Origin of the sequence: Marinobacter nitratireducens (genome assembly GCF_000708045.1) — a bacterium.
GTDB classification, from domain to species: Bacteria; Pseudomonadota; Gammaproteobacteria; order Pseudomonadales; family Oleiphilaceae; genus Marinobacter; species Marinobacter nitratireducens.
On record NZ_ANIE01000008.1, the window covers coordinates 1 to 115,343 of the forward strand.

At 57.8% G+C, this 115,343-nt stretch carries 91 protein-coding genes and 1 tRNA gene (1 of these 92 running past the window's edge); 50 read left to right on the forward strand and 42 right to left on the reverse strand.

Going from position 1 to position 115,343, the window contains the following annotated elements:
* Positions 1-180: 180 nt before the first annotated feature.
* Positions 181-1,356, reverse strand: a complete 1,176-nt coding sequence (locus tag D777_RS13555; RefSeq protein WP_036133175.1) for a type III PLP-dependent enzyme — start codon at positions 1,354-1,356, stop codon at positions 181-183.
* 283 nt (positions 1,357-1,639) lie between these two features.
* On the opposite strand from D777_RS13555, the gene D777_RS18265 reads away from it, so the two are divergent.
* Entirely contained in the window at positions 1,640-3,433 is a 1,794-nt protein-coding gene (locus tag D777_RS18265) for a PAS domain S-box protein (RefSeq protein WP_036133177.1), read from the forward strand.
* Here D777_RS18265 and D777_RS13565 read toward each other — a convergent pair.
* On the reverse strand, positions 3,430-4,248 hold the full coding sequence (locus D777_RS13565) for an ATP-grasp domain-containing protein (protein ID WP_036133179.1): 819 nt from the start codon (positions 4,246-4,248) through the stop codon (positions 3,430-3,432). The two genes, D777_RS18265 and D777_RS13565, sit on opposite strands and share 4 nt — an antisense overlap.
* Positions 4,249-4,367: 119 nt before the next feature.
* Here D777_RS13565 and D777_RS13570 point away from each other — a divergent pair, with 119 nt between their 5' ends.
* Positions 4,368-5,213, forward strand: a complete 846-nt coding sequence (locus tag D777_RS13570) for a translation initiation factor eIF-2B (RefSeq protein WP_036133181.1) — start codon at positions 4,368-4,370, stop codon at positions 5,211-5,213.
* On the opposite strand, the gene hrpB is transcribed toward D777_RS13570, so the two are convergent.
* From hrpB to D777_RS13605, 7 genes are all read right to left on the reverse strand, one after another.
* Complete coding sequence (gene hrpB / locus D777_RS13575) at positions 5,167-7,653, reverse strand: ATP-dependent helicase HrpB (protein ID WP_036133400.1); 2,487 nt, start codon at positions 7,651-7,653, stop codon at positions 5,167-5,169. The two genes, D777_RS13570 and hrpB, sit on opposite strands and share 47 nt — an antisense overlap.
* A gap of 350 nt (positions 7,654-8,003) precedes the next feature.
* A complete protein-coding gene (locus D777_RS13580) occupies positions 8,004-9,221 on the reverse strand; it encodes a YbfB/YjiJ family MFS transporter (RefSeq protein ID WP_036133183.1) in 1,218 nt (405 codons plus the stop codon).
* A gap of 81 nt (positions 9,222-9,302) precedes the next feature.
* A complete protein-coding gene (locus D777_RS13585; RefSeq protein WP_036133186.1) occupies positions 9,303-9,968 on the reverse strand; it encodes an SCO family protein in 666 nt (221 codons plus the stop codon).
* Positions 9,969-10,111: 143 nt separating this feature from the next.
* Positions 10,112-11,023 (reverse strand): heme o synthase, encoded by a 912-nt coding sequence (gene cyoE / locus D777_RS13590; protein ID WP_036133188.1) that lies wholly within the window; start codon positions 11,021-11,023, stop codon positions 10,112-10,114.
* A complete protein-coding gene (locus D777_RS13595) occupies positions 11,020-12,123 on the reverse strand; it encodes a COX15/CtaA family protein (RefSeq protein ID WP_051669116.1) in 1,104 nt (367 codons plus the stop codon). Before D777_RS13595 ends, cyoE begins: the two co-directional genes overlap by 4 nt.
* A gap of 7 nt (positions 12,124-12,130) precedes the next feature.
* Positions 12,131-12,775, reverse strand: coding sequence for a hypothetical protein (locus tag D777_RS13600; RefSeq protein ID WP_227501777.1), 645 nt, complete (start codon positions 12,773-12,775; stop codon positions 12,131-12,133).
* Positions 12,756-13,544: an SURF1 family protein gene (locus D777_RS13605; protein WP_227501778.1), complete on the reverse strand. Its 789-nt coding sequence runs from the start codon at positions 13,542-13,544 to the stop codon at positions 12,756-12,758. Before D777_RS13605 ends, D777_RS13600 begins: the two co-directional genes overlap by 20 nt.
* Positions 13,545-13,592: 48 nt before the next feature.
* On the opposite strand from D777_RS13605, the gene D777_RS13610 reads away from it, so the two are divergent.
* The gene (locus D777_RS13610; protein WP_036133192.1) at positions 13,593-13,796 is read left to right on the forward strand and encodes a twin transmembrane helix small protein; all 204 of its coding nucleotides are present in this window, start codon (positions 13,593-13,595) and stop codon (positions 13,794-13,796) included.
* Positions 13,797-13,825: 29 nt separating this feature from the next.
* On the opposite strand, the gene D777_RS13615 is transcribed toward D777_RS13610, so the two are convergent.
* The 3 genes from D777_RS13615 to coxB form a co-directional block, all read right to left on the reverse strand.
* On the reverse strand, positions 13,826-14,713 hold the full coding sequence (locus tag D777_RS13615) for a cytochrome c oxidase subunit 3 (protein ID WP_036133194.1): 888 nt from the start codon (positions 14,711-14,713) through the stop codon (positions 13,826-13,828).
* A 67-nt stretch (positions 14,714-14,780) separates the two neighbouring features.
* A complete protein-coding gene (gene ctaD / locus D777_RS13620; protein WP_036133196.1) occupies positions 14,781-16,364 on the reverse strand; it encodes a cytochrome c oxidase subunit I in 1,584 nt (527 codons plus the stop codon).
* Positions 16,365-16,418: 54 nt separating this feature from the next.
* A complete protein-coding gene (gene coxB / locus D777_RS13625) occupies positions 16,419-17,543 on the reverse strand; it encodes a cytochrome c oxidase subunit II (RefSeq protein ID WP_036133198.1) in 1,125 nt (374 codons plus the stop codon).
* A 263-nt stretch (positions 17,544-17,806) separates the two neighbouring features.
* On the opposite strand from coxB, the gene D777_RS13630 reads away from it, so the two are divergent.
* The 3 genes from D777_RS13630 to D777_RS13640 all read left to right on the forward strand — a co-directional run bounded on the left by D777_RS13630 (position 17,807) and on the right by D777_RS13640 (position 20,407).
* Entirely contained in the window at positions 17,807-19,078 is a 1,272-nt protein-coding gene (locus D777_RS13630) for an MATE family efflux transporter (protein ID WP_081849572.1), read from the forward strand.
* A gap of 194 nt (positions 19,079-19,272) precedes the next feature.
* Positions 19,273-19,926 carry a hypothetical protein gene (locus D777_RS13635; protein WP_036133201.1) on the forward strand — a complete coding sequence of 218 codons (654 nt, stop codon included), beginning with the start codon at positions 19,273-19,275 and terminating at the stop codon, positions 19,924-19,926.
* Positions 19,927-20,020: 94 nt separating this feature from the next.
* Positions 20,021-20,407, forward strand: a complete 387-nt coding sequence (locus tag D777_RS13640; RefSeq protein ID WP_036133203.1) for a DoxX family protein — start codon at positions 20,021-20,023, stop codon at positions 20,405-20,407.
* 5 nt (positions 20,408-20,412) lie between these two features.
* Here the strand turns inward: D777_RS13640 and D777_RS13645 are convergent, their stop codons facing one another.
* Positions 20,413-22,212: a sensor domain-containing diguanylate cyclase gene (locus D777_RS13645; protein ID WP_081849566.1), complete on the reverse strand. Its 1,800-nt coding sequence runs from the start codon at positions 22,210-22,212 to the stop codon at positions 20,413-20,415.
* Positions 22,213-22,373: 161 nt separating this feature from the next.
* Between D777_RS13645 and D777_RS13650 the strand changes: the two genes are divergently transcribed.
* Positions 22,374-22,604: a DUF1653 domain-containing protein gene (locus tag D777_RS13650; RefSeq protein WP_036133205.1), complete on the forward strand. Its 231-nt coding sequence runs from the start codon at positions 22,374-22,376 to the stop codon at positions 22,602-22,604.
* Positions 22,605-22,719: 115 nt separating this feature from the next.
* Entirely contained in the window at positions 22,720-24,042 is a 1,323-nt protein-coding gene (locus D777_RS13655; RefSeq protein WP_036133207.1) for a Na+/H+ antiporter family protein, read from the forward strand.
* 380 nt (positions 24,043-24,422) lie between these two features.
* On the opposite strand, the gene D777_RS13660 is transcribed toward D777_RS13655, so the two are convergent.
* A complete protein-coding gene (locus D777_RS13660; protein ID WP_036133209.1) occupies positions 24,423-24,674 on the reverse strand; it encodes a YheV family putative zinc ribbon protein in 252 nt (83 codons plus the stop codon).
* A 57-nt stretch (positions 24,675-24,731) separates the two neighbouring features.
* Complete coding sequence (prlC, locus tag D777_RS13665) at positions 24,732-26,777, reverse strand: oligopeptidase A (protein WP_036133211.1); 2,046 nt, start codon at positions 26,775-26,777, stop codon at positions 24,732-24,734.
* Between the two features lie 209 nt (positions 26,778-26,986).
* Here prlC and D777_RS13670 point away from each other — a divergent pair, with 209 nt between their 5' ends.
* Entirely contained in the window at positions 26,987-27,529 is a 543-nt protein-coding gene (locus D777_RS13670; RefSeq protein ID WP_036133213.1) for a gamma carbonic anhydrase family protein, read from the forward strand.
* Positions 27,530-27,704: 175 nt separating this feature from the next.
* Positions 27,705-28,151 (forward strand): Hsp20/alpha crystallin family protein, encoded by a 447-nt coding sequence (locus tag D777_RS13675; RefSeq protein WP_036133215.1) that lies wholly within the window; start codon positions 27,705-27,707, stop codon positions 28,149-28,151.
* Positions 28,152-28,184: 33 nt separating this feature from the next.
* Here D777_RS13675 and D777_RS13680 read toward each other — a convergent pair whose 3' ends face one another.
* From D777_RS13680 to D777_RS13715, 8 genes are all read right to left on the reverse strand, one after another.
* Entirely contained in the window at positions 28,185-28,502 is a 318-nt protein-coding gene (locus D777_RS13680; RefSeq protein ID WP_036133217.1) for a PA4642 family protein, read from the reverse strand.
* A gap of 137 nt (positions 28,503-28,639) precedes the next feature.
* Positions 28,640-29,473: an OmpA family protein gene (locus tag D777_RS13685; protein WP_036133219.1), complete on the reverse strand. Its 834-nt coding sequence runs from the start codon at positions 29,471-29,473 to the stop codon at positions 28,640-28,642.
* A 4-nt stretch (positions 29,474-29,477) separates the two neighbouring features.
* Entirely contained in the window at positions 29,478-30,251 is a 774-nt protein-coding gene (locus D777_RS13690) for a motility protein A (RefSeq protein WP_036133220.1), read from the reverse strand.
* An 8-nt stretch (positions 30,252-30,259) separates the two neighbouring features.
* Positions 30,260-31,087, reverse strand: a complete 828-nt coding sequence (gene aroE, locus D777_RS13695; protein WP_036133222.1) for a shikimate dehydrogenase — start codon at positions 31,085-31,087, stop codon at positions 30,260-30,262.
* Positions 31,080-32,006: an oxygen-dependent coproporphyrinogen oxidase gene (gene hemF / locus D777_RS13700; protein ID WP_036133224.1), complete on the reverse strand. Its 927-nt coding sequence runs from the start codon at positions 32,004-32,006 to the stop codon at positions 31,080-31,082. The genes aroE and hemF overlap by 8 nt, the downstream gene beginning before the upstream one ends.
* An 8-nt stretch (positions 32,007-32,014) precedes the next feature.
* The gene (locus D777_RS13705) at positions 32,015-32,587 is read right to left on the reverse strand and encodes an L-threonylcarbamoyladenylate synthase (protein ID WP_036133226.1); all 573 of its coding nucleotides are present in this window, start codon (positions 32,585-32,587) and stop codon (positions 32,015-32,017) included.
* A gap of 41 nt (positions 32,588-32,628) precedes the next feature.
* Complete coding sequence (gene dprA / locus D777_RS13710; protein ID WP_201443378.1) at positions 32,629-33,819, reverse strand: DNA-processing protein DprA; 1,191 nt, start codon at positions 33,817-33,819, stop codon at positions 32,629-32,631.
* A gap of 83 nt (positions 33,820-33,902) precedes the next feature.
* Positions 33,903-34,919 (reverse strand): LysM peptidoglycan-binding domain-containing protein, encoded by a 1,017-nt coding sequence (locus D777_RS13715; RefSeq protein ID WP_036133228.1) that lies wholly within the window; start codon positions 34,917-34,919, stop codon positions 33,903-33,905.
* 414 nt (positions 34,920-35,333) lie between these two features.
* On the opposite strand from D777_RS13715, the gene def reads away from it, so the two are divergent.
* The 7 genes from def (at position 35,334) to gmhB (ending at position 43,379) form a co-directional block, all read left to right on the forward strand.
* Positions 35,334-35,837 (forward strand): peptide deformylase, encoded by a 504-nt coding sequence (gene def, locus D777_RS13720; RefSeq protein WP_036133230.1) that lies wholly within the window; start codon positions 35,334-35,336, stop codon positions 35,835-35,837.
* 87 nt (positions 35,838-35,924) lie between these two features.
* Positions 35,925-36,860, forward strand: a complete 936-nt coding sequence (fmt, locus tag D777_RS13725; RefSeq protein ID WP_036133232.1) for a methionyl-tRNA formyltransferase — start codon at positions 35,925-35,927, stop codon at positions 36,858-36,860.
* Positions 36,860-38,161 carry a 16S rRNA (cytosine(967)-C(5))-methyltransferase RsmB gene (gene rsmB / locus D777_RS13730; RefSeq protein ID WP_036133234.1) on the forward strand — a complete coding sequence of 434 codons (1,302 nt, stop codon included), beginning with the start codon at positions 36,860-36,862 and terminating at the stop codon, positions 38,159-38,161. Before fmt ends, rsmB begins: the two co-directional genes overlap by 1 nt.
* Positions 38,158-39,561: a Trk system potassium transporter TrkA gene (gene trkA, locus D777_RS13735; RefSeq protein WP_036133237.1), complete on the forward strand. Its 1,404-nt coding sequence runs from the start codon at positions 38,158-38,160 to the stop codon at positions 39,559-39,561. Before rsmB ends, trkA begins: the two co-directional genes overlap by 4 nt.
* Before the next feature lie 128 nt (positions 39,562-39,689).
* The gene (gene glyQ / locus D777_RS13740; protein WP_036133239.1) at positions 39,690-40,718 is read left to right on the forward strand and encodes a glycine--tRNA ligase subunit alpha; all 1,029 of its coding nucleotides are present in this window, start codon (positions 39,690-39,692) and stop codon (positions 40,716-40,718) included.
* 2 nt (positions 40,719-40,720) lie between these two features.
* The gene (gene glyS, locus D777_RS13745) at positions 40,721-42,802 is read left to right on the forward strand and encodes a glycine--tRNA ligase subunit beta (RefSeq protein ID WP_036133242.1); all 2,082 of its coding nucleotides are present in this window, start codon (positions 40,721-40,723) and stop codon (positions 42,800-42,802) included.
* A 28-nt stretch (positions 42,803-42,830) separates the two neighbouring features.
* Positions 42,831-43,379, forward strand: coding sequence for a D-glycero-beta-D-manno-heptose 1,7-bisphosphate 7-phosphatase (gene gmhB, locus D777_RS13750; protein ID WP_036133243.1), 549 nt, complete (start codon positions 42,831-42,833; stop codon positions 43,377-43,379).
* A 13-nt stretch (positions 43,380-43,392) separates the two neighbouring features.
* On the opposite strand, the gene D777_RS13755 is transcribed toward gmhB, so the two are convergent.
* A complete protein-coding gene (locus tag D777_RS13755) occupies positions 43,393-44,838 on the reverse strand; it encodes a TrkH family potassium uptake protein (RefSeq protein WP_319802605.1) in 1,446 nt (481 codons plus the stop codon).
* A 218-nt stretch (positions 44,839-45,056) separates the two neighbouring features.
* On the opposite strand from D777_RS13755, the gene D777_RS13760 reads away from it, so the two are divergent.
* Positions 45,057-45,133, forward strand: a tRNA-Pro gene (locus D777_RS13760).
* A gap of 65 nt (positions 45,134-45,198) precedes the next feature.
* Here the strand turns inward: D777_RS13760 and D777_RS13765 are convergent.
* Genes D777_RS13765 through D777_RS13775 form a run of 3 tightly spaced genes read right to left on the reverse strand, consistent with a single transcriptional unit; the run spans position 45,199 to position 50,043 of the window.
* Entirely contained in the window at positions 45,199-46,317 is a 1,119-nt protein-coding gene (locus D777_RS13765) for an ABC transporter permease (protein WP_036133246.1), read from the reverse strand.
* Positions 46,318-46,319: 2 nt separating this feature from the next.
* A complete protein-coding gene (gene rbbA / locus D777_RS13770; RefSeq protein WP_036133248.1) occupies positions 46,320-49,052 on the reverse strand; it encodes a ribosome-associated ATPase/putative transporter RbbA in 2,733 nt (910 codons plus the stop codon).
* Complete coding sequence (locus D777_RS13775; protein WP_036133249.1) at positions 49,045-50,043, reverse strand: HlyD family secretion protein; 999 nt, start codon at positions 50,041-50,043, stop codon at positions 49,045-49,047. The genes rbbA and D777_RS13775 overlap by 8 nt, the downstream gene beginning before the upstream one ends.
* Before the next feature lie 269 nt (positions 50,044-50,312).
* On the opposite strand from D777_RS13775, the gene D777_RS13780 reads away from it, so the two are divergent.
* Together D777_RS13780 and D777_RS13785 are read left to right on the forward strand one after the other, a co-directional pair.
* Complete coding sequence (locus D777_RS13780; protein ID WP_036133251.1) at positions 50,313-51,866, forward strand: methyl-accepting chemotaxis protein; 1,554 nt, start codon at positions 50,313-50,315, stop codon at positions 51,864-51,866.
* A gap of 24 nt (positions 51,867-51,890) precedes the next feature.
* Complete coding sequence (locus D777_RS13785; protein ID WP_036133253.1) at positions 51,891-54,260, forward strand: bifunctional diguanylate cyclase/phosphodiesterase; 2,370 nt, start codon at positions 51,891-51,893, stop codon at positions 54,258-54,260.
* Between the two features lie 13 nt (positions 54,261-54,273).
* Here the strand turns inward: D777_RS13785 and D777_RS13790 are convergent, their stop codons facing one another.
* The 3 genes from D777_RS13790 to D777_RS13800 form a co-directional block, all read right to left on the reverse strand.
* Complete coding sequence (locus D777_RS13790; protein WP_036133255.1) at positions 54,274-54,666, reverse strand: globin; 393 nt, start codon at positions 54,664-54,666, stop codon at positions 54,274-54,276.
* A gap of 126 nt (positions 54,667-54,792) precedes the next feature.
* Entirely contained in the window at positions 54,793-57,030 is a 2,238-nt protein-coding gene (locus tag D777_RS13795; protein WP_036133257.1) for an ATP-dependent DNA helicase, read from the reverse strand.
* Positions 57,027-58,790, reverse strand: a complete 1,764-nt coding sequence (locus tag D777_RS13800; RefSeq protein WP_051669117.1) for a VRR-NUC domain-containing protein — start codon at positions 58,788-58,790, stop codon at positions 57,027-57,029. Before D777_RS13800 ends, D777_RS13795 begins: the two co-directional genes overlap by 4 nt.
* 124 nt (positions 58,791-58,914) lie before the next feature.
* Here D777_RS13800 and recC point away from each other — a divergent pair, with 124 nt between their 5' ends.
* Genes recC through recD form a run of 3 tightly spaced genes read left to right on the forward strand, consistent with a single transcriptional unit; the run spans position 58,915 to position 68,476 of the window.
* Positions 58,915-62,520, forward strand: a complete 3,606-nt coding sequence (recC, locus tag D777_RS13805; RefSeq protein ID WP_036133259.1) for an exodeoxyribonuclease V subunit gamma — start codon at positions 58,915-58,917, stop codon at positions 62,518-62,520.
* Positions 62,517-66,245, forward strand: a complete 3,729-nt coding sequence (recB, locus tag D777_RS13810) for an exodeoxyribonuclease V subunit beta (RefSeq protein ID WP_036133261.1) — start codon at positions 62,517-62,519, stop codon at positions 66,243-66,245. The genes recC and recB overlap by 4 nt, the downstream gene beginning before the upstream one ends.
* Positions 66,242-68,476, forward strand: a complete 2,235-nt coding sequence (gene recD, locus D777_RS13815) for an exodeoxyribonuclease V subunit alpha (protein WP_036133263.1) — start codon at positions 66,242-66,244, stop codon at positions 68,474-68,476. Before recB ends, recD begins: the two co-directional genes overlap by 4 nt.
* 17 nt (positions 68,477-68,493) lie before the next feature.
* Here recD and D777_RS13820 read toward each other — a convergent pair whose 3' ends face one another.
* Complete coding sequence (locus tag D777_RS13820; protein ID WP_036133265.1) at positions 68,494-70,287, reverse strand: ABCB family ABC transporter ATP-binding protein/permease; 1,794 nt, start codon at positions 70,285-70,287, stop codon at positions 68,494-68,496.
* Positions 70,288-70,439: 152 nt separating this feature from the next.
* Between D777_RS13820 and gabT the strand changes: the two genes are divergently transcribed.
* Together gabT and D777_RS13830 are read left to right on the forward strand one after the other, a co-directional pair.
* Positions 70,440-71,717 (forward strand): 4-aminobutyrate--2-oxoglutarate transaminase, encoded by a 1,278-nt coding sequence (gabT, locus tag D777_RS13825; protein ID WP_036133267.1) that lies wholly within the window; start codon positions 70,440-70,442, stop codon positions 71,715-71,717.
* A gap of 100 nt (positions 71,718-71,817) precedes the next feature.
* Positions 71,818-72,582: a VC0807 family protein gene (locus tag D777_RS13830; protein ID WP_036133269.1), complete on the forward strand. Its 765-nt coding sequence runs from the start codon at positions 71,818-71,820 to the stop codon at positions 72,580-72,582.
* Positions 72,583-72,694: 112 nt separating this feature from the next.
* Here the strand turns inward: D777_RS13830 and gyrB are convergent, their stop codons facing one another.
* From gyrB to dnaA, 5 genes are all read right to left on the reverse strand, one after another.
* The gene (gyrB, locus tag D777_RS13835) at positions 72,695-75,109 is read right to left on the reverse strand and encodes a DNA topoisomerase (ATP-hydrolyzing) subunit B (RefSeq protein ID WP_036133272.1); all 2,415 of its coding nucleotides are present in this window, start codon (positions 75,107-75,109) and stop codon (positions 72,695-72,697) included.
* A gap of 77 nt (positions 75,110-75,186) precedes the next feature.
* Positions 75,187-76,314, reverse strand: coding sequence for a DNA replication/repair protein RecF (gene recF / locus D777_RS13840; protein WP_036133274.1), 1,128 nt, complete (start codon positions 76,312-76,314; stop codon positions 75,187-75,189).
* A gap of 130 nt (positions 76,315-76,444) precedes the next feature.
* A complete protein-coding gene (locus D777_RS13845) occupies positions 76,445-77,716 on the reverse strand; it encodes an ABC1 kinase family protein (RefSeq protein WP_036133276.1) in 1,272 nt (423 codons plus the stop codon).
* Between the two features lie 10 nt (positions 77,717-77,726).
* Complete coding sequence (gene dnaN, locus D777_RS13850; protein ID WP_036133278.1) at positions 77,727-78,830, reverse strand: DNA polymerase III subunit beta; 1,104 nt, start codon at positions 78,828-78,830, stop codon at positions 77,727-77,729.
* Positions 78,831-78,885: 55 nt separating this feature from the next.
* On the reverse strand, positions 78,886-80,343 hold the full coding sequence (gene dnaA / locus D777_RS13855) for a chromosomal replication initiator protein DnaA (RefSeq protein WP_036133280.1): 1,458 nt from the start codon (positions 80,341-80,343) through the stop codon (positions 78,886-78,888).
* A 645-nt stretch (positions 80,344-80,988) separates the two neighbouring features.
* On the opposite strand from dnaA, the gene rpmH reads away from it, so the two are divergent.
* The 6 genes from rpmH to D777_RS13875 all read left to right on the forward strand — a co-directional run bounded on the left by rpmH (position 80,989) and on the right by D777_RS13875 (position 85,677).
* Positions 80,989-81,123, forward strand: a complete 135-nt coding sequence (gene rpmH, locus D777_RS17865) for a 50S ribosomal protein L34 (protein WP_081849567.1) — start codon at positions 80,989-80,991, stop codon at positions 81,121-81,123.
* A gap of 14 nt (positions 81,124-81,137) precedes the next feature.
* Entirely contained in the window at positions 81,138-81,533 is a 396-nt protein-coding gene (gene rnpA, locus D777_RS13860; RefSeq protein WP_036133282.1) for a ribonuclease P protein component, read from the forward strand.
* 11 nt (positions 81,534-81,544) lie between these two features.
* A complete protein-coding gene (gene yidD / locus D777_RS17870) occupies positions 81,545-81,838 on the forward strand; it encodes a membrane protein insertion efficiency factor YidD (RefSeq protein ID WP_227501780.1) in 294 nt (97 codons plus the stop codon).
* Between the two features lie 3 nt (positions 81,839-81,841).
* A complete protein-coding gene (yidC, locus tag D777_RS13865; RefSeq protein ID WP_036133284.1) occupies positions 81,842-83,557 on the forward strand; it encodes a membrane protein insertase YidC in 1,716 nt (571 codons plus the stop codon).
* Between the two features lie 73 nt (positions 83,558-83,630).
* Positions 83,631-85,001, forward strand: coding sequence for a tRNA uridine-5-carboxymethylaminomethyl(34) synthesis GTPase MnmE (gene mnmE / locus D777_RS13870; RefSeq protein WP_036133285.1), 1,371 nt, complete (start codon positions 83,631-83,633; stop codon positions 84,999-85,001).
* A 13-nt stretch (positions 85,002-85,014) separates the two neighbouring features.
* On the forward strand, positions 85,015-85,677 hold the full coding sequence (locus tag D777_RS13875) for a DUF2959 domain-containing protein (RefSeq protein ID WP_036133287.1): 663 nt from the start codon (positions 85,015-85,017) through the stop codon (positions 85,675-85,677).
* Between the two features lie 64 nt (positions 85,678-85,741).
* Here the strand turns inward: D777_RS13875 and thpD are convergent, their stop codons facing one another.
* Together thpD and D777_RS13885 are read right to left on the reverse strand one after the other, a co-directional pair.
* Positions 85,742-86,677 carry an ectoine hydroxylase gene (gene thpD / locus D777_RS13880; RefSeq protein WP_036133289.1) on the reverse strand — a complete coding sequence of 312 codons (936 nt, stop codon included), beginning with the start codon at positions 86,675-86,677 and terminating at the stop codon, positions 85,742-85,744.
* 157 nt (positions 86,678-86,834) lie between these two features.
* A complete protein-coding gene (locus D777_RS13885; protein ID WP_036133290.1) occupies positions 86,835-88,655 on the reverse strand; it encodes an acyl-CoA dehydrogenase C-terminal domain-containing protein in 1,821 nt (606 codons plus the stop codon).
* A 321-nt stretch (positions 88,656-88,976) separates the two neighbouring features.
* Here D777_RS13885 and D777_RS13890 point away from each other — a divergent pair, with 321 nt between their 5' ends.
* The 3 genes from D777_RS13890 to D777_RS13900 are packed head-to-tail and all read left to right on the forward strand — an operon-like array spanning position 88,977 to position 93,745.
* On the forward strand, positions 88,977-89,465 hold the full coding sequence (locus D777_RS13890; RefSeq protein ID WP_264673451.1) for a DUF3833 domain-containing protein: 489 nt from the start codon (positions 88,977-88,979) through the stop codon (positions 89,463-89,465).
* A 35-nt stretch (positions 89,466-89,500) separates the two neighbouring features.
* A complete protein-coding gene (locus tag D777_RS13895; RefSeq protein ID WP_036133294.1) occupies positions 89,501-90,595 on the forward strand; it encodes an efflux RND transporter periplasmic adaptor subunit in 1,095 nt (364 codons plus the stop codon).
* A 3-nt stretch (positions 90,596-90,598) separates the two neighbouring features.
* On the forward strand, positions 90,599-93,745 hold the full coding sequence (locus tag D777_RS13900) for an efflux RND transporter permease subunit (protein ID WP_036133296.1): 3,147 nt from the start codon (positions 90,599-90,601) through the stop codon (positions 93,743-93,745).
* Positions 93,746-93,770: 25 nt separating this feature from the next.
* On the opposite strand, the gene D777_RS13905 is transcribed toward D777_RS13900, so the two are convergent.
* The gene (locus D777_RS13905) at positions 93,771-95,045 is read right to left on the reverse strand and encodes a sensor domain-containing phosphodiesterase (RefSeq protein WP_036133299.1); all 1,275 of its coding nucleotides are present in this window, start codon (positions 95,043-95,045) and stop codon (positions 93,771-93,773) included.
* A gap of 220 nt (positions 95,046-95,265) precedes the next feature.
* Here D777_RS13905 and D777_RS13910 point away from each other — a divergent pair, with 220 nt between their 5' ends.
* From D777_RS13910 to glmS, 16 genes are all read left to right on the forward strand, one after another.
* The gene (locus D777_RS13910) at positions 95,266-96,564 is read left to right on the forward strand and encodes an MFS transporter (RefSeq protein WP_036133300.1); all 1,299 of its coding nucleotides are present in this window, start codon (positions 95,266-95,268) and stop codon (positions 96,562-96,564) included.
* A gap of 328 nt (positions 96,565-96,892) precedes the next feature.
* Complete coding sequence (gene mnmG, locus D777_RS13915) at positions 96,893-98,779, forward strand: tRNA uridine-5-carboxymethylaminomethyl(34) synthesis enzyme MnmG (RefSeq protein WP_036133302.1); 1,887 nt, start codon at positions 96,893-96,895, stop codon at positions 98,777-98,779.
* A gap of 7 nt (positions 98,780-98,786) precedes the next feature.
* On the forward strand, positions 98,787-99,431 hold the full coding sequence (gene rsmG, locus D777_RS13920; protein WP_036133304.1) for a 16S rRNA (guanine(527)-N(7))-methyltransferase RsmG: 645 nt from the start codon (positions 98,787-98,789) through the stop codon (positions 99,429-99,431).
* A 19-nt stretch (positions 99,432-99,450) separates the two neighbouring features.
* Positions 99,451-100,245, forward strand: coding sequence for a ParA family protein (locus tag D777_RS13925; RefSeq protein ID WP_036133307.1), 795 nt, complete (start codon positions 99,451-99,453; stop codon positions 100,243-100,245).
* A gap of 51 nt (positions 100,246-100,296) precedes the next feature.
* On the forward strand, positions 100,297-101,172 hold the full coding sequence (locus D777_RS13930; RefSeq protein WP_036133424.1) for a ParB/RepB/Spo0J family partition protein: 876 nt from the start codon (positions 100,297-100,299) through the stop codon (positions 101,170-101,172).
* A 269-nt stretch (positions 101,173-101,441) separates the two neighbouring features.
* Positions 101,442-101,843: a F0F1 ATP synthase subunit I gene (locus D777_RS13935; protein ID WP_036133309.1), complete on the forward strand. Its 402-nt coding sequence runs from the start codon at positions 101,442-101,444 to the stop codon at positions 101,841-101,843.
* A 19-nt stretch (positions 101,844-101,862) separates the two neighbouring features.
* Positions 101,863-102,735, forward strand: coding sequence for a F0F1 ATP synthase subunit A (gene atpB / locus D777_RS13940; RefSeq protein WP_036133312.1), 873 nt, complete (start codon positions 101,863-101,865; stop codon positions 102,733-102,735).
* Between the two features lie 74 nt (positions 102,736-102,809).
* Entirely contained in the window at positions 102,810-103,067 is a 258-nt protein-coding gene (gene atpE / locus D777_RS13945) for a F0F1 ATP synthase subunit C (protein WP_012138088.1), read from the forward strand.
* Positions 103,068-103,134: 67 nt separating this feature from the next.
* Positions 103,135-103,605 carry a F0F1 ATP synthase subunit B gene (locus D777_RS13950; protein ID WP_036133318.1) on the forward strand — a complete coding sequence of 157 codons (471 nt, stop codon included), beginning with the start codon at positions 103,135-103,137 and terminating at the stop codon, positions 103,603-103,605.
* 15 nt (positions 103,606-103,620) lie between these two features.
* Entirely contained in the window at positions 103,621-104,157 is a 537-nt protein-coding gene (locus D777_RS13955; protein ID WP_036133321.1) for a F0F1 ATP synthase subunit delta, read from the forward strand.
* A 28-nt stretch (positions 104,158-104,185) separates the two neighbouring features.
* Positions 104,186-105,730 (forward strand): F0F1 ATP synthase subunit alpha, encoded by a 1,545-nt coding sequence (atpA, locus tag D777_RS13960; protein ID WP_036133323.1) that lies wholly within the window; start codon positions 104,186-104,188, stop codon positions 105,728-105,730.
* A 74-nt stretch (positions 105,731-105,804) separates the two neighbouring features.
* The gene (gene atpG, locus D777_RS13965) at positions 105,805-106,668 is read left to right on the forward strand and encodes a F0F1 ATP synthase subunit gamma (RefSeq protein WP_036133325.1); all 864 of its coding nucleotides are present in this window, start codon (positions 105,805-105,807) and stop codon (positions 106,666-106,668) included.
* 55 nt (positions 106,669-106,723) lie between these two features.
* The gene (atpD, locus tag D777_RS13970; RefSeq protein ID WP_036133326.1) at positions 106,724-108,115 is read left to right on the forward strand and encodes a F0F1 ATP synthase subunit beta; all 1,392 of its coding nucleotides are present in this window, start codon (positions 106,724-106,726) and stop codon (positions 108,113-108,115) included.
* A 47-nt stretch (positions 108,116-108,162) separates the two neighbouring features.
* A complete protein-coding gene (locus D777_RS13975; RefSeq protein WP_036133328.1) occupies positions 108,163-108,585 on the forward strand; it encodes a F0F1 ATP synthase subunit epsilon in 423 nt (140 codons plus the stop codon).
* Positions 108,586-108,723: 138 nt separating this feature from the next.
* Entirely contained in the window at positions 108,724-110,088 is a 1,365-nt protein-coding gene (gene glmU / locus D777_RS13980) for a bifunctional UDP-N-acetylglucosamine diphosphorylase/glucosamine-1-phosphate N-acetyltransferase GlmU (RefSeq protein WP_036133330.1), read from the forward strand.
* Positions 110,089-110,119: 31 nt separating this feature from the next.
* The gene (glmS, locus tag D777_RS13985) at positions 110,120-111,952 is read left to right on the forward strand and encodes a glutamine--fructose-6-phosphate transaminase (isomerizing) (protein WP_036133332.1); all 1,833 of its coding nucleotides are present in this window, start codon (positions 110,120-110,122) and stop codon (positions 111,950-111,952) included.
* A gap of 111 nt (positions 111,953-112,063) precedes the next feature.
* Here the strand turns inward: glmS and D777_RS17705 are convergent, their stop codons facing one another.
* The 3 genes in view from D777_RS17705 to D777_RS14000 are tightly spaced (at most 32 nt apart) and all read right to left on the reverse strand, a layout consistent with a single transcriptional unit that may run on beyond the window.
* The gene (locus tag D777_RS17705) at positions 112,064-112,984 is read right to left on the reverse strand and encodes a helix-turn-helix domain-containing protein (RefSeq protein ID WP_051669118.1); all 921 of its coding nucleotides are present in this window, start codon (positions 112,982-112,984) and stop codon (positions 112,064-112,066) included.
* 32 nt (positions 112,985-113,016) lie between these two features.
* Positions 113,017-114,351: an aminotransferase-like domain-containing protein gene (locus D777_RS13995; protein ID WP_150112652.1), complete on the reverse strand. Its 1,335-nt coding sequence runs from the start codon at positions 114,349-114,351 to the stop codon at positions 113,017-113,019.
* 23 nt (positions 114,352-114,374) lie between these two features.
* Positions 114,375-115,343 carry the 3' portion of a radical SAM protein gene (locus D777_RS14000; protein WP_201443379.1) on the reverse strand. The gene runs 156 nt beyond the window's last position, so the window shows 969 of its 1,125 coding nt (coding positions 157-1,125); its start codon lies off the right edge, out of view; its stop codon occupies positions 114,375-114,377.

The window sequence follows — 115,343 nt, forward strand, 5'->3', positions numbered from 1 at the left end:
AACGAAAAAAGGGCCAGCCCAAAGGTTGACCCTACAAAATTACCCTCTTCAGCGGACTCCCCCACCAATGGCCGCAAGGCCGGGCCGCGGGGGTGTTTTCCGCCGGGAACGATTGTCTGAGCGCAGCGAGTTGTTCGTTCCCAGAGGAAAACACCCCCGCGGCCCGGCCCAACTCCACAGTTACAGGTAATAGTCCTGCAACGGAGGAAACCCATTAAACTCCACCGCACTGTACGTCGTCGTATAAGCCCCGGTAGACAACCAATACATCCGGTCCCCAATGGCCAGATTCAACGGCAACGGATACTTGTGATGCTCGTACATGATGTCCGCGCTGTCGCAGGTTGGCCCGGCAATCACACAGTCCTCGCCCTCACCAGTCTTCTCCGTCCAGATCGGAAACTTGATCGCCTCGTCCAGCGTCTCGATCAGCCCTGAAAACTTACCCACATCCGTAAACACCCATCGGTGCAGCGCCGTGCGGGACTTCCGGGAAATCAGCACCACCTCACTCACCAGCACACCGGCGTTGGAAATCAGCGACCGACCCGGCTCAATAATGATCTCGGGTAGTTCGTCACCAAAATCCTCACGCAGGAAACGGGCGATCTCCTCCGCGTACACACCCAGTTCGTTGGTGCGGGTAACGTAGTTGGCCGGGAATCCACCCCCCATGTTGATCATCTTCAGCTCAATGCCGTCTTCATCCCTCAGGCGCTCAAAAATCACCTTCACCTTGTTCAGGGCTGCATCCCAGGCACCAATCTCACGTTGTTGGGAACCCACGTGAAACGACACCCCGTAAGGCACCAGACCCAGGTCCCGGGCCAGGATCAGCAGGTCCATGGCCATATCGGTCTGGCAGCCAAACTTGCGGGACAGCGGCCAGTCAGCGGTCAGTGTGCCTTCGGTCAGGATACGCACATAGACCTTCGACCCCGGAGCGGCCTTGGCGATATTGCGCAGATCGGCCTCCGAGTCGGTGGCGAACAGGCGCACACCCTTTTCGTAGAAGGTGCGAATATCCTTCGCCTTCTTGATGGTGTTGCCGTAGCTGATACGATCGCCGGTTACCCCCAGAGCCATGACCTTTTCCAGCTCATACACCGACGCAATATCAAAATTGGCGCCCTTGTCCCGCAGCATGGTCAGTATTTTCGGAGCCGGATTAGCCTTCACCGCGTAGTAGACCTTGGCGTATGGAAAGCCTTCTACCAGCTCGTTGTACTGGCGCTCAATCATGTTGGTATCAATGACCACGAACGGCGTTTCCCTGGTATCGGCGAACTCCTTGATACGTTTGAAGGTCTCATCGTCGTAGTAGTCAGCAATGTTGGCGTTAACGGCTTCGGTCATGGATGGTGTTTCCCTCCACAGGGCAAACAGGCATAAAAAAAGGGCACCACAGCATGGCTGCAGGCCCCGTCATTGGCGCGATCATCGGGCTTTTCCCGGATCTCGGATATGCGCATATTTACCGATAAAACGGCGAGTATCTGGCACCTTAAACCTACCAAAAATGTGACATGTAACAAAAAAACACCCGAGACGAATAAAAAACAACCAATTTGGGAATGACTTCGCAGCAAAACCCACTAGGTTTTATGGATGAGATAAAAAAAATATCGCGAGGCTATACATGCTTTTCGGAAACAACCATCTCAAACAGGTTCTTGAACAGGCTCTCGATGCCGTCGTCAGTATTGACGAAAAAAACTGCGTGACTTTTTTTAACACAGCGGCCGAAAAACTCTGGGGATATAACCGCAAGGAAGTCCTCGGTCAGAACGTCAAAATGCTGGTGCCTGCTGACATCCAGAGCAAACATGACGGCTATGTGCAGAAAAACCGCGAGACCGGCCAGGACAAGATCGTCGGTACCAGTCGTGATGTGTTGATGACCCGAAAAGACGGCTCGCAACTGTGGGCCAACCTCGCCCTGAGCAAGGTCGTGCAGGGCCGCTCCATTACCTATACCGCATTTGTCCGGGACATCACCGAGGAACGGGCCAGCCGCGAGATCATCAACCAGACCCTTGAACAGGCGCTCGACGCGGTGGTCACCATCGATGAGAACAACGCCATCACGTTTGCCAACTCCGCTGCCGAAGAGCTTTGGGGCTATGCCCGCGAGGAAATGATCGGCCAGAACGTAAAAATGTTGGTCCCCGCCGATATTCGGGATCGGCACGACGACCTGGTGAACGCAAACCGTAAAACCGGGGTGGACAAGATCGTGGGCACCACCCGGGAAGTGCCCATTTTCCGAAAAGACGGCGACAAGCGCTGGGCGTCACTTTCGCTGTCGAAAATCCGGCTGGACGACCGCATCCTGTATACCGCCTTTCTGAAAGATGTGACCGAGGAGGTGGCCAGAAGAGATGAATTCAGGATGCTGTCCATGGTGGCCAATGAAACCGACAACGCGGTGATCATTACCAATCCGGATAAGCAGATTGTCTACGTTAACCAGGGGTTCACCCAACTGACCGGTTACACGCTGGAGGAGGTGGAAGGAAAGAAGCCAGGTGATCTGCTTCAGGGCCCGCATACCGATCAGTCAACCATTGAACAGATCCGCTACAAGCTTGGTCGCAATGAGCCCTTCTACGACGAGATTCTCAACTACGATCGCAACAACAACCCATACTGGGTCTCACTGGCCATCAACCCGGTATTTAATGACACAGGAACGTTGACCCACTACATCTCGATCCAGGCCAACGTGACGGAAACCAAGGAACAGTCCCTCGAATTTACCCGCCGGTTCGAAGCGATCAGCCAGAGCAACGGCGTTGGTGAATGGGACCTTGATGGGAAACTCACCCACGCCAACTCCTACATGATCGAGCACCTGGGCGACACCAATGAGGACTCCTTGCTGGCCCGTGCCAGGAATCTGCGCGACATCGTCGGGCCGGACATCTTCAACCGGGTGCTACAGGGAGAACAGTTGCAGGGCAGTTTCAGTATTGAGGATCCTCAGGGTAAAGAACACTGGTTCGACTCCACCATTTGTCCAATCGCGGATTTTGAAGGTAACGTCCGCTACATCGTGACCTATGGCATCGACATCAACTCCAAGATGGAGGCATCCAAGGTCACTGATGAGGAAATGGCGCTGGTACTGAGCTCCTCAAACGAGATTTCAAAGATCGTCAGTGTCATCAATGAAATCTCCGGCCAGACCAACCTGCTCGCACTCAATGCCGCCATCGAGGCCGCCCGGGCCGGCGAGGCAGGTCGCGGATTTGCGGTTGTTGCCGATGAAGTCCGCCAGCTGGCGCAGCGTTCAACGCAGTCGGCTGATGAGATCAATCGACTGGTGGCAGAAACAACCCAGCGTGTTGAAGATCTCGCCAGTTCCCTGCGCCGACTGAATGACGTTTCGTCAGATGAGCTGTCAGGCTCTCAGCAAACCGAGGCCTCCTAAGCAACGATTGGCCAGACCGGTGGCGGGCAGGTAGGACCGTTCGGGTCCCGGGGCTGATCCTGATCCCGGAGATAGTCGACAATTGCATCCTGCAAGGTGCGACCGGGCCCCAGGCCCTGATTGCCGAACAGGCGGTTGAACTCCAGCACATAGGGGTAACCGTCAACCAGGGCGATATCGAAGCCGGCATGGTTCACATCCAGTGCCCGGGCCAGGCGGAGCGCAAGATCTGTGGCCGCCGCTGGCACGGGACGGGTGTCGATGCCGCCACCCCGGGCAACATTGTTGTAGAAACCCTGCTCTGCCTGGGTACGCCAATAGGCCGTCAGCACCTGGTCACCAACGATCACTACCCGCACATCGCGGTCGATGGGCAGGTATTCCTGCACATAGAGAACGTCCGTGCGCTCGCAGTAGGTCCGCCAATCCTGCCGGTTTTCGATCAACCAGACACCCTCTCCCATACTGGCCCTGGGAAGCTTGGCGACAAACGGCAAGGGCATGGTTTCCCAGATCAGGTCACGCTCCTGGGGACCGTTAGCCTCAATCAGCGTCCAGGGAACGTGCTCCGGGGCAACGGTCTGGAAAGCCCTGGTCATCTCGACCTTGTCATGGCCAATGCGGTAACTTGCAACACTGGGAAATACCCGGCACTTGAGCCCATAAACCAGCGCATTGAGCTGCCAGTATTCCGGGAATAGCACCCAGTCGGCGTCCTGGAGCTGCTGCTTGTGGCGAAGGAAATGCTCGGGCTTCAGGACCGCTGTATCGGGAAAACCGAGGGTTCGAAAGATGTCGAATGAAACAAGGTTCATGGGCGTGTTTACTGTTCAAATAATCGCCGCATTCTAATCCACTTCCAGCGCTTGGCAAGCCCCTTTTTCGCCTCCGCCACAGGCTGCTAACCTTAATCAGAACACTCGGACCTTTGCCTATGGATGAACCCGCCAAAACGCTGCTATCGGCGCTTAAAAATGATCACCAGAGCGGCGCAACTGCACTGGCGCTGGAAACGCTTCGCCAGCTGGAGCAGTACGTGATCAACTCGGCGCCACCATTGAACCGGCTGGCCAGGCTACTCGAAAACGTTCGGCTTGCCCGTCCCAGCATGGTCGTGATCGGCAACGCCATAGCCCGACTGGAAACGTCGCTTGCCTGCTGCCCCGAAAGCCCACTCACCGCGATTCAACGGATTCAGGGGCAACTCCGGCACGCCACCTCAAAGGTTGTTGAATTAACCACGCCCAGGGTGCCCGAACACGCAGTCATTATGACCCACAGCGCAAGCTCCGTGGCGATGACGCTGTTCCAGACGCTTGCCCGAGAGAACCGGCGATTCTCTGTTATTTGCACCCAAAGCAGTCCCGGCTTTGAAGGCCACGATCTGGCAAAGGCCCTGAACCGGGCGGGCATACCGGTGACCCTGATCAGTGATGCCCAGATGGGATTGTTCATTGGGAAGGCGGATATGGTGATGACCGGCTGTGACTGCTGGCTCAGCGATCACCATTTCATCAACAAGGCGGGCACCCGGCTACTGGCACTGGCGGCGGCGGACGCGGACACCCCGTTCTGGGTGCTCGCGGACAGTTTTCGGGACAGCCCGGAGACCAGCCAGAGCATCACCCTGGAGGAGATGCCAGGGGCAGAGCTCGGGGCGCCGGAAGGGCAATGGATCACGCCGCGAAACGTCTATTTCGAGACCATTCCAGAGCGCCTGGTAACCGGCCGGATCAGCGATCGGGGCGTTTCTTTGTTCCCTGTTGCGGCTCCGCGGTAAAAGGATCTTCCGGCCAGGGGTGCTTCGGGTATCGGCCTCTCATATCCTTACGCACGTCTGGATAAGCATTGCGCCAGAAGCTGGCCAGGTCCGCGGTTACGGCCAGGGGACGTTGAGCGGGCGACAACAGGTGGATAACGACAGGGAGCTCTCCGCCGGCCACCTTTGGTGTCTCGGTCCAGCCAAACAACGCCTGCAACTTGGCAGCCAGTATCGGACCATTCTCCGCACTATAGTCGAGAGACACCTTCTGCCCGGTAGGAATGGTTAAGGTTTCTGGCGCCATTTCGTTGAGCCGTTGCTGTTGCGGGTAATCCAGCAGGCTGTTGAGCGCTGTCATCAGATCCAGCTTCTGCAAGTCCGCCCACCGGCTCACACCCACGAGGAACGGACCCAGCCAGGTCTCCAGTGTCGCCAACAGGGCGCTTTCCCCAACATCCGGCCAGTCTCCGGGGAAGGCATCCGCGAGCAGTCTCACCCTGGCACACCACTGCTTTGCGGCGTCCGTCCAGGGCAGGCTTTGCAGCCCTTTGCGCCTGACCGCATCGAGCAACCCCTGCTGCACCAGTTCCGCAGCGGGTTTGTCCAGCTCCCGTTCGGCGAGTATCAACGCGCCGAGTTTGCGCACCTTCCGGGCTACCACCGTTCCGCGCCGGTCATCCCAGAACGCTTCATCATCCTCAACTATGTGCGTGGGCAGATCCTGCTCCAGATCCCGAAGATCCAGCGAAGCACCCAGATAGATGGTGGCCTCCCGGGCTTTGCCGTCCAGATCCGCGGCAACGATCCAGTCGTGCCTGGCCAGGGGATCGTCCTCGCGAAGCACGGCGCCCCTGCCGTTACTGAGTTGATACCGGGGTATCGCCCCCTTGCGCCTGCGGCCAACCCGGTCAGGGTAAGCAAGTGCCAACAAACGCCCGATTTGTGCATCACCTGGGATCTCGGAATCAGACGCCCCCGGTGAAGTCAGGCGTTTTGCTGACTGGCGGATGGCGCTGAGTCTGGCCCGGTCGACCTTGTCCTGACGGGACTCGCCGCGCAACACCCGCAGCCGTTCGTGCATATCGGCACCGGCACGCGGCCCCAGCAGATCGCGCTCTTCCAGCAAAGCGGCCAGTTCAGCCGCCGCTGTACCCAGCCCCAGATCGCGGCCGCGCAGGACCATGTGCGCCAACCGGGGGTGAATGCCCAGATTCCGCGCCGTCTTGCCATGATCGGTAATCGCGCCATCACCATCGAGCATGTCCAGCCACTGCAACAGCGCCACCGCCTGATTCCAGTGGGCGCCGGGAGGCTGATCCACCCAGGCCACATTTTCCGGGCCCCGCGCGCCCCACTGCGCCAACTCCAGCACCAGCGGTGCAAGGTCCGCCTCCTGAATCTCCGGCGGCGTATACTCCGCCAGCCCGAACTGCTCAGACTCACTCCACAGCCGGTAACACACGCCCGGCTCCACCCGGCCAGCCCGACCTTTGCGCTGCTCCGCCGACGCCTTCGACACCCGGCCAGTCACCAGACGAGTCATACCACTGTTGGCGTCGAACACCGCCCGTCGCTGCTGACCGCCGTCGATCACCACCCGAACGCCCTCGATGGTAAGACTGGTTTCGGCAATGGCCGTTGCCAACACCACTTTGCGAACACCCTCCGGTGGCGGCGAGATCGCCCGGTCCTGTTCATCGGATTTCAGATTTCCGTACAGCGGCGCCACCATCACGTTGCCCGACACCAGGTCGCGAAGCTGACGCTCCACCCTCCGGATCTCGCCGGCCCCGGGCAGGAACACCAGCAGGGAACCGGTCTGATCCGCCAGCGCTTCCTGAATCACCGCAACCACCCGGTCCTCAATCCGGCTGCGCTGGTCGCGGACAGGAGCCGGGCGATACAGCACATCCACCGGAAACATCCGTCCCTCGCTGGTCACCACCGGCACGTCCCCTAACACCCGGGCGATAGGAGCTGTATCCAGCGTTGCCGACATCACCAGCAACCGCAGATCCTCCCGCAACGCCTGCTGGGATTCCCGCACTAGTGCCAGGCCCAGATCCGCCTGCAGGGAACGCTCATGGAATTCATCAAATAGAACAGCAGCGTAATCTTCCAGCAGGGGATCGTTCTGGATCATCCGCGTCAGAATGCCCTCGGTCACCACCTCAATCCGGGTTGCGCCGGACACTCTGGTATCCAGCCGGGTTCGATAGCCCACCGTCTGCCCGGGTTTTTCACCCAATTGGCCGGCCATAAAGCGGGCCGCCGACCGGGCCGCAAGACGCCGGGGTTCGAGCATCAGAATCTTCCGCTCATCCCGCCACGGCGCATCCAGCAGCGCCAGCGGAACCCGGGTGGTTTTACCCGCGCCCGGTGGGGCCTGAAGCAACGCTGTGCTGGTGGATTCCAGGGTTTGCTTCAGGGTTGGCAGGATGTGGTCTATTGGGAGCATTGTTTTGGGCTTGGGTTCGGGACGGCTGGGTTTGGAGTAGGGGCATGGGTGTGTTTTGAGTTTTGGGGCGGAAAAGAACTCGCTTTGCTCGGACACCTTTGTCCTTCCCAAAACTCAAAACACCCCCATACCCTTATGGTAAACCGAGTTTTCTCGACAGCTTACCATGGTCTTTGTTGGGTTAAGCCCGAGAGGGTTTCTTCTCCCGAGAAAGCACCATTGTTACTCAGAGCGGGGTGGTGGGGTCTTTTTTCCGCCAGAAATGGATGTCTGAGCGAAGCGAGTTCCATTTCCAAGGAAAAAAGACCCCACCACCTCGCTCAAACCCCATAACCAACAGTCTTACCCAATCAAGAACCCAGCCCCCTTGAGGCATGCCAATCCTCCGGCCGAGGCACAAAAAACACGAACACCAACCCAAAGGCCAGCGCCGCCACCCCGATTCCGAAGGCAGACACCAGCGTGCCCCCCATATCCAGCCATTGCTTGGTCAGCCACGGCCCGACCATCTGGGTGAAGCCATACAGCGCCACCGTGGCAGCCGACAGTCGCGGACCCTGATGCGGGTGCAAGGCGCGGCCAATGCGTTGGGTCAGCAATACGGTGCCAAGGAAGGTGCTGCCGACCAGGGCGGCGCAAAGGAACAGTCCCATGGGTCCGGGCCAGACAACCGCAAACAGGACTCCCAGCAGCTGAATCAGGAAATTCAGTTTGAGAGCCAGCAGGTCCCCGATTTTTGCCCCCAAGCGGTTCCAGATCCAGGGCGCGGGAATCGTGCACAAAGCCACCACCAGCCAGGTGCCATCCAGCATCCAGTGGTTATCCGGAAGCTCCAGTTTCGCCAGCAATGGCAGGAAGGTCATGGGCAGGATGTAGCCGAGCCCCGCGCCGGCGTATGACAGGAAAAGCGGAATGCTGGCACGGTCGAGCAGGGGTGTGGTCACTCTGGCGCTCGTGTCTTCCTGCTTGCGCTCAGTGACGTCGAGCCGCATCAGTTTGACGGCACCCCACCAGGCCAACGGAATGGACAGGATGGCGGCTGGCCACCAACGTTCGGCACTGTTCAGCCAATCGGCGCTGCCGGTCACCAGACCACTGGATACCAGCAAACCAAGGCCAACACCAATGTAGACCAGCCCGCTCATGGATGAGCGGTTGCGGAGCACCAGCCATTCCAGGATCAGCGCCGGAGCGTGAACGAAGACCATGCCGTTGGCCACCCCGTTGAGCCAGCGGCTACCGGCAATCAGGGTCAGGGTATCGGTCTGGGTGACAAACAGTGTGGTAATAACGTGCACGGCCAGTGATATCGGCAGCAATACCCGGATCTGATCGATCCGGTGCCAGCGAATGGCCAGCATGGCCCCCATCAGGTAACCGAGGTAGTTCCAGGTGGCGACCGCGGCGCCGTTGGCCGCACTGAACTGGCCGTCGTCGACCAGATAGGGCAAAAGCGGGGTATAAATGAAGCGTCCAAGGCCATGGACGACAAGCAGAACCACGGCTCCGGCCGCTAGAACCGTGAACAGTTGGCGGGGATTGGTGCAGCTTTGGGCGTTCGTCGGCATGGTCTCGACTCGTCATGGTTCGGACCGTGCAGTCTAATCCACCAATGCGCCTGTGTCAGTGGGACCTTGGATGAAGGCCGGTTAGCTACCGCTCCGTTCCCGGTTGTCCCGCGCCCAGGCGTAGATCCGTTCAAAGGCTTCGGCGACGGCTTCCGGTTTATGGGGCGGTTGAATCAAAGCCGCCAGCTTACCGTCAGGATTCAACAGGGCGAAATGGGCGCTATGGTCCACCAAAAGCTCACCATCCGCCTCACGATGCACAAACACCGCACTCAGGCTTTTTGCCAGGGCTCGGAGGGTGTCGAGATCACCGGTGTAACCATGGAAATGCTCGCCGAAAAAACCGGTGTAGGCTTTCAACTTCTCCGGCGTGTCATGCTCCGGGTCGGCACTGACCAGCAAGTAGTCCGGTTGTGGCAATTCATTGGAAATTAACTGATCGGTGCGCCGCAGGTTGGCCATCGCCGCCGGGCACACATCCGGGCAGTTGGTGTACCCGACAAAAGCAAACGTCCAGCGCCCGCGCAGGCTTTCCCGGGTAACCGTCTCGCCGTTCTCATCGGTCAGCGTGAAATCTACCAGCTCCCTGGGTTCGTCATAGACGTAGGCGTTCAACTCCGCCAGAACCGGTGCGGGCTCCGGCTCCTCATTACCGACCAGATACACCTGACGGGCGATCACAAGGCCAAACACCAACAAAACCAGCAATAGAAGCGCGAATAGCGTTATCCGCACGGATCGATCCATGGTGACTCCCATACCGAAACTTTTGGTGTACGGAGCGGGTCGGTAAGTCTTTTCTTCTGGGAACAAACAACTCGCTGTGCTCAGACAATTGTTCCCGCCAGAAAAGACTTCCCCACCCACTCCTGCAGACGTTATTCGTGGCTTCAGAAGAAGACGAAATGGTCTACTAGAAGTACCACAAAGAGGGCCATCAGGTAAGTGATGGAGTATTTGAAGGTATTGAGAGCAACGCGGCGATCATCGCCCCTGTATAGCCGGATGGCGTATTGCAGAAAGCGCAGGCCGAGGGCCAGCGCGCCGATCAGGTAGATGCCGCCCGACATACCTGTGACAAAAGGTAGCAGGCTGGCTGCCAGTAGCATGAGCGTATAGAGCAGTATGTGGAGTTCGGTGAAACGGTTGCCATGGGTGACCGGAAGCATGGGGATACCGGCCTTGGCGTATTCTTCTTTGCGGTGAATGGCCAGGGCCCAGAAGTGAGGTGGCGTCCAGGCGAAGATGATCAGCACCAGCAGCAGGGCGTGGCCTTCCACTTCACCGGTGACGGCGGTCCAGCCCAGCAGCGGCGGCATCGCTCCGGCCAGTCCGCCGATGGTAATGTTCTGGGGTGTGGCTCGCTTCAGGAACAGGGTGTAGATGCCGGCATAGCCAACCAGTGAGGCCAGGGTCAGCCACGCGGTCAGTTCGTTTACCTGCCACATCAGGACGACCATACCGACACTGGCGAGAATCACGGCAAACAGGATCGCATCCAACGGGGCAATCTTGCCTGTGGCGACCGGGCGTTTACGAGTGCGAGCCATGACGGTATCAATCTTCTGATCCACCACATGGTTGACCACCGCCGCAGAACCCGCCAGCAACGCGATGCCGAGGTTGCCGTAGAGCATGACCTGCCAGTCCGGCACGCCGGGCACCGCCAGCAACATGCCGATCACGGACGTGAGGATCATAAGCGCCACAACTCTGGGCTTGGTCAGCTCCAGGTAGTCACGCCAGGAAATGGTCTGGTTTGCTGCTGACTGGGCCGCCAGCGCCTCGACTCGCTCGCTCATACCGTCGCCTCACGATTAATTGTTGTTATTTGTGGATTTCCGGCGCCCTGGGCAAGGGGCAACCGATGGTACTGCCAGATCAGGTGGATCACCGTCAGCAGCAGGCCTGCTCCCATGGCGTTGTGCGCCACCGCCACAGGCAGCGGAATATGGAGCAGTACATTGGCCAGCCCCAGCGCGATCTGGGCACCCAGTGCCACAGCCACCAGTCCTACCGGTCCGGTTAAAGCGGACTCGTCGCGACGACGCCAGAGAGCGGCCAGCAGAAAGGTGAAGTAGCCCAGCACCACCATTGCACCGAGACGGTGCGTAACATGAATCGCCACCCGGCCATCGGCCTTAAGCTGACCACCGAGATAGTTGGGTCCGACATGCTGGGTGACATCAAACCCGTGCTCGAAGTCCATTCCTTCCGGCCACCATTGGCCCTGGCAGGTAGGCAGGTCGGTACAGGCAACGGCTGCGTAGTTCGATGCCGTCCAGGCCCCGAGCGCAATCTGGATAATCACCAGCAACAAGCCACCATATAACCAGGGACGCATGCCGGGTCTTGCCACGCCACCCTTGTTTTTTCCTATGCCGTTCACTCGTCCACGAAGCCGGAGAGTGAGTAGTGTTAACAGACTCAGGGTGGTGAACCCTCCCAGCAGATGCAGGGCAACCACCTGAGGCCAGAGTTTCAGGGTCACGGTCCACATGCCGAACGCTCCCTGTAATACGATGAAGCCAGCGATGAAAAGCGGCAGTTTTACCGGGACGCCGGAGCGGCGGTGTCTGACGGCATAGGCGGCGAGGCCGAACACGATCAGCCCCAGGGTGCCGGCCGCGTACCGATGAATCATCTCGGGCCAGCCCTTTTCCACCACCACTGGTGATTCCGGGAAGCGTGCGTTGGCAATGGCAATGTGGGCTTCGCTCTGGGGTACGGTCAGAAAGCCATAGCATCCTGGCCAGTCCGGGCAGCCAAGGCCGGCGTGAACCAGTCGTGTCCAGGCCCCCAACATAATCACAATCACCGCCAGACAGGTTGCGACCATCGCCCAGCGTTTCATCAGACGGACGGGCGTATCGGTAGAGGAAATCTCTTGCGTTTCTCGCATACCACCCTTACCCGATCTGGGAAATCTTCAGCAGGTGTTTCAGGTCTTTCAGCACTTCCTTACCGGTGTTGCCCGTGCCGTAATGCATCATCAGGTTGCCGAACGGGTCGACCAGCAGGATACGCGGGGTTTTCTCCGGGTTAACGCCTGCGGGCCAGGCCGGCGCGGTGCCCGGCGCCGGCTGAAGGCGTTCCATCAGACTGTATTCCGAGTTCCACCGCTGGGCCAGATCGGCAGGCACGGAACCGAGCGCGGCGGCTCGCGAGACCCGGTTGGCATTCTTCCCAAGTGCAATATTGACCTGCCGGGCGAGGTAGAGCAGTTGCTCGCAGTCACCGCCGCATTCGCCAGACACCACCAGCATCATCCACTGTGCCTCGGGTTTGTCCGGGCCAAAGCGTGCCCCCAGCGGCTGGCCGGATCGGGTCTGCAATTGCAGTTCGCTCACCGGTACAACAGGGTCGATGAGGACCCCGTTATTGGTGTGGCCTACCGGGTTGAGCCAGCCGGTGTAGAACATGATGGTTGCAAAGACCATGGGTCCGAAGCCAATCGCAAACAGCAGTATCGCCGTTCTGCGACCGCGCTGGATCTGTGCCGGAGTGGGGCCTTCCTTCTGATCGGAAATACGGTCAGCCATTGTCATTGTCATTATTGGCTCCTGTCTTTCGGTAACTCGCCGCTACCGTCAATATAGTCAGTGCAACAGCAAGCGCAAACCATTGAGCCGCATAGCCATAATGGGTTTGCGGGCCCATCACATCAACCTGCCAGTCGGCCCTGAATGCCCCGGGCTGTTCCTTGCCTGCAAGCCTCACGATGGCGCCCGGTAGTCCCGGCACGCTCTGGTTCGCGGTTTCCTGCGGCAGGGTCTGCACCCGCCTGGGCCAGCTGCCCGCAGGTTCACTGCGCTCACTCAACACCGGCGGTTCCGGGTAATCTGCCAGACGACCTTCCAGCATCACCGTCGCCCCTGGGGTGCTGATCGAAGGCAACGCCTGTCGGCTTCGCGGGGCCGGGACCCATCCGCGATTCACAACGACAGGCGGCCCCACCGTGGGATGAAAGTCGGTCAACACCTCATACCCGGGAATGCCGCTCCGGGTCCGGTTATCCAGCAACCAGGTCCGGTTGCCGTACACACCGCTCAGTGACACTGGCCGCCCCGAATCCAGGCCCTGGGCGACGAGCTCGTTCCAGGGTAATTCGAGAGCCTCTTGCTGCCACTGATCCAGCATCACCTGCTTCTGCCCAGCGCGATCCAGTTGCCAGATTCCGAGACCAATCAATAGTGGCAGGAAACACCCGGTGAATAGCATCAGGCGCCAGTCAAAACGCCACTTTCGGGACATACGCTGTACCCCGATCATGCTCTGCTCCCGTTCACGCTCTGCTATAGTGACCTGAGCCGATGCCATCATAAACAGCATCCTCCAGCCGACAACGCTTACAAGAAACGGGGCACCTCCATGCTGAAAGCTCTCATTGTGATTCTATTGCTCATGGTTCTCGCCAGCCTGTTCAGTGGTCTTTTCTTCCTGATCAAGGACGGTGGCAAAACCAACCGGGTCGTGAATTCTCTGGCGGTTCGGGTCACCCTGAGCGTGCTGCTGCTCGCCGTGATCATGATTGCACTCTGGCAAGGTAGCCTGACCATGAACCCGACGCCTTGATCATCCAGCCTTACCGTTAATCCAATCATTCACAGGATGTAGACGAAGATAAACAGCCCCAGCCAGACCACGTCCACAAAGTGCCAGTACCAGGCGGCGGCCTCAAAGCCAAAATGGTGATCCGCCGTGAAATGCCCTTTGATAACCCGAATCAGCATGATCACCAACATCAGCGTGCCGAGCGTCACATGGGCACCATGGAAGCCCGTCAACATAAAGAAGGTGCTGCCATAGATGCCGGACTGAAGCGTCAGATTCAGTTCCTGGTAGGCGTGCATATACTCTTCCGCCTGGAGAATCAGGAAGCCCAGAGCCAGCACAATGGTGGCGATCATCCAGATCTTGATCTTCTGCCGATTACCCGCCTTCAGGGCGTGGTGGGCAACCGTGATGGTGAAAGACGAGGTCACCAGAAGAATGGTATTCACCAGCGGCAGGCCCCAGGGACCGATCACGCTTTCCGGAGCCGGATAGGCTTCCGGGTTGGGGTTGTTGATCAGCGGCCAGGTGGCCTGAAACCCATCCCAGAGCATGGCACTGCTGCCACGATCGCCTTCACCCCCCAGCCACGGCACGGCAAACATCCGCACGTAGAATAAGGCCCCAAAGAAGGCCGCGAAGAACATGACCTCGGAGAAAATGAACCAGCTCATCCCCCACCGGAAAGAGCGATCCATCTGCGGACTGTACAGTCCCTCCCGACTTTCCCTGATGACATTGCCGAACCAGCCAAACAGCATGTAGGCCATGATCAGGGCACCAATGAAAAACATCACCCAGGCGCCCGTCGTACTCTCGCCCTGTCCGCTTTTCACCATGATCGATGCAACCCCATAGAGGGTGACGCCGAGGCCAACGGTCGCGATGATTGGCCACTTGCTCTGTTCCGGAACGTAGTAGGTCTGGTGATCCGCCATAGCTGTCTCCAATGGCTTAGCCGTTATCGTTTGTTGTTGTGTTTTACCGCTTCCTCGGCACCCCCGGTTATTTCACTTCCGGGGGCGTTGCGAAGGTATGGTAAGGCGCCGGTGAAGGCACGGTCCATTCAAGACCTTCCGCACCATCCCAGGGTTTTGCCTCAGCGGCTTTGCCACCCCGGACACACTTCACCACGATAAACAGGAACAGCAGCTGAGTGGCTCCGAACATGAACGCTCCAACACTGGAGACCATATTGAAGTCAGCAAACTGCAGTGCGTAGTCGGGTATCCGGCGCGGCATGCCCGCAAGGCCAAGGAAGTGCATAGGGAAGAACGCCAGATTCATACCGATGAACGACAGCCAGAAATGGGTCTTGGCCAGGGTCTCGTCGTACATGTGCCCGGTCCACTTGGGCAACCAGAAGTAGGCCGATGCGAAGATGCCGAAGATGGCCCCCGGCACCAGCACGTAGTGGAAGTGAGCCACCACGAAGTAGGTGTCGTGGTACTGGAAGTCCGAGGGCGCTATGGCCAGCATCAGTCCGGAAAAGCCACCGATGGTGAACAGGATAACGAAGGCCACCGCGAACAGCATCGGTGCCTCAAAGCTCAGCGACCCACGGAACATGGTTGCCACCCAGTTGAATACTTTTACCCCGGTGGGCACGGCGATCAGCATGGTGGCGTACATGAAGAACAACTGCCCCGCCAGCGGAACCCCGACGGTGAACATGTGGTGGGCCCAGACGATGAAGGACAACAGGGCAATGGCACCGACCGCATACACCATGGAGGCGTAGCCAAACAGCGGCTTGCGGGAGAAGGCCGGAATAATGTGAGACACCGCACCGAACGCCGGCAGAATCATGATGTAAACCTCGGGGTGCCCGAAGAACCAGAACACGTGCTGGAACAGGACCGGGTCGCCGCCGCCGGAGGCATCAAAGAAGCTGGTGCCAAAGTTGATGTCCATCAGCATCATCGTGACCACGCCCGCCAGTACCGGCATCACCGCAATCAACAGGAAGGCGGTGATCAGCCAGGTCCATACGAACAGGGGCATTTTCATCAGGGTCATCCCCGGTGCCCGCAGGTTCAGGATGGTGGCAATGACGTTGATGGCGCCCATGATGGAGGAAATCCCCATGATGTGGACCGCAAAAATAAAGAACGTGGTGCTGGGCGGGCCATAGGTTGTGGATAGGGGCGCGTAAAAGGTCCAGCCGAAGTTGGGCGCACCGCCTTCCATGAACAATGTGGATACCAGAATCAGGAAGGCACAGGGCAACAACCAGAAACTCCAGTTATTCATCCTGGGCAAAGCCATGTCCGGCGCCCCGATCATCAAAGGCAGCATCCAGTTAGCAAGGCCGACGAAGGCCGGCATAACGGCACCAAAGACCATGATCAGGCCATGCATGGTGGTCATCTGGTTAAAGAATTCCGGCTGCACAATCTGCAGGCCGGGCTGGAAGAGTTCGGCCCGGATGACCATCGCCATGCACCCCCCGAGGAGGAACATGGCGAAACTGAACACCAGGTACATGGTCCCGATGTCCTTGTGGTTGGTGGTCAAAAGCCAGCGGCTGATGCCTTTGGCCGGGCCGTGATGATGTTCCTGGGTGTGGGTATCTGCAACCGCACTCATGAAAACCCCCGTTACCGCCGTATTTGGCTGGCGAATTCCGTTATCTGGTGTCGATTACTGCTGGTTCTTGTAATCGAATATCTGTTTCGGCGTGACCATGTCTCCGGTGTTATTACCCCAGGCATTACGCTCGAAAGTAATAATCGCCGCCAGGTCCACTTCGCTCAGCTGACCACCGAATGCCTGCATGGCAGTGCCAGACTTGCCGTGCACCACAATATCGATATGGGCTGCCATGTCGCCGGTCGCAATCGGGCTGCCCTTGAGAGCGGGGAACGCCGGGGGCGCACCACTGCCATCGGGCTGGTGGCAGGCCGCACAGTTGGTCTGGTAAGACTTCTCGCCACGCGCCATCAATTCGGCCATGGTCCAGTCTTTCTGGGTCAGCTCACGCTCTTTCTCGGCCGCCGCTTTCTGTTCAGCGACCCAGGTGTTGTACTCCGCCTCTGGAACGGCTTTCACCACCACTGGCATAAATCCGTGGTTTTTGCCACAAAGCTCGGTGCACTGACCGCGATAGATGCCGGGCTCATCCACCCGGGTCCAGGCTTCGTTGATAAAGCCCGGGATGGCATCTTTCTTGACGCCGAAATCCGGCACCCACCAGGAATGGATGACATCGTTGGCCGTCAGCAACAGACGTATTTTCTTGCCGACAGGCACGATCAGAGGATTGTCCACCTCAAGCAGGTAGTTCTCCCCCTTGTTCTGACGGTTATTGATCTGGTCTGGAGGAGTGGCGAGATTGGAGAAGTACCCGAACTCTTCATCGAGATACTCGTATTGCCACTTCCATTGGTAGCCGGTGATTTTGATGTCTACATCTGCCTCGCTGGTGTCGTACATATCGACAAGCGTTGCAGTGGCAGGAATGGCCATAACAACCAGTATCACGAAGGGGATAATGGTCCAGAGTATTTCCACCACGGTGTTCTCGTGGAAGTTGGCTGGTTTGTGGCCCTGGGATTTCCGGTGGGCAAAGATCGACCAGAACATTACCCCGAACACCACGACGCCGATGACGACGCAGATCCAGAGAATGGTCATGTGAAGGCTGAATATCTCATTGCTGGTGCCGGTCACCCCGGGCGTCATATTCACCGTCCAGTCCGCCATGGACAAGGTCGGTAACATAAGTCCGCCAACAAGGGCACCTGCCCGCTTAGCGTGCACGCGCATACTGTGTCTCCACAGAGTGTTATTCTTGTCGGATTTTGCGTAATCCCTTTGATTTCCCTGGGTGCTCGCACACACCGGCAGGAGATCAAAGTGGAAGCCTGCTTACGGATATACCAAATTCGAGTATAGACACAGATCAAGAAAAGGCTAAAAAATGGCCTAAATCCAAAACTGCTAACCAGGAATTTTTGAGAATCAAAGCGAATATCAGTTTCCAATTACCGACGACGGACCGGCGCCTCTGGGCCCTGGCCTGGCCCCTGATGCTCACCAACCTGACGGTGCCATTGCTGGGTCTGGTCGACACCGCCGTACTGGGCCACCTGGACAGCCCGGAGTACCTGGGGGCCGTTGCCGTGGGCGCCAACCTGTTCAGCATTCTGTACTGGACCTTCGGCTTCATGCGCATGGGAACCACCGGGCTGGCAGCTCAGGCCTGGGGCAAACGGGACCCTTTTGGTCAGGTCGCGCTGCTGCTACGTTCAGTGCTTCTGGCGATCATGATCGGCCTGGTGCTCATCCTCTTCCACAAGCCATTGATCGCGGTTGGGCTGGCGCTGATGAATCCGAGTGAGGATGTCACCACGCTGGCAGCGGAGTATGCGTCGATCCGCATCTGGAGTGCCCCGGCAGTGCTCTGCCAGTACACTCTGGTCGGCTGGCTGATCGGCACCCAGTTTGCCAGGGGCCCAATGGTCATGCTGATCGTTGCCAATGGCCTCAATATTGTTCTCGACGTGCTGTTCGTTACCGGCCTGGGGTGGAACAGTCGGGGAGTCGCCATCGCCACGGTGATCGCCGAATACGGCGCCGCGACCATTGGCTTTGGTATTGTCCTGACCCGGATGCCGGAGGGCCAGAAACTGACCCGTGCCCTGATCGGGGAGTTGTCGGATTACCTGCAAATACTGAGGGTGAATCGCTACATCATGGTGCGCACCATTGCGTTGCTGTTGGTGCTTGCCTTTTTCACCGCCCAGGGTGCACGCCAGGGCGATACCGTGCTGGCCGCCAATGCGGTGCTCATCACCTTCCTGCTGGTGATCTCGAACGCCCTGGACGGCTTTGCCAACGCGGCCGAGGCGCTCATCGGCGAGGCCATCGGCAAGGGTAGCCGGCGCCGCTTTCGCATTGTTTTTCGCAGCGCGCTGCGCTGGTCCCTGTGGGGCGCTCTGCTTTTGACGCTGGTGTTCGTGTTCGCAGGCAAAGCCCTCATTGCACTGCTGACCGGTATACCGGAGGTGCGCACAACAGCGTGGCAGTATCTGCCCTGGCTTTGGGCTCTGCCGTTGGCCTCGGTCTGGGGTTTTCTGTTGGATGGCGTATTTATCGGTGCGACCCGGACCCGGGATATGCAGAACACCATGCTGTTCTCCGCAATGGCGGTCTTTCTCCCGGCCTGGTGGTTGAGCACAGGTTGGGGCAATCACGGCCTGTGGTTCTCATTGATCTGTCTGATGCTGGCACGAGCAGCCAGCATGGGCTGGCTGTGCCGGGCTCACACCCGGAAGGGTCGGTGGTTCCCGGACACCTGAAACAGTATTCAATTTGTTACAATTCAGCGCCACATTTCCCTCGGCCTGGACAGCAGCCGACAAAATGTCGACTACACTTGTGTTAAATGGCCGAGCAGCGGGGAACATGCCCGCCAGCCCGCCTCAACGACTGTTACCCGACAACAGGAGGCGCCTTGCGACCTCATACTGTTCAAACACCGGCATCTCCTGAAATGACACCACAGGTTGTTCTGGAAATTATCGACCAGGCACGAAGGAAAGAAGCCCGCTCAGGAACCTTTCTCCGCCAGCTCCGCGAGAAGGCACCGGGCCTGCCTGCCGCTGTAAAAGTCATTGATGGCCACCAGCCTGCGACCTGTCTGTTCCAGTTCGCCGTAGAGTATATCGAGATGGCGCCCCGACTCATCGAGTGCGTCGAGGCCTGCGCCCGAGAGGCCGGTGAATCCGAACTTTTCGCTCCCTTCATCGAGGCCGCGACCCGCTATTTCACACAGCCCTCAGCAGACCTGGTCCGGTTTGACGGGCTGGATGGACTGCTGATCCGGGCCTACCTGTGCCATCGCCTGATGGAAGAAATGTACGAGAATAACCGCTCCACCCGCGCAGGCGAGCTGGTGGATATCGACGCGACCCGAGCAAACCTGCTGGCACACCAGCTCATCGGTGAGCCCTTCGCCAATGAACTGGACGAGTCCATTGTCTTCACCGTTCAGCAGATTGCCGGGACACCGGACTATTACAACCTGGATCTGGATCCATTCGTGGATCAGGTCAACCATGTGGCCTGGGACTGGATGAGGCAGTACTGGGAAAACCTGCTCGACCGTAATCACATCCGTTTCCAGCTCGGTTCGAGCCTCCTGTGAGCCGTCATCTCCCGCCTGTAGATACCCTTTGAGCGCCGCGTTTTACCCGGTATGCTTGCAAGCCTCGCAACGACCCCAACCTGGAGACACCAACGTGCTGGAAAACGCCGACCTTGGAAAACTGATCATCCGCCTGACACTCGGCGGACTCATGCTGTTTCACGGGATCGCCAAACTGCTGAACGGCATTGGCTTCATTGAAGGGCAGCTGGCCGGCCACGGATTACCCGCGTTCCTCGCCTATGGCGTATTCATAGGCGAGCTGATTGCGCCGCTGATGGTTATTCTCGGGTACCAGACCCGGATCGGCGCCCTGCTGATTGTCTTCAACATGCTGGTTGCCATCGCCTTGGTGCATACGCATCAGCTGCTCACACTGGGCGGTAGTGGCGGCTGGGCGCTGGAACTGCAGGGGTTCTTCCTGTTTACCGCCGTCGCCGTGATCTTCCTTGGCCCGGGTCGTTACAAGCTGAAGAACTAGGTCCGTCAGGAATCGCCCGTGGATACCGCCCGGTATCCACGGTAGAGCATCACCCGATTGCGGCCCGCGCCTTTGGCGGCATAGAGTGCCTCGTCTGCCCGCCGGACCAGCTCACCCGGCTTGGCGTTACGGTCGGGAATCATACAGGCCACGCCGACGCTGATGGTGAGGCTGATTGGCGTGACCTGGGCATCCGGGTGAACAGAGGCGTCTTCCACCGCCTGGCGCAAACGCTCAGCAACCTGCTCGGCCCCCTCAATCGGCGTTGTCGGCAACAGCACCACAAACTCTTCCCCCCCATACCGGGCCAGCAAATCCCCAGAACGCTGGATTTCGGATCCGCACAGGGCCGCCACTGTAATCAGGCAGTCGTCTCCCACCAGGTGGCCATACCTGTCATTCACCGACTTGAAATGATCGATATCCAGAATCAACAAACTGAGTGCATGGGCCTGCCTCGCGGCCCGGTTCCACTCTGTAACCAGCACATCATCAAACTGGCGCCGGTTCGCCACCTGAGTCAGACCATCGGTGAGGCTCATGGCCTTTAGACGAGAGTTCGCCCGTTCCAGATCATCCGTGCGTTCGCTGACCCGCTCTTCCAGCGTTTGGTTGGCCTTCAGCTGAATGTCCAGCGCTTCTTCCTGGGCCTGCATCCGGCGCTGCCGCTCCAGATTGATCCGGTAAGCCAGGGCGAACGAGAGCAGAATCACCTCAAGTGCCACCCCGATTTGCGACCCGAATTCGGTCAGGAAGGTACGCGGCAGATAACCCAGCTTGCTGATCGCCAGCACCAGATGGCCCAGTAGCAGCGGCGTCCAGGCAAGCACATAAAACCCCGCCAGTTTCTGCCCCTGGCGCCAGACCCTCAACCCCACCAGCCAGGCCGCCGGCGTGGCAATGGCAGCCAGGGCACTGATCAGAACAATGCCACTCTGGTAGCCCCCCACCAGCCCGTAAATGAAGGCGAAGACCGCGGCCCCCAGCATGCCCTGCAACACCCGGAACCCCCAGGGGCTGTATCGCCTGACCGCAATGAAGTGCAGCGTGAACATCGTCGCGGAGAACAGCGCCGTGGCCACAATCAGGACCGTAAAATACCGATTGATCCATGGATCGTCGGGCCATAACCATTGGAATACGACACCATGAAAGTTTAGCTGAACCAGGCCTGATGACAGCACCGTCAGCACATACCAGAGATACGCCGGGTGACGAACAATGCTGTAGAGGAAGATATTGTAAAGGGTAAGGGCCACGATGATGCCCAGAAACATAGTTTGCCAGCCATAGGAAATCTGATCCCGAGCCAGAAACTCGACGGACGTCATGATGGCGATGGGAATCTGGACCGATCCCTGGGTCTTCACCCTGATATACGCCGTCAGCGATGCCGCTTCACTGGGCACCGGAAACAGGAATTCCCGATTGGGAATGGGCCGGCTCGAGAACGGCCGCAGGTCACCGGTCTGGTAGGCCTCGAGAACCGTTGCCTCCTTCGTCCAGTAGACATCCACTACATCAAGCAACGGGTAGCTGATCGCCAGAACCCGGCTGCGATCCGAGGGGGGCACATCAACCCGAACCCAGAAGGCGCCATCGCTGAAGCCGAGATTCAACACCTGATCGGCACTGAAGGTTTGCCACCGGCCGGGAGCAAGGGCGACTACATCGGAAATGCCCAGACGATCGCCGGCATCCTCAAACCAGTGATATTCGGGCTCCGCGGCCACTACCCTGGTAGCCGACAACACAAGAACAAGATAAACCAGGCATAGCACCGCTGCATGGGCGGATTGTTTCATAGAAGGTTCCGGTTTCCGGACATCGTGACTTGAACTACACTTCCGAATCCCTGAGCAGGGTTCACAACCGTCCCTGTAACCTGTACCTAGCAGTTTAGACCCTTGTGGGCGTCCCGGCATCCCGCCCAAGCGGTATTTCGAACGACGCCAGGAGAAAATCAATGCCAGACAGAAAGCCCGAACTGCAACCGGGTCGCTATCGCCATTACAAAGGCAAGGATTACCAGGTGATTGATATCGCCCGCCACAGCGAGACCGAGGAGTGGCTGGTGGTCTACCGGTGCCTGTATGGCGATCACAGCCTGTGGGTCAGACCACTCTCCATGTTCCGTGAAACCGTTGAGGTGGCCGGTGAACAGGTCCCGCGGTTCGCTCGTATCGGTGACACCTGATAGTCACAATTCCGCTTTGACTGTTGTGATCATTTCCTGCACATTAGCCCGCTTTTCGTGAACCTGGCCCTCAAAAGGGGCCAGATAATCCAGCCATTCCTACCCGGAGTCTGTCATGAACGCCGTTGTTGCCGCGGTGGCCATCATGCTCATACTGAGCCTGTGCCGCATCCACGTTGTCGTCGCCCTGATCATCGGAGCCATATCCGGTGGCCTGATCTCGGGCCTGTCCCTCGAAGACACTATTAACGCCTTTAACAGCGGGCTAGGGGGCGGTGCGACCGTAGCTTTGTCTTACGCCACGCTCGGTGCCTTCGCCGTTGCCATCGGAAAATCCGGCCTGGCCCACGCCCTGGCCGACAAGGCTCTGGCCCTGGTCGGTCGCCAGGACAGCGGCGGCGCCGTCAACGGCATCCGGTTCCTGATTATCGGCTTGCTGCTGGCTGTGGCCATTTCCTCCCAGAACATCCTGCCGATTCACATCGCCTTCATCCCGCTCGTGGTGCCGCCCTTACTGTATGTCATGGCCAAACTGAACATGGACCGTCGCCTGGTTGCCTGCGTGCTGACCTTTGGTCTGATCACCCCGTACATGTTCTTGCCAGTAGGCTTTGGCGGCATCTACCTGAACGAGATCCTGCTGGCCAACGTGGCCGACAACGGCGTCGATGCGTCCAACCTGAACGTTATGTCTGCCATGGCACTGCCTGCGGTGGGTATGCTGGTGGGCCTGCTGGTTGCGGTGTTCTTCAGCTACCGCGGTGAACGCCAGTACGACATGAAAGCCATCGAACGGACCGAACGGGTGGATGTGCAGTACAGCCCCCGCACTCTGATCATGGCTCTGGTCGCCATCGTGGCGGCCTTCGTGGTTCAGCTCTGGCTGGGCTCCATGATTCTGGGTGCTCTGGCGGGCTTCGTGCTGTTCAACCTGTCCGGCGTGGTGAAGTGGAAAGAGGCTGACGACCTGTTCACCGAAGGCATGAAAATGCTGGCGATGATCGGCTTCATCATGATCGCCGCCAACGGCTTTGCCGAAGTGATGCGGGAAACCGGCGACATCGCCAGCCTGGTTGAAGGCTCCGTTGCCACCATCGGCGACAACAAGCCCCTGGCCGCGTTCCTGATGCTGGGTGTCGGCCTGCTGATCACCATGGGCATCGGCTCATCCTTCTCCACCATCCCCATCATCGCCGCCCTGTACGTACCGCTGGCCCTGCAAATGGGCTTCAGCCCGTTGGCCATCGTGGCTCTGGTCGGCACCGCTGGCGCCCTCGGTGATGCCGGTTCCCCGGCCTCCGATTCCACCCTCGGCCCCACCGCCGGCCTCAACGTCGACGGCCAGCACAACCACATCTGGGACACCGTGGTACCGACCTTCCTGCACTACAACCTGCCGTTGCTTGGCTTCGGGTGGTTGGCGGCTATGGTTCTTTAAGCGTTGATGGCGTTAGTCCTCATTTTGTAGCCTGCAGGTTCTGGTGGCTGCGATGGGGTTGGGGAGAGTTTTTCCCTTGGAAATGGAACTCGCTGCGCTCAGACATCCATTTCTGGCGGGAAAAATCCCCCCAACCCCCTCGCGAGCGAACCTTAGAGATAACGCCCGGGAAAAGGAAAGGGATCTCCAGGTCAGCCAATGTTGATCGGGAAACGCTTTACGGCGATATCGCTTGGGTTAAAACGAGAGGGTGTGGGGGTTCTTTTCTGGCGGGAAAAAAATGTCTGAGCGAAGCGAGTTGTTTTTTCCCAGAAGAAAAGAACCCCCGCGACCTCTCACCCCCCACAATCATCAGGCTACAAGACAAAACCACCAGCAGCTTACTCATCCTGCCCGGACTTAAAGAACACCACCTGCTGAACCGTGTGGTCGTCCTCGTTCTTACGCTTGTTCACCCGGGTTTCCAGCTCAGCCGCCTGAACGTCAGGCTCGTCGCTCATCGCATCAGTAAACCCACAGGCCACGCATTCGCGAACCTGCTTGTCGTTGTCGTCAGTGAACATCATGATTTTGTCCATCTCCGCACAACGGGGACAGACAGCGCCGGCGATAAAGCGTTTTGGACTCGCCATAATTCAACTCCAGAAATAAAGGCCCTGACGCCGATACGACGGCAGGGCGCGCTTGGCTCAGGCGGCTTCGTCCGTGATGCCGGATTGTTTCAACAGGGCGTCCACTTGCGGTTCACGACCGCGGAAGGCCTTGAACAACTCCATCGGCTCCTGCGAACCGCCCTTCTCCAGGATATTCGTCAGGAAGGCCGTACCGGTTTCCGGATCGAAGATGCCGTTTTCCTCAAACAGGGAGAACGCGTCCGCCGCCAGTACCTCAGCCCATTTGTAGCTGTAGTAACCCGCCGCGTAACCACCGGCAAAAATGTGGGAGAAGGCGTTCGGGAAGCGGTTGAACTCCGGCGCTTCCACCACGGCAATGTCTTCCCGCACGGTGCGATGCATATCCAGCGGATTGGTCGGAGCCTCGTCGGTGAATTCCGCGTGCAGGCGGAAATCGAACAGCGAGAATTCCAGCTGTCGCACCATGCCCATACCAGACTGGAAGTTCTTGGCCGCCAGCAGCTTGTTGAGCAGGTCTTCCGGCAGGGGCTCCCCGGTTTCGTGGTGGCTGGCAATCAGTGCCAGGGAATCCGGGTTCCAGCACCAGTTTTCGAGGAACTGGCTTGGCAGTTCGACAGCATCCCACGCCACGCCGTTGATACCGGAAACATCCAGCACTTCCACCTGAGTCAGCATGTGGTGCAGACCATGGCCGAATTCATGGAACAGGGTGGTCACTTCATCGTGGGTCAGCAGTGCTGGTTTGCCATTCACCGGGGGCGTGAAGTTACAGGTCAGGAACGCCACTGGCAACTGGAGCTGGCCGCGCTGGTTACGCCACCGTACACGGCAGTCCGCCATCCAGGCGCCACCGCGCTTGCCCTGACGGGCATACAGATCGAGGTAGAACCAGGCCACCGCTTCGCCGTTCCGGCTGATGCAGTAGGCTTTGGCATCCTCGTGCCAGGTCTCGACGTCTGAACGCTCCTCAATCTGCACGCCAAACAACTTCTCCGCCACCCGGAACAGGCCGGGTACCACTTTATCCACAGGGAACCAGGGCCGCAGTGTTTCCGGCGAGATGTCGTACTGCTTCTGGCGCAGCTTCTCGCTGTAGTAACCCACATCCCAGGCTTTCAGCTCGTCAACGCCATGCTCCTCCTTGGCAAAGGCCTTGAGTTCGGCAAATTCTTTCTCCGCCACCGGTTTGGATTTGGCCGCAAGCTGATTGAGGAAGTCCATCACTTCGTCCACACTGCGGGCCATCTTGGTGGCCAGGGAACGCTGAGCGTAGTTGTCGAAACCCAGCAACTGGGAGAGCGCATGGCGGCGCTTGAGGATCTCGGCCATCACCGGCGTGTTGTCCCACTGTCCGGCATCCGGGCCCTGATCGGACGCGCGGGTGACGAACGCCTCGTAGACTTCGCGGCGTAGCTCCCGGTTATCGCAGTAGGTCATGACTGGGAAAAAGCTGGGGAAATCCAGGGTGATCACATAGCCGTCCAGCTCCTTCTGGCGGGCGGCCTGTTTTGCGCCCTCAATGGCAGTTTCCGGAATGCCAGAGAGCTCATCAACGTCGGTAATCTGCTTGAACCAGTGTTGGGTCGCATCCAGTACGTTATCGCTGAATTTATTGGACAACTCAGCCAGTTCCCGCGACAGGTCGGCATAACGCTTTTTCTGTTCAGCGGGAAGGTCCACGCCGCCGAGATGGAAGTCCCGAAGGATGTTGTCGATGGACTTGCGCTGGGACTCGCTCAGCGCCTTGAAATCATCGCGGGCAGCCAGCTTTTTGTAGGCGTTGCAGAGCAACTCGTTCTGGCTGACTTCGGTGCTGTACTCGGTGAGCTTTTCCAGGCAGTTCTTGTAGACCTTGCGCAGCTCGTCGTTGTTCATCACTCCGTTCAGATGCGAGATGACGGACCAGGCATTGCTCAGTTTGTCTTCCAGCGCCTGCATGGGCTGGGCCAGGGTATCCCAGGTGGGGTCGTCTTGCTGGGCAAGCTGCTGAATTTTCACACGGTTCTCACTGAGAATCTGATCAATCGCCGTTTCCATGTGCTCGGTCCGGATATGATCGAACTTCGGCAACAGATCGTCGGTCAACAATGGGTTATTCATAAGTCCTCTTCTCAGCACTCTGTGGATAAGTTAGTTTCAGGCAATCACAATGTCTGACGAGTTCCTGGGGAGAGGCTTTCCGAAACTGTGCGGAGCCATGGATGGCGGAGCTCAAGCGTCACATGGACGTGCCGCAAGGAGCGTGTTTCGGAAAGCCTCTCCCCAGGAACTCTTACTGCAGGATCATAATCGCCTGAAAGGTATATGTAATGACGAATGTACGCTCTCACAAGGGTAAAGCGCCACAATTAGGGGAACGGAACTGGATTGATCCGAGTTCTGTGGTGATCGGTGATGTAAAAACCGGTGCGGATTGCTCCATCTGGCCGATGACAGTCGTGCGCGGCGACATGCACCAGATCCGAATTGGCGACCGCTGCAGCATTCAGGACGGCTCCGTTCTGCACATCACCCATGCCAGCGACTACAACCCCGGTGGCTATCCGCTCACCCTCGGCGACGATGTGACGGTTGGCCACAAGGCCCTGTTGCATGGCTGCACCATTGGCAGCCGGGTGCTGGTGGGTATGGGCTGCATCATCATGGACGGCGCCGTGGTCGAGGACGAAGTCATTGTCGCCGCTGGCTGCCTGGTACCGCCGGGAAAAACCCTGGAATCCGGATACCTGTACGTGGGCTCCCCGGCCAAACAGGCGCGGCCCCTGACCGACAAGGAGCGCACCTTCTTCAAATATACCGCCGCCAATTACGTCAAACTTAAGGACGAATATCTAGCCGAGTCCGCCTCCTGATGCAGGTCAAAAATCGTACAGATCACCCTTGAAAATTTCCCGGCTGGACCTAGATTCGAACTTAGCAAAAGTTCACGGATAGCCAGCCGGCCAGGTACCACCGGCAAGGTGTTGTTCCGCGAACGGAGCTGATTTAACCATTCAGGTTCGTTTTCGAGAAAGGGAGGATTTTCCCATGAGCAACATTACCCGTTGGAACCCGATTAACGAGTTCGAAGACCTCATGAGCCGCTACAACCGGATGCTGGGTCTGGGCCGTAGCGGTGAGGGCAAAGATCTGTTCAGTCGCAGTGACTGGACTCCGGCTGTCGATATTAAAGAGACGCCGGAAGCCTTCTCCATTGAGGCGGAACTGCCCGGCATGGACAAGAAAGACGTCAAGGTGACCGTTCACGATGGCGTGCTCACGATCGAAGGTGAGCGCAAGCACGAGGAGGAAACCAACGACAAGAAGGTCCACCGGGTAGAACGCTACTACGGCAGTTTCCTGCGCCGCTTCACGCTACCGGACAATGTCGACGAGAACAGCGTGAAAGCCAACTTCAAGGATGGTCTGCTGACCCTGACCGTGCAGAAGGCCGAACCGAAGGAGCCGAAAGCCATTGAGGTAGACGTTCAGTAACGTCCCTTCCGGGAAAGGCTGGCAGCGCCGGGATCAGTTCCCGGCGCCAGCATTGCGCCTGGCACCGGCGTTTTCCAGCGCCCGGGCATAGTCGGCGCCCTTACGGTGCTCGGAGATCAAATCCAGAATGGTTTCGCCATCGCCGTTCACCGCGTTCAGGTCCCGGCCGGCATCGACGAAAAACCCGATGAAACGCTCGAAATCGCCCGCGCGCATGGCCTGATAGGCTTTCAGAAGCGCGTTGAAATCCGGGTTCTCCGCCTTGTCGTAAGGTTCGATGGCGAGAAAGCTTTTGACCCGCTCGTCGCTCCACTCTTCGCCGATGACTTTTGGCTTGTCTGGTCCGCTCATAAAGGCTCTCTCGTTTGCTATTCGATGTTCGTGCGTTATTCAGGCGGCACAGTATAAAGCCCTGAAACCCGGTCAGTTATATGAATTCAGTATGAGAATCTGCGGATCAAGAATAAGACCGGACAAACAGCCCCGGATCAGGGATTGATCTCGACCGGTAATACCTCAGTGGATACCGACTCATCGCACTCGGGATTACGGATCGCGATTTCCACCCGGCGATTCCGGGCCCGGTTTTCCGGGGAATCGTTGGGGGCCAGCGGATTGGTCTCGGCCCGTCCCGCTGCCATGACCCGATCCGCGGGAACCTTCTGATTCATCACCAGCTCATGCACCACCGACACGGCGCGGGCTGCGGAGAGATCCCAGTTGGAGCGAAATCGACTGCTGGAGATCGGTCGATTATCAGTGAAGCCGGACACCAACACGTCACCCGTGCAGGCACTGAGTACATTAACCACTCGGTCAATGATGGGAATCATCTCCGGTTTGATGTCGGCCTCACCAGAACGAAATGTCGACTCCTCAGAGAAGCGAATCACAACCTGATTGGGGTCATAGTTGACGCTGAGCGCGTCCGAGGCCACCTCCGCTTCCATTTCACGGATCAAGCGACTGGCCAGATCGATCACACCGCCGGGAATCTTGGTGGGCGCCACGCTGTCATCCCGCTCATCGATAAACTCCGGCTCGCTGGTCAGAGTCTCCGATGGCTCCGGCAAGGAGACGGTATCGGATTCCACCAGGGTGATGGGTGAGCCACCGACGTCGTCCGCCAGCACATTGCTCGATCCGAACGCCACCGACATGGAGTTGGCCATGGCGCGGTATTTCTGCACATCCATTTCGGCAAACGATAACAACAGAATGAAAAAGGTCAGCAGCAGCGTAGCCAGATCGGCAAAGGTGACGATCCAGGCCGGCGTCTGGCTTTTCAGACGGATTTTCTGTTTCTGCCGGGTAACCTCCAAAACCTCAGGCCTCCCGCTCCGGTGCCAGACCGGTACGCTGGTCCGGATGCACGAACGACGACAGCAATTCGGTCATGACCCGGGGATTCTCACCGCGCATGATGTTGCGGATCGAGGTGGTAATCAGTACCTGGTTGCGGGCTTCATCTTCGGCTTTCAGTTGCAGCTTGTCTGCCAGGGGCAGGGCGATCAGCTGGGCAATAAAGGCACCGTAGAGTGTGGTCAGCAAGGCTATGGCCATGGCCGGACCAATGGAGGAGGGATCATCCAGGGTGTTGAGCATCTGCACCAGCCCCACCAGGGTACCAAGCATACCGATGGCGGGGGCGGATTCACCAATTCCGCGGAAGACCCGCTCGGCCACTTCGTAGCGCTCGGCGGTTTGCTGAACCTCCTGTGACAGGGCTTCCTCAACAAGCTCCGGTGGATGTCCGTCAACGCAGAGGTTAATCGCTTTCTTCAGGAATTCGTTGTCGGTCTGGTGGTTCTCAAGGCCCAGGATACCCTCCTTGCGGACCACCCGGGCCAGTTCACCCACCTCGCGGATGAGCTCTGTCGGACGCTCAACCCGGTCCATGAAGGTTGCACTGATCGACAGCCGGAAGGCGCTCAGCACGGACGACATCCGGAACTTGATCAGGGTCACCGCAAACGTTCCCCCAAGCACAATGGCCAGGCCCGGAAGGTTCAGGAAGGTAAGCAATGACGCATTGGCCACCATGGCCAGACCGACAATTAATACACCTGCAAGCAGCCCAACCAGGGTGAGAATATCCATTTACGCCCTCAATCGTTACGAAGTTCGTTAATCACCGGAGCGGTCTCCGGTGTCACGCCCCGCCAGACCCGAAAGGATTCCGCAGCCTGTTCCACCAACATGCCAAGGCCATCAAACACCCGCGTAGCACCATGGTCCAGTGCCCACTGATTGAACGTGGTGGTGGTTAAAGAGTACATCATGTCGTAAACGACGGTGTGATCGTCAATCACATTTGTCGACAGCGGCGGCAAGTCTCCCTGCAGGCTGGCGCTGGTCCCATTGATGATCACATCGAACGGCACATCCGGTTGCTCGAAGCCACAGGCAGACAACTCGGTCGCACCGGCCTCATCGGCAAACAGGGAGACCAGCGCGGCGGCTTTGCTCACGGTACGATTAGCAATGGTGACTGATGCCGGCTGCCGGGCCAGAATCGGCCCGATCACACCTCTTACCGCGCCACCGGCACCGAGCACAAGGATGCGGGCACTGCCCAGGTCTACACCGTGGTTGTCTACAAGATCGCGGACCAGCCCCTGCCCATCGGTATTGTCAGCGGTGAGTACGCCATCCTCATCGTAGTACAGGGTATTGGAGGCGCCGGCTTTTTCAGCCCGTTGCGTGCGCTTTCCCGCCAATTCCCAGGCCTGTTCCTTGAACGGCACCGTGACATTCAGCCCTTTGCCTCCGCGCTCGAAAAACTGGCGTACCGTGCCTTCAAAATCGTCCATCGGGGCCTGGATCGCGGTGTACTCGATGGCCTCACCGGTCTGACTCGCAAACAGGCTGTGAATGCGTGGGGATTTGCTGTGGCTGATCGGGTGACCAACTACCGCATAGAGCTCGTTACTCATTGCTGCCCTCCAGCCAGTCCCGACCGGTCAGGAAGTAGTCCGTCAGGCGGGCTTCTTCCGTTCCCGGTTCGGGCACCCGGTTGTAGTCCCAGCGCACCAGCGGTGGCAGGGACATCAGGATGGATTCAGTACGGCCGCCAGACTGCAGGCCGAACAGGGTTCCCCGGTCATAGACCAGGTTGAACTCCACGTACCGCCCCCGGCGATAAAGCTGGAACTCACGCTCGCGCTCGCCAAAGGCCACATCCATCCGGCGCCGTACAATCGGCTCATACGCTTCAATATAGCTGTTACCGACCGACTGCATCAGCCCGAAATCCTGCTCGAAATCACCTGTGTTGTGATCATCGAAGAACAGTCCGCCGACGCCACGGGGCTCATCCCGATGTTTCAGGTAAAAGTAGTCGTCGCACCAGGCCTTGAAGCGGTTATAGGTATCGGCTCCGAAAGGATCGCAGGCCGCCTTGGCAGTGCGATGCCATTCGACACAGTCTTCCTCAAATCCGTAATAGGGGGTCAGGTCATAGCCACCACCGAACCAGTACACCGGAGCACTGTCTTTTGGTGTGGCAATAAAGAACCGGACATTGGCGTGGGAGGTGGGCACGTAGGGATTGTTGGGATGAATGACCAGTGAGACCCCCATGGCCTGCCAGGGCGCACCCGCCAGGTGAGGGCGATGGGCCGTCGCGGAGGCTGGCATGGTGTCGCCCATCACGTGAGAGAAGTTCACACCACCTTTTTCAATGACCCTTCCATCAGCGATGACGCGGCTGACTCCGCCACCGCCTTCCGGTCGGTCCCACGCGTCACGGATAAAGACGCCTTCTCCGTCCACGGCTTCCAGGCGGCTGCAAATACGATCCTGCAGGCCCAGCAGGTAGTCTTTTACGGCTTGAATGTCGGGTTGCTGTGACATGAACTCTCCTAGCGTAGCTGCCGGCCAGTGGCGATATCGATGATGCGACTCGGTTTACGGTTGCCCCCCAGCGCCCCGGGCACGATCCAGTCCAGTTGATCACCAAAATAGCCGCGCACCTGCCAGATGTGGCGGGCAGGCTGCCGGCCGGCCGGGTTGCAGGAGGTGGATACCAAGGGCATGCCCGCCGTCTCACACAGGGCACGAACCACCGGATGTTCGCTGACCCGAACCGCGATGGAACTGTGGCTACCACGGACCCACTCGGGAATCTGCTCCCGCACATCCGGCAACAGGCAGGTCACAGGCCCCGGCCAATGGCTCAGGGCCCTGTCCTTCAATTCAGCAGAAAGCGGCTCAAGCAGGAAATCAATCTGCGCCACGGAAGACGCCACCAGGATCATGCCTTTTTCCATCGGCCGGTCCTTCAGGTCCAGAATGCGTTCAACAGCCTCCTGATCCCAGGGATCACAGCCCAGACCCCACACAGCCTCAGTGGGGTAGGCGATAACGCCGCCACCGAGAAGGGTGCGGCGGGCACAATGCAGTTGCCAGTCAGTAAGCGGGCGGGGAGCACTCATAGGAATATCGTCAGACACCAATCGGTTGATAATGCACCGGCTCAGGCGATTCGCTGATAGCCTCCCGGAACGCTGCTGACCAATCCCTGCAACTCCAGAAGCAACAGTGCCTGCATCAGCTGATCGGCAGGCAAGCCGGTCGCTGAACCCAATGCATCGGTTGACTGAGGATCATACCCTAAAGCCTCGTACACCGCGATTTCCCGGCTATCCAGTCCCGCCAGGATGGATGGGGTGTCAACCAATGGTTCCGGGCCGGATTCACTCGACTCATTCCCCGGGTGCAATGACCACCAGGTACCCAGTTCTTCTAGGATATCGTCCACGGTTTCAACCAGCCGGGCCCCCTGCTTGATCAGGTGGTGGCAGCCCCGCGCCACCGGACTGTGCACCGATCCGGGAATGGCAAACACTTCGCGGCCCTGCTCCAGCGCCATGCGGGCGGTGATCAGTGAGCCACTCTTGAGTCCGGCCTCCACCACCAGCACTCCCCGGCTGAGGCCACTGATGATCCGGTTTCTCTGTGGGAAGTGCGCCGCACGGGCCGGTGCTCCGGGCGGGTATTCCGAAATCAGCAGCCCCTGATCAATGACCCGGTCCCCGAGTCGCCGGTGCTGCGACGGGTAAATCCGATCAAGCCCACAACCGATCACCGCCAGCGTGGGATACCCCGCGTCCAGGGCGCCGGCATGGGCGGCACCGTCAATACCCAGTGCCAGCCCGCTGGTCACCAGCAGGTCGCGTTTGCTGAGTTCGGCGGCAAACCGTCGGGCAAGCTCAAGACCCGCGCGCGTCGCGTTCCGGCTCCCCACCATCCCGATCTGATCCAGGAGCAGCAGCGAGGTATCGCCCCGGGAATAGAGCACCAGTGGTGCATCGTGGATGTGGCGCAGCGCTTCCGGGTAGTGCCGGTCCGGCCACGGAACGAGACCGATGCCCTGCTGATTGCAGGCATCGAGAATCGCAGCGGTTCTGGCGATCAGGGGGTGTCCGAGATCCCGGCTCTGCCAGGCAAGCACGGCGGTTATCGTCTCCGACAGCAGCCCCAGCGCTCTCAGGGTCGCCGGATTCATGGTCAACAGGTCGGATAGATCGGTGGCTTCCGAGAGCACGGCCTGGCGCCGCCGGATGCCGAACTTCGGCAGGTTCGCCAACAGCACCCATGGGGCGGCCGGGTTGTTCAGAACGTCGGCGGAGCCACGGACCGCCAGCGATGGGGAGGCACTTGTCACAATCTCTTCCTTGAAAACGCAAAAGGCCGGACCTTCCTGGTCCGGCCACTATCACTATCTGAACGCCCTGTATCAGGGATCGGTCAGGGGTTGGTTACCTTGTCGCCAACAGCCAGCGGACGGGTTGCCTGCAGGATCAGACCGTAGCTCATCTTGTCATAGACCTGGAACACCATCATCAGGCCTGCACGCTCGGAGGGCAGCTCAATGGTTTCACCGGTGATCGGGTCACGCACCATGTTGCCGGCCTTCATGACCGCCATCACGTTTCCGGACTTCAGGCCTTCGCGCTCGCCGCGGTTGATAGCCACCACATCGAACTGGCCGATCTGGGTCACGCCACCGTCGACGGCGATCATCTCGCCTTCCACCTGCTCGTCTGGCGAGCTGGGCATAAAGCTGGTGGCGATCGGGCGATCGATGTTGGTCAACAGACGATCACCGATACGGATTTCCTGATTGGACTTGGTCAGACTCAGAGTCAGCACATCGCCATTTTCTGCAGTGACCTTGCCCGCACCGATACTCCGGGCTTCCAGACCGAGGAACTCGCCGGTATCCGGATCGCGGAATTCACGGGTGCGACGGAAGATGCCGACCTTGTCCGCCGGCTTCTCACCACGAGCGTAGATACGATCTCCGGCACCGGTGATGATGCGACCGTCCTCACCCTCAAGCACGTAGGGCGCGCCGGAAAGCTCCTCGGGGGAGACAATACGGATATCTGTCAGGAAACTGCTGATGGCATCCAGTGGGATCGCAGGAATGGGGGTGTCGATCGGCTCGGAACGAACCTGAGGAGACAGTTTCACCACATCGCTGGAGGCCACCTTGGTTACACGGGGCTTACCGTCAATGTATACCAGGGCCAGACGATCACCTGGGTAGATCAGGTGGGGGTTGGCAACCTGCGGGTTAACATGCCAGATTTCGGGCCAATACCAGGGGTTATTCAGAAAACGGCCTGAAATGTCCCACAGGGTGTCACCCTTCACGACAGTGTAACGCTCAGGATGATCGGCCCGCAGTTCCGGCGCAGCCTGGGCCCAGGATGTAATCAGCAGCGTTGTTGCTGCCAGAGCGTACAGCAGTTTCCTCATTGTGTAAGTCCTTGATCGCGTGCCTTGAATCTGTGAAATCTGTTGGAATGCAGCCTGACTAACCTGCAGCTTATTACGTTGTAATTCCTGATACTATAGAAGAAGTCCCGGAATTTGTGATGTTATCTTTTGTTCTTCCAGTAAATTCTATCCTGCCAACGAAAGATTTTAACTATCGACTGATCAGTTTGTACTCAATCGGTGAATTATTGGATAATGGTAGGCAGCATTGAGATCGGCCTGAATGCCTTGAATACTGCGGCATCGCCCCGATTATCATAAGTAACGGGCGAATTTTTGCGCAGTACGTGATCGCATTTTAGTGATCGCCTTCACGCGCTTTCAGAATGTTACACCGGAAACAAACCGTAACGCCGATCATTCGTCACACAGGTCACTTAAAGTACGAGCCTTATGATACTAGAAATTCTCGAATACCCGGACCCCCGTCTTCGCACCATCGCCAAGCCTGTTGAAGAGGTGACAGACGACATCCGCACGCTGATCGACGACATGTTCGAGACCATGTACGATGCGCCGGGTATCGGGCTGGCGGCCACCCAGGTCAACGTTCACAAGCAGATCATTGTTATGGATCTGTCCGAGGACAAGAACGAGCCCCGGGTTTTCATCAATCCCGAAATTGAAGTTCTGGATGGCGACTACGAAGCCATGCAGGAAGGTTGCCTGTCGGTGCCCGGCTTCTACGAGGACGTGGAGCGGGTCGAGCATTGCAAGATCCGCGCGCTGGATCGTGACGGCAAGCCCTTCGAGCTCGAAGCCACCGGCCTGCTGGCCGTGTGCATCCAGCATGAAATGGATCACCTGAACGGCAAGCTGTTTGTGGATTACCTGAGCTCACTCAAGCGGAACCGGATTCGAAAGAAACTGGAGAAACTGCACAAGAAGAGCGCCTGACCCTGGCCGCCAGGGCCACAAACCAGAATCTGGACCGGGTTTTAAACCCGGTCTTTTCGTATTCAACGAAACAGAGACCTCAACACCGTGCGACTCGTTTTTGCCGGCACCCCGGATTTTGCTGCCACCGCCCTGAAAGCCCTGCTGGATACCCACCACACCCTTGTGGGCGTCTACTCCCAGCCTGATCGCCCCGCTGGCCGAGGCCGCAAACTGATGCCCAGCCCCGTCAAACAAGTTGCACTGGATGCGGGCATCCCGGTATTCCAACCGGAAAACTTCAAATCCGAAGAAGCGCGTCAGCAACTTGCCGAACTCAACGCCGATGTCATGATCGTTGCCGCCTATGGTCTGATCCTGCCCAAGGCGGTACTGGACACGCCCGCTCGCGGTTGCCTCAATATCCACGCGTCATTGCTGCCGCGGTGGCGCGGCGCCGCCCCTATTCAACGGGCCATTGCCGCCGGCGACGAAGAAACCGGCATCACCATCATGCAGATGGACGTAGGCCTCGATACCGGCGACATGCTGCTGAAAGCCAGCACCCCGATTGCCCCGGAGGACACCGGCGGCAGCCTGCATGACCGCCTCGCCGACATGGGCGGAAGAGCCATCGTCGATGCACTGGCGCAAATGGAGAACGGTGATCTTGTCGGCGAAGCTCAGGATGACGATCAGGCCTGCTATGCGCACAAACTGAGCAAAGAGGAAGGCCACATCGACTGGAACCAGGGGGCCAACGCCATCAGCCGGCTGGTTCGCGCCTTCAACCCCTGGCCCGGCACTTACACCGATCTGGAGCAGCAACGAGTTCGAATACACGAAGCACAGCCTCTGGATGAGTCCAGCAGCAAACCGGCAGGCACCGTCTTGCGACGGGACCGCGACGGCATTGATGTCGCCTGCGGTGACGGGGTGCTTCGCCTGACCCGCGTGCAGTTGCCCGGGTCCCGCGCCCAGAGCGTCAACGACCTCATCAACGGCGGTAAGCAGGTGTTGTTACCCGGGCAGGAGCTACACTGATGGGCCAGCAGCCGCTCCCTCTCAGGGCACTGGCGGCCAACGTGCTGATGGCCGTTGAAAACGGTCAGTCCCTGTCCCAGTGCCTGCCACCAGCATTGGCGAAACTGCCCGCCAACGATCGGCCTGTGCTGCAGGCTCTGTGCTACGGCACCTGCCGCTGGTATCACCGTCTGGAAGGAGAACTGCTGGGCCGGCTCAAAAAACCGCTGCGCAAAACCGACCGCGCGGTTCATCATCTGATGCTGGTGGCCCTGTTCCAGCTGCGCTTCAGCCAGCAAGCCAGTTACGCGGTACTGAATGAATCCGTCGAGGCCTGCCGGGCCCTGAACAAACCGCACCTGACCGGGCTGGTCAACGGCGTCCTGCGTTCGGCAGAAAGAGAGGGCGCCCCCGAATCGGCCGACGATGCCTGTCGCTTCAGCCATCCCGAGTGGATGCTGGAAAAACTCAAACATAACTGGCCCGACGACTGGCAGCAGATTCTGGAAGCCAATAACGCTCAGGCGCCGATGACACTTCGGGTAAATGCCCGCCGCTTTACCCGCGATCAATATCTGTTACTTCTGGACGAAGCCGGTATTGTCGCCAGGCCGACGGCGTACGCCCCGATGGGCATCCAGCTTGAACATCCCGTGCCTGTGGATCGGCTCCCCTGGTTTGCGGACGGTGCCGTCAGTGTTCAGGACGAGGCCGCCCAGCTCTCCACCGGTCTTCTGGATCTGGCCCCCGGGCAAAGGGTACTGGATGCCTGCGCGGCGCCCGGTGGCAAAACCTGCGCCCTGCTGGAGGCCTGCAGCGAGCTGGAAGAAGTTGTGGCCATTGACGAATCGGCCGATCGACTGCCCCGGGTTCAGGAGAATCTGGATCGACTTGACCTCGATGCCACCCTGACCCAAGCCGACGCAGCCGATACAGACAGCTGGTGGGACGGCGAGGCCTTCGACCGGATTCTGTTGGACGTTCCCTGCAGCGCCACGGGCGTGGTTCGCCGCCACCCGGACATCAAGCTGTTGCGCAGAGAATCAGACATCGTCCCTCTGGCCGGTATTCAGCTGGGATTGCTTGATGCCATGTGGTCCATCCTCAAGCCCGGAGGCCGGCTAGTCTATGCCACCTGCTCGGTGTTCCCGCAGGAAAATCACCGTATAATCCAGCGATTCCTGAAGCAGCAGGACAACGCCCGGCTCGTTGAACCCGACGTTCAATGGGGGCGGGATATGGGGGCAGGTCGGCAGCTGTTCCCTGACCCAGACAGCCATGACGGCTTTTTCTACGCCGTATTGGAGAAACCTGAACCATGAAGATCCTGATTCTCGGAGCCGGCCAGGTGGGTGGAACCCTGGCGGAAAACCTCGCCAACGAAGCCAATGACATCACCGTGGTGGACAGTGACAGTGTTCGCCTCCGGGAGTTGCAGGACAGTCTGGACATACGCACGATGCACGGTCCCGCCTCTTACCCGAACATTCTGCGGGAAGCCGGGGCCGAAGACGCTGACATGGTCATTGCCGTTACCAACAGCGACGAGACCAACATGGTGGCCTGCCAGGTCACCAAGCTGCTGTTCAAGACCCCGACCACCATCTGCCGGGTCCGGGCCAACGCCTACCTCGCCAAATCCGAGCTGTTCTACCAGCGCGAACAGGCCAAGGATCTCGACAGCCTCCGGGGCTTCCCCATCGACGTTCTGATCAGTCCAGAGCACCTGGTGACCAAACACATCACCCGGCTGATCGAATTTCCGGGCACACTCCAGGTGCTGGAATTCTCCAAGGGGCTGGCACGGCTGGTGGCACTGCGGGCAACCAAGGGCGGGCCGCTGGTCGGACAGGAGCTGTCCCACCTGCGTACCCACATGCCCCGGATCGATACCCGGGTGGCCGCGATTTTCCGGAAAGACCGGGCCATCATGCCCCAGGGTGATACCGTCATCGAGGACGGCGACGAAGTATTCTTTATCGCCGCATCCGATCATATCCGCTCGGTGATGAGCGAACTCCAGCCCCTGGCCAAGCCCTACAAGCGCATATTCATTTGCGGCGGCGGCAACATTGGTTTCCGGTTGGCCAATACCCTGGAAAACCGCTATCAGGTCAAGCTGCTGGAACGGGACCATGAGCGCTGCGTGATGCTCTCCGAACGCCTGCGCAAGACCGTGGTACTCGAAGGCAATGCTGCCAACAAGGACATCCTGCTGGAAGAGAACATCGAGAACACCGATGTGTTCTGTGCCGTCACCAACGACGACGAAGCCAATATCATGGCGTCACTCCTGGCCAAGCGCCTGGGCGCCCGCAAGGTCCTGACCCTGATCAACAACCCGGACTACGTGGACCTGATTCAGGGCGGTGACATCGACGTCGCCATCTCACCGCAGCAGACCACCATTGGCAGTCTTCTGACCCACGTTCGCCGGGGCGATATCGTCAACGTGCACTCACTGCGCCGGGGCGCGGCGGAAGCCATTGAGGCAATCGCCCATGGCGATCACCGATCCTCGAAAGTGGTCGGCAAGCGGCTGGATGAAATCAACCTGCCGGAAGGGACCACCATTGGCGCCATCGTCCGCCACAGCGAAGTGCTGATCGCCCACGATCATCTTCGGGTACAGCCGGACGATCATCTGATCCTGTTCCTTGTGGATAAATCCCGGATCCGGGATGTGGAGAAACTGTTCCAGGTGGGCCTGGCTTTCTTCTAGTTCAAAATCAAAACCATGAAGAGCACTTAGAAATACCGCTTTGGCAAGCGTATAATGCGCGTTTTTTCGGAGTGTCCCGAGGGGAATAGCGGGGCGCCACACACAGACTGAATCAGCAGGCAATCGTCGTGACAGACAAGGCAACGAACAACTCCGCGCCGGATATCAAGACCTTCCAGGGTCTGATCCTGGCTCTGCAGAATTTCTGGGCGCAGCACGGCTGCGTGGTACTCCAGCCCCTGGATATGGAGGTGGGTGCCGGTACCTTCCATCCTGCTACCTTCCTGCGGGCAATTGGTCCGGAAACCTGGAACGCGGCCTACGTTCAGCCCAGCCGCCGTCCTACCGACGGTCGTTACGGTGAAAACCCCAACCGCCTGCAACACTACTATCAGTTCCAGGTGGTCCTGAAGCCGTCTCCGGACAACATCCAGGAATTGTACCTGGATTCCCTGCGCGCTCTGGGCCTGGATCCACTGGTTCACGACATCCGCTTTGTCGAAGACAACTGGGAATCTCCGACCCTGGGCGCCTGGGGGCTGGGCTGGGAAATCTGGCTCAACGGCATGGAAGTCACCCAGTTCACCTACTTCCAGCAGGTGGGCGGTTTGGAATGCTACCCGGTCACCGGCGAGCTGACCTACGGTCTTGAGCGAATCGCCATGTACCTGCAGGGCGTCGACAGCGTCTACGACCTGGTGTGGACCAACGGCCCGGATGGCGTGGTGACCTACGGCGACGTCTTTCACCAGAACGAGGTGGAGATGTCCACCTACAACTTCGAGCAGGCCGACACCGAGTTCCTGTTCCACAGCTTTGATGTGCATGAGCGCGAAAGCGCCCGCCTGATTGAAGCCGGCCTGCCACTGCCGGCCTACGAGCAGGTATTGAAAGCTTCCCATACCTTCAACCTGCTGGATGCCCGCCACGCCATTTCCGTGACCGAGCGTCAGCGTTTCATCCTTCGTGTCCGTACGCTGGCCCGAGCCGTGGCTCAGGCCTACTTCGACAGCCGTCGCAAACTCGGCTTCCCGCTGGCGCCCGACGCCTTGCGCAAGGAAGTACTGGCCGCAGCGGAAGCCGCTGACGCCAAGGCGAACAGCAAGAAGAAAGGCAAGAAAGCAAAGACGGCACAGCAGGAACAGGGGAAGGCATAACCATGGCTACACAGGATTTTCTGGTCGAACTGGGCACCGAAGAGCTGCCTCCTAAAGCGCTCAAGCCGCTGTCTGATGCGTTTACCCAGGGCATTATCAAAGGTCTGGAAGAGGCCGGTATCGAATTCGGCAAGGTCGATGCGTTTGCCGCACCACGCCGCCTGGCGGTCCGGATTCGTGACCTGGCCGACGCCCAGCCGGACAAGCCGGTGGAGAAACGCGGCCCTGCGGTCAAGGCGGCCTTTGATGACGCCGGTAATCCGACCCGCGCACTGACCGGCTTTGCCACCTCCCTGGGCGTCACCCCGGATCAGCTCGACACCCTGGAAACCGACAAGGGTGCCTGGGTGGTCTATCGAACCGTTGAACAGGGTAAACCAACGGTGGAACTGATGCCGGAACTGGTCGAACAGTCCCTGGCGGCCCTGCCAATTCCCAAGCGCATGCGCTGGGGCGCCCACCGCACCGAGTTCGTTCGTCCGGTACACTGGGCCATCATGCTGTTCGGCAACACCGTGATCGATACCCCGATCATCGGCCTGACCCCGGGCAATAAAACCCGGGGCCACCGTTTCCACTGTCCGAAATCCCTGATCGTGCCGACACCCAATGACTACGAAGTCGTGCTGCGCCAGGAAGGCTATGTGGTTGCCGACTTTGCCGAGCGCCGCGAGATCATCCGCCAGGGCGTCACCGAGCTGGCAGAGGCTGAAGCGAAGGGCAAGGCCGTCATCGACGAAGATCTGCTGGACGAAGTGACCGCCCTGAACGAGTGGCCGGTTCCCCTGATGGGTCGGTTCGAGGACCGCTTCCTGGACGTACCGGCAGAGGCCCTGATCTCCTCCATGAAGGAGCACCAGAAGTACTTCCACGTGGTTTCCGCTGATGGCGACATGATGCCGCTGTTCATCACCGTGGCCAATATCGAGAGCAAGGACCCGTCCCAGGTCATCTCCGGTAACGAGAAGGTGATCCGGCCGCGCCTGTCCGACGCCGCCTTCTTCTACGAAACCGACCGCAAGAGCCGTCTGGAAGATCGCATCGATCAGCTCAAGCCAATCGTGTTCCAGGAAAAGCTGGGCAGCCTGTACGACAAATCCGTCCGCGTTGCCGCCCTGGCCAGCAAGATCGCTTCGGCCATTGGCAGTGAGCCGGAACTGGCTAACCGCGCCGGCATGCTGGCCAAGACCGACCTGTGTACCGAAATGGTGCTGGAGTTCACCGATCTCCAGGGCATCATGGGCCAGTACTACGCCACCAACGATGGCGAGCCCGCTGATGTCGCCAAGGCCCTGAACGAACAGTACATGCCGCGCTTCGCAGGTGATGAGCTGCCCACCACCCTGACCGGCTGTGCCGTCGCCATTGCCGACCGGATCGATTCCCTGGTTGGCCTATTCGGCATCAACCAGCCACCCTCGGGCACCCGGGACCCGTTCGCCCTGCGCCGCGCGTCCCTGGGCGTGCTGCGCATCATCATCGAGCGTGAGTTGCCGCTGGACCTGCAAACCCTCTGTGAATGGGCAGCCGAAGAGCACTCGGCGATCACCGAAGCGAATGTCGCCAATACCGTGGTCGACTATATGCTGGAGCGGTTCCGTGCCCACTACGACGAGCAGGGTATCGGCGCCGAAGTCTACCTGGCCGTTCATGCCCGCCGTCCGACCCGTCCGCTGGACTTCGACCGTCGGGTCAAGGCCGTTGAAGCTTTCCGACAATTGCCGGAGGCTCTGGCCTTGGCCGCAGCCAACAAGCGGGTGTCCAACATCCTGACCAAGCAGGGTGGCGACCAGATTGGTGAAGCCGTGAACGACAGCCTGCTTCAGGACGCGGAAGAGAAAACCCTGGCAGAGCAGGTCGAGCAGCAGGCTGCCAAGGTACTGCCACTGTTCGAGCAGGGCGACTACGCCAGTGCCCTGAGTTCCCTGGCCGGTCTTCGGGAACCTGTGGATAACTTCTTTGACGCGGTCATGGTCATGGCGGACGACGAAGCCATCCGCAACAACCGTCTGGCACTGTTGAACCGTCTGCGCAACCTGTTCCTGCGGGTCGCTGACATTTCCCTGCTGCCAACCGCCAGCTAAGGCAAGTAAACGGGGCTACCAGAGCGCGATGCTGATCATCCTCGACCGGGACGGGGTCATTAACGAGTACGATGGTAACTACATCTGCTCCGCCGACGAATGGCACCCCATTCCCGGCAGCATCGACGCGGTAGCCCGGCTTTGCATCGCCGGCCACCGAATCGCCATTGCCACCAACCAGTCGGGTATCGGCCGGGGTTATTACGACACCGACGAACTGGATGCCATGCACGACAAAATGGCGAAGCTGGTGGAAGCGGCCGGTGGCTGTATCGATTTCATCACCTATTGCCCACACCATCCGGATGACCAGTGCGACTGCCGCAAGCCCATGACCGGGCTGCTCAGGCAGATTCGCGAGCATTTCCATCTGGCGTCACTGGCCGGCGCCATCATGGTGGGGGATAGCCGGAAAGATCTGGAAGCCGCTGATTCAGCAGGGTGCCAGCCGGTCCTGGTTCGCACCGGCAATGGCCAGGATACCGAGCGTCATCTGGACGCCCGTCCCATTAAGGGTGTGCGGATTTTCGATAACCTTGCCGGCTTTGCTGACTGGGTAATCAAAGCCCAGCTCTGAGATCACCTCGTTCCTAGCTGCGCCAGAAATCCGGGGACAGCATCACCAGAACACTCAGCAATTCAAGCCGCCCCAGAATCATTGTGCCCATCAATACCCATTTGGCCGCATCGGGCAGGGTCTCAAAATTGCCCGCTGGCCCAATGATGTCGCCAAGGCCGGGTCCGACATTGGTCAGCGCGGTGGCAGCGCCAGAAAGACTGGTGATCAGGTCGAGCCCGAGCATGCCCAGAATGGCCGTGACAAACGCCAGGGTAGCCAGAAAAATAAATGAGAACGCGACGCTGGAGGCCACAATGTCGTCTCCGATCACCCGACCATTGTAGTTTCGGGCAAAGATCGCATGGGGATGCAGGAGTCGCCGGACCTGTTCCCTCAGCAGCAGCATGGACAACTGGAAGCGGAAGATCTTCATGCCGCCGGACGTGGAACCGGAACAGCCCCCAACAAAAGTAATAAACAGGAAGACCACCACGGCAAATGGTCCCCACAGGGAGTAATCGGTGGAGGCATAACCGGTGGTAGTGACAACGGAGGTGACATTGAACAGCCCGTGCACGAAGGCATCAAGGGCATCTGCATCATCCCGGACTACCCGATATACCGTCAACATCAGGGCAATGATCACCAGCATGAACAGGAAAAAGCGCACCTGCTGATCCCGCAGCAACGGCTGACGCTGGCCATGAATAAAGCGCACGAAAAGGAAAAAGGGCATGCTGCCAAGCGCCATGAACACGCTTGAAGCAACCAGTATGGCATGGGAGCCGAATTGGCCCATGGAACTGTCAGAGGTGGAATATCCCCCGGTCGAGACCGTGGTCAAGGCGTGATTCAGGGCCTCGAAGAAATTCATCCCCAACACCCAGTAGACGAGGATACAGCTCAAGGTCAGCCCGAGATAGATCACCACCAGACTTCGAGCCAGGCTGTTGGTGCGAGGTACGACTTTTTCGTTCCACTCGGAGGATTCGGTGGCAAACAGACGCATACCACCAATGCGAAGGAATGGCAGAATGGCAACCGCCATCCCGATGATGCCAATACCGCCCATCCACTGCATGATCGAGCGCCAGAGCAGGATGTCCGACGGCATGTTGTCCAGCTCGGTGAGGATGGTGGAGCCGGTTGTGGTGACACCGGAGATGCTCTCGAAGAATGCATCGGTCACGGTCAGCCTGAGATCACTGAGCAACAGGGGCAGGCTGGAAAACAGCGGAATAACGACCCAGGCGGAGACCGTGAGCATGAACATCTGGCGTTGCCTGAGCGCATGCTTCTTGCGCCCCACAGCAAGCAGGGCAACGAGGCCGGTCACAAAGCAGATCGCCGCGGACCACACAAAAGCCCGCCAGTCCGGCGTTTCGCCGAAAACCAGGAGATTCACCGGCAACGTCATCAGGAAGCTGAGCAATATCAGCAGGAACCCCAGGATCTGTACGATGGGCAAGACATTCACAACAGGCCAAGCTCCCGTTCACAGCAAAGGCATCAGGTGACAACGTTATCGCCACCCGCGCTGCCACGGCGCTGTTATACACCTTTTCAGAAGGATTCCCAACTCCCCGCCTGGCAAACGCCATGACTTACCCCAATCAAGGGCCATGCTTTTGAATTCCGATGGGTAAAAAGGGGGTGGCAAAGCAGGCGCGAATCCGTATAATACCGGCCGTTGTTCGGCGTGTGGCGCAGCTTGGTAGCGCACTTCGTTCGGGACGAAGGGGTCGCAGGTTCAAATCCTGCCACGCCGACCAAACCTCTCCCGCTTCTCCCTTTATATCCGATAGCAATCCAGCAGACGCTTTCAGTCCATTTTCTGTCAGATTGCCAAATGCCTGCGAAACAACATCAGCGCCGTACCGAAAAACACCGCTCCAATCGCTGCCAGCGCCAACATCTGTGGCCAGACCACATCCAGCCCCGCGCCGCGGTATAAAATCGCCTGTGCCATACTCACAAAATGAGTCGTTGGCGCAGCCAACATAATGTCCTGAACCAGCTGGGGCATACTCTCTCTTGGCGTGATGCCGCCGGAAAGCAGCTGCAGCGGCAGGATGGTGAGAATCAGCAACAGGCCGAACTGCGGCATGGTACGGGCCACGGTGCCAATGAGGACACCAATCGCGGTGGTCGAGAACAGGTGTATCAGGGCCCCGAGCAGAAACAGCGCAACCGACCCGCGGACCGGAACGGCAAGCCACTCCTGGATAACCAGGGTAACCGACAGTGTCGCCGCCAGCATGACCACGATCCCGTTGGCCCAGACCTTGGCGGCCATGATCTCGAAAGGCCGCAGCGGCATCACCATCAAGTGCTCCACCGTGCCATGCTCGCGTTCACGAATCAGTGCAGCACCGGTCAGGATGATACTGATCATGGTGATCTGGGTGATCAGCTCCATTACCCCCCCGAACCAGGTGCCATTCAGGTTCGGGTTGAAACTGATGTGACTAACCAGATTCACCGGGAGCTCGGCCGTTGAACTTCCCGGCGCCAGGAACTCCGCCACCTCCGAGGTGATGAACCGCTCGATATAGCCAGCTCCGATAAAGGCCTGGGTCATACGGGTTGCATCGATATCGAGCTGCACACTAACGGGCTTACCCTGGCGGACGTCCCGTTCGAAATCCGCCGGGATGACCAGTGCAAACGTGTGTGAACCTTTGTCCAGCAATTGATCAATCTGATCGAACCGAACCAGCTCCGGCGCCATGAACCAGGGCTGCTGCAAGGAATTGATAATCCTGCCGGACAGTACGGTCTGGTCCTCGTCCACGACCGCAATCGGGGCATTGTGAAGCTCCATGGAGCCCGCGGAACCGGCGGTATAAACCATGAAGGTAAAAGCGACCAGAACGAACACCAGCAGAACCTTGTCACGCCAGAGACTGAACAACTCCTTTAGGCCGAGGTTCCAGATATTTCCGAGTGACTCCATGATCAGCGCCCCTGTTTCCGGAGCAGGGTAACCGACAGCAGGGTCAGCACCGGTAAGAACGCGGCCAAGGTCAGGAAATCCCTGTGCATATCCGAAAAGGAGAGCCCCTTGGTGAAGACACCCCGGCTAATCTGCAGAAACCAGGTCGCAGGCCAGAATTGACCGATCAGCGCCGCCGCACCATCCAGGGATGAGACCGGCTCAGTCATTCCCGAGAACTGGACCGTCGGCAAAATAGTCAGTATCGCGGTAGCCGCAAGTGCCGCTATCTGAGTCGAGGCGAACGCCGAAATAACCTGGCCCAGGCCGGTGGTCGCAGTGACAAACAACAGCGCAGCGAGGGTGAGGGTGGGCAAGCCACCTTTCAGGGGCACCTCGAACACCAGAATCGCGAGGACAACGAGGCTGACATAGCTCACCATGCTAAAGGCAATGTAGGGCAGTTGCTTTCCCAGCAGAAACTCAAGCCGCGTCACGGGAGTCACGTAGAGGTTGGTGATTGAACCCAACTCTTTCTCACGCACGATACCCAGAGCCATCAGAATCGCGGGGATGAAAATCAACAGAATCGGAATGACTGCAGGCACCATGGCATCCAGGCTCCGGAAATCCTGGTTGTAGCGGTATCGGTCCTGGACATCCACCAGGCTCAGGCTGGGCGCCACACCGTATGTCCGCTGAAACAGCTCCATCAGATAGCTGTAGTGCAATCCCTGCACATACCCCTGAATCGTCTCGCCCCGAAACGGCATGGCGCCGTCGACCCAGACGCCGATCTCGGTATCCCGGCCCCGCTTCAGGTCCTTGCCAAAGCCCGGAGGTATGATGATCGCAAGGCTGATATCGCCTGAGCGCATGCGTTCATCGAGTGCCTCCATGCTGGCGATCGGCGTCTGTTCCACAAAATAACGAGAACCGGAGAAAGCCGTTACATAATCCCGGCTCTGGGGCGTCTGGTCCTGATCCAGAACCGCAAAGGGCAAGTCCTCCACGTCCATCGTGATGCCGTACCCCAGGATCAGCATCAGCAATGCCGAACCCAGAAACGCAAAGGCCATGCGGATTGGATCCCGTAACAGCTCTCTGGCTTCCCGTCGGCCATAGGCCCAGAGACGGCGAGGGCTGAATCGGCGAGACACGGGCTGGCTGCGGGTAGCCTCAAGGACCACGCCATCCCCGGTTTTTTCCGGCTCCTGATTCACCGCCTCCAGCGTTTCCATAAAGGCCACTTCGAGACTGTCACCAGAGCAATGCTCAATCAGGGCTTGCGGGGTGTCACAGGCCAGAACTTCTCCAGCATGCATCAGCGAAATGCGGTCGCAGCGCTCGCCTTCATTCATGAAGTGAGTGGAAATGAAAATGGTGACGCCGTCTTGCCGGGACAGCCGCTGGAGCATCGTCCAGAAACGATTTCGTGCTCCAGGGTCCACACCCGATGTGGGCTCATCCAGAATCAACAGTTCCGGTGAGTGAACCACAGCAACCGCCAGCGACAGCCGTTGCCGCACGCCCAGAGGCAGTGCACCGGCAAGCTGATCCATGACGTCGGCCAGGTCAAAATCCTGAACCAGCTCCTGAATCCGCGCTTCTATACGCTGTTTTGGCAGATGAAAGAGGCGGGCGTGCAGGTTCAGGTTCTGACGCACGGTCAGTTCCCCATAGAGGGAAAAGGATTGGGACATGTAGCCAACCCGGGAGCGGGTAGCCAGATCCCGGGCATTGAGGGGCGCGCCGAACAGGGCAACGTCACCTTCAGTGGGCGTGAGCAGCCCGGTAAGCATCTTCATGGTCGTTGTCTTGCCACAACCATTGGACCCCAGGAACCCGAAGATTTCGCCTTTGCGAATGGAGAAGCTGACGTCCCGGACCGCGGTGAAATCACCAAATCGCTGGGTCAGGTTCTTCGCCTCAATGGCTGGCACGGCCTGCGAGTCCGACCCGACATCAAAGCCGGCAACGGACGCTTCGCCGGTCAGCTCCCTGTCATCGCGATTCTCTGGCAACAAGGCAATAAAAGCATCATCCAGAGTGGCGGTTCCGGTCCGACTGCGCAACGCTCCCGGGGAACCCGTTGCCAGTACTTCACCGCCGTCCATCGCCACCAGCCAGTCGAAACGCTCCGCCTCCTCCATGTAGGCTGTAGCTACCACCACACTCATACCCGGTTGCTGAGCGCGGATAGTCTCAATGAGATCCCAGAACCGCTTACGCGACAGAGGATCAACACCAGTGGTGGGTTCGTCAAGAATCAGCAGGTCCGGGTTATGGATAAGAGCGCAACACAGCCCGAGCTTCTGCTTCATACCGCCAGACAGTTTACCCGCAGGTCGATCGCGAAATGCCATGAGTCCCGTAGCATCCAGCAAACGCTGAATCTGCCCTGCCCGGGATGGGCCCGTCAGACCAAAAAGATCGGCAAAAAAATCGATGTTCTCGTCGACGGTCAGGGTGTGATAAAGGTTGCCCCCCAGGCCCTGAGGCATATAGGCGATACGGGGAGAGACCCGGTCGCGATAGCGGGGCCTGGCCATATCGCCACCAAATACCACCAGGCTACCCTGTTGCAGCTCTCTGGCTCCGGAGACCAGCGCGAGTAACGTGGACTTACCCACTCCATCCGGCCCGATCAAACCCACCATGCACCCTGCCGGAAGTCCAAGGGACACATCCTTCAGGGCAATGCGGGAACCGTAGTGATGGCTGACTCCGTCCAGCCGGGCGACCACATCATCCATTGGGCAGATTTACCTGGAGGCTTTCCGGCCAGGGGAGGGCGTCATCCAGCCGCACATACGCCTCGCCGGGTACTCCGGTTTTGACCCGATCCCGATAGGCTTCCAGTAATTGGGGATTCAGACGGATCCGCACCCGGAACATCAGCTTTTCCCGCTCGCTTCGGGTCTCTACGGATTTGGGAGTGAACTGGGCATCCGCCGCCACAAAGCTCACCTCGGCAGGAACCACGTAGTCCGGCACCGCATCGAGAACAATCCGGGCCTCCGAACCAACCGTCACCCGCCCAGCCTGGGCCGTGGGGAGGAATATGGTCATGTAGACGTCGGTGACCTCCAGTATGGTGGCAACCTTGCCCCCCGAGGCGAGCACTTCACCGGGCTCAGCCAGCCGGTAGAGTACCCTGCCACCCACAGGACTTGTCAGGTGGCTGTCGTTGATGCTGGTTTCGATCTGGCGAATGCTGGCCTCTGCGGCCTCGATCCCCGCCTGTGCCGAGGCGACCTGCACCTGCGCCGCCTGCAGTGCCGCATCGGCCGTCTCTGACGCTGTTTCCGACCGATCAAGCTGATCACGGGACACGTGTCCTTTGTCCATCAAGGCCGAGACCCTGGCGAGTTCCGAGTGGGCCAGGCGTTGCTCACTTTTGCGCTGGGCGACAATCGCTTGCGCCAACCGCTTTGCTTCCTCGGCCTGATGAAGATTTGCCTCGGCAGATGCCAACCGGGCATCCAACTCGTCGGTATCCATCGTAGCGACAGCAGCACCGGCGTCTATCAGATCCCCCTCTTCGACATAAAACGATTCGAGGCGTCCTGGAATCCGGGTGGCAATATCCACTTCCGTCGCTTCAATACGACCATTGCCCGAGGCAATGTTCTCGGGCAAGCCTCCGTTGCCCGGCAGAAACTGCCAGCCGATAACCGCCAGCAAGGCGACGATAGCGACAACCACCGAGAGTTTAAGGCGAATACCTTGAGGTGTTTCAGACATACATCTTCCCTGACAAGTAAACAGGCCAAGCCTGTTGTTAGCTTACATACGATCAGTATAGAGGGTTTCCGTTTCCCCCAAATGACTCCCGTCAATCTCAAAGAGGTTTTCGCATGCAGGCTCGCAGAAGGTTGGCGTTATTTTCATTTTTTGCGCTCAATGTCATTGCATATTCAAAACCTGTCTAAAAAATACCCCTATTTTATAGAGACAACCGGAATTCCTGGCCTACGATTACGTTATAAGAAGAACATAACCAGGGAGTCACCGTGCGAAAAAACCTACCGGTTACCGATAAAGAACAACCATTTCCGCCCGGCAAGAAACTGATCTCATCCACCGACCTCCGCGGCAAGATACAGCATTGCAATCAGGCGTTTGTGGATATCAGCGGCTTTTCCCGCGACGAACTGATTGGTCAGCCTCATAACATCGTGCGGCATCCGGACATGCCGCCAGAGGCCTATGAAAACATGTGGGCACACCTGAAGGCCGGTGAGCCCTGGATGGGGCTGGTCAAGAACCGCTGCAAGAATGGCGATTACTACTGGGTCAGTGCCTATGTCACACCGGTCACCGACAGCGGCGAGGTGGTTGGCTATGAATCCGTCCGCTCCTGCCCAAGACGTGAAGACGTGGCCCGGGCCGAGGCGCTGTACGCCAAGATCCGGGCCGGCAAGAACACAATGCCATTCTGGAAAAAACTTGATTACAGCATGATTTTTTCCATTGCGGTGGTACTCATCTCCGTCATCGCATTCCTCGCCGGATTCAGGACCTTTGCGGAAATTGTGCTGGTTACGGATGTCGTTGTTTATGGTGCCTGGAACTACTATTTCCGCAGCAGAACCCTGAAAGAAATCAGTCAGGAGCTGTCCCGAAGCTTTACCGACGACCTGGCCGCCAGAAGCTACACCGATGACGATCTCGCGCTGGGCCGGATTCGGGTAGCCGTGCTGTCGCAACAGGCTCACCTGGACGCGGTGCTGACCCGAATTGAAGATTCTTCCGAGGAAATGAAGGAAGCGTCTTCCCGCAGCGCGAGGGCCAGCATGGAATCCCAGGACACCCTGCGCCAGCAGCAGTCGGAAATTGAACAGGTGGCGGCGGCGGTGCACGAAATGTCGCAAACCATTGCTGAAGTCTCTTCCAATGTTCAGCGAACGGCGGAACGGGCCGAAGGGGCACGGTCCTTTTCTGACGAAGGCCGAACCGTGGTCATGGAAACCCGGGAGGCCATCGATTCCCTCAAACAGTCCGTTCATGCCATTGGTGACGCGGTCCAGTCGCTTTCCCAACAGACGGGGGAGATCGTATCTGCCGCGAAAATCATTGAGGACATTGCCGATCAGACCAACCTGTTGGCGCTCAACGCGGCTATCGAGGCCGCCCGTGCTGGCGAACATGGGCGCGGCTTTGCCGTCGTGGCAGAAGAGGTTCGGGGGCTGGCCAAACGGACACGGGACTCCACCAGCGAAATTCAGGGCATTGTCGAGGCACTGCTGAGCAGTTCCCAGCAATCGGTAGACAAGGCAGAGGAAGGCAAACTGGCGGCGGACTCCGGTCTGGAAAAGATGCTGACCGCAGAACAGACGCTGAACGATATCGCCGAAAATGTCGGCACCATCGCCGAAATGGCAACGCAGATGGCGGCAGCGGTGGAGGAGCAATCGCAGGTTTCGGATCAGATCAATGAGCAGGTGGATAACATATCCCAACTGGCTTCCGACAATCTGATCAAAGGCCAGGAATCCACAGACAGTGTGGCGGACATGGAGAAGATTACCGCCGGTCTGCATGAGTTGGTGGTAAGATTCAAATGACCACACTAGCCCCGGAGGAAGTCGATGACTTCGCAATTCAGCGAAAAACAAAGGCTTTCCGCCATCCAGCGCCTGGGATTGTTGGACACACCTCCGGAGGAACGCTTTGAACGCCTGACCCGCATTGCCCGTCAGTACTACCAGGTAAAAATCGCTCTCTTCTCCATCGTTGATGAGGAGAGGCAATGGTTCAAGTCCCGACAAGGGATGGCCATCCCCGAGACCGCCCGGGAGTTTGCATTCTGCGATTACACCATTCGTCAGGATAAGGTTCTGATCGTCGAGGATGCCCACGCCGATCCCCGATTCCGTCGCAATCCGTATGTCACTGGCGAACCGCACATCCGGTTCTACGCTGGGCAGCCAGTACGGGAGCCGGGGGGCTTTAAGATTGGCAGTCTATGCATCATCGACGATAAACCCCGCAACGTTTCCGAAATTGAACTCGATGTTCTGCGTAACCTGGCATCCATCATTGAAGATGAGCTTGAACGGGCCTTCATCGCAAACGATGATTCTGAATACATTGAGGTTTCCCAGCTCGGACGCGCGATTCATCGTGCTCAGAATGTGTTCCTTACCAGCAGCCATGAACGGGCCGCCTTCGAACAGATGCTGTCGGATTTTCTCGGCCTGACCGGCAGTGAATTCGGGCTCATCGGAGAGGTACTCAGGAGACCGGACAACACCCCATTCCTGAAGATCTGTTCGATCACCAACATCGCCTGGAACCCGCAAACCCAGGGGCTCTATCAAGAGGTCGAGCGGCGGGGCATGGTCTTCGAAAACCTTGAGAACCTGCTCGGGAAACCCATCGAAACTGGTGATGTGGTGATATCCGACGACTTGAGTAACGACCCGAGAAGCGGTGGCGTTCCCGCCGGTCATCCCACCATTGAGAGCTACATGGGCATCCCTGTGTTCTCCGGCGATCAACTGATCGGGCTGGTTGGATTGGCTAACCGGATTGGCGGTTACGATGCGCGCATGGCTGACGAAATGAGGCCTCTACTGCACACCGTCGGCAATCTGATTGAACGCAAACAGCTCTATCAGGAAAAGCGCGAGAACCAAAAAAAGCTGGAAAAGGCAGCGAATTACGATGCTCTCACCGGTCTCCCTAACCGTCGACGCCTGACCGATCTGTTTGAACAGGAACTCTACGAGGCCGACCAGCGGAAAGGCAGCGTTACCGTCTGCTTTATCGATCTGGATGGTTTCAAGTCCATCAATGATGAACACGGCCACGCCGTCGGTGACGCCGTGCTCAAGGGCGTCTCCCAGCGACTGAAAGAAGCGGTTCGGGGTCATGACCTGATCGCACGGCTCGGCGGTGACGAGTTTGTGGCCATCCTCCGCGACGTCGAGGACCCCCGAGTCTACAACCGATTGCTGGAGGTCATCCGCCAGCCCATCAGTTTTCAGCACTACGTTCTGCAGCTGTCGGCGAGTATGGGCGTCGCGATCTACCCGGAGGATAACGTAGACGCCGACTTGCTGCTTCGCCACGCGGACCAGGCCATGTACGCTGCCAAGGAATCCGGCAAAAACCGGTACAAGCTGTTCGATGTGGAAAGTCACCTCAGCCGCAAGGAACGGGTCCGGGTACTCGAACAGATCGAGTCAGCACTTGAAGAAAACCAGCTCGAGCTTTTCTATCAACCAAGGCTGAGCCTGCAGAATGGGCGTGTGGATGGATTCGAAGCACTGATCCGATGGCACCACCCCGACGAGGGCCTTTTGTCGCCGGCGCATTTTCTGGAGCACATTGAGTATACGGAGCATGCACGGGCACTCGGGCTTTTCGTCCTCAACACCGCAGTCAGCGAGATCAAACGCTTTGTCAGCCAGGGCGTGCCCTATACCCTGAGCGTCAACCTGAGCCCCTCACACTTCCTCAGCGATCAGTTCCAGAGCGATATACGAGACATTCTCGGACCCTGTAACCGGGAAGTCCGCTCGCGACTGATCCTTGAAGTGCTGGAAACCACAGCACTGGATGATATCGACCGAGTGCTGGAAAACCTCTCGTTCTGCCGGAGTCAGGGCGTGGACATTGCCCTTGATGACTTCGGTACCGGCTACTCCTCGCTCAATCATTTCCGAAAGCTGGACGTTCAGGAAATCAAGATTGATCGCTCGTTTGTCAGTGACATGCTCGATGGAGACGACGGCATGATCGTCGAGGCGATTCTGAAGCTGTCGCACAGCTTCAAACGTCGCGTTGTCGCCGAGGGCATCGAGCATCCAGCGGTAGAGGCGCGGTTAATAGAGCTGGGATGCGAGAGTGCCCAGGGTTACCTCTACAGCAGGCCGCTTCCCCTTCCGGACGCGCTGGCCTGGGCCGAACAGTTTGTCTGGGGCACACACCACGATCCTGCCATGCAGTCGTGAATCACGATGGCGGTCAGTAGGCGCCGCGAATCAGCTCAATGCCCGGCTTCATTACATCTCGCCAGGCCTCTCCCAGCTCAGGCGAAAATTCAGGGTCGTGCATTCGAACCGTTTTCACCAACGCATTCAACCACAGCTCATACCAACTCGGATCGATATCGTAATTGTGCCTGTTGTGGCTGGTGCCGAGGTCACGCAGCTTACGATCGGACATACCACGGGCAACCAGAATCAGTTGCATGACACCGTTACGAAGCAGGTGCCTTTGGGCTGCCATGTCTGTTTTAACGAAACGGTTGCGAATAGCCTCAGAACTGGACATGAAGAAGTCGTAGAAATCCACAAAGAATTCATCCTTGCGGCAGCATCGGCCATAACTCTGGAAGACGAGATCGGTCTGGGTCATTTGCAGCCTGTGTCCTTGAAAACGTTAAGGGATTGTCATATCAGGCCACGCATTTTAGGAATATCAGTCATTATTTCTATAGCGATATGTAACAACTGACGCTAATAGCGACAATAGCGTGATGATTCAAAACCACCAGGTCGGGAGCATCTGTTTCACACTCGGCGTCAGGAATCGATCATCAATCAACCAGATTATTCCGCGATCGTCTGGCGTGCGAATAACCCTCCCGGCCGCCTGGGCCACCTTCTGCAGGCCCGGAATCAGGTAGGTATAGTCGTGCCCGGATCCAAATCGGTGATGCAGTCTCTGCTTGAGGATTTCGTGCCACTCATCGAACGGTGGCAAACCCAGGGTGGCGACGAACGCGCCAATCAGCTGATCCCCGGGTAGATCTATCCCTTCCCCGAAAACTCCACCCAGTACCGCAAAGGCGACCTGGCCCCGGGAATCCCGAAAACCCGCCAGAAAATCCTCTCGCTCTTTCGCCGTCATGCCCGGCTGCTGAGACCGCTGGGGCACGTCCGGCGAGGTATCGGCCAAGACGTCGCTGACCGCCCTGGCGTAACGGAAACTGCTGAAGAAGGCCAGGTAGTGCCCCGGTGCCTCCCGGTACTGATGTGCTATCAACTCGGCAATGGGCGCCAACGAGCGGTCCCGATCTACCTGCCGGGTGCTGATATCGGGTGTAAAGCAGACCTTGAGCTGATCGGCGTTGAACGGACTGGGCAGGGCGGAAAACGTGGTATCTCCCGGCATACCCAGAAGGTCCCGGAAGTAGATACCCGGGCTCAGGGTTGCGGAGAACAGCAGAACCGGCCCGGCCGCCTCGAACCGCGGCGCGAGAAAATCTGCCGGTATCAGATTCTGGATGGTCAGTCGGGCACGCCCCCGACCGGAGCGCCGGAATTCACACAGGGAGTGGTCGCCGAACTGATCCGCCAGCTTCATAAAACCCACCGCTTCGAACAGCAGTTCCTGCAGGCGCTGGTCCGGCGGGTTATCCACAAGATAATCGGTGATCGCTGATACCAGCCCCTGCAAGCTGCCCATTAATCCCGATGGCAGGGCATCGAGGAATACCGGCCCGTCGCTGCCGACATCCCGGATGATCGACTGCCAGGTCCGGGCACACCGATCCAGCGCCTTCTTCAGCACCTTCGGTGCGACTTTCCGCACCTGCAGCACACGCTGCTGCTCCACTTTCCCGGAATACATACCCCGGGCCCGGTCCACGAGGTTATGGGCTTCATCCACCAGCACACTGGCCAGCCATCCATTCTGCCGGATCAGGCCATGGAGCAGAGCCGACTGATCGAACATACGGTTCACATCGGCAATCACCACATCGCTCCAACGGGCCAGTTCCTGGGCCAGGAAATACGGACAGATGTCGTGACCAGCAGCGATGCGGGCTACTTCTGCCCGGGTCAGGGTGGTCCTGCTCTGCACGGCCTCGGCCCGGGCATCCGGCAAGCGGTCGAAGAATCCTTTCGCCAGAGGGCAGGACTCACCATGGCAGGCTTTGTCCGGCTGTTCACAGGCATCGTCTTTCGACACCAGTTCCAGCGTTCTCAGTGGCCATACAGCGGACGACTGAGCGGCGCGGATTTTCTCCACGGCATCCACCGCCAATTGCCGGGCGGTATTGCGACAGGTGAGGTAAAACAGCCGATCCTGCTTCGCGGTGGGCATTGCCATCAATCCCGGAAACAGGGTTCCCAGGGTTTTACCGAGACCCGTCGGGGCTTCCAGCAACAGGGTGCCGGAGCGCACCGCGTTCTTGTACACCGTTTCGGCCAGTGCCCGTTGTTGCGGTCGGAACTCGGGAAAGGGGAAGTCCAGTTGCGAGAGCAGGGCATCCCGCCGTTCACGGTGATGCGCTTCCTGTTCGGCCCAGGCCTTGTACTGGCGACACAGCCCCTCGAGTTCCTGCCAGAGTTCGTCGGCCTGAGCGGTTTCGGTGACCGGGGTTTCCTTGTCGCGACCAGCGTCGTAATAGATCAGGGATAACTCGATCTTTTTCCGCTGTTCCTGCCGGCACAACAAGGCGCCATAGGCGCGAAGCTGGGCCCGGTGCAATGCCTGCTGATGCTCGCGGATTCGCGACACATCGCCCCGGTGCGTCTTGATTTCCTCAAGGCGTCCACGATGCGGATGATAGAGATCGGCCCGGCCCGACAGTTCCAGGCCCAGACAGGTTCCGGTCAGAAGGTATTCACTTTCATAGCCATATCCACGGCGCGCCTGGAGCGCCTGATGACCGGCGATCCCTTCCTCGGCACTGGGCGCCGGGGTGTAACGGAAATCCAGATCACCGCAGCGGGCAGCAAACTCACACAGGGTCCGGACCGCAACCTTCACCCGGGCACTCCCGTTTGCGCGGACGCCGACTCGCCGCCATCCTGCCAACGCACATAACACACGCTGGCGGGAATGCCGTGCCCCGCAAAAAACTCCAGCCAGCGGACCTGGTGATCCTGTAACCGGTCACCCGGGCCTTTCACCTCAATCATTTCAAAACGGTTATCCCCATCAGGGGCCTGTGGATAAAACCGGATCAGGTCCGGAAATCCGCTCCGATGCTCCCGGATGTTGGCCAGCAAGCGCTGGAATATGACTTTCAAGTGGAGCACGGGAATACAATCCATGGCGAGTTCCAGCAACTCACGGGAGAGCGCCGGCCAGATCACGAACGGGTTCGCAATGCCCACTTTCGCATCCCAGTTGTCCAGCACCCGCTGCCGGTAGCTGCCATCGTCGAGCCGGTCGAAGCAGCGGTCAAACATAGCCTGCCGGCGGGCGACAAAATCTTCACGGGTCAGGTCCACCGGCCCCACATGGAACGGGTGGAAAAAGGCTCCGGGCACCGGTTCGAAAATAACCTGCCAGCATAACAAACCGAACAGGCCGTTGATCAGGGTGTTCTCCACATAGACCACCGGGGCCTCTTCCGTGCCGAGATACTCCTGCACGGCCATCTCTACCGACAACAAGCCGGGGTGCGGCAGTGTCACCGTCCATTCGGTCAGCGCTGGACGCTTGACCGCCGCCGGCTCCGAAGCCCCGACTTTCACCGCCAGGCGCTTGATGATTCTAGCCATGCCCTGAGCCTCGGCCTCATTCACGATGCCATCCGCCGTTGCCTGCCACTTCTGGGCAATCACCCAGGCATCTTCAAACCGCTTCATCCGTTCCAGTAAACGCAGCTGCTTCAGGCGCGCTTCACGGTGGCTGCCCGCCGCAAACGCCTGTAACGCCAGCTCGCGATCCCCCTGGCGTTCGGCCTGTCGCCCCAGTTCCAGCAGCAACCGATTCCGCCGGCCGGTGAGCCACGGGTTGTCGGTGCCTTCGGGCAACTGACTCCAGACCTCGGATGCCAGTACGCCCTGATCCAGCTGTTCCCGGCAATGGTGCATGGCAAGGTAGTTATCCACATCCCCGCGACGGTGGAAGGCCCGGGATTCCGGCGAAAAAGTCACTTGCTCGAAACGCTGATGCCCGAGTTCCACCAGAACAAAATCCGACCAGCTCTGGCGCAGGTTGCCGAAGAACATCAACCGGATACGGTCAAACAGCGCCATATCGCAGACCCGGACCACCAGGGTTTGACCAGCGCCAGCGACCGACTCTGAATTCATCCCCGGCCACTCGCTCATCGAACGTGCCTCGCTGTATCGGTCTTCCAACAGCGCCCGCATTCGCCCTTTGGACACACTTCTTGGCACCCCAAGTTCCGCCAGCAGCGGCGCAAAACCAGTACGCAGCTCGGCAACGGTAAACAGGCGGAACAACTCATCCAGCGAGACCACCGGCTGACTATCCAGCCAGCTATTCGCTGCCAGCTCCGCTAGCGCATCAGCCTCCGCGCTCTCGAGTTCCGGGTACGCCAGCTTGTCCGCCCGGAACAGATCCCCGGTGCGCATGACCATCCGGGTCAGCAGGGCGCGGGCGGAAACCGAAAGATGGAAGAAATTCTCCAGATGGAGAACTTCGCCACCAGTCAGCAAGTCCCGGTGATGGCGCAGAACCCAGCCCAGAACCGTCTCCATGTTCTCCAGGTAATACAGGGGATTTTCAAGATCGGCAGCGCGGGGGATGGCGGCCTGTGTGGGTCGGTTCATAGGGAATCAGGACAACCTTGATGCTGATGCTTATCCAGCTTACAACTCTATCACGGTCCGTTTCCGGCGCCAGTTGCGGTAACCTGTGCCTGGGGACCATATCGCAGATCAGACAGGGAGTACCATGGCCGCGCCATCCGCCATCGAACCGGGCTTTCACGCCATCCACGCCAACCATCTGGAAGACCTGCGCCGGGCCGTGGTGTTTCTGTGCCGGGAGAATCCGTTGCCACCGCTGGAAAGCGAGACCTTTCTGGTGCAAAGCAATGGCATCGCCCAGTGGCTCAAGCTGGCCCTGGCAGAAAAGCGCTCAAAAGACGGCACGGACGGTGGCCTGGGCATAGCCGCCGGCATGGATTTTCTGTTCCCCGCCCGTTTTATCTGGCAAGCCTACCGGGCCGTACTGCCGGACGGCGATGTGCCGGAACAGTCCCCCTTCGATAAGCGCCGCCTGGTCTGGCGCCTCTACCGGTTGTTGCCGGAACTGGTGGGGCAGGACGACGCGTTTTCGCCCCTTGCACGCTTCCTCGATGGCAGCGACACCGATCTGCGCAACTTCCAGCTTGCCGAGAAAGTGGCCGACCTGTTCGACCAGTACCAGGTGTTCCGGGCGGACTGGCTCAGTGCCTGGGAACAGGGCCGAGACGTGCTGATCACCGCCCGGAACGAAGAAAAGCCGCTGGCACCCGATACCCTCTGGCAGCCAATGCTCTGGCGTCGGCTGGTGGATGATGTGGGCGCGGAAGCCCATACCAGCCGCTCCCGGATTCACACCCGTTTCATGACCGAGGGGGAGCGCCTGGCATCACCGGCGAATCCTTCACAACTGCCCGGCCGCATTGTGGTGTTCGGCGTTTCGTCCCTGCCTCGCCAGGCGCTGGAAGCGCTTTACGTTTTGAGCCGCTTCAGCCAGGTGGTGCTGTGTGTCCACAACCCCTGCCAGTACTACTGGGCCGATATCATCAGTGACCGGGATCTGCTCCGGGCCGAACGCAAGCGCGGGGCGGCGCACCCGCAACTGTCAAATATTGCCGACCCGGATCAGCTGCATCAACACGCCAACCCGCTGCTGGCCGCCTGGGGCAAGCAGGGCAGGGATTACATCCGGCTGCTGGACGAATTCGACAATCCTGAAGAATATCAGGGCAAGCTGGGTACCCCGGACCAGAAAATCGATATCTTTTCCGACCATGGCCATGCCCATACGCCAAGGCTGCTGCATCAACTCCAGAACGACATCTACAACCTGACACCGTTGCAGGACATCCGCGACGAACAGCGTCAGCTGGACCTCACGACCGATCACTCCGTTGCCTTCCACGAGGCCCACAGCCCGCAACGGGAAGTGGAAATCCTCCACGACCAGTTGCTGGCAGCCTTCAATGCCGACCCGGACCTGCGCCCAAGGGACGTCATGGTGATGGTTCCGGATATCAACATCTATGCGCCCCATATTCAGGCGGTATTCGGTCGCTACCGGGCCGGCAGCAACCGCCACATTCCGTTCACCATCTCAGACCAGGGCCAACGCCATCACGAACCGGTGGTTATCGCGCTGGAAACCCTGATGTCGCTGCCCCGAAGCCGGTTTGGCGTGAGTGAAATCCTGAGCCTGTTGGAAGTGCCCGGTGTCCGGGCACGATTCGGCATCGACGAAAGCGATATTCCCCTGGCCCGGCGCTGGGTTGAGGGCGCCAACATTCGCTGGGGCCTGCATCGCAGCCATCGGGAAAGCCTGAACCTGCCCGCCGACCTGGAACGCAATACCTGGCAGGCAGGACTCCGTGCCATGTTGCTGGGCTATGGCATGGGCGACGACGAGCCCTGGGCAGGAACCGAGCCTTACGGGGAAGTCGGAGGGCTGCAGGCCGACCTGGCCGGGCGACTGGCCGAGTTCGTCGACCGCCTGGAAGTCCTCTGGGAAAGCCTGCAGACACCCCGGACCGCTGCTGAGTGGGAAACCCTGCTTTCGGAGATGCTCGAGCACTTTTTCCACAACGTGGAAGGCCACGACCTGTTGCTGCTGAACCGGTTCCGCCGCCAGCTGGAACAATGGCTGGAAGATGCCCTGGCCGCCGGGCTCGATGAGCAGGCGTTGCCCCTGAACATCATCCGGGATGTGTTGCTGGCAGGTCTGGACGAGGGCGGCCTGAACCAGCGCTTCCTGGCCGGCAAGGTCAACTTCGCCACGTTGATGCCAATGCGGGCTATCCCCTTCCGCAAGGTCTGCCTGCTGGGGATGAACGATGGCGATTACCCCCGCTCCCGCCCACCGGTGGACTTTGACCTGATGGCCAGTGACTACCGTCCGGGGGACCGCTCCCGACGGGAAGACGACCGCTATCTGTTCCTGGAAGCCCTGCTGTCCGCGCGGGAACAGCTGTATATCAGCTGGGTTGGGCGCAGCATCAAGGATGACTCGGAGCGTCCGCCGTCGGTGCTGGTGGGGCAGCTTCAGGATCACCTGGACACACTGTGGACAATCCCGGGGCAAAACACGACACCGGTCACAGAAGCACTCACGACCCGGCATCCTCTGCAGCCTTTCAGTCGGGACTACTTCCCGCTGTCCAATGCCGTCAGCGGCTCCGACCCGGGCATGCCAAAAGCGCTGGCCGACGTGCTCCAGGCCCGCAATCTGTTCACCTTCGAGCGGGAATGGCGCGGTGCCCTTCATTCTGGACAGAGCGCCGACGCGGAGACCACCGAACAACGCGCATTGCCGTACCAGCCCCCGGAAGAGCCATTGACGCTCAACGAGCTGGCAAATTTTCTGAAAAAGCCCATCGAAACCTTCTATCAGCGCCGGTTACAGGTGCATTTCGAGGCGGTGGATGACGACGATACTGACAACGAAAACTTCGACCTCAACGGCCTCGACCGCTGGCGACTGGACAATGAACTGATCCAGCAGGGCGTAATCAAGGCGAGTTCCGAGGATGAGCTGGTTGAGCGGTTGGAGACCAACCTGGATCGCATGGCCCGCCGTGGCGATCTTGGCATGGGGGTCACCGAACACCGGCTGCGGGAAGAACTCGCCAGTCGCCTGCCGGATCTCTATCGCCGGTACCGCGCCGCCCTGGTGGCATGGCCGGAGGCACTGGCAGAACCCACCACCTTTGATTACCGGTACCGCAACAGCATCGGATCGGTGGAGGTGGTTGACCTGATCGGCGAACTCCGTCGCAACGCCGAAGGCCGGCTCTGCCGGGTTGTCGTCGCCAGCTCCAGCCTGTTATCCACAGCCGGTTCGGGCAAGAAGGTGCGCTACGGAAACCTGATGCGGGACTGGGTGATCCACCTGGCGGGCCAGTTGACGGACTCCCCGTTTGAAACCCTGATCCTCGCCAAGGAAGAAAAACGAAGCTTCCATTTCGAGCCGCTACCGCCTGCACAGGCAAAACAACACCTGGACGCCATCCTGGCCTGCTGGATGGCCGCGACCACCAGCCCCCTGCCGATTCACTGCGACGCCGGTTTTGCCTGGGTTACCAGCTACTACCAGAGCAAGAAATACCTGGGTGACCATGAGCGGGCGCAGGGCGAAGCCGAGCAGGCCTATGCCATCGCGCTGGAACGGGATACCGGCTATCTCCGGGGCGCCTTCGACGATCCGGAAGCGCTGGTGCAGGGCGGGGAATTCGAAGCCCTGCTGCACCAACTTTACGTGCCGTTGTGGGAAGCGGAGCAGGGCAAATCCGCCGCCGGCCAGATCGAGGGTAACGCATGACTGACCAGAGAACACCAAACCGGAACCCCAATCTTGATCCCCTGACCCTGCCCCTGAACGGCAGCACCCTGATCGAGGCCAGTGCCGGTACCGGCAAGACCTTTACCATTGCCATTCTCTACGTACGTCTGGTTTTGGGGCATGGGCAGGCCGAAGGGACAGCGCTGGCCAACGGACTGTTGCCCCCCAATTTGCTGGTGGTCACCTTCACCGATGCCGCCACCAAGGAACTCCGGGACCGGATCCGCACCCGGCTGACCCAGGCCGCCGAGGTGTTTTCAGAGCACGGGCCCGAACCTTCTGCCGAGACGGCTCTGCTGTACCAGTTGCGGGACAGCAGCTATCCCGATCCGTCGAGCTGGCCCGACTGCCGCAAGAAACTGCTACTGGCCGCAGAGTGGATGGACGAGGCCGCCGTTTCCACCATCCACGGCTGGTGTAACCGCATGCTCAGCGAGCACGCCTTCGACAGTGGCAGCCTGTTCAAGCTTACTCTGGAAACCGACCAGAGCGACCTGCTTGAAGATGTGGTTCGTGATTACTGGCGCACGTTTATCTACCCGCTGCCGGAAGGGCTCACCGACGAGGTCCTGAGCCTGTGGAAAACACCAGACCAGCTTCGCCAGTCCATACGCAATCTGCTATCGGTAGCGCCTGAACTGGAAGCACCGACAGGCAGCGTCAGGGAAACCGTGGATGCCGTGGTCAACGAGCGGATCGCCCGTTCCCGGGAACTGAAAGCCCACCCCTGGGGCCAATGGCGGGAAGAAGTCACCGCGCTGCTCAATGAGCTCAACAAAGCCAAACGTCTGCACGGCGCCAGCAAGAACGCCATGGTCAAGGTCTGGGACACACTGGTGGTCTGGGCCGGCTCCAACGAGCTGTTGCCGGAGGGTCTGGATAAGGCCGGTTTCGTCAACCAGACACCGGAAGGGCTGGCCGGCAAACTCAAGGGCGAGGAATCCGCACCTCATCATCCCGCCTTCGAAGCCATCGAGGACTTGCTGGCATTCGCCAGCAATCAGCCCAGCGCCCGCTCCGATATTCTCCGCCATGCCAGCCGTTGGGTGGCGGAGCGCCTTGAATCGGAAAAACAGCAGCGTTCTGAAATGGGCTTTGACGACCTGCTCACCCGGCTCGACGAGGCCCTGCATGGCGCCCGGGGGGAGCAACTGGCGGCCACCATTCGCAGACAGTTTCCGGTTGCGCTGATCGATGAATTCCAGGATACCGACCCGGTGCAATACCGGATCTTCAACCGTATCTACCGGGTATCCGACAACGATCCCGACACTTGCCTGCTGATGATCGGGGACCCCAAGCAGGCTATCTATGGCTTCCGCGGTGCTGACATCTACACCTATCTCGAAGCCCGGCAGGACGTTCGCGAGCGGACCTGGACACTGGGCCGGAACTTCCGTTCCTCAAAGGCCATGGTCGAGGCGGTCAACCGGGTCTTCGAACACGCTGACCAGCACAGTCGTGACGGCGCCTTCCTGTTTGGCAAGGGGTACGAAACCCCACTGCCGTTCCAGGGGGTAGATGCCAACGGCACCAAACGGGAATGGCGCATCGACAACACGCCCCAGCCCAGCCTCAGCTTCTGGACCCTCGACAGTCACGAGGAAGATAAAAGCGGCAATCCAAAGGCGCTGGCCAAAGGCGCCGCCACGATGGATGTTGCCGAGAGCTGCGCCAGTGAAATCGCCCACTTGCTGACTCTTGGCCAACAGGGCAGGGCTGGCTTTGCCGCGGTCGGGAGTCCCTCGGATCTGGAAGCGGTCGAACCAAAGCACATTGCCATCCTGGTTAATAACCGGAACGAGGCGGCGGCCGTTCGCCAGTCATTGGGACAGCGGCGCATCAAGAGCGTGTATCTGTCTGACCGGGATTCCGTGCTCACGTCCACCGAAGCCAGTGAGGTGCTCACCTGGTTACGGGCCTTCGCCGAGCCACGACAGCTGGCACTGACCCGGGCGGCGCTGGCAACCCCCACATTGGGGCAGTCATGGCAGAGTCTGGACCGGCTGCTGACCGATGAAATCGCCCTGGAGCACGAAATCCAGCGTTTCATGGGTTACCACGAGCAGTGGCAGACCCAGGGCGTGCTGCCCATGTTGCGCACCTTCCTGATGGATTTCGACGTGCCGGCGAGATTACTTCAGCAGGCCGACGGCGAACGCCGGCTGACCGATATCCTGCACATCGCCGAACTGTTGCAACAGGACAGCCTGCAGTTGGATGGCGAACACGCTCTGGTACACCACTACGCCCAGATCCTGAGGGCGGCGGATGAGGAGGACGAATACCGAACCCTTCGCCTGGAGAGCGACGCCGGGCTGGTGCAGGTGATCACCGTGCACAAGTCCAAGGGTCTGGAATACCCCCTGGTGTTCCTGCCATTCGGCACCGCGTTCCGCGCCGAGAACGAGCGCCAGGCCTACGTTCGTTATCACGACGAATCGGGCAGGGCGACCACGGTGTTTGACCCGGAACCGGCCGACCTGGCCCGCGCCGACCGGGAGCGCCTGGGCGAGGATATCCGCAAACTCTACGTTGCCCTGACCCGTGCCCGGTATGCCACCTGGGTCGGCGTTGCCGCCATTGAGAACTGGCCCCGCAGTGGCCTGGGCTATCTGCTGGGCGGAGAGCATCAGGAACCATCCTCTCTGAATGCCAGGCTTCAGCCACTGGCCGACGGCCAGCCAGCGATCCGCCTGATGCCGTTGCCCGAGGCCGGCGATCAGGCCTACAGCGAGCAGGCCCCCGACGCCCTCGGACCGGCACTGGAATCCACTCGCGAAGCGCAGGAGGACTGGTGGATTGCCAGTTATTCGTCCATCGAATATACCCGTCTGGCCGGCACCGGCGTCATCTTTGCCGGGGAAGTGGAGGACGCCGAAAGCCAGAACCTGCTGGAGGAATCTGCCCAGTTACCGGAGGAGAGCTACGCGGTGCCGGTCGCCGGCCACTCCCTGCACCAGTTCCCCAAGGGCGCAGGCCCGGGTACCTTCCTGCACGAAATACTGGAGTGGTGCACCCAGCAGGGGCTGGCCACGGTTGCGGATAACCCCGAGCCACTGCGGGAGTATCTGACTCGTCGCTGCACGACCCGGGGTTGGAGTGACTGGATCGACACCCTGGAGGATTGGATACTGGCACTGATCAGCACGCCCTTGCCTCTGAGCCGGCAGGACAACACGCGAGCAGCTCTCAAAGACCTGACTGCGGTTCGCGCCGAACTGGAATTCTGGTTTGAAAGTTGCGACGTCCCTACCCGGACACTGGATAGCCTCGTCCGCAACAACACCCTGGAAGGTGCCGACCGCATGCTTGTGGATAACCGTCGCTTCAATGGCATGCTCAAGGGCTTTATCGATCTGGTATTCGAACATGAGGGCCGCTATTACGTGCTCGACTACAAATCCAATACACTGGGCGAGGACAACAACGCCTATACCGATCAGGCCATGGGGCAGGCCATTCTCGACAAACGTTACGATCTCCAATACGTGCTCTATCTGCTGGCCCTGCACCGCTTGCTGAAAGCCCGGTTGCCAGCCTACGACTACGACGAACACATGGGGGGCGCGGTTTACCTGTTCCTGAGGGGCATTCATGCGCCGGGGGCCGGGGCCTTTACCGACAAGCCGCCCCGGGCGCTGATCGAGCAACTGGATGCACTGTTCGATGGCACCGACAGTGACGGGGAGGAAGCCGCATGAGCCGAACCCGGCATTCCGACGACCAGTTTGCGCTGGATCTGAACACACCGGAGGAGACCTCCCCATTGGCGCAAACAACGCCTACACTGGAGTCCCTGGATCAACTGGATCGATTACTTGAGCAATGGCGTCACGCCGAGTGGATACGCCCGCTGGACGTCGCCTTCGCCAATCTGATCCGGTCGCTGTGTTCGGAGCAGGGAGAGACCGCCGATCCGCTGGTGCTGCTCCTGGCGGCCCTCGCGTCCCATCAGGTGGGTCGGGGACATGTCTGTATCGATCTTGCGTCGCTGATGCAGGATGCTGACAGCACACTGGCACTGCCACCGGAAGAGTCCGGGCCGGTTCTGCAACCGGACGAACAGCTCCGGCAGCTTGCTTACCGGAACCCTGGAGAGGTGCTTGCCCGGACCTCGCTTGAGGAAAGCCTCACCGCTTTGCACAACAGTCAGGCAGTGAGTGATGGTTCACTTACGTCACCTCTGGTACTGGAAGGAACTCACCTCTATCTGCGCCGTTTGTGGCGATATGAACAGGGCATCGCGGACGGTATACAGGCACGACTTCAGAGCCAAACCCTGCTGGACGATCCCCGGGGACCGGCTGCCCGCACTCTGGCTCAGGCATTGGAGCAATTGTTCCGCCCGCAGGACGATGTGGATTATCAGCGGGCCGCCTGTGCCCTGGCCGCCCGCAACCGGTTTGCCGTCGTGACCGGCGGACCCGGCACTGGCAAGACCACCACGGTAGTCAATCTGCTCGCGGCTCTTCAGTCTGTCGCCGCCGAGAGCCCGGAACGGGCCGGGCGGAAATATCGCATTCGCCTGGCAGCCCCGACAGGTAAGGCGGCGGCCCGCCTGAACGAGTCCATCGGCGGCGCGGTCAGCCGGCTGCCGTTGGCGGAGCTACCAGGTAATGTGGCCCTGGCAGATATCCCGACACGGGTGACCACCCTGCATCGTCTACTGGGCAGCCGGCCGGACACCCGAACGTTCCGGCATAACCGCGACAATCCGCTGCTTGTGGATATCCTGGTTATCGACGAAGCGTCCATGGTGGATGTGGATCTGATGGCCTCTGTGTTCGAGGCGCTGCCGGCCAATGCCCAATTGATCCTGCTCGGCGATAAAGACCAACTGGCCTCAGTGGACGCCGGTGCCGTGCTGGGGGAACTCTGCCAGCGGGCCAGCGCAGCCCATTACCAGCCAGACACCCTCGAATGGCTTGAAATCGTGAGTGGCCAGTCCCTTCCCGGTGAGCTTCGCGATAACAACGGTTTCGCACTGGATCAGGCCGTGGCCATGCTGCGCAAGAGCTATCGGTTCTCCGAAGACAGCGGCATTCGGCAACTCGCCGAAGCTGTTAACGACAATAACCTGAGCCCGTTGGTTCTTGATCACTGCCGCAATCAGGGCTTCGACGATGTGATCTGGCTTAACGGTAACGAGCCGCGTCCCGACCCGCTCGCAACCCTGGAGCAAATCGGCCATCACAGCGTGTCCGGATCCCCCGAGTCGTTTCTAAACCATGGCAAGGGCCGGGTCATCCATGGTCAGGAACTGGCCCCACCCGTGGGCTATTGTCACTACCTCTCCCTGATACGGAGTCATGCTCTCGACGCCAACAGTGCCCAATCGCAGTGGGATCAGCTTGCCCGTGACGTGCTCTCGGCATTCAATGATTTCCAGGTGCTGTGTGCTCTGCGAAAAGGCCCCTGGGGCGTTGAGGGACTGAATGACCTGATCGCTCAACGCCTGCTCGCGAGTGGGCTAATCGATCAATCAGACGGCTGGTATGCAGGCCGACCCGTGCTGATTACCGGGAACGACTACAATCTCGGCCTGATGAACGGGGATATCGGCATTACCTTCCGTTTACCCTGGGGTGGCAAAACCGGCGAGGGCCAACCGGAGCTGGTGCCACGGGTTGCCTTCCCGAGCAGCGATGGCAGCGACACCATTCGCTGGATTTCCCCAAGCCGTCTGCAGCAGATAGAAACTGTGTACGCGATGACCGTGCACAAGTCCCAGGGCTCGGAATTCAATCATACCTGCCTGGTGCTGCCAGACCGGATGAGTCCGGTCATGACCCGGGAACTGGTCTATACCGGCATCACCCGCGCGAAGAACTGGTTCAGCCTGATCACCGGCAGCCCCTCAGTATTGGAAGAAAGCACTCAACAAAGGGTCGACCGGGCCTCGGGTCTGGCCCGGCGATTGCGCTCAAGATAACCCCCGAGCGGCACCCGCTAATCTTCATCGTTCTGATGCTGCTGGTACCACAAACGGGCATAGCGTCCGTTACGGGCCAGCAGGTCGGCGTGGTGGCCGGTTTCCACAATGCAGCCTGCTTCCATCACCAGAATGGTATCGGCATCCCTTATGGTCGACAGCCGGTGGGCAATGACCAGAGTTGTCCTCTGGCGGCTCACCTCCCGTAATGCACCCAGAATGGCCTGCTCCGACAGGGAGTCCAGAGACGAAGTGGCCTCATCGAGGATCAACAGGGGAGGGTTCTTGAGGATCACCCGGGCAATGGCGACCCGTTGCTTCTCGCCACCGGACAATTTCAACCCCCGTTCACCCACCCGGGTCTCATACCCCTCCGGCAGGCTGTGGATAAAGTTCTCCAGGTTAGCCATCCGGGCCGCCTGATACACCTCCTCTTCGCTCGCATCTGGCCGGCCATAGGCCAGGTTTCGGTACAGCGTGTCGTTGAACAGCACCGTATCCTGTGGCACTACGCCGATAGCCGCGCGCAGGCTGTCCTGGGTGATATCCCGGAGATCCTGACCATCAATAAGGATACGGCCGTTATCCACATCGAAAAACCGGAAAAGTAACCGGGCCAATGTGGACTTGCCGGCACCGCTGGCACCAACAACCGCAAGGGTGGTCCCGGCAGGAATACCAAAGCTCACGTCCTTCAGGATCGGCCGGTTGCTTCGGTACGAAAAATCCACGTGCTCAAAGCGGACGTCACCTTTTTCCACAGAAAGGTTCCTCGCATCCGGTTTATCCACAATGACCGGGTTATCCCCAAGCAGCTTGAATAATCGCTCCACGTTGACCAGGGCCTGACGGATTTCCCGATACACAAACCCCAGCGCATTAAGGGGAATGAACAGCTGAATCAGGTAGGCGTTGATCATGGTGAAATCCCCCAGCGTGATTTCCCCGGCAGCCACCTCTCGTACAGCCATCGACATGATGACGACCAGGGCAATGCCGATGATCAGTGCCTGCCCCGCGTTCAGGGTTGCCAGGGACAAGCGGTTTTTCAGCCTGGCCTTTTCCCAGTCTTCCAGATCCCGGTCGTACAGCGTCGCTTCATAACGCTCGTTGTTAAAATACTTTACCGTCTCATAGTTCAGTAGACTGTCCACAGCGCGGGAGTTCGACTGGTTGTCCCGGGCGTTGGCTTCCCGCACGAAACGCGTCCGCCACTCAGTGACTTTGACCGAGAACACCACATAAACCACCACCGACACCAGAATCGCCAGAACGTAACTGCCGTTAAACGCTACCAGGAGAATCCCGGCCACCAGCAGTATTTCGAGCAGGGTCGGTACGATGTTGAACAGCGTGAAACGGAGCAGGAAACTGATGCCGGTCGTTCCGCGCTCTATGTCCCGGGCAAGGCCACCGGTTTTTCGATCGAGGTGAAACGACAGCTCCCGCTGATGCAGGTGGCGAAAGACCCGCAGAGAGATCCGTCGCATTGCCCGCTCAGCGACCCGTGCAAAGACCGCATCCCGCAATTCACTGAACAGGGTACTGCCAAATCTCAGTCCACCGTAGGCGACAACCAGCAAAACCGGTATCCACAGCAACACATCCTCGCCCCGGGTCTGGTCCAGGTAGTCCACGATGTATTTCAGCGCCACCGGCGTCGCTACGGTTGCCAGTTTGGCCAGTACCAGCAGAACCAGTGCCAGTACCACCCGGCCACGAAACTCTGACAGGTAGGGCCACAGCCCGGCAATGACTTTCCAGTCCGGTTTGTGGTCAGCGGGGTAGTCGTTATCGGCGTAGGCGCGCACTCGGGCTCCTCGGTCAGCAAGGAAATTCTGGGTTTCAGGTGAGGGAAAAGTGTACCCCATTCCCGTTGTATCTTGTGGTCGGTTTGTTTCGGCGCCTCGTAACCCCTAAGCTTGTTAGTAAATCCCGATAGTGAAGTGAGGAGGAAGGCAACGTGAGCAACCAGGAATTGCAGGCACTGAAGGAACGCTATGTCGCTGCAGGGGCCGCCAGCCCCAATGACCAGTTCGCCGACCATGCCACCAACGCGGAATTGTGGGATGCCGACGGCAATCGCATGATCGATTTTGCCGGCGGTATCGGTGTACTCAATATTGGTCACCGGCATCCCAAGGTCGTGGAAGCGATCAAGACTCAGCTCGACAAACTGATGCATACCTGCCAGACCGTCATGCCCTATGAGGGCTACGTTCGGTTGGCTGAGAAGCTCAGCTCGGTGGCGCCGGTTCGCGGCCACGGTAAGGTCATGCTGGCAAACTCCGGTGCCGAAGCATTGGAAAACGCCATGAAAATTGCCCGCGCTGCGACCGGTAAAACCAACGTCATCTGTTTCGATGGCGGTTATCACGGCCGTACGTTCTACACCATGGCGATGAACGGCAAGGCCGCACCCTATCAGACCGACTTTGGGCCGATGCCTGGCAACGTCTATCGCGCCCCTTATCCGGTTCCCTATCACGGCGTCACCGAGGAGGAAGCTCTGCGTGGTCTGCACATGACCATGAAGGCGGACTCTCCCGCCCACAACACCGCGGCCATTGTCATCGAGCCGGTACTGGGGGAGGGTGGATTCTATGCCGCGCCGGCGAGTTTCCTGAAAGCGATTCGCAAGATCTGTGACGACAACGACATCCTGATGGTGGTCGACGAGGTTCAGAGCGGCTTCGGTCGCACCGGTAAGATGTTCGCCATCGAACACAGCGGCGTTGAACCGGACCTGATGACCATGGCGAAGAGTATGGCAGACGGCATGCCGATCTCTGCCATTGTCGGTACCGACAAGCACATGGACGCCTCCGGCCCCAACTCTCTGGGGGGCACCTACACGGGAAGCCCCACTGCCTGTGCTGCCGCACTCGCCGTGTTCGATGTCTTTAAGGAAGAGGACATTCTGGGTAAATCCCAGGCTCTGGGCGACAAACTGGCGCAGCGCTTCAATGCCTGGGAACAGCAGTTTGAGCATGTGGATAACGTTCGTAACCTGGGGCCAATGGCCGCGTTCGAACTCGTGGAAAGCAAATCCTCGCGGACACCGAAGCCGGAGCTGGCCGCGGCTGTCACCAAAAAGGCGAAGGAGAAGGGATTGATCCTGCTGAGCTGCGGCATGTACGGGAATACGCTGCGCTTCCTGATGCCCGTGACCATTGAAGACAAGGTGCTGGACGAAGGCCTGGCCATCGTCGAGGAATGCCTGAAGGAGGTGGGTGCCTGACCTTCGATTAGTCGCTCATTCATCGTATACTGCCGGAAGATCGTTTTCCGGCAGTCCTCCCTCTCCGGCCTGCCGTCATCCACTCTATTCAGGCTGATTTATGACATCTCCAGGTAACACCGCTACACCGGACCACAAACCCCGGCCGTGGGTAGATCTGCTGGTCAGTATTGTTATCCCGTCGGTCATTCTCATGAAGTTCAGCGGCGACGAATACCTGGGTAACGTCAATGCGCTGCTGATCGGACTGGCCTTCCCGCTGGGATGGGGTCTGTTCGAACTGATCCGCTATCACAAGAAGAACTTTATTGCGGTACTGGGCCTGATCAGCGTCGGCCTGACCGGCGGTATTGGCTTGATGGAGCTTGATCCCCAATGGCTGGCGATCAAGGAAGCCGCGGTCCCTGCGGTGATTGGCCTGGCGGTTCTGATATCCACCCGCACCCGCTATCCGCTGGTTCGAACCCTGCTATACAACCCCAGCGTTCTGGATGTGGATAAGATTCATCAATCCCTGGAAGAGAAGGGCTGTGTGGATGAGTTTGAGGACCGATTGCTGAAAGCGAGCTACTATTTTTCCGGAACCTTCCTGTTCTCCTCCATCATGAACTACGTGATCGCCCGATGGATTGTCGTCAGCCCTGCCGGCACTCAGGCCTTTAACGAGGAGCTGGGGCAGATGACACTGGTGAGTTATCCGATGATCGCCATTCCGTCGATGATCATGATGATGCTCATTTTCTATTATCTCTGGCGCACCATTCGCCGCCTGACCGGGTACACCCTGGAAGAGGTGATGGCGCCACACCTGCTGGAAAAGGAAGAGAAAAAGAAAGAATCTGAAAACCCGGTCGCTCGCAAGTAACGACGAAAACGCCCAAAAAACCGGGACGGACATAAGGCGAAGAAAAAGGGGCGGGATCTGTTGGATCCCGCCCCTTTTTTATCCCCAAGACCCGATTGGGCCGGTGTTCAAATCACACGTCCAGGTTGGTCACCTCAAGTGCGTTGGTCTGGATGAAGTCACGACGTGGCTCCACGTCGTCCCCCATCAGTGTGGTGAAGATCTGGTCTGCCGCAATAGCGTCCTCGATAGTGACCTTCATCATCCGACGGGTTTCCGGATCCATGGTGGTTTCCCACAGCTGCTCCGGGTTCATCTCACCCAGTCCCTTATAGCGCTGGATGTTCAGGCCGCGCTGGGCTTCCTTCATCAACCAGGCCAGCGCGCCTTCGAATGAAAGAACCGGTTGCTTGCGCTCACCACGCTGGATATAGGCGCCATCTTCGACCAGTCCGTCCAGGGTTTCGCCCATACGAGCGATTGCCGCGTAAGAAGAAGATTCGAAGAACTCATGGCCAAAGACATGATCATTCGGCATGCCGTGGACAAAGATAGTGACCTTTGGCAGGAACAGATCCCGCTCAGTGTCCTTGGTCACGGAGAAGGTGTACTTGGTACCCGTGCGGGTATCCAGTTCCAGCCCGTCGCCCAGACGAGCAACCCAGCGGGTCACCGCCTCTTCGTCTTTCAGGTCTTCAGACTTCAGGGTCACATTCTGGAGCATCTGCTCAAGAACTTTGGCCGGGTAGGCACGAGACAGACGGTCAATCATCGCCATCACGGCCTGGTAGTCCTTAACCATGGTTTCCAGGGCGGAATCCTTGATCGCCGGAGCTTCCGGATTGACGAACAACTGAGCGCCTTCCAGAGCGGTCTGGGTCAGGTAGGCTTCCTTGGCCTTCTCATCCTTCAGATACTGTTCCTGCTTGCCACGCTTCACCTTGTAAAGCGGCGGCATGGCAATGTAGACATGACCACGCTCAATGATTTCACGCATCTGACGGAACAGGAAGGTGAGCAGAAGGGTCCGGATGTGGGAGCCGTCGACGTCCGCATCGGTCATAATCACGATGGAGTGATAACGCAGCTTGTCGGGATCAAATTCCTCACGTCCGATACCGCAGCCAAGGGCGGTGATCAGGGTGCCAACTTCGGCAGAGGAGAGCATCTTGTCGAAGCGGGCTTTCTCTACGTTGAGGATCTTACCCTTGAGCGGAAGAATTGCCTGAGTCTTGCGGTCACGGCCCTGTTTGGCGCTACCACCCGCAGAATCACCCTCCACAATAAACAGTTCGGAAAGGGCAGGGTCCTTTTCCTGGCAGTCCGCCAGTTTGCCCGGCAGACCGGCGATATCCAACGCGCCCTTACGACGGGTCATATCCCTGGCTTTGCGGGCCGCTTCACGGGCACGTGCCGCTTCAATCATCTTGTTGACGATCTGCTTGGCCTCATTCGGCTGTTCCTGCAGGTAATCGGCGAACACCTGATACATTTCCTGCTCAACCGCCGTCTTCACCTCGGACGACACCAGCTTGTCTTTGGTCTGGGAAGAAAACTTGGGATCGGGCACCTTGACGCTGATGATCGCAGTCAGACCTTCCCGGGCATCGTCACCGGAGGTGCTTACCTTGGACTTCTTGCCAAGGCCTTCCTGCTCGATGTAATTGTTCAGTGAGCGAGTCAATGCAGCACGGAAACCCGCCAGGTGAGTACCACCATCCCGCTGGGGAATGTTGTTGGTGAAGCAGAAGATGTTTTCCTGGAATGCATCGTTCCACTGCATCGCCACCTCGACCGAGATACCGTCCTCACGGTCCTGGTTGAAGTGGAACACCCGGTTCAGCGGCGTCTTGTTGGTATTCAGATGCTCAACAAAGGCCTGCAGACCGCCCTCATATTCGAACACTTCTTCCTTTCCTGAGCGTTCATCGGTCAGGCGAATGCGTACACCACTATTCAGGAAGGCGAGCTCCCGCAGACGCTTAGCGAGAATGTCATAGTGAAACTGGATGTGGGTGAAGGTTTCCGGAGACGGGATGAAGTGTACCTTGGTCCCGGAATCCTCGGTGTCACCAACTTCCTTCAGGGGAGAGTTGGGTACCCCGTGCGTATAGCTTTGCTCGTAAACCTTACCTTCGCGGCGGATCGTGAGGGTCAGGGTGGAAGAGAGGGCGTTCACCACCGACACACCCACACCATGGAGACCGCCCGATACCTTGTAGGAGTTATCGTCGAACTTACCGCCAGCGTGAAGCACGGTCATGATGACCTCTGCGGCCGAAACCCCTTCTTCTTCGTGAATATCCACCGGGATACCACGACCATTATCCTTGACCGTAATGGATTCATCGGGATGGATGAGAACCCCGATCTCGGAGCAATAACCGGCCAGCGCCTCGTCGATGGAGTTATCCACCAACTCAAAGACCATGTGATGCAGACCCGTACCATCATCGGTGTCACCGATGTACATGCCCGGGCGTTTGCGCACCGCATCCAGTCCTTTCAAGACTTTGATACTGGAGGAATTGTAGTTCGATTCGCTCATTCGAGACTCCTGAAGGAATGTACCGAAAGCCTGTGGCTGCCTAAGAAGCAGCATCAACCAGGTCAAATCCGGCCGATTTATTCTTCCGTCAATTTGCCATGTTCCACGTGGAACATTCTATAGTCGGGCGCTTTCTCGTCAGGCCACAAGACGTCGGCTTGTGGACGTTCTATCGACGTTATGAACACCTGACACCCCAGAGATTTCAGCTTTCCCGCCAACATTGCGCGGTGCCCGACATCCAGTTCGGCGTTAATATCATCAAGCAAAAAGGTCACCTGCTTGCCCAACTCACTCAAGATCGAGCCCTGGGCAATCTTCATCAGGATGACCAGTGTTTTCTGCTGACCGCGGGAAAAGGTTTCGGCGGCAGGGCGTCCCTGAAACTTCAAGCGGATATCCGCTCGATTGGGGCCATACAGTGTATGACCCATCCGTCGTTCCTGTTCCCGATGACTGGCCAGAATGTCTACCAGTGACTGACCGGTATCCCAGCCAGGATAGAACTCCATTTTTAGCCCTTCGGTCCAGCTGACGTCCACTTCAGCCACCAGCGCTTGAAACAGCGTCTTGAAACGGTCAAACGTCCATTTTCGGGCTTCCGTGATCCGCTCGCTCAACGCGGCATACTGGGTGTCCCACACGCGGAGCAGAGATTCGTCTAGTCTACCATTTCTCAGGGTTTGATTCCGCTGCGATGTGACTCTCTGGCACTGTTGCCAGAGCGAAGCAAAAGAAGGTTCCACGTGGAACACTGCCCAATCCAGAAACTGACGTCGCTTGCCCGGGCCACCTGCCACCACATCAAAAACACCTGGATCAATGACCGAAACTGGCAAATGGACGGCCAACGAGGAGAGGCTTCTGACCCCCTCGCCGTCGACCCGCAAGGTCGTCTCTTTTTGGGAGACATCCCGTGCAATCCCCAACCGGTGAACAATCTGCCCAGCTGTGCCCGAGACTTCACCATCACACCCACGATCCAGGCCTCCGAATACCGTGAACCGTTGATCCCCATGATGGACCACGGCCTGGTGCCGACTCACCCGGAATGAACGCCCCAGACCCAGATAACCAATAGCTTCCAGCACACTGGTTTTGCCACTTCCGTTTTCACCGTACAGAAGGTTAAACGCTGGAGAAAAACTGACAGGCGCGGACGACAGGTTGCGAAAATGTTCGGTCTGCAGTTTTACAAGCGCCATAAAAGGAAAACCGGAAGGTTCGTCGGGATGTGATTGTGGATAACGTTGTGAACAACCAAATAAAAAAGGCAGCGACGCTTAGAAACGACGCTGCCTTAGTGTACAAAAGCCGGCCTTCGAAGGCGACGACTCAGTGCAACATGTTGAGCCGCTCATCCATGAACACATCCATCTCCGGCGCAAGGATGTGCACATAGCGGTCAAAGTACAGGAACTGCTTGAGCAGCAGGGCAAACTCCCGCGGGAAATGCAGCCCGTGGCTCTCTCCGATCTTCACCATATCCATCAGGATATGGTTCACATCGTCCTCTGCCTGATCCGCTTCGTAGGGAACCTGGTCGGGAACCATCTTGTCCATCTGTTGATAAAGTCGACGGAGGTCCCCGGCCAGTTCATCCACTGCCACACTCTGTCGGGTGACGCCGATGCGGATCATGGCATCCGCCATGCCCTCAAAGTTTCCAACCATCACCGCCGAGATAAAATCGCTGACCGCCTGCCAGGTATCCGGCTTGATCCGACCGACAATGCCGAAATCAATAAACCCGACGCGACCGTCTTTCAGCACCATGAGGTTACCGGCGTGCACATCCGCATGGAAAAACTCGCACTGGGTCAGGCTGGAAAACCACGTGTTCATCGCAGTGATCAAGGTGCGTTCCGGATCCCGGGCGTAGCCGCGAATACTATCCAGATCCGTTAACGGAACCCCATGGAAACGCTCCATGGTCAGAACCCGACGCGTACTGCACTGATCGTAAACCCGAGGTACCGTGGCCTCTTCATTATGGGTATCGTGCAGGAAGTTTCGGAACACCTTGAGATTGTTGGCTTCCTTGATGAAATCACATTCTTCCATCATGGTCCGCTGGATCTCTTCCACAATGCCGGACATAGATGTCCAGGACAGCTTGGGGGCCAGAGTTTCCAGAATGCGTGCGGAAAGATAGAGGAAGTTGAGATCCGTCAGCAGAATGTTTTCCACACCCGGCTTCTGGACTTTGATCACCACTTCTTCGCCAGTGACCAGACGGGCGGCATGCACCTGCGCAATGGACGCCGAGGCCAGGGCGACCGGATCAATTTCCGAATACACCTGATCCAGCGGGCGGCCCAGTTCATCCCGGATAATCTTCTTGATCACACCGAAAGGCAGGTTCGGCGTCTTGTCCAGGCAGTACTGGAATTCCTCAACGTATTCCTTGGGAAAGAACGTCGGAGAACTGGCAATGAACTGGCCCAGCTTTATATAGGTTGCTCCGAGAGATTCAAACGTCTGCCGGAGCAGGCGAGGGGTAGGGGGGCGATCCCCCCTGAGCCAATTGACACCGGTACGTCCAAGTACGGATAACGTCTGTCCAACACGAAATGCGCCCTTGATTCCGTTCGTCACAGTGCCCATCAGTTTCCTCCTATAGCCTCATCGGCATGACCACGTAGAGGCATCGGTTATCATTCTGCGCTTCAATCAGTGCACTGCTGTTCGGATTCGACAGCGTGATTTTAACCTGATCCTCATCCAGCGCGTTCATTACGTCCACCAGATAGCCTACATTGAAACCAATCTGAAGTGATTCGCCCTGATAGTCCACAGACAGCGCGTCTTCGGCCTGTTCCTGATCGGGGTTATTGGCAAAAACCTGCAATTCATTCGGTGACAGGTTCAGACGAACACCTCGAATGTTTTCGTGGGACAGGATACCCGCACGTTGAAGTGTGTTCTTCAGCGTTGCTCGATCCGCCATAACCACCTTATCCCCACCCCTGGGGATAACCCGGTTATAGTCCGGGAATTTGCCTTCAATCAGTTTGGAGGTAAAGGTATAAGCACCGACGGTGGCCCGCAGGTGGTTATCCCCAATCACCAGGGTGACCGGAGTATCCACGTCGTCCAGAAGCCGCGCCAATTCAAGAACCCCCTTGCGCGGCACGATCACCTGACGCAGATCCGGACAACCGGTCGCCAGCTCCAGGTGCGCCATGGCAAGACGATGGCCGTCTGTCGCCACGGTTCTGACGTGTTCTTTGTCCACTTCCATCAACAAACCGTTGAGGTAATAACGCACATCCTGCTGAGCCATGGCGAATGCCGTCGCGTCCAGCATGCGACCAAGTTCCTTCTGGGGAAGCTCCAGACGGAAGCTTTCCGCTTCATCCTCGACATTGGGGAAATGCTCTGCCGGCAGAGTCGACAGGGTAAAGTGACTGGCCCCGCAACGCAGATGCAGGCGGTCGCCTTCCAGGGACAGCTCAATGGGAGCTTCATCACCCAGTGCGCGACAGATATCCGCCAATTTTCGTGCCGGAACGGTGATCTGGCCCGGCTGATCTACGTGCACCGGTGTCACCCGACCTACCAGTTCCACTTCCATATTGGTACCGGTAAGCGTCAGGGTATTGTCTTCCGCCACCAGCAGCACATTGGACAGGACTGGCATGGTCTGTTTCTTTTCTACCACGCCGGCAATGCTTTGCAGCGGGGTAAGCAGGGATTCACGGCTGATCGTCAGTTTCATGGCACTCAGCTTACTTTTGATTGAAAGGGTGAATGTTTGTCGCCAACGCCCGGCATCAGGTGGTCAGCAATCTCATAAAGTTCTGATAATCCTCGCGGATTCCAGGATCAGTCTCCTGAAGCTCCACGATCTTCTTGCACGCGTGCAAAACGGTTGTGTGGTCCCGACCACCAAACGCGTCCCCGATTTCCGGGAGACTGTGATTGGTCAGTTCCTTTGATAACGCCATGGCCACCTGCCGCGGCCGGGTCACCGTGCGAGTCCGACGCTTCGACAACAGATCCGCCACTTTGATTTTGTAATACTCGGCGACGGTTCTCTGAATATTGTCGATACTGACCTGCTTCTCATGCAGTGCCAACAAATCTTTGAGGCTTTCGCGAATGAAGGGTGGAGTAATCTCAGACCCTGTGAAGTGAGCATTCGCTATCACCAAACGAAGCGCCCCTTCTAGCTCACGAACATTTGACCTGATTTTCTGGGCAATAAAGAAAGCGGCCTCACTACTCAACCGGACGTTGGCCTGCTCCGCCTTCTTCATCAGGATCGCTACCCGGGTTTCCAGTTCGGGCGGCTCTACCATCACCGTTAATCCCCAACCAAAGCGGGATTTCAGGCGTTCTTCCATATCCGCAATCTCTTTCGGGAAGCGATCACAGGTAACGATCACCTGCTGACCGCCTTCAAGAAGCGCGTTGAAGGTGTGGAAAAACTCCTCCTGGGATCGCTCCTTGCGAGCAAAGAACTGGATATCATCAATCAACAGTGCATCCACCGACCGGTAGTAACGCTTGAATTCATTGATGGCATTCAATTGCAGGGCCTTGACCATATCGGCAACGAAACGCTCGGAACGCAGATAGGCTACCTTGGCCCTAGGATTCCTGCGCACGATTTCATTGCCGATGGCATGCATCAGGTGAGTTTTACCAAGACCAACGCCGCCGTACAGGAAAAGGGGGTTGTAGGCACCGCCCGGATTCTCGGCGACCTGCATGGAAGCTGCACGGGCAAGCTGGTTCGACTTACCCTCAACGAAGGTTTCAAACGTAAAGCCTTCATTTAGAAAGCTCTGGTGCTTGATATCACCTTCAACCTGAACCGATCGGCGTTCGGGCTCCGACTTGGGCTTGATGGTTGCCGGTTCGGCCACCGTTGCTGCCACGCCTTTCTCTTCTTCAGTAACCTGGCTACCAGCCTCCTCCAGGACTCTGCCGTTATTGGCAGGCGCCTGTGGTTCTGATCTGGAGACGGTTTCCGTCTGTCGGGGTGCGGACCCCACCTTCATATTAACCCGGGGAGCCTGACCACCGTGCAGGTCCTTCAATACTTCCTCTATGCGCCTGAGGTACTTTTCATTCACCCAGTCCATCACAAACCGGTTGGGCGCAAACAGCATCAGCTGCCCTTCCTGCTGATCAGACTGAAGGGGCCTGAGCCAGGTATTGAACTGTTGTGCGGGAAACTCATCCCGGAGTACTTCTAGACACTGATGCCACATACTGTTCGGCACGACAGCCTGCTCCTGATTACCCAGATTACCTCAGTCCGAAGGAGGAAAACCTCCAGACTCTAGAGAAGACCTCGGATTCTAACCCGCCGAACCTCCCAGTAAAAGTGTCACAACAACTTCATAAACAGCCTGTGGAAATTTATATTTCCAAAATTCAGAACGTTACAGACTTACCTACAACCTTGTGTACAGAAATTTCCTGTGATTAAACTTACCCACAGCCCTGTGTGTACACCCTGCGTTTAACCCTGTGTGAAAGCTCAGGACGAACCAGTGGATAACCTGGCTCCATCGAACGATCGGCACTTTTGCACAATTCATCTTGCCTCCGTCCACAGACCTCACCCCGCCTTGTCAATATCCTTGTCAACTCAACAACCAACTGACACCGTTAATTTTTTTTCGTTTATCCACAGAAACCCTCGATGCTAATAACAGTAATAAATAATCCTTAAAAGAATTCTAAAAGAACCTGATTAATCTATTATTCGTTGGCCAACCCCCAGACAGAACAAACATCGTCATAACCCCTTACTCAGAGGCATTGAATTCCTCCCGGTATTTGCATAGAATGCCGCTCCTGTTTTGGCTGTACATTTTCCAGCCAGTACCCGAATTTCTAACCAGAATTGTGAGATCGTCACCATGAAAAGAACGTTTCAACCTAGCGTCCTGAAGCGTAAGCGCACCCACGGCTTCCGTGCCCGTATGGCTACAGCCAATGGCCGCAAGGTTATTGCTCGTCGTCGTGCCAAGGGTCGCGCACGTCTGTCTGCATAAGTTCTGTTCGCCTGATGAAGGCTTTGACTTTCCCGAAGTCTCACCGACTTCTCCGTCCGGGTGATTACGGCAAAGTCTTCGACGACGTACAGCTGAAAGTTCCTCATCGGAACTTCCTGGTCCTGGCGACACCGAACTCACTCGGTCACGCCAGGGTCGGTCTGATCTTTTCCAAGAAAAATCTGAAGCTTGCTGTTCAAAGAAACCGAATCAAGCGTCAAGTCAGGGAAAGTTTCAGGCAACAGGTCGATCTGCCAGGACTCGACGTGGTTGTTCTCGGGAGACAGGGACTGGCAAACCTCGAGAATGCTGCCGTGCAGGAATGCTTGAACGACCTCTGGCGACGGTTAAAGAAAAAGCACCGTCAACTCCAGCCATCTCGCTCAGATCCATCAGAGCCTGCCGGTTGAGGAACAGGGTAATGCGCAAATTACTGCTACTGCCCATTCGCTTCTACCAATACGCAATCAGTCCCCTGATGGCGAGTCATTGCCGCCATACGCCTACCTGTTCACAATACGCCGTCGAAGCGATTACTCACCATGGCGCAGTCAAAGGGACTTTTCTCTCGGTTCATCGCCTATTAAGGTGTCATCCTTGGGCCGAAGGCGGGTATGATCCGGTGCCAGGCACCACACATTCTCAATGTGATCACTCAATGACTTCCTGTTCACAGGCTGACCACTCTCCAACTACAACCCAGACCAGACAGTAACTTATGGATATTCAACGCATTGTATTATTTGCCGGCCTGGCTATTGTCAGTTATCTGATGGTGCTTGCCTGGAATGACGATTATCACCAGCCACCTGCTACCGAACAGGTTGCCGAGAACCCTGTCGTTCCCGGTATTAGCGAGAACTCCGGTGACACCATGGTGCTGCCGGAACAGCAGAATTCTGCTGGCAATGAAGAGTTTTCCACACCGGAAAGTGGTCAGCAGATAACTTCAACCGCCTCAGACTCGGATGAAAGTGGTGAGCTGGAAAACCGCTATGTATCAGTAAAAACAGATGTTTATGACCTGGCAATCGATCGTGTCAGCGGCAACCTCGTACACGCATCGCTCATCAATTACGACAAATCACTGAATAGCGAGCAGCCACTGACCCTGCTGAGCAAGACCGGTACCCGCACTTACGTACTCGAAAGTGGTCTGATTGGCCGTAATGGCCCTGACAGCAAATCCAACGGTTCAGCGCCGGTCTATGAAACCGCGGCCACCAGCTATGAACTCACCGAAGGTCAGGATCAACTGACCGTAGACCTGGTAACCACCACTGATTCCGGCGTGAAAATCACCAAGCGTTACCAATTTGGCCGCGACGATTATGAAATCGGCGTTCGTTACCTGATTGAAAACGGATCCGAAGAGACCTGGCAAGCCAACTTCACCGGTAAGATTGTCCGTGATGAAGCGCCAGATCCTACCGCTCAGACCAGTATGGGGATTCGCGCGTTCCTGGGCATGGTCGTGAGTTCTCCGGAAGATCCCTACGAGAAGTTTGATTTCAGCGACCTGAACGAAACCAACGTGAACCAGTCCGTGACTAACGGCTGGCTGGCATTCCTCCAGCACTACTTCCTGACCGCGTGGGTTCCGGAGCGGGATCAGCCTGCGCAGTTCCAGACCACCAATCGTGGCAACCTCCACGTTATGGGCTTTGTCTATCCGGCAACCGAGGTTGCACCGGGGGAAACCGTCGAGGTCGGCGCTCAGGCTTATGTTGGCCCGAAAATCATTGATCGTCTGGAAGCCGTCGCTCCCAATCTCGATCGCACTGTTGATTTTGGCTGGTTGTTCTTTATTTCCCTGCCGTTGTTCATTGTCCTGGAATGGTTCCACAGCCTCATTGGGAACTGGGGTGTTTCGATCATTCTGCTGACGGTCCTGGTGAAGGCAGTCTTTTTCCACCTGTCTGCAACCAGTTATCGTTCAATGGCAAAAATGCGTGCAGTCGCACCGCAACTGACGCGATTGAAGGAACTGTATGGCGATGATCGCCAGCGCATGTCTCAGGAAATGATGGCGCTGTACAAGCGGGAAAAGATCAATCCGCTGGGTGGTTGCCTGCCGATTCTGGTGCAAATGCCGGTGTTCATTTCCCTGTACTGGGTTCTGTTCGAGAGTGTTCAGCTGCGCCACGCACCGTTCATGCTGTGGATTCAGGATCTTTCCCAGATGGATCCGTACTTCATCCTGCCGATTCTGATGGGGGCTAGCATGTTCCTGCAGATGCATCTGAACCCGACACCGCCGGATCCGATGCAGGCCAAGATCATGAAGATGATGCCGCTGATTTTCACGGTCTTCTTCCTCTGGTTCCCGGCAGGTCTGGTCCTGTACTGGCTGGTCAACAACATTCTGTCCATCAGCCAGCAGTGGTACATTACCCGCAAGATTGAAGCGGAAACCGCAGGCAAGAAGTACTGAACGGTACATCTGACCTGAACCTGACAGAGGCTCCGTAAACGGGGCCTCTGTTGTTTATGGCCAAGGATCATTCATGAACCACAGTTCCGACACCATCGCAGCGATTGCCACCGCGCCCGGACAGGCCGGCGTCGGTATAGTCCGGGTTTCGGGACCGTCAGCAGCCGACATCGCCAGACAGATGCTCGGCTTCGAGCCCCGCCCCCGTTATGCACACTACGGCCCCTTCAAAGGTGCCGATGGTGAGCTGATTGATGAGGGAATTGGCCTCTTTTTCCCGAACCCCCACTCGTTTACCGGGGAAGATGTATTCGAGCTTCAGGGGCATGGCGGGACGGTGATTCTCGACGTCCTGTTGCGGGAGGTCTGTGCCCGTGGCGCCCGCCTGGCCCGGCCCGGGGAATTTTCCGAGCGGGCGTTCCTCAACGACAAGCTGGATCTGGCCCAGGCGGAAGCCATAGCCGACCTGATCGAGAGTAGCTCGGAGCAGGCAGCCCGTTGCGCGGTTCGGTCCATGCAGGGTGTTTTTTCCCGGCAGGTGGATGACCTGGTGGATGCGGTCACGCATTTGCGGATCTATGTGGAAGCGGCCATCGATTTTCCCGAGGAGGAAATTGATTTCCTCGCCGACGGCAAAGTCGCCACTGATCTTCAGGCGTTGCTGGAGCGGCTGGAAACCATACTTGCTGAAGCGCAACAGGGGACCATCCTGCGAGATGGTATGAAAGTGGTGATCGCCGGCCGCCCGAATGCCGGTAAGTCGAGTTTGCTCAATGCCCTGGCGGGTCGAGAGGCCGCCATTGTGACGGCCATTGAAGGGACGACCCGGGACGTGCTTCGGGAACATATCCACATTGATGGCATGCCGCTGCATATCATCGACACGGCGGGCCTCCGGGACAGCCCCGATGAAGTGGAACAGATCGGCATCGCCCGAGCCTGGGAGGAAATCCGTCAGGCAGACCGAATCCTTCTGATGGTGGATGCCACCACGACGGACAAAACGGAACCGCACGACATCTGGCCGGATTTCATCGATCAGCTGCCGGCGAAGGCGCCGGTGACCGTCATTCGCAACAAGGTGGATTTATCCAGTGAGCCTGTGGGTATCTTTGATGAGCCCGGCCAATCGGCTCCAGTCATCCGCTTGGCGGCAAAATCGGCAGACGGTCTTGAGGTTCTGAGAGACCACCTCAAACAGTGCATGGGGTTCGCCACCACCACCGAGGGTGGATTCCTGGCGCGCCGGCGGCACCTGGACGCTCTGGAACGAGCCAGGGATCTCATGGTGCAGGGGCAATCCCAGCTGGAAGGTTTTGGCGCGGGTGAGTTGCTGGCTGAAGACCTGCGAGCCGCCCAGGATGCCCTTGGTGAAATCACCGGGCATCTGACCCCGGATGAGCTGCTGGGCAAGATATTCAGTAGTTTCTGTATTGGAAAATAACAAGGACTCGCTCATGAAAGTTATCCACAACCTGACTGGTTTCTGGCTTCTGGCGCTGGTGGCTGCCCTGTTCACAACAGGCTGCAGCACGGTCTATTACGACACCATGGAAAAGCTCGGCTACGAAAAACGGGATATCCTGGTGGATCGGGTCGAAGACGCCCGGGATGCGCAGAGTGATGCCCAGGAGACCTTCCGTTCATCTCTGGCCCGGTTCCAGAGTGTGGTGGATACCCCGGACACGGAACTCAAGGCTCGCTACGAGGAAATCCGGGATGCCTATGAGGAGAGCCAGGAGTCGGCGGAAGAAGTCCGTGACCGGATCGAATCCGTTGAGGATGTCTCGGAAGCCCTGTTTGAGGAATGGGAAGATGAGCTGGATCTCTATGAGAGTGCCTCCCTGCGCCGCAGCAGCGAACGACAGCTTCGGGATACCCGCGAGCAGTACGAAAAGCTGATTGGTCGCATGCACAAGGCTGAATCACGCATGGAACCGGTACTCCAGGCGTTTGAAGACCAGGTTCTGTACCTCAAGCACAACCTCAATGCCCAGGCCATCGGAGCGCTTGAGAGTGAACTGGGCCGGATCCGTAGCGATGTGGACGCGCTGATTCGTAACATGGAGGCATCCATTGCCGAGTCTGAGGCGTTCATCCGGCGCTTCCAGAATCCCTGAATCGTATAAGCGGGATCGTTGAAGAGGGAAGCCGCCCGGCTTCCCTCTGAGTTATCCACAGGACTCAGCCGGTCCGTCGGGGTGAGTCCACCTCTATTGCCGTTAGCGCATCGGTATTGGTCCGGTTACCCAGAAATTCTGGTCTCGGCTTGTTGCCGCAGAACGGAGACTCCAGCCGGTTTTCCACGCTGTTGTAAACAAAAAACAGGTTACTCCTTGGACAGGGTGACATGTTTGCATTCGAAGCATGGAGCGTATTGCACTCGAATATGATCAGGGAACCGGCTGCCCCCGTCGGGGCCTGGATTCCATGCTGGTCGACCAGTTCGGCGAGGTCATCGTCGTTGGGAACGCCGAGCTCCTGCTTTTTCAGGGAAGACTTGTAGTTGTCTTCCGGGGTGCGGCCGACACAGGGTACAAAACGCTTGTGGGAGCCCGGTATCAGCATCAGCGGGCCGTTGAATGGTGTGTTGTCCGTCAACGCGATGGAAAAGCTCACCGCGCGCATTCTCGGCATTCCGTCTTCGGCATGCCAGGTCTCGAAATCGGAGTGCCAGTCGAAGCCCTTGCCATGAAAGCCGGGTTTGAAGTTGATTCGGGACTGGTGAATGTAGGCGTCGCTGCCCAGTAACTGGCGTACCATATCCAGGATTCTCGGATCCCTTGTCAGCCGATCAAACCGGTTCGAGAGCTCATGAACACCAAAGATTGAGCGTATTTCCCGCTTCCCGGGCTCGGTAATGGTGCCTTCTGAGCGCAAGACTTCATCATCATGCTCGTAGGCGCGCAGGTCGTCGCGGAACTGCCGGACGCTCTGTTGATCTAGAAAACCATTGAATACCAAGAAGCCATCGCGTTCATAGCGGGCAAGATCGGTCTCGCTGAGCGGGCCCTGTGTGCGGGATTCACCGCTGCTGTGGATAACCGGATCGAGCCGGTCGAAAGAGAGAGTGGGGCGTTCCAAGCGGGTGGGATAAAAGTCGTCAGCACGAGTTTCCATATTCGAACCTCCTTCTTTTATTGTGTGGTAGCTCTTTCAATCCTCAGAAAATGAATGGTTGATAGCATTAAGCCCATCAAAAACTTGGGATGCCTTATCCGGAATTCAAGGCAAAAAAATCCCGGGCCGTGGCCCGGGAGGGAAGTCACCGGGTTGGTTAACCGGTAAAGGCCATGTCGTCCGCATCCAGTTGCATCAGGTTGCTGGTCGGGCTGAGCATACTGGTGGCGTGGGTCTGGGCTCTGGGCAGCAGGCGCTCGTAATAAAACTCGGCCGTCGCAATCTTGGCGTTGTAGAACGCCTCGGATTCATCTCCGCCGTTGTCCAAACGATCCGCGGCCACAGCGGCTTGGCGGGCCCACATATAGGCCATGGTGACGTAGCCGCTGTACATCAGGAAGTCGTAGGCCGCTGAACTCACCACGTCGCGATCCTTGCGCGCAGCCAGCATGACCCGCACGGTCAGCAGGTTCCACTGGGCGGTCAGTTTCAGAAGCTCGACGGCAAATGGGCGCGTACGTTTGTTGGCCAGGTGCTTGCGGGCAAAGTTCGCCACTTTCAGGGTGAACTCGCGGACAGCGCCGCCCTGGGTCATCAACAGAACCTTACGGCCCAGCAAATCCAGCGCCTGGATACCGGTGGTGCCCTCATAAAGCGTGGCGATCCGGGTATCACGGACGATCTGCTCCATGCCGTGCTCGCGAATGTAGCCGTGGCCACCAAACACCTGCACACCGAGATTGGCCGCTTCGTTGCCGAGTTCGGTCAGGAACCCTTTCAGGATGGGCGTCAAAAAGCCCAGCTTGTCGTCGTATTTCTCGGCTTTCTTGGTGTCGCCCTCGGCATGGCCTTCCACCATATGGTCGGCCAGTCGGGCGGCGTAATACAGCATGGCGCGCCCGCCCTCGGCGATGGCCTTCTGGGTCAGCAGCATGCGGCGCACATCGGCATGGTGAATCAACGAGTCAGCCACCTGCTCCGGCTCTTTCTTGCCGGAGAGCGCGCGCATCGAACGACGCTCCTTGGCGTAATCCAGTGCCCACTGATAGGACAGCTCCGCAGGACCCACACCCTGAATCGCGGTACCGATCCGGGCGGTGTTCATGAAGGTGAACATGCACTCCAGGCCCTCATTTTCCGGGCCGATCAGGAAACCGGTGGCGCCATCGAAGTTCATCACGCAGGTTGCGGAGGCCTTGATGCCCATTTTCTTTTCCAGGCTGCCGCAGTTGACCCCGTTGCGCTCGCCCACACTGCCGTTCCCATCCGGCAGGAACTTGGGCACGATGAACAGGCTGATACCGCGGGTCCCCTTGGGGGCATCCGGCAAACGGGCGAGCACGATATGAACGATGTTTTCGGTCAGGTCATGGTCACCGGAGGAGATAAAGATCTTGGTGCCGGTCAGCTTGTAGCTGCCATCGGCCTGTGGCTCAGCCTTGGTTTTGACCTGACCGAGATCGGTGCCGCACTGGGGTTCGGTGAGGCACATGGTGCCGCCCCAGCGGCCTTCGGTCAGTGGGCCGAGGTAGGTCGCTTTCTGTTCCTCACTGCCATGCAGGTAGATGGTGTTCATTGCCCCCATGGACAGCCCCGGGTACATGGAAAAGGACCAGTTGGCCGTGCCCATCATTTCCTGCTTCAGCAGGCCCATGGAAGCCGGCAGCCCCTGGCCGCCAAAGTCTTCCGGCGCTGACAGGCCCTGCCAGCCCCCCATCACGTACTGGTCATAGGCTTCTTTGTAGCCCTTGGGTGTGGTCACTTCACCGTTTTCCAGTTTGCAACCTTCCTCGTCTCCGGACTGGTAGAGCGGGCTGAGGACTTCCTCGCAGAAGCGGCCACACTCGGTCAGGATGGCGTCAACGATGTCCGGGGTGGCGTTTTCACCGCTTTTCAGACTTTCATAATGCTTCGGATACTCAAACACATCGTTGAGCAGAAAATTCATATCGCGCAGGGGAGCCTTGTAGACCGGCATAACGATTCCTCTGTACCTGTCGTTAAATTGGGTTCGGATCACGACGGTGACCCTGATGCTTTTTGTTTTACGGGATTCCCGGGGTCCTGCCATTGACGAAAATCGCTGCCAACCCTGTCAAAATGATCAATTGGCCGAAATGACGATTTGGGTTTTGACGGCTTTTTCGACCTGATCGATGCTGGCTTTGGTTGCGTATGTCCTCCCTGATATCGCCATTAACGATCCTCATTCGCGAGTGTAAAAGTCATGCAAATTCGTTCTGTTAGAGCTTGTTTCGCTGGTTCGATCAGGTTGCTCTTAGTATTGTTCGGCGTATGGGTGTTGGTCGGATGTGCCGGTCCCTCGCTGGAGGATTACCAGGGGCGTAAACCCGTTTTGATTCCCTCGGACTTTTTCACCGGCGAACTTTCTGCCCGGGGGGTGGTCAAGGACATTTCTGGCGAGGTGATTCGGACATTTGATGCCGATATCTCGGCCTCCTGGAATGTCGAGGGTGTTGGCACCCTGGATGAAGAGTTCCGCTTCGATGATGGCGAGGTTCAGACCCGGGTCTGGACACTGATGCCGTCGGATGAGGGCTACCGTGCGACCGCCGGTGATGTGGTGGAGCCGGGTACCATGCGCTGGCAGGGAAACGCCATCCATATGAATTATGTCCTGAGGGTCGCCTACGGGGACGGTACTCTGGACGTGCGCATGGATGACTGGATGCATCTGGTGACACCGGACACAGTGATCAATCAAACAACCATGACGAAGTGGGGCATTGAGGTTGGCGAGGTGGTTCTCGTTATCCGGAAAAAATAGCCCCATCCTGACGACTGACGGGGTCTGGAACGCCTATGTGGAAGCAATGGATCATTGCACTGGTACTGGTCGCGGCCTCGGCAGCGGTAGCGCTGACATACCGCTCTCTGGATTCAAGTCATAGTGAATCGGCGATGGGTGAACGCCCGCCGAGCAAAGTGAACACGCATGCCCCGCAGGTGGATACGGTGACCGACGTGGTCAAGGCGGTGGGTAACTTGCAGGCCATGGACGCTGTTGCGCTGACGACTGAGGTCAGTGGCCGGATTGTGGAACTGAACCTTGCCCCCGGGCAGCACGTCAGCAAAGGCGATCTTCTGGTACGGCTGGATGATCGTCAGGCCAGGGCAGACCTGAATGTGATCGAGGCCCAGTTGGCGGACGCCCGCCGACAGTTCGAGCGGGCCCGGAGCCTGCGCTCCAACAACAGTATTTCCCAGTCCCAGGTGGATGAGCTGAGAACCGCCGTTGACGTTGCCGAGGCCCAGCGTCAGGCCGCCCGGGTGCGCCTGGAAAATCATCGTTTGCAGGCGCCGTTTGATGGTGTGGTCGGTCTGACGGACCTCAGCGTGGGCGCCTACGTCGCCATCGGAACGATCATCTCAACGCTGGATTCGGTCGATCCCATGGAGCTGAACTTTTCCATACCGGAGCGATTCCTTGCCGAAGTGAGTCTGGGCCAGCCGGTGAGTGGGCGGTCTCCGGCATTCCCGGAGACCTCTTTTACTGGCGAGCTGGTCGAGCTTGGCAGCCGCATCAACGAGCTGAGCCGAACCCTGCCGGTTCGTGCCCTGATCGATAACCCGGACGGCAAGTTGCGCCCCGGCCAGTTTATGTCGGCCTCGCTCACCCTTCGCCAGCGCCAGGCGCTGGTGATTCCCGAGCAGGCGGTAATGATTCGCGGCGATGAAACCTATGTCTTTTTAGCTGTGGACGGCACGGCACAGCGACGAAGTGTCGTGCTGGGGTCGCGGATGCCGGGGCGGGTCGAAATTGCCGAGGGCCTCTCGGCCGAGGATTTGGTGATTGTCACCGGTCAGGATCGTCTCAGCAGTGGAGACCGGATTCGCGTGGTGGACGAGGACAGTGCTATTCCGGACAACCGGTTCGCCGGTTCCATGGAGTCCTGATCCGTGATTCTCTCCGATGTCTCCATCAAGCGACCGGTCTTCGCGACGGTACTGAGTCTACTGATCGTGGTGTTCGGCCTGGCTGCCCTGTTGGGATTGCCAGTGCGGGAATACCCGGATATCGACCCGCCGGTGGTGTCCATTTCCACGGATTACACCGGTGCCGCCGCCGAGGTGGTGGACACCCAGATTACCCAGGTGATCGAGGGCGCCATCAGCGGTATCGAGGGTATTCGATCCATAGAATCATCCACAGAGCAGGGTGAATCCCGCACCAGCATCGAGTTTTCCACAACCCGGGATGTGGATATCGCTGCCAACGATGTCCGCGATGCGGTATCCCGTGTTGCCAACCAGCTACCGGATGAAGCCGATCCTCCGGTGGTCCGGAAGGCCGATTCTGATGCCCGCCCGATGATGTGGGTCACCTTGCGCAGCGATGTCTGGGACAGTGCCGAACTCAGCGATTTTGCCGACCGGGTGCTGGCTGACCGGCTGTCGGTGCTGGACGGCGTGGCGGATGTCCGTATCGGAGGTGAGCGTCGCTATGCCATTCGTGTGTGGCTGGATCGGGAGCGCCTGGCCGCCCGAAACATCACCGTTGCGGAAGTGGAGCAAGCCCTTCGGGCCAACAACGTCGAGCTGCCGGCCGGGTCGGTCGCCTCGTCGACGCGGAACTTCACCGTTCGGGCTGAGGGAAGGTTATCCACAGTCGAACAGTTCCGGGACCTGGTGATTCGCCGTGATGGCAACGACCTGTTGCGATTGGGAGAAGTGGCCAACGTGCAGATGGGGGTCGAGTCGGACGTCAGTCGGTTACGGGCTAACGGTCAGACCGCCATCGGTATGGGGATAATCCGGCAATCCAAGGCCAACACCGTGGCAGTCTCCGATGCCGTGCAGGCGGAGCTGGAGAAAATCCGCGAAACGTTGCCGCCGGAAGTGACCATTGCCGAAAGTTATGATGAGTCCATCTTCATCCGGGCCTCAATCAAGGAAGTCGTGACCACCCTGGCCATTGCGGTGTCACTGGTAATACTCGTCATATTCCTGTTCCTGCGTTCCTGGCGCGCAACCCTCATTCCTGCAGTAACGATCCCGGTGGCGGTGATCGGTGCCTTTATCGGTCTGGGTTTTCTCGGCTTCTCCATCAACGTGCTGACTTTGCTGGCCGTCATTCTGGCCATCGGCCTGGTGGTGGATGATGCCATCGTGATGCTGGAAAACATCCAGCGTCGGATCGACGCCGGTGAGCCGCCGCTGTTGGCCTCCTATCGGGGGGCAAAGCAGGTGGCCTTTGCGGTGATTGCCACCACCCTGACACTGGTGGCGGTGTTTGTGCCGATCTCCTTTATGGGGGGCAACATTGGTCGCTTGTTTGCCGAATTCGGTTTTACCCTGGCGGCGGCTGTCGTGGTCTCAAGTCTGGTGGCACTGACCCTGGCCCCCATGCTTTGCTCCAAGTGGCTACGCCACAGCCCCGAGACGGTGGAGGGGCATCGGCTCTGGGCCGCCAGCGAGAAGGTGCTGAACGGTTTGACCCACGGCTATGAGCGCATGCTCCGGTTTTCGCTGAATCAACCCGGCCTCCTGCTGGGGCTGGGGATTGTCGGCTTTATCATCGCCATTGTGATATTCCCGAAGTTGCCGCAGGAGTTGGCGCCGACGGAAGATCGCGGGGTGATCATCATGCCAACCAGCGCTCCGCGGGGGTCAACGGTGGAGTATACCGACCATTACGTACGCCAGGCCGAGCAGCAACTGTTGCCCTACCTCGATCAGGGGGTGGCGAACCGGTTGCTGTCCATCGTTGGTTTCCGGAATGAGGAGGATAACGCCTTCATGATCTTGGGGCTGGTGCCCTGGGAGGATCGGACCATCAAGCAGCAGCAAATCACCAGCGAGCTGCGGGGTAAACTCAGCGAGGTATCCGGCATTCGAACCGTGGCGGTTAATCCGCCGGGGCTCGGCCAACGGGGATTCAGTCAGCCGGTGGAATTTGTGGTGGCCGGGCCGGATTATGAGTCGGTCCAGGCCTGGAGTGAAGAGATCGTCGAACGGGCTGGGGAAAACCCCAATCTTCTCAATCTTGAGACCGATTTTGAGCTCACTCGTCCGGAACTCAGGGTCAGTATTGATCGCGAGCGGGCCGCCGATCTCGATATTACGGTCGAGGACGTGGGGCTGACGCTGCAGACCATGCTGGCGTCCCGGCAGGTCACCACCTACCTTGACCGGGGTCGGGAATACGATGTGATTGTGCAGGCGGCGGATGCGGACCGGGCAACGCCAGCGGATCTTGGCCAGATCTTCCTGCGACCGAGGGCTGGCGGCGCGTTGATACCGCTCCAGGCTCTGGTCTCTGTGGATGAAGTGGGCGCCAACCCGGATCTGCGTCGCATTGACCGGCTGCCGGCGGTGGTCATTAGCGCTTCGTTGGCTGAAGGGTATGATCTGGGTTCGGCGCTGAACTATCTGAACAATCTGGCTGTGGATAACCTGCCACCGGAGGCGAGGGTGAGTTACAAGGGACTGTCCCGGGAGTTTGAGGAATCCTCGGCGGCCATCTACGTGACCTTCGGCCTGGCCTTCGTCATCGTCTTTCTGGTGCTGGCGGCCCAGTTCGAGAGCTGGATTCATCCCCTGATTATCATGCTGGCGGTCCCGTTGGCTGTTACCGGGGCATTGCTGGCACTGTTGTGGTCTGGGATCAGTCTTAATATCTACAGCCAGATCGGCATCATCATGTTGTTGGGGTTGATGGCCAAGAACGGAATACTGATCGTGGAATTCGCCAACCAGTTACGGGATCGGGGGTACGAAGTCCGCGACGCGATTCTTGAAGGCGCCTGCCTGCGTTTTCGGCCGGTGTTGATGACCACCATTTCCACGGTGTTTGGCGCCGTCCCCCTGGTGGTGGCCACGGGCGCCGGTGCAGAGAGTAGGGCAGCCATTGGCGCAGTGATCCTCGGAGGTCTGATCTTTGCCACCACTCTGACCCTGTTTATTATTCCGGTGCTCTATAACCTGCTGGCACGATTCGCCAAATCCGCCAACGCGATCGAAAAAGAGCTGGAACACCAGGCTTCCGGGTTTGCCGGCGGTGCCGGGACGGCATCTGCACCCCGCAGCAAGGCCGACGAAGTCTGACTGGCGGCGGGGTAGGGGCCGTGCATTAAAGAGTAGTCGGAAACAGGATCTTGCCGGAGAACACGTCGTCGGGGTGGATATCCACACACAGTACCTGTTTTCCCTCCGGTGTGTGCAGGCCTGTGGATAACGTAATGGTCCGGCGGGCATCCGGCAGGGCAACGTAAGGGCGTGAGCTGTTGATGTGGTTGGGTCTTTCCAGCGCGTTGCGGAAATATTCCCGGTGGGCCCAATTCGCCCCGGCTGACTGATAAAGCGGGTTGAATCGTGCCGCCTGGTCGCTGTGGTGAGTGTGGGCCAGGTTGCCCTGCTGCACTCCATTGTGATCAAGCAGGAAACTGCGTTTAACACCGTCGATTTGCAGCAGTCGCTGGCAAACCTGGCGAAACGGGTTGCCCCTTATCAGCTCATGGCTGGCGTCGAGGATTTCGAAGCGGAGCAATCGGAGGTAGTTCTCCTGGTCCTGGGTGTCCTGCAGTGACCATTTGCTGGAATCTGTCACCACCGACCGCAAGCGGTTTTCTGTGTTAGCGCGGGTGCTGTCATCAATATGGCCAGGCCGGGCAAACAAGTACCCCTGCAAAAGATCCGCTTCGGTTTCCAGGGCGATTCTTGCCTGAGTCCTGTTTTCGATCCCCTCAAGCAAAACCAGGCTTCCGCTCTCACGAATCATGCGCACCAGGCTCTCGAGCAGCAGTCTTGCCCGGACGTTTTTCTCGGCATTCACGAGCAGTGTCCGGTCGAGTTTGACGATCATCGGGTTGATCAGCCAGAGCCGCTCGAAATTGGAATCCCCCTGGCCAAAATCGTCAATCGCGATCTGGAACCCATGATGTCGGGCCCTGTGGATAAATGCCATCAAGGCATCGGGATCGTCGCTGGCGGTTTCCACCAGTTCCAGAACAACCCTGTCCGGGGGGAGTCCGTTGCTTGCGCAGAGCTTCACCAGGTCATCCAGGGATGCGTCGTTTACAACGCAGGTCCCGGGATCGATATTGAGGAACAACCAGACAGGGCTCGAAGCATCGGAAAAGGTATTCAGGTGAATATTCAGCAGATGCTGGTCCAGTTCCGGCATCTGTCCACGCTCGGTGGCCATGCGGAACAGATCAACCGGGGAAACCGCTTGCTGGTTCCGGGTCACTCTAACCAGAGCCTCGTAACCCACGAGCTTTTGATGAGTCGGGCTGACGATTGGTTGATACACCGATCTGAAATCATGGCTGTGGATAAGTTCAGGTTCGGGCTCTTCTGGTGCCTGTCTTTGATTTTGTCTGGAAAGTCGAACTACGCTGCTCATGGTCAGGAATCCTGGTTACAACTGAGCCTTCCTGGCCACCGGGTTCATGGGTTGGGGTAGTTTGTTTGGCAGGTATCGTGCCAGGTTGCTGATTATGTGAATAAATTGCGGTTTAATCACAATGAACCTGCAAGTGTTCCCGGTTCTTGCTCCCAGTCGCGCACTTCAACGGTGCGTTGAACGTGGCGGTTTTTGAGGCGCGCACCAAAAAGGATCTTCTATGGCTTCGCACAGCCAGTTTCGATTACTCGGGCAACGGCGTTTTCTGCCGTTCTATCTGACTCAGTTTTCGGGGGCCTTCAACGACAATCTGTATAAAAATGCCCTGTTGCTGTTGATCACTTTCAGTGCGGGCAGCGTTCTGGGGCTGTCGGTCAACGTGGTGGTCAATGTAGCGGCGTTTCTCTTCATCCTTCCGTTTTTTCTGTTTTCCGGCATTGCCGGACAGATCGCAGATCATTATGAAAAATCCCGGATTATCCGGGCGGTCAAGGCGCTTGAGATTGTCATCATGGTGCTGGCGGCTGTCGGGTTATGGTTTGGCTGGTACGCCTGGTTGCTGGTGCTGTTGTTTCTGATGGGTACTCAATCCACCTTCTTTGGCCCGGTCAAATACGCCATCCTGCCCCAGGTGCTGGAGGATGACGAGCTGGTTGGCGGCAATGGTCTGGTGGGAATGGGGACGTTTGTCGCCATCCTGTTGGGCACGATTGCCGCCGGTCTCCTGATGGGCTTGGAATCTGCCGCGCGGTTCACCGCCGTTGCGGTTGTCCTGATGGCGGTGCTGGGTTACCTGGCGGCCCGTCAGGTGCCGGCGACGCATGATGTAACGCCTGCCGTGACTGTTCGCTTTCGCCCCATCCGGGAAACCTGGCACCTGATGGCCGTTGCCGCCGAGCGTCGACCGGTACTGTTGGCGGTGTTGGCCATCTCCTGGTTCTGGTTTCTTGGCGCTGCCTACCTCACGCAATTCCCGAACTTTGCCCGGGTCAATCTGCTCGGGGATGAGTCCGTGGTCACCCTGTTGCTGGCCATGTTCACCGTCGGTATTTCCATTGGCTCCATGCTCTGCGAGCGCATCACCAAACACCGGATAACGCTGGTCCCGGTACCTTGGGGGGCGTTGGGGCTGACGCTGTTGGGGATTGATCTGTATTTCGCCGTGCCGGACGACCCGGCCAGTTCCACCTGGTGGACACTGATCTCCGACCCCGTCTATCTCCGGGTGCTGCTCGATCTGGTGGGTATCGGTGTCTGCGGAGGCCTGTTTATTGTGCCGTTGTACGCGTTTATCCAGCATGAAACCCCTGTGGATAAGCGGGCGAGGATCATCGCGGCGCTGAATGTGATCAATGCGCTGTTCATGGTGGTCAGTGCCCTGGCGGGTATCGTGTTCCTCGGACTGCTGGAGTTCACCATTCCCGGCTTTCTTCTCCTGCTGTCACTGATGAATGCCCTGGTGTGGCTGCTGGTCTGGCGCTTACGTCGCCGGGCACCGGCGTATTCTGTGGATAATTGATTGAATAATCCGGGAGCAAACTCTGAATTAAATTTTAATTTCATATATAAAACAGCAGCTTAATGTAAATTTTAGTGGTGTTCGGGGCACCGGACATCTGTGGATAAGTTATTTGAAAACTTTTCTGAAAAGGTTCGCCCAAGCCTATGAAAAAACGACTATTTCGGTATCTGCTTACCAAATGATCAGAAAATAGTCGGCGGTTACGAGGGGGGAATGCTTTTTTCTCGCCCTCTGTCTGGTTAAAATTTGCACATTCAGACTGCAATTTTTCCCGCCAGGCGTTATACTGCGCGGCCTTATTTTTCCCCGATTTCCGAGGTGAGCTGTGGATTTTCCGACACGTTTCGATGTGATTGTCATTGGTGGTGGCCATGCCGGTACCGAAGCTGCTCTGGCAGCGGCGCGTATGGGCTCGCAGACCCTGCTGCTGACCCACAACATCGAGACGCTGGGGCAGATGTCCTGTAACCCCGCCATCGGTGGTATCGGGAAAAGCCATCTGGTTAAGGAAATCGATGCCCTGGGTGGCGCCATGGCTCGCGCCACCGACAAGGGCGGCATCCAGTTCCGGGTATTGAACAGCCGTAAAGGTCCGGCGGTTCGGGCCACCCGTGCCCAGGCCGACCGTGTACTCTACAAGGCGGCGATCCGGGAAATCCTGGAGAACCAGCCGAATCTGACGCTGTTTCAGCAAGCGGCCGATGACCTGATTGTGGAAAACGATCAGGCGGTAGGCGTGGTGACACAGACGGGTATCCGGTTTCACGCCAAGACCGTGGTGCTGACCACCGGTACCTTCCTCGGTGGCGTTATCCACATCGGTATGCAGAACCACGCCGGCGGCCGTGCCGGAGATGCCCCCGCGAATGCGCTGGCCAAACGGTTACGGGAATTGCCGTTCAATGTCGGTCGCCTGAAAACCGGCACACCACCGCGGATTGACGCCCGGACTGTGGATTTCTCGGTGATGGACCAGCAGTGGGGAGACACCCCCGCACCGGTGATGTCGTTCATCGGAAGCCGGGATGAACACCCGGAGCAGGTGTGTTGCTATGTTACCCGCACCACAGAGCAGACCCACGATATCATCCGCAGTGGCTTTGACCGTTCACCGATGTTTGCCGGTGCCATCGAGGGCGTCGGCCCGCGTTATTGTCCGTCCATCGAGGACAAGGTTAACCGGTTTGCCGATAAGGATTCGCACCAGATCTTCGTCGAGCCCGAAGGGTTAACCACCAACGAGCTTTATCCGAACGGCATATCCACCAGCCTGCCGTTTGATATCCAGCTGGCTGCGGTACGCTCGATTCCGGGGTTTGAGAACGCCCACATCACCCGCCCGGGCTACGCCATCGAGTACGATTACCTGAATCCTCAGGATCTGCGTCACACGCTCGAAACCAAGTTTATCCAGGGCCTCTATTTCGCCGGCCAGATCAACGGTACGACCGGCTACGAAGAAGCCGGCGCCCAGGGCCTGCTGGCTGGCATCAACGCTGCGCTGAAGGCCCAGGACAAGGATGAGTGGTATCCGCGCCGGGATGAAGCCTATCTGGGTGTGCTGGTGGATGATCTGATCACCATGGGCACCAACGAGCCGTACCGGATGTTCACCAGCCGGGCGGAATACCGGTTGATCCTTCGGGAAGACAACGCGGATCTGCGTCTCACCGAAACTGGCCGCAAGCTGGGGTTGGTGGATGACGAGCGCTGGCAGAAGTTTAATGACAAGCGCGACGGCATCGTCCGTGAGCGTAGCCGCCTGGAAAGTACCCGGATTCATCCGAACACCGAGGCTGGCGAGCGCGCCAATGGCTTCCTCAAACAGCCGATGACCCGGGATCAGTCGCTGGCCGAGCTGTTGCGTCGTCCGGAGATCGATTACGGCCACATCGCCGAGATCGGCGCCGAGCGTGCCGAAGACCCGAATGTGGCGGATCAGGTAGAGATCGAGATCAAGTACGAGGGCTATATCTCTCGCCAGGCTGATGAAATCGAACGCCTGCGCCGGAACGAAAATACCGCCTTGCCGCTGGACCTGGACTACGATGTGATCGGTGGTCTTTCCAACGAAATCAAGCAGAAGCTCAAGGATGTGCGCCCGGAAACCGTGGCCCAGGCCTCCAGGATTCAGGGGGTGACCCCGGCTGCGGTGAGCCAGATTCTTGTGCACCTGAAGAAACGGGACCTGCTTCGCAAACAAAGCGCCTGATATCATCATGACCAATCCTCAATGGCCGCGTCAGCTCCGGGACGGGCTGGCCGCTATGAACCTGTCCCTGAGTGAAGGCCAGCAGCAGCAACTGTTGGCCTTTCTGGCTTTGCTGAACAAGTGGAACAAGGCGTATAACCTCACCGCAGTGCGAGACGAGCGGGAAATGGTGTCTCGCCAGTTGCTGGACAGCCTCAGCATTCTGCCCTGGGTCACCACCGACCATCTGCTCGATGTAGGCGCCGGTGGTGGCTTGCCGGGCATTCCCCTGGCCATTGCATTGCCGGAGCGGCGGTTTACCCTGCTGGACAGTAATGGCAAGAAGACTCGCTTTCTGAACCAGTGTGTACTCGAGCTGGGGCTGGATAACGTGGATGTGATCCATGGCCGTGCCGAGGCCTGTCAGCCGGAACAGCCATTCACCCAGATCAGTAGCCGCGCCTTCACCGCTCTGGAAAACCTGGTGGACTGGTGTGGTCAACTGCTGGCAAAAGACGGGGAGTTCCTTGCCATGAAAGGTCAGTTTCCGGATGATGAGGTGGCTGCCCTACCCGCTGGCTGGAAGGTGATGTCCCATCATTTCCTCGACGTTCCCGGTGCGGACGGAGAGCGCCACCTGCTGGTGGTGACCCGGGCAGATCAATCCCAATAACCCACGACAGGAGGCGAGCATGGCGCGCGTGATTGCAGTGACCAATCAGAAAGGCGGTGTGGGCAAGACCACCACCTGCGTCAATCTTGCAGCCTCGCTGGCCGCTATAAAACGCCGGGTTCTGTTGGTGGATATGGATCCACAGGGTAACGCCACCATGGGCAGCGGTGTGGATAAAAACGCCCTGGAACTGTCCGGCTATGATCTCCTGACCAAACGGGCGAGCGCCTCGGAGGTGATTTTCCTGGCCGAAGCATCCGGCTTCGACATCCTGCCCGCCAACGGCGACCTGACGGCGGCGGAAGTCGAACTGATGAATGAAATCGGTCGTGAGCACCGGCTGCGCCTTGCCCTGAATACCGTTCGTGAAAACTACGACTACATTCTGATCGATTGCCCGCCTTCACTAAGCTTGTTGACTGTAAACGCACTCTCGGCGGCCGATACCGTGCTGATCCCCATGCAGTGCGAATATTACGCCCTTGAGGGGCTGGCGGCCCTGATGAACACGGTAGAGCAGATTCAGGAAACCGTGAACCCGAATCTCCAGGTCGAGGGCATCCTGCGGACCATGTACGACCCCCGCAACAGTCTGACCCTCGATGTCTCGGGACAGCTCAGCGAGTATTTTGGCGACAAGGTCTACCGCGCGGTTATTCCAAGGAACGTGCGCCTGGCGGAGGCACCGAGTTATGGCATGCCGGCTCTGAAGTATGATCGCGGTTCCAAGGGTGCGGTGGCATATCTGGCACTTGCGGGCGAGATGGTCCGTCGCCACGGCTCGAAAAAGACATCCGCAGCGGTTGCGGTGTAACATACCACGCCACTGCAACGACGAATTTCAACGGGAAGAATGACTGACACCATGGCGGCGAAGAAACGAGGATTGGGTGAGCGAGGCCTGGGCGCATTGCTCGCAGGCTCCAAGGTGAACCTGGATCAGGAGCTGAAAGACCACGATGGTGAGCTCCGGGAAGTCCCGATCGATCTCATTCAGCGTGGCCGCTACCAGCCCCGTCGGGACATGGATCCCGCCGCATTGCAGGAACTGGCGGATTCCATTCGTCAGCAAGGCGTCATGCAGCCGGTTGTTGTCCGCCCCGTCGAGGAAGGTCGTTACGAACTGATTGCCGGTGAGCGCCGCTGGCGCGCGACCCAAATGGCCGAGTTGGACAGCATTCCGGCGATCATTCGCGATGTACCCGACGAAGCCGCCATCGCCATGGCGCTGATCGAGAACATCCAGCGCGAAAACCTGAACCCGATTGAAGAGGCTTTTGCGTTACAGCGCCTGCAGGACGAATTCGGTCTGACCCAGGCTCAGGTGGCGGAAGCGGTGGGTAAGTCCCGTACCACCATTACCAACCTGTTGCGGTTGATCGGCCTGACTGAAGATGTGCGACTGATGCTGGAGCACGGAGATCTGGAAATGGGGCACGGCCGGGCCATGCTGACCCTGCCACCGGAACAGCAGATGCAGGTGGCGAAACAGGTTGTCGCCAAATCTTTGTCGGTACGCCAGACCGAGGCGCTTGTGCGACGGCTACAACAGCAGTCGCCCGGGCAGGCAGATGCCGGAAAGCCGGCACTGGATCCCAATATCCGGGCGCTACAGGATGACCTTTCGGAGCGCCTGGGTGCCAAGGTTGCTATCAATCACGGGCAGCGTGGTAAAGGCAAACTGGTGATTGAATACAGTTCCTTAGACGAGCTTGATGGCATCTTGGGCCACATCAAATAACTCGACTGGATTTTCACCATCTTTCGGCCCCCTACCAAAGTTCGTAATCGTGAACTTCCACAACATCTAGTGGTGTTCAGAGGCTGACTTACCTATTTGTGTCTGCTATCCCGAAAAACCCGTGGTTATGCCGTTTTCATCCGGTTTTGTGGAACGGGGTTTTGTTGATTCGTGCACATTGAACACATATAATCTCGGCGCTCGTATTGGTGTATTTGCTTATTTTTTGAACTGAATCGGGCAAAAAATACCGTATTTTCGGGAAAAACATGACGAAGGCAACTCCGAGCGGTATCCGCCGCCCGCCCATCGCACGATGGTTTGTAATAGAAAGTGTGGTACTTGTCTTCGTAAGCCTGGTGTTCCTCTTTTTACGTGGCCAGGTTTCCGGTTATTCAGCGCTTGTGGGCGGCCTCATTTTTCTGCTGCCCCACGGTTACTTTGCGCTCAAGGCATTCCGCTACTCCGGCGCGCGGTCTGCCAAGAAGATCATGAGTTCTTTTTACCAGGGTGAGGCCGGCAAGCTCATCCTGTGCGCCATCCTCTTTACGATGGTGTTTAAATGGATTCAGCCGCTTGATATTGCGGCACTTTTTTTAACATTTGCGATCATGCTGGTCACCAACTGGTTGACACCGCTTCTCGCGGGCAGCAATACGCAGCAAAGCTAACTGGACCTGGGAACCCGTTATGGCAGGAAGTGCATCCGAATATATAAAGCATCACCTCCAGAACCTGACCTACGGAAAACTGCCGGCAGGCTATGAGCGCGCCGACGGTACCGTAGTTGACCAAGCAACCTGGACATTGGCACACAATGCCCAGGAAGCCTCCGACATGGGCTTTTGGGCCCTGCACGTCGACTCGCTCGGCTGGTCAGTGGCGCTTGGCCTTATTTTCGTCATTCTTTTCCGCATGGCAGCCAAGCGTGCCACCTCTGAACAGCCTGGTGGCCTTCAGAACTTCGTGGAAGTCATGATTGAATTCGTGGACAACAGCGTCAAGGAAACCTTCCACGGCAAGAACAAGGTCATCGCACCACTGGCGCTGACCATTTTCTGCTGGGTTTTCCTGATGAACCTGATGGACCTTGTGCCGGTCGACTTCCTGCCACAGCTGTTCCACCTGATGGGCGCTGATTACATGAAGGTCGTTCCGACCACAGACGTAAACATCACTCTGGGTATGTCCCTGTCTGTGTTTGCACTGATCATCTTCTACAGTCTGAAGGTCAAGGGTGTGGGTGGCTTCGTAGGCGAGCTGACCCTGCACCCCTTCTCCTCTGACAACCTGATTCTGAAGATCATTCTGATCCCGGTGAACCTGCTGCTGGAGGGCGTGAGCCTGATCGCCAAGCCGATCTCACTGGCACTGCGTCTGTTCGGTAACCTGTACGCCGGCGAGCTGATCTTCATCCTGATTGCACTACTGCCGTTCTGGGCGCAGTGGGCACTGTCTGTACCCTGGGCGATTTTCCACATCCTGGTCATCACCCTGCAGGCATTCATCTTTATGATGCTGACGATCGTGTACCTGAGCATGGCTCACGAAGACAGTCACTGATCGGACGTTATTAAACCGTAGTTTGAAACCCTAACCGTTAAACTGAAAACCTAAACTGAAAACTGGGAGTTGTTATGGAAACTGTAGTTGGAATGACCGCGATTGCTGTTGCACTGCTGATCGGCCTGGGTGCCCTGGGTACTGCAATCGGCTTTGGTATCCTCGGTGGTAAGTTCCTGGAAGGCGCTGCGCGTCAGCCGGAAATGACCCCGATGCTGCAGGTTAAGATGTTCATCGTTGCTGGTCTGCTTGACGCCGTAACCATGATCGGTGTTGGTATCGCACTGTTCTTCACTTTCGCCAACCCGTTTGTCGGCCAGATCGCCGGTTAATCGAGTCTCCAACCGGGGGATGACTCCGGTCAGATGATTCTTAACAAAACAGGCGAGAGGTGAAGACGTGAACATTAATTTGACGATGATTGGTCAAGCCATCGCGTTCTTTATCTTTGTCGTTTTCTGCATGAAATACGTGTGGCCGCCGATCATGGCCGCACTGCAGGAACGTCAAAAGAAGATCGCTGACGGCCTGGCTGCTTCAGACCGTGCTGCGCGCGATCTGGAACTGGCTCAGGAAAAGTCAGCTCAGGAACTGCGTGAAGCCAAGCAGCAAGCTGCGGCCCTGATTGAGCAGGCCAACAAGCGCGCCAACCAGATCGTGGAAGCGTCCAAGGACGATGCCCGCAAGGAAGGTGAGAAGCTGATTGAGCAGGCCAAGGCCGAAATTGAACAGGAGCGCAATCAGGCTCGTGACGCGTTGCGTGCAGAAGTTGCCGCGATCGCAGTCTCCGGTGCTGAGAAGATCCTGGAAACCTCTGTCGATGCCTCCAAGCACAACGAAATGTTGGACAAACTGGCGGCAGAACTCTAAACGACGAGGTTCATCATGGCAGAACTGAGAACGCTGGCCCGTCCATACGCTAAAGCAGCATTTGCTGCCGCTCAGGAGCATAAACAGCTGGCTGAGTGGGCCCAGGTGCTGACCGTTGCAGGACAGGTCACTGCGAATGAAGACATTCGACAGCTTCTCGCGAATCCGGGACTGGAAGAGCAGAAGAAGTCCGAACTGATTCTGGAGATCGCCGAAAACGGCGTGACCGATCAGGTTCGCAACTTTTTCGCGGTACTGGCGGAAAACCGCCGCCTGGCTCTTCTTCCTGAGATTGCAGCGCTCTTCAACACGTACCGGGCTGATCTGGAGCGCACTGTTGATATCGACGTCACTGCCGCATTCGAGCTGACGGACGAACAGCAACAGAAGCTCGCCCAGGCGCTTTCCGAAAAACTGGAGCGGCAAGTGTCACTCGCAGCGTCAATGGACAAGTCTCTGATCGGTGGTGTGATTATCCGCACCGGTGATCTGGTTATTGACGCATCTGTACGCGGAAAGCTGAACAAGCTGGCGGACGCTCTGGGCTCCTGATTTCAGCACAAGGTTTGAGGATATTGGCATGCAGCAACTGAATCCATCCGAGATCAGTGACATCATCAAGAAGAGAATCGAGAAGCTCGATATCTCTTCCGAAGCAAAGAACGAAGGTACGATCCTGTCCGTTTCTGACGGTATCGTGCTTGTACACGGTCTTGCCGACGTTATGTACGGCGAGATGATTGAATTTGCCAACGGCACTTTCGGCATGGCTCTGAACCTGGAGCGTGATTCCGTCGGTGCGGTTGTTCTGGGTGACTACGACGACCTGGCCGAAGGTCAGAAAGTTCGTTGTACTGGCCGCATCCTGGAAGTACCGGTTGGTCCGGAACTGCTGGGCCGCGTTGTTGACGGTCTGGGTAACCCGATCGACGGCAAGGGCGACCTGGGTACCGACCTGACCTCACCGGTCGAGAAGGTTGCACCTGGCGTTATCGCTCGTCAGTCCGTTGACGAGCCGGTACAGACTGGTCTGAAAGCCATCGATACCATGGTTCCCATCGGTCGCGGTCAGCGTGAGCTGATCATCGGCGACCGTCAGATCGGTAAGACCGCGGTAGCTATCGACGCGATCATCAACCAGAAGAACACTGGCATCAAATGTATCTACGTTGCCGTAGGTCAGAAGCAGTCTTCCATCGCCGCCGTTGTGCGCAAGCTGGAAGAGCACGGTGCCATGGACCACACCATCGTGGTTGCCGCCGGTGCCGCTGACCCTGCAGCGATGCAGTTCCTGGCGCCTTACGCCGGTACTGCCATGGGCGAATACTTCCGCGACCGCGGTGAAGACGCTCTGATCGTATACGATGACCTGTCCAAGCAGGCCGTTGCCTACCGTCAGATCTCCCTGCTGCTGCGTCGTCCGCCAGGACGTGAAGCTTACCCGGGTGACGTTTTCTACCTGCACTCCCGCCTGCTGGAGCGTGCGTCCCGTGTAAACGCTGATTACGTAGAGCAGTTCACCAACGGCGAAGTGAAAGGCAAGACCGGTTCCCTGACCGCGCTGCCGATCATTGAAACCCAGGCCGGTGACGTATCTGCATTCGTACCGACCAACGTGATCTCCATTACCGACGGTCAGATCTTCCTGGAAACCAACCTGTTCAACTCCGGTATCCGTCCGGCGATGAACGCCGGTATCTCCGTATCCCGGGTAGGTGGTTCAGCCCAGACCAAGATCATGAAGAAGCTTGGCGGTAACATCCGTCTGGCTCTGGCCCAGTACCGTGAACTGGCTGCCTTCGCACAGTTTGCTTCCGATCTTGACGAAGCAACCCGTAAGCAGCTCGAGCATGGTCAGCGTGTAACTGAACTCATGAAGCAGAACCAGTACAGCCCGCTGTCTGTGGCTGAAATGGGTACGGTTCTGTTCGCAGCCAACGAAGGCTTCCTGGACGATGTTGACGTAGAGAAGGTTGTGGCTTTCGAAGCACAGCTTCTGGACTGGATGCGTGCGGAGCAATCCGAGCTTCTGGCCAAGATCAACGAGAAAGGCGATTTCAACGACGATATCGCTGCCGGCCTCAAAGCTGCACTTGAGAAATTCAAGACCACTCAGAGCTGGTAAGGAACGGGGCCTGCGGCAACAGTCGCGGGCCGCTTTCGTAGCAATGAGTGTCTAACTTGAGAAGGCAGTGAGTTATGGCCGTCGGCAAAGAAATACGTAACCAGATATCGAGCATCAAGAGCACGCAGAAGATTACCAGTGCCATGGAAATGGTGGCTGCTAGTAAGATGCGCAAAGCTCAGGAGCGCATGCAGGCCACTCGCCCGTATGCCGAGAAGATGCGTCAGGTGATCGGGCACATTGCCAAGGCGAATGCTCAGTACAAGCACCCATTCATGGTCGAGCGCGATGTAAAGCGTGTGGGCTATATTGTGGTGTCGACTGATCGTGGCCTCTGCGGTGGTCTGAACATCAACCTGTTCAAAGCGCTTGTCCGTGAAATGAAAGCGTGGAATGAAAAGGGTGTGGAAACCGATCTGTGCGCCATCGGGCAGAAAGGTACATCCTTTTTCCGGAGCTATGGTGGCAATGTCGTTGCGGCATTGACTCATCTCGGTGACAGCCCGAGCTCCGACCAGCTCATCGGCAACGTCAAGGTTATGCTGGACGCCTTCGCTGAGGGCAAGATTGATCGTCTCTATCTTGTCAGCAACGAATTCGTGAACACCATGACCCAGAGCCCGAAGGTGGAGCAGCTTCTGCCCCTGCCGGAAGGCGAAGACGAAGAAGAGATCAAGAACCAGTGGGATTATCTCTACGAGCCCGATGCCAGACAGATTCTCGATGGCCTTCTACCGCGTTTCATTGAATCCCAGGTGTATCAGGGCGTGGTAGAGAATCTGGCATGTGAACAGGCAGCCCGGATGATCGCCATGAAGAGCGCAACTGACAACGCCGGTGGCATCATCGACGAGCTTCAGTTGGCTTACAACAAGGCGCGTCAGGCAGCCATTACGCAAGAGATTTCAGAGATTGTGAGCGGTGCGGCTTCGGTTTGATCCACGCCACAATCCAACTGGTTTTATTGACTACTAAGATAACGAGGAACCGAGCATGAGTAGCGGACAAATCGTTCAGATCATTGGCGCGGTTATCGACGTGGAATTCCCACGTGACTCCGTACCCAACGTATATGACGCACTGCTGCTTGAAGGTGGCGAAACAACTCTGGAAGTCCAGCAGCAGCTGGGTGACGGCATTGTTCGTACCATCGCCATGGGCAGCACCGAAGGCCTTAAGCGTGGCCTGAAAGCAGAAAACACTGGCAAGGCAATCTCTGTACCGGTTGGTACTCAGACCCTGGGCCGTATCATGGACGTTCTGGGTCGTCCCATCGACGAACAGGGCGAGATCGGCGAAGAAGAGCGTTGGGGTATTCACCGCAAAGCTCCGGGTTATGCAGATCAGTCTGCCTCTGCCGACCTGCTGGAAACCGGCATCAAGGTTATCGACCTGATCTGCCCGTTCGCCAAGGGTGGTAAGGTTGGCCTGTTCGGTGGTGCCGGTGTAGGTAAGACCGTAAACATGATGGAGCTGATCAACAACATCGCGAAAGAGCACTCAGGTCTTTCCGTATTCGCGGGTGTTGGTGAGCGTACCCGGGAAGGTAACGACTTCTACTATGAAATGAAGGAGTCCAACGTTCTCGATAAGGTTGCCATGGTTTACGGCCAGATGAACGAGCCCCCCGGAAACCGTCTGCGTGTGGCCCTGACCGGTCTCACCATGGCTGAGAAATTCCGTGACGAAGGCCGTGACGTTCTGTTGTTCGTCGACAACATCTACCGTTACACCCTCGCCGGTACCGAGGTATCCGCACTGCTGGGCCGTATGCCTTCAGCGGTAGGTTACCAGCCGACCCTGGCTCAGGAGATGGGTGAGCTGCAGGAGCGTATTACCTCCACCAAGAACGGCTCCATCACCTCCATCCAGGCGGTATACGTACCCGCGGATGACTTGACCGACCCCTCACCGGCGACCACCTTCTCGCACCTTGATGCGACCGTGGTACTGAGCCGTGACATCGCTTCCAAGGGTATTTACCCGGCGATCGATCCGCTGGATTCCACTTCTCGTCAGCTGGATCCGCTGATCATCGGTGAAGAGCACTACGAAGTGGCTCGTGGCGTGCAGACCAACCTGCAGCGTTACAAAGAGCTGAAAGACATCATCGCCATCCTGGGTATGGACGAACTGTCAGAAGAAGACAAGCTGACCGTAGCCCGTGCCCGTAAGATCGAGCGTTTTCTGTCCCAGCCGTTCCACGTTGCTGAGGTATTCACCGGTGCTCCCGGTAAATACGTTCCGCTGAAGGAAACTATCAGCAGCTTTAAGGGCATCCTCAACGGCGACTATGACGATATGCCTGAGCAGGCGTTCTACATGGTTGGCTCCATTGAGGAAGCGGTCGAGAAAGCGAAGGAAATGAAGAGCAAGGGCGAGTAATCTGAGCCCTTGCACGAATTTCCGGATCGATCAGAGAGGCAACTGACATGGGTATGACCGTGCATTGTGACGTCGTAAGTGCCGAAACAAAGATCTATTCCGGATTGGTAGAAATGCTGATCGCAGCGGGCTCTGAAGGTGACCTGGGTATTGCCCCGGGTCACACCCCGCTGCTGACCCAGCTGAAGCCTGGTCCTGTACGGATTATCAAGCAGGGTGGTGAAGAAGAAATTCTTTACGTATCCGGCGGATATCTGGAGGTTCAGCCCAATCTGGTAACTTTGTTGGCAGACACTGCGGTTCGTGCAAAGGATGTGGACGAAGCTGCGGCAATCGAAGCCCAGAAAGAGGCTGAGAAAGCACTTTCCGACAAGGCCGGTGAATTCGAGTACACCCGTGCTGCTGCGGAACTGGCGGAAGCTGTTGCCCAGCTCCGTACCATCCAGCAGCTGCGTAACAAAATGCGCTAAGCATTATTGTTTCGGGTTTGCCGAACACCAAAGCCGCATCCTGAGTGGCTGGAACACCAGCGTGAATCGTTGGCGGTCCGGTCCCGAGGGCTGCGGCTTTTTTATTGAATTCAAAAAACTCCGGGAGCCTGTTTTTCCATGAGCCCGTTACACGTCGTAATCCTGGCGGCTGGCCAGGGTTCAAGAATGAAATCTGCCCTGCCAAAAGTGCTGCATCCGGTGGCCGGTAAGGCCATGCTTCACCATGTTGTGGATACCGCAAAGCAACTTGGCGCAGAAAAAATTCATACCGTGATCGGTCATGGTGCGGACCAGGTTCGTAGTTCACTCCAGGACGATGCGCTGAACTGGGTCCTGCAAACCGAGCAGCTCGGAACGGGGCACGCGGTGGCCCAGGCCCTGCCGGATCTGCCCGACGACGTCCGGGTGCTGGTACTGTATGGCGATGTGCCTTTGACCCGCCGGGAAACGCTGGAATCCATGGTAGGTGATCTGGACGACAGCAACCTGGCATTGCTAACGGTCGATATGGACAACCCCCACGGTTACGGCCGGATTGTCCGAAACGGCGCGGGCCAGGTACAGGCTATTGTTGAACAGAAAGACGCGACCGCCGAGCAACAGGAAATCCGGGAAGTGAATACCGGTATTCTTGCGGTATCGGCGAAACACCTGAAAAGCTGGCTTCCGACTCTCTCCAACAGCAACGCACAGGGTGAATACTATCTGACGGATATTATTGCCATGGCGGTGGAGCACGGCCTGTCGGTTACCGTTTCGCAGCCGCTCAACCCGTTCGAGGTTCAGGGCGTGAATAACCGCCTTCAACTGGCGGAACTGGAGCGTTGGTATCAGCGTCAGCAGGCTGAGCGCTTGATGACCGACGGTGCAACTCTTGCTGATCCTGCCCGCGTGGATGTGCGTGGTGAACTCACCATTGGCAATGACCTGTGGATTGACGTCAACGTGGTCTTTGAGGGCCAGGTCCGGCTTGGCAGCAATGTGTCGATTGGTCCCGGTTGTGTCATTAAGGACAGTACCATCGCCGATGGCACCGAAATCAAAGCCAATAGCGTCGTCGAAGGAGCCGTGGTTGGTGCCAATGCCCAGATTGGTCCGTTTGCCCGTCTACGTCCGGGCACGGAGTTGGCTGCCAACACCAAGGTTGGTAACTTCGTTGAAACCAAAAAGGCCATCGTGGGCGAGGGCAGCAAGATCAACCACCTGAGTTATGTGGGTGACGCCTCACTGGGCCGTAATGTGAATGTAGGTGCAGGAACCATCACCTGTAATTATGATGGTGTAAACAAGCACAAAACCACCATCGGTGACGGCGTGTTTGTGGGCTCCAACACGTCTCTGGTGGCCCCGGTCACGGTGGCTGCTGAAGCCACCATTGGTGCAGGCTCCACCATCACCAGGGATGTGAATGACCGTGAGCTCGCCGTTGCCCGTGGCAAGCAACGAAACATTTCCGGCTGGGAACGGCCGAAGAAAAACTGATCGAAACGCTTAAGAAACAGGTGAATGTGGTATGTGTGGGATTGTAGGTGCGGTTTCGGAAAGGGATGTCCAGGGAATCTTGCTGGAGGGCCTGCGCCGGCTGGAATACCGGGGCTATGACTCTGCTGGTATGGCCGTCATTGATGGTGACCATCAGGTCCAGCGTGCCCGGGAGTTGGGTAAGGTAGCGGCCTTGTCGGACGCTATTGATGCTAACCCTCTCGACGGCCAACTCGGCATCGCCCACACCCGCTGGGCCACCCATGGCGAGCCCTCACAGCTGAACGCCCACCCGCACATGTCTGGTGACCGTCTCGCTATTGTCCACAACGGCATCATCGAGAATTATCAGGACCTGCGGGAAGAGCTGAAGGCCGATGGGTTCACCTTCACATCTCAAACCGATACCGAAGTTGTTGCTCACCTGATTGAAAAGAACTACCGGGCCGTTGGCGATCTGTACGACGCAGTAAAAGCAGCCATTACGCGTCTTCGCGGAGCCTATGCCCTGGCTGTGATTCATGCCGACGAACCTGATCACATGGTGGTTTGCCGTGAGGGTAGTCCTCTGGTCGTCGGCGTCGGGATTGGCGAGAATTTTATTGCTTCGGACCAGCTTGCCCTGTTGCCTGTTACGGACCGATTCATGTTTCTTGAGGAAGGCGACATCGCCGATATCCGCAAGGAAAAGGTGTCCATTCATGATCGTGAAGGCACGCCGGTAGAGCGAAAGATCACCCGCTTCGAACACGGTGCGGATTCTGTGGATAAAGGCGAATATCGTCACTTCATGCTCAAGGAAATTTACGAGCAGCCACGGGTGGTGAAAGCCACCATGGAAGGTCGGCTGACGGATTCCAGCGTACTGGAACAGGCCCTGGGTACCGACGCGGCCGACCTGCTGGAAAACGTGCGTCACGTGCAGATCATTGCCTGCGGCACCTCCTACCATGCCGGCATGGTGGCACGTTACTGGATCGAGGAGCTCGCGGGCGTACCGTGTTCAGTGGAAGTGGCTTCCGAATATCGCTACCGAAAGCACGTCATCCAGCCGGATACCCTGTTCCTGTGCATCTCCCAGTCTGGCGAAACCGCTGACACCCTGGCAGCCCTGCGCCAGGCGAAGGAAGCAGGCTTCCGCGCTGCGCTCGCGATCTGCAATGTACCGGGAAGCTCCCTGGTTCGTGAATCGGATCTGGTCATCATGACCCAGGCCGGCCCCGAGATTGGCGTGGCCTCCACCAAGGCATTCACTACCCAACTCACCGCATTGTTGATTTTCACTCTGGCGCTGGCTCGCCATAATGGTCTGGCACCGGAAAAAGAGGCCGAGATCGTAAAAGCGATCCATCTGGTGCCGGGGCAGGTGAACGATGTGCTCGCACTGGATGGTGAAATCGAGGAGCTGTCCAAGGCCTTCATGGACAAGAACCACAGCTTGTTCCTCGGCCGAGGTTCCCAGTTCCCGGTGGCGATGGAAGGGGCACTGAAGCTCAAGGAAATCTCCTACATCCACGCCGAAGCCTATCCGGCCGGTGAACTCAAGCATGGCCCCCTGGCGCTGGTGGATAGTGAAATGCCAGTGGTCACAGTGGCGCCAAACAACGACCTTGTGGAAAAGCTCAAATCCAACCTGGAAGAAGTCCGGGCACGAGGTGGTGAACTGTTCGTGTTTGCGGACAAGGAAGCGGGCGTGAAATCAGAGGAAGGCATTCATGTGATGCAGATTCCGTCAGTACATGAGATTACTGCTCCCATCGTGTACACCGTGCCTCTACAGCTACTCTCTTACCACGTTGCGGTATTGAAGGGTACGGATGTGGACCAGCCCAGGAATCTGGCGAAGAGTGTGACTGTTGAGTAGAACTACCCAGGCTTCATGCCTTTGATTGTGGTGAATGCGATTGAACCATTCGCATTTGGTTAGTGAGTCCTACAGCGCTGAAAAATATAGATTTTAGATTTTTAACAAAATTTATTGTCCTCTGACAACAAAAATGGTTTGAGTTTTGTATTCTCTACGATAGCAAGTTGGTGTCTGTCCGGTAGACTTTTTGAATTGTTTTGAAAAGTTGGAGGCATCTGAAAAGCCAGAAGAAAGTGCAATGTCCAGAATGGAGTGTTCGTCACTCCGGAGCAACTGGCTGGCGTATTCTATGCGCTTTTTCAGAATATAGGCATGGGGTGAGGTGCCTGTTGCGGCTTTGAATACACGACAAAAATAAAAAGGACTTAGCGCTACCTGCTGAGCCAAGTCATCTACAGAGATTCGATAGCGAAGGTTCGCCTCGATATAATCATTGAGCCAGCGGAGTTGCCGGGTTGTCAGGGGCGACCGAGTCGTTTTATCGGTGGTCGCGCTCTTTGTATTTTCGCAGATGATCTGAGCGGCTAACGCTTTGCCGTAAAACTCGGCAAACATCGGACCATGTGGGTTGCCGTCCCGGATTTCATTGTCGATTGCCAGCGCGGTTTCCAGAAGCAAGTTGTTTTGTTTGAAAAACAGAGGATGACCCTGGAAGCGGCTAACGCCCATTTCTTCCGCCACGCTTGAAACAAGTTTCTCTGGGATGGTCATCAACAGCAGCTCACCCAATGGCGATGTATAACTGACCTGGTGGGGGCAGTTGTGGGGCAGATACACTGCAGAGCCCCTGTTTTGCGATTCTTTTCGGACGGTACCATCTACGCGTCGGTTAGCCTGAGCGGCCGAATTGAGCTTTACCATTAAGTAATGACCGGTCAAAGCATGTTCAATGGTTTCAAAATGATCTTTTTCTACCCGCTCGAAAAAGATGCTCTGCCATCCATACTCACGGCTTCCCCTGCCATCGTTGTTGGCGAGAAGTTGTTGTCGATCGTCTTCATGTTGGAAGTTGAATTGTTTCAGGCCCATAAAAATTCCGTTTAAAATGGTCGGTGTTCTCGCTACTCCTGAGTTTCGCGTTGTTCCGTCCGCTGGATCGCAATCGCAAGCCGCTTAACAGCTTCGTCCGCCAGGGAGGGCGTGATCGTTGAGAACGAAAGGCGAACCGAACTTAAGTCAGGTATCTCACAATAAAAATATTTCCCCGGAACAAACATCACGTGATGGCTTAGAGCTTGCTGAAGAACGAGTGATGCGTCCAGTCCGTTTGCAAATCGCCCCCAAAGGAACATCCCACCGTCGGGCACGTTGAGTTCGAGGGCGTCTGGCAAATGTTCCGAAATAGCTTTTATCAGCGCATCGCGCCGGCATTTGTAGGCCTTTTTAAGAAGTTGAAGCCGGCCATCAAGACGGCCGCTCTTCAGATAATAACCTGCAATGTATTGCGAAAGCGTACTACTGTGAAGGTCCATAGATTGCTTGGCACGGCATAGAGAGTGAAAATAGCTCTCCGGGGGAATACACCAACCCAAGCGTAATCCGGGGGCGACAGTTTTTGAAAAAGACGAAATGTAGATAACCCGGTTTTTTGAGTTAAATGACTGTTCGGCTATTTCAAAGAGTGACGCAACATGCTCTCCGTCGTATCGAAGATCTCCGTATGGGTCGTCTTCAACGATCATGATGTCATGACGGATAGCAAACTCAACAAGTTTTGTCCTTTCGGGAAGTGGCAAGGTTGTGCCGGTCGGATTACTGAAGTTGGGAACAAGGTACATCAGCTTAATACGGTTATTGGCAACCAATGATTCCAATCGTGTGAAATCAATGCCGTACTGATCACCTTGGAATACTAATGTCTGCGCTCCTGCCATATCGAAAACCTGTAATGCGGCCAGATAGGTTGGCTCTTCAACCAACACACTATCACCCTCATCAAGAAAGGCTCTGGCTACAATGTCGAGCGCCTGCTGCGAACCGCTTGTAACTAGAATATGGTCGGGTTCCGCGCTGATTCCCTGCGCTACCATGCGGGAGGCAATTTCTTCCCTTAAGAACATTTCTCCTTCGGTCAGTCCATATTGATAGGTGGTATTTCTTGCACTTTCAACAGCTCGGAAAGTGGCCGCTTCAAGCCCTTCGGTATCTATGAGATCTGGTGCGGGTATTCCTCCCGCCAGCGAAATCATACCAGGGATTTTGGAATGCCTGAGCAGATCCCTTATCGCGGAACTGCTCATTGTCTGCATTCGACGAGAAAGAATGCTCTCGGAGGAGCTTGTTGATCGACTGCTCATTTCAGATCCATTTGTTTTTCTAAAAGTATCTTTTGGCGTGTAGATAACCCTTGAGCGGCTAAGATAATACCTGGCCGGCAGCCCTGTTACGTGCTCCACAGGGTCCCCTTTGGAGCGTAATGTTAACTGGTAGCAATTAGGCGATTGTTGATGCTGGTGTCTGTGACCTGGCAATACGGTGACCAGATGAACTGGCTCCAATATGCCTCGGCTACTTCTATCCAGGTTTTTAGAGCTTCTTCACTCCTTAGAGATGCTTTCAGGCCAGTAAGAAGCCAGCTATAAACTGCCTGACTGTCGCGGCAATCGCTACAGTGGCCGGAGGTGCAACAAACCTCAAGAGTTTCCAGGTCTGGTTTGTAAGTGTTAAAGCCCGGAAGTATGGGGTTTCCGTTTGATTTGCGTGAAATGTTATCCGGGTGATCGCAGCTTATGCTTGGGCATACTTCGTAGCTAAACGTCCCCAGCCAGGAGTTGCCCGTTACTATTGCTTTGATATGTTCCGGGTGATTGGTGATCGTTTTAGGATATTTGACTTTCAGATTGCTTAGGAGCTCAAGCAATCGTCGCTCATTCTCAAGTTTTAAAGGATGATTGCTGTCGTATTTGCTATAGAAATTGAATGTCAGACGATTTCCGTTATCTCTGATCTTCTTAACGGTATCCTCAATATATTCAATCCCATCTTCGGTAACTGCATATACGAAAGTAGCCCTCGGGTCGTTTCTGTAGTTGGCAAGCGCTGAATCGAAAAGACCCGTGAATGCCTTGCCATTAGGCTTTATAGCTCTGAGATCATCATCAAGCGGTCCTCCGCCAAATAGTGAAATGAACACAGTGGCATTGGTAAAGGGGGCGCCGAATGGCAGCTTTATTAACCCATTGGTCGAGATAGCCAGAGTGTCCATGTGTATTGCAAATTCAGCTATTCTCTCTTCGAAAAGAGTAGGCTCACCACCAATCAGGAGTGCCGAGTTCACACCTCTTTCACTTTCCCGCTTTATGAAATCTCGCCAGTCAGCTATGTCTGTTTTCTCCCTCGCGCCTTTATCGTGACCATATTCGAAGAACCAGCAGCCTTTACATCGAAT

Coding starts and splice junctions, on each gene's coding strand:
- D777_RS13555 (WP_036133175.1), bottom strand. CDS start 1,356: ATGACCGAAGCCGTTAACGCCAACATTGCTGACTACTACGACGATGAG.
- D777_RS18265 (WP_036133177.1), top strand. CDS start 1,640: ATGCTTTTCGGAAACAACCATCTCAAACAGGTTCTTGAACAGGCTCTC.
- D777_RS13565 (WP_036133179.1), bottom strand. CDS start 4,248: ATGAACCTTGTTTCATTCGACATCTTTCGAACCCTCGGTTTTCCCGAT.
- D777_RS13570 (WP_036133181.1), top strand. CDS start 4,368: ATGGATGAACCCGCCAAAACGCTGCTATCGGCGCTTAAAAATGATCAC.
- hrpB (WP_036133400.1), bottom strand. CDS start 7,653: ATGCTCCCAATAGACCACATCCTGCCAACCCTGAAGCAAACCCTGGAA.
- D777_RS13580 (WP_036133183.1), bottom strand. CDS start 9,221: ATGCCGACGAACGCCCAAAGCTGCACCAATCCCCGCCAACTGTTCACG.
- D777_RS13585 (WP_036133186.1), bottom strand. CDS start 9,968: ATGGATCGATCCGTGCGGATAACGCTATTCGCGCTTCTATTGCTGGTT.
- cyoE (WP_036133188.1), bottom strand. CDS start 11,023: ATGAGCGAGCGAGTCGAGGCGCTGGCGGCCCAGTCAGCAGCAAACCAG.
- D777_RS13595 (WP_051669116.1), bottom strand. CDS start 12,123: ATGCGAGAAACGCAAGAGATTTCCTCTACCGATACGCCCGTCCGTCTG.
- D777_RS13600 (WP_227501777.1), bottom strand. CDS start 12,775: ATGACAATGACAATGGCTGACCGTATTTCCGATCAGAAGGAAGGCCCC.
- D777_RS13605 (WP_227501778.1), bottom strand. CDS start 13,544: ATGATGGCATCGGCTCAGGTCACTATAGCAGAGCGTGAACGGGAGCAG.
- D777_RS13610 (WP_036133192.1), top strand. CDS start 13,593: ATGCTGAAAGCTCTCATTGTGATTCTATTGCTCATGGTTCTCGCCAGC.
- D777_RS13615 (WP_036133194.1), bottom strand. CDS start 14,713: ATGGCGGATCACCAGACCTACTACGTTCCGGAACAGAGCAAGTGGCCA.
- ctaD (WP_036133196.1), bottom strand. CDS start 16,364: ATGAGTGCGGTTGCAGATACCCACACCCAGGAACATCATCACGGCCCG.
- coxB (WP_036133198.1), bottom strand. CDS start 17,543: ATGCGCGTGCACGCTAAGCGGGCAGGTGCCCTTGTTGGCGGACTTATG.
- D777_RS13630 (WP_081849572.1), top strand. CDS start 17,807: ATGCTCACCAACCTGACGGTGCCATTGCTGGGTCTGGTCGACACCGCC.
- D777_RS13635 (WP_036133201.1), top strand. CDS start 19,273: ATGACACCACAGGTTGTTCTGGAAATTATCGACCAGGCACGAAGGAAA.
- D777_RS13645 (WP_081849566.1), bottom strand. CDS start 22,212: ATGAAACAATCCGCCCATGCAGCGGTGCTATGCCTGGTTTATCTTGTT.
- D777_RS13650 (WP_036133205.1), top strand. CDS start 22,374: ATGCCAGACAGAAAGCCCGAACTGCAACCGGGTCGCTATCGCCATTAC.
- D777_RS13655 (WP_036133207.1), top strand. CDS start 22,720: ATGAACGCCGTTGTTGCCGCGGTGGCCATCATGCTCATACTGAGCCTG.
- D777_RS13660 (WP_036133209.1), bottom strand. CDS start 24,674: ATGGCGAGTCCAAAACGCTTTATCGCCGGCGCTGTCTGTCCCCGTTGT.
- prlC (WP_036133211.1), bottom strand. CDS start 26,777: ATGAATAACCCATTGTTGACCGACGATCTGTTGCCGAAGTTCGATCAT.
- D777_RS13670 (WP_036133213.1), top strand. CDS start 26,987: ATGACGAATGTACGCTCTCACAAGGGTAAAGCGCCACAATTAGGGGAA.
- D777_RS13675 (WP_036133215.1), top strand. CDS start 27,705: ATGAGCAACATTACCCGTTGGAACCCGATTAACGAGTTCGAAGACCTC.
- D777_RS13680 (WP_036133217.1), bottom strand. CDS start 28,502: ATGAGCGGACCAGACAAGCCAAAAGTCATCGGCGAAGAGTGGAGCGAC.
- D777_RS13690 (WP_036133220.1), bottom strand. CDS start 30,251: ATGGATATTCTCACCCTGGTTGGGCTGCTTGCAGGTGTATTAATTGTC.
- aroE (WP_036133222.1), bottom strand. CDS start 31,087: ATGAGTAACGAGCTCTATGCGGTAGTTGGTCACCCGATCAGCCACAGC.
- hemF (WP_036133224.1), bottom strand. CDS start 32,006: ATGTCACAGCAACCCGACATTCAAGCCGTAAAAGACTACCTGCTGGGC.
- D777_RS13705 (WP_036133226.1), bottom strand. CDS start 32,587: ATGAGTGCTCCCCGCCCGCTTACTGACTGGCAACTGCATTGTGCCCGC.
- D777_RS13715 (WP_036133228.1), bottom strand. CDS start 34,919: ATGAGGAAACTGCTGTACGCTCTGGCAGCAACAACGCTGCTGATTACA.
- def (WP_036133230.1), top strand. CDS start 35,334: ATGATACTAGAAATTCTCGAATACCCGGACCCCCGTCTTCGCACCATC.
- rsmB (WP_036133234.1), top strand. CDS start 36,860: ATGGGCCAGCAGCCGCTCCCTCTCAGGGCACTGGCGGCCAACGTGCTG.
- trkA (WP_036133237.1), top strand. CDS start 38,158: ATGAAGATCCTGATTCTCGGAGCCGGCCAGGTGGGTGGAACCCTGGCG.
- glyS (WP_036133242.1), top strand. CDS start 40,721: ATGGCTACACAGGATTTTCTGGTCGAACTGGGCACCGAAGAGCTGCCT.
- gmhB (WP_036133243.1), top strand. CDS start 42,831: ATGCTGATCATCCTCGACCGGGACGGGGTCATTAACGAGTACGATGGT.
- D777_RS13765 (WP_036133246.1), bottom strand. CDS start 46,317: ATGGAGTCACTCGGAAATATCTGGAACCTCGGCCTAAAGGAGTTGTTC.
- rbbA (WP_036133248.1), bottom strand. CDS start 49,052: ATGGATGATGTGGTCGCCCGGCTGGACGGAGTCAGCCATCACTACGGT.
- D777_RS13775 (WP_036133249.1), bottom strand. CDS start 50,043: ATGTCTGAAACACCTCAAGGTATTCGCCTTAAACTCTCGGTGGTTGTC.
- D777_RS13785 (WP_036133253.1), top strand. CDS start 51,891: ATGACTTCGCAATTCAGCGAAAAACAAAGGCTTTCCGCCATCCAGCGC.
- D777_RS13790 (WP_036133255.1), bottom strand. CDS start 54,666: ATGACCCAGACCGATCTCGTCTTCCAGAGTTATGGCCGATGCTGCCGC.
- D777_RS13800 (WP_051669117.1), bottom strand. CDS start 58,790: ATGAACCGACCCACACAGGCCGCCATCCCCCGCGCTGCCGATCTTGAA.
- recC (WP_036133259.1), top strand. CDS start 58,915: ATGGCCGCGCCATCCGCCATCGAACCGGGCTTTCACGCCATCCACGCC.
- recB (WP_036133261.1), top strand. CDS start 62,517: ATGACTGACCAGAGAACACCAAACCGGAACCCCAATCTTGATCCCCTG.
- recD (WP_036133263.1), top strand. CDS start 66,242: ATGAGCCGAACCCGGCATTCCGACGACCAGTTTGCGCTGGATCTGAAC.
- D777_RS13830 (WP_036133269.1), top strand. CDS start 71,818: ATGACATCTCCAGGTAACACCGCTACACCGGACCACAAACCCCGGCCG.
- gyrB (WP_036133272.1), bottom strand. CDS start 75,109: ATGAGCGAATCGAACTACAATTCCTCCAGTATCAAAGTCTTGAAAGGA.
- recF (WP_036133274.1), bottom strand. CDS start 76,314: ATGGCGCTTGTAAAACTGCAGACCGAACATTTTCGCAACCTGTCGTCC.
- D777_RS13845 (WP_036133276.1), bottom strand. CDS start 77,716: ATGGGCACTGTGACGAACGGAATCAAGGGCGCATTTCGTGTTGGACAG.
- dnaN (WP_036133278.1), bottom strand. CDS start 78,830: ATGAAACTGACGATCAGCCGTGAATCCCTGCTTACCCCGCTGCAAAGC.
- rpmH (WP_081849567.1), top strand. CDS start 80,989: ATGAAAAGAACGTTTCAACCTAGCGTCCTGAAGCGTAAGCGCACCCAC.
- rnpA (WP_036133282.1), top strand. CDS start 81,138: ATGAAGGCTTTGACTTTCCCGAAGTCTCACCGACTTCTCCGTCCGGGT.
- yidD (WP_227501780.1), top strand. CDS start 81,545: ATGCGCAAATTACTGCTACTGCCCATTCGCTTCTACCAATACGCAATC.
- yidC (WP_036133284.1), top strand. CDS start 81,842: ATGGATATTCAACGCATTGTATTATTTGCCGGCCTGGCTATTGTCAGT.
- mnmE (WP_036133285.1), top strand. CDS start 83,631: ATGAACCACAGTTCCGACACCATCGCAGCGATTGCCACCGCGCCCGGA.
- D777_RS13875 (WP_036133287.1), top strand. CDS start 85,015: ATGAAAGTTATCCACAACCTGACTGGTTTCTGGCTTCTGGCGCTGGTG.
- thpD (WP_036133289.1), bottom strand. CDS start 86,677: ATGGAAACTCGTGCTGACGACTTTTATCCCACCCGCTTGGAACGCCCC.
- D777_RS13885 (WP_036133290.1), bottom strand. CDS start 88,655: ATGCCGGTCTACAAGGCTCCCCTGCGCGATATGAATTTTCTGCTCAAC.
- D777_RS13895 (WP_036133294.1), top strand. CDS start 89,501: ATGTGGAAGCAATGGATCATTGCACTGGTACTGGTCGCGGCCTCGGCA.
- D777_RS13905 (WP_036133299.1), bottom strand. CDS start 95,045: ATGAGCAGCGTAGTTCGACTTTCCAGACAAAATCAAAGACAGGCACCA.
- D777_RS13910 (WP_036133300.1), top strand. CDS start 95,266: ATGGCTTCGCACAGCCAGTTTCGATTACTCGGGCAACGGCGTTTTCTG.
- rsmG (WP_036133304.1), top strand. CDS start 98,787: ATGACCAATCCTCAATGGCCGCGTCAGCTCCGGGACGGGCTGGCCGCT.
- D777_RS13925 (WP_036133307.1), top strand. CDS start 99,451: ATGGCGCGCGTGATTGCAGTGACCAATCAGAAAGGCGGTGTGGGCAAG.
- D777_RS13930 (WP_036133424.1), top strand. CDS start 100,297: ATGGCGGCGAAGAAACGAGGATTGGGTGAGCGAGGCCTGGGCGCATTG.
- D777_RS13935 (WP_036133309.1), top strand. CDS start 101,442: ATGACGAAGGCAACTCCGAGCGGTATCCGCCGCCCGCCCATCGCACGA.
- atpB (WP_036133312.1), top strand. CDS start 101,863: ATGGCAGGAAGTGCATCCGAATATATAAAGCATCACCTCCAGAACCTG.
- atpE (WP_012138088.1), top strand. CDS start 102,810: ATGGAAACTGTAGTTGGAATGACCGCGATTGCTGTTGCACTGCTGATC.
- D777_RS13955 (WP_036133321.1), top strand. CDS start 103,621: ATGGCAGAACTGAGAACGCTGGCCCGTCCATACGCTAAAGCAGCATTT.
- atpA (WP_036133323.1), top strand. CDS start 104,186: ATGCAGCAACTGAATCCATCCGAGATCAGTGACATCATCAAGAAGAGA.
- atpG (WP_036133325.1), top strand. CDS start 105,805: ATGGCCGTCGGCAAAGAAATACGTAACCAGATATCGAGCATCAAGAGC.
- atpD (WP_036133326.1), top strand. CDS start 106,724: ATGAGTAGCGGACAAATCGTTCAGATCATTGGCGCGGTTATCGACGTG.
- D777_RS13975 (WP_036133328.1), top strand. CDS start 108,163: ATGGGTATGACCGTGCATTGTGACGTCGTAAGTGCCGAAACAAAGATC.
- glmU (WP_036133330.1), top strand. CDS start 108,724: ATGAGCCCGTTACACGTCGTAATCCTGGCGGCTGGCCAGGGTTCAAGA.
- glmS (WP_036133332.1), top strand. CDS start 110,120: ATGTGTGGGATTGTAGGTGCGGTTTCGGAAAGGGATGTCCAGGGAATC.
- D777_RS17705 (WP_051669118.1), bottom strand. CDS start 112,984: ATGGGCCTGAAACAATTCAACTTCCAACATGAAGACGATCGACAACAA.